The following is a 115,343-nucleotide window of genomic DNA, read 5'->3' on the forward strand; positions in this document are numbered from 1 at the left end:
AGCATAAACTGCCGAGTCATATTCTCTCCTTTTTATCGGTAGCCAAACCAACCCTTCATGACTTCAGCGACCGCTGAAAGAAAAGCGAGTTACGGCATCGCCAGTTGTTTCCGTAAAAGACAAACCAGAGGTTTTGCATAAAGCACTCGCATAGGTTACGAATGCCACTACGAGTGCTTATTTGTATAAGTACTTTCTTGGTTGAGGCTTAACTCATCTCTATAAACGGCGTAAACCCCACATTAAATACAAACCGCCAATGAGAGACGCCATAAGTCCTGTTGGTATTTCTTGCGGGTAAAGGACCTGTCGTCCCAACCAATCAGCCAACAACATCACCCCTGCCCCCAGTATCGCGGCGCATAACATGTGTTGTGACGCTTTGTTAAAACCAAATAAGCGAGCTAAATGCGGAGCCAACAACCCAACAAAGCTAATCGGGCCAACAACCAATGTCGCACTGACCGTGAGACAAGCAACTAAAAGAAGCAGTATTGCGCGTGAACGATCAACTCGAATTCCAAGTGCTTTAGAGGAAGCGGCACCGACAGGAAGAATATCTAGCCATCTTACGCAGAGAAAACTCAACCCTATAAAGACAAGCGCAGATAAAGACAATGGGAGTAACGTTTCAACCGAGACATAGTAGGTAGACCCAGACAACCAAGCCAATGCTTGATAACTTCTTGGGTCACCAGTGGCTAGAATAAAGCTCTGTATTGCATTCATCAGTGCGGTTATCGCAATACCAGTCAACAAAATACGCTCCGGCTGAAAGCCTGACTTACGGTTTAGCAGCACAATGACTAATACCGTCGCTAATGCGCCTACGAGCCCGCCTAGAGAAAGAGTGAAAATTGACGAACCAAACCCAGTAAACATCGCGATGATCAATCCCATCGCTGTCCCTGAACTGATACCGATCACTTCAGGACTTGCCATTGGGTTTCCACTTAGGCGTTGAATCATGGTTCCAGCAATCGCTAACATTGCCCCCGCAATTGCTGCTGCAAATAATCTAGGTGCGCGCCATTCCAAAAAAATCCAATTTTGGCTAGCAAATAAGTTTGTCCACCCTTCATTTTGCACAGCAACCGTGGCAAAAAGAACAACAGAAATTAACGTGCCGATCAACGCCAATGAGATCGCTTTAGGGTTTAGCTTGTAAACATGTTGACGGTGTCGAGTTAACACTGTTTGAGTATGGCCCTGCGTCTTTTGTGATAAACGAGGTAACAGCCATAACAGTAACGGAGCGCCCAATGCAGCCGTTGCTGCTCCCGTTGGTATAAAACTCGCCATTAGCCCTGGCAGTTGCTGAATAACCAAATCGGTTAAAGTCAATAACATGGCACCAATAAGCATTGATACCCAAAGCTTATGCTGGACTTTATTGATACCTATCAATCGAGTAATTGCTGGCGCCGCTAACCCGATGAAACCGATGATTCCTACGGCAGAAACCACCCAAGAAGTGATTAACACCGCAAGCCCAAGACAGACAAAACGCAACTTAGCTAGCGAGACACCTAAACTCTTGGCACCTTGCTCGGAGAGTTCCAACAGACTTAACGGCTTTGCAATCACAAATGCAACGACCGTAGCAAGTGCGATTCGAGGGGCAAGATACGAGAAATCTCCCCATCCACTCTGAACAAGCGAACCGGCTCCCCATATCATTAACCCATTCAGCTTTTCGGTATTCATCATCAGAATAACCGTACTTAATGATGCAAAGTACAGGTTTATCACTAACCCAGAAACGACGACAACCGTTGGAGATAACGCTCGTCGCCATGACAACAGCATCACCAACCCCATCGATATCACACCGCCGATGAGAGCAACCAAATTAGGCGCGATATCCAACATCCAAGGTGCGAATAGCGTAGCTAACATCAAAGCAAAACTTGAACCGCTCGCCACACCAAGTGTCGTGGGTGAAGCGAGAGGGTTACGCAGCACTTGCTGCATCAATACCCCAGCAACCGCTAATCCAGCACCAGATATAATCGTGGTGAAGACTCGAGGCCACCAGCTAAAGTGAAGTAAAACAGAATCGATAGATTGAAAGTTAGGCTCCCATAAACTGATTAGAGCCAACGAAAATGAGCTTACTTGGTACAATTGGAAAGCACCAATAGAAAAGGTAAATGCCGAAAGTAACACCACAAAGCTTAAAGGCATCGTTTTCATTGTGTTAACTCCTCGACCTTACTCGCCGTAACTAACTCTGCGAAACGGAGGGCTGAAGGCATAGAACCAAAACTCCAAACGGGCGCGACTTGCATGACCTTTTCACCAGATTGTTGAACAACATATTGCCAAAATGGGTCTTGAGAGAGCTGCTCCGCTCCACCATAAGGTAATGGCTCTACGATAACGATTTGAGCTTTTATGCCAGCTAACTTGTCGATGCCAACTAGGCTGAAGCCCCAGCTATTCGTCTTTTCATTCCATGCATTACTCAGCCCAATCTTTTCGATAGCCTGGGAGTAAAGACTATTTTGACCAAAAACACGTACGTGCTTTGTATCCATAAACTGAATCATTAGAAGTGGCGGCTGGCCTTTATTTATACGCTGTTTTAATAAAGACAAACGTTTTTCATATTGTTGGATAAGCGCCTCTGCTTCCGCCTCTCTTCCCAGCTCTTCACCAAACCTCCGAGTGAAACTGGTAAGTACCGACCAATCCGTAATCCCGCTTTCATATAAGTCAATGGTGGTAACCGGGGCGATATCAACTAAGCGATGCTTCATTGAGGAGAAGTACGGGGCAATAAAAATACGATCAGGTCTGAGCTCGTAAATGCGCTCTATATTGGGTTGAGTCCTTAACCCTACATCCTTTGTTTGAGGCGGTAACGGTGGTGACTTTACCCAAGCATCGTAATCTTGCCCTTGAGCAACGCCTACAGGTACGACCCCTAAAGCCAACATCGTTTCAGTTTGTGTCCAATCAACCGACATCACCCGAGGTGATGCGTCAGCTAGTGCTTGAAAAGAACTGACCAAAAGCGCACTAAGTGAGAGAGCGAAAGAGAAATGTTTAAGTCGAGTGTTTGTACTGCTCATTATTCCAACCTTTAGCTTGGCATCGCCACCGGATAACCCGCAGGGTGGTCAGAGATCATCATCTCTATCCCATATATGTCCCTCAGCTTAGGTTCAGTAAACACCTGTTCAACATTGCCTTGTGCAATCAAATCACCTTGATGTAATGCAACGATGTAGTCGCAAAATCGTGCAGCCAAGTTGATGTCGTGCAATACGATAATAACGCCCAAACCCAGTTCTTGACTGAGTTTAGAGATAAGCTTCAACATATCTACTTGATGGCTGATATCTAGCGCAGACAAAGGCTCATCAAGAAGCAAATACTCGGTTTTTTGGGCTAACAGCATAGCTAGCCACACACGTTGACGCTCTCCTCCAGATAACGTGTCCACTAAGCGATCTGCGTATTTTAGTGTGCCTGTCATCGCCATTGCTTCTTCAACAATGTCGTGATCTTTCTGACTCAAACGTCCAAGTAAACCATGCCATGGATAACGACCAAAACCGACTAAATCTCGACCTAAAATACTGTCGGTCACTGGAAGATGCTGAGGCAAGTAGGCAATGTGTTGGGCGAACTTTTTCGCTGAGAGATCGTTAATGCTCGTGCCATGCAAAACCACATCCCCTGCAGTATATGGCTGTTGCTGTGCCAGCAACTTTAACAATGTGGATTTTCCTGAGCCATTATGCCCAACAAGAGCGTATGTTTTTCCGGGTTCAAATGTCACATCAAACGCTTTAAGCAATGACTTGCCTTCAATCTCAAACTGGAGTGCTTTAGCTTCCAACATCCCTACTTCACCTAATAGCCATTTACGAATAACAGTTATTCAAAGCTCTCATTCGTTGATCACGTTTGCCGTTCTTATTCAACAGAACGATTAATAAGGGAGGTTTTATATAACAACAAAGATACAAATGCAAACCGTTGTCATTATCATTACATCAACAAAATCATTGAGAGAATTGCTAAGTGTTAGTGATGATTTGCTCGGCTGAACTTCATTAGTAAATTATCGGCAGGTCAACGAGAGCAGCGGTCTCACACTGCTCTCGAATAAATTTGAACGAATACTGCAGCGTATGAAGAAATGAAAAATGCCGCAGTGAATACATTAATGACGAGCGTCAGCGCCAAACTCTACTTCTTTATAGATATCGGCCAGCGACTTTTTACCTTGTTTGTCTTTGGCTGAACGCTTTTTCTTAGTTTGATAATGGTATTCTTGCTCCTGAAGTGCTTGTTCGTGCTCTTTTGCTGACTCAACAAACTCAGGATTTGCAAGTGCTTGTTGGCGTAAGCGGTTTACTCTTTCAAGGGTTTCCCACAACATACTTCACCTCCAAACTTATTACTGTATATAAAAACAGTATTGTTTAAATATTCCTCCTCGTCAACATTTCAACTCCTTTACTGATCTTCACATCAGCCCCAAGCCTGTATAGTGCTCGGGATATTTGTGGATGATTTGCTTTATATAACCTTGATGCTCTCGCAGAGCATTAACACATTCTCGAGATAACCATCCCTGATATACCCATTTTTCAAGCTCTAACAATGCGTATGGGATGGACCACGCTTGTCTATACGGATGGTGCGTTGTCATAAAATCAAAGGCATTCGCGACAGCCGTAATTTGCGCGGCGATTGGTATATCGTCACTGGTTAAACCATACGGATAACCAGTACCATTTAAGTTTTCGTACTGATAAGTAACCATCTGCAAAAACAAAGTCATACTCGGGTGAACCGGATTTCCGATACGGGCAACTATGTCATCCGCTGAATCGATACAACGCTCAATATGTTGAATCAATATCGCCTCTTGTTCTTGAGAGTAATTTGTTCGGCGGCTAGCAATTTCAACTGGCAGCTGACTATCACCGAGCGCATGGAACTGAGCAAAAATACCAATATCTTCGACCATTTCGTCATTCAGGTGATAACGATCCGCTAACTGCGTTGCGATGATTTGACTGTAGTACTTCATGCGTTTGGTATGCGCGTAATACTCAGGTGAATAGCCTGGCATCATACATTGCATTCGGTTCGCTAGCGTTTCTATCGCATTGACTACTTGAGTTTCTGATTCAACCGCAAATCGAATCATTTCGAAATAAGGTTTAAGACCATTCAGCGCTTCTAAACTAAACGCATCACGTTGAGTGGAGTTCAAAAATACAAAACCAGTAAAAGCTTTATTGTCATAACAAGGAATAGCAGCCGACGACTGATATCCGTGTTTGAGTAAAATTTGAACCCGAGGACAGTGATTAATATCATGAAGGTCTTCGACGATACGAGGAACCGCGTTTTTAGAGGCAATATTGAGGTGGTGGAGTTTACGGAATGCTGATTCGTGATGGGCTAAACACCAAGTGTCAAACTCACTTTCTGCAAATGATTTGAGCACATCTTGGTCTGGGTGATATTTTGCAAATGACACCCTATCAATACATGGCAAGTGCGCCTGCATCCTGCCTTTTAGCGTTTGCAGTTGCTCGTTAAGCAGTTTTGCAAACGGGTAAAAACTCCGGTGCGCCATGCTTCACCTCCACACCAAAGCAGAGAAACAAGAAAAGCTCATTGTGTTGCAAATTCAATGGTATTTTGAGCGGTTTTCTCCACTTAAATTATCGATATACCACAACTTAAGTGTACGAAATAAAAGCACATTTCTACCAATTTTTTCACCGGATATCTTACGGTAATTTGATCCAGATTAAAAAAGCCAACGAGCGAAACTCGTTGGCCTAACAATACTGATTGATTACGATGGATTCAGTAACTAGAAGTTGTTCAAAGAACGTTCTAAACAACTAGCCTAGAGCAGGAAGCACACCCAGCGTAATTAACACCTGAGCGAATACGATGCCAGTGCCAGCGATGCCCGTTATCACTAACGCACCTTGACCACCTGCGACGCGGTACTCCCCAGTAAAATCATCCGATTTACGAACCTTGATCACCATAACCAAAGGCAAAAAGATGGCTAAAATCGCTAAGGCAATCGCTGCATAGCCCAAAGCCATAATAAAGCCTTGAGGATAGAAAAGTGCGAAGCCTAGCGGTGGAGTAAACGTCACTAGTGCCGCAATCAAACGATTAGGCTTATCGTTACTTCCTTTGATGGTATCACCCAAAAATTCGAATAGACCCAAACTCACGCCAAGGAACGATGTCAACAATGCCAAGTCAGCAAACACACCAACAATGCTACCCAAATTTGATTGGTGTACTGTCTGAGATAGTTGACTAATCAGTGCGCTCAACCCTCCGTTCTCAACAAGCGTACTTTGGCTAACCACACCCAACGTCACGATTTGCCAAAAGATATAAATAACGAGTGGAATCGTCGAACCAATAATAACGGCTTTGCGTAAAGAAGAAGTGTCACCGTCTAAGTAATTCACAATTGCAGGTATACTTCCGTGGAAACCAAACGAAGTAAAGATCACCGGAATCGCCGCTACAACAAGGCCTTGTTCGATTGGCATACTTAACAAGTAAGATTCCGTAACGTTTGGAGCAAGAAAAGAAAGCACCGCAACCATCGCAATAAGCTTCATCGCGAACAGAACTCGGTTTACTTTATCGACCGTACCGGTACCCACTGTCACAACTAAAGTCACAATCAAGGTAAAGATTATCGTTGATGTAGGCCCTGAAATATCGAGGTCAAACCATTGTGCAAGGCGGTCTCCGAACTGAGCACCACCGCCAGCGATATACGCTGCACACAACGAGTAGAAAAGGAACAACATCGCAAAACTTGCCACCCACTTGCCTTTTTGACCTAGGATCTGTTTCGCCAAAGTATGAAGTGTAGCACTACTCTCCGCATGTTGATGAAGCTCAAGCATAAGCAAGGCAGTGAAAGCCATCAGAGCCCATAAGCCTAGCATGATGATAATAGAAGTTGAAAAACCAATGCCGGCAGAGGCAAGTGGAAGCGCTAGCATACCAGCGCCTATTGTAGTGCCCGCAATAATTAGCGTACTACCGAATACTTTAGAACGACTCATTGTATATTAATCTTTACACTTTATCAGAAATTATCAGTATTAGATCGGGCAACGGCGGACCGAAACCAACACCATATTTGTATTGCCGTCGATATTGTAGGATCTTTAGCAGAAGATCAAGCAAAGTGTAAGGATAAAAAACCACACATGTAAACTATAATTTACACCTCGCTGATATTTAACAATAACTGTGTGCATTCTTCCCTGTTCATGAACTTGGGAACAGGGTAATTCCAGTGCGCCTCTTTCAGAATTAAATCAACAAGCGCATCAGCCTCTTCACGTTGAATGAGCGCACTGGTTTGCTCAATATCAATAGTTGAAAACAAGGACTCCAGATTCGCCAAAAAATGCTGAGCACTTGCGTTACCTAACTGCCCCTCGGCCGTCAACTCATCGAGCTTTCTTAGTTGAGGCTCAATCTCTGATAATGAAAAGCGCAGCACAGGCAACAAGGCTAATCCGTTTGCCATACCATGAGGTATTCCATATCTCGCACCGAATGTGTGAGCAAAGGCATGAACATAACCCAAACTCGCTTTGGTAAATGCTAAACCCGCGTAATAGGATGCCATAGCCATTTTATGCCGAGCTTCGACATCATCCCCTTGCATCACAGCCCTAGGAAGATATTTAAAAATGAGTTTAATAGCGGCAACCGAATAAGCCATCGTTTCTTGAGTAGCGTTTTTCGATACATAGGCCTCAATAGCGTGGGTTAATGCATCAACGCCAGTATCAGCCGTGATCTTAGGAGGTAAACCAATCATTAAATTCGCATCTACAGCTGCCATTAGTGGCACCAACTTTGGATCCATTAAAGGGGTTTTAATGTGTGAGGAGGGATCTGACACGACCGCAGCGATAGTAACTTCACTTCCGGTTCCAGCCGTTGTTGGAATAGCAAAAAGCGGCGCTGGCATTCGCCATACCTTCAATAGTCCAGCTAATTTTTTTATTGGCCGTTTATTGGTAACTTTCGCAGCGATGACTTTTGCACAATCCATTGCAGAGCCGCCACCCAAAGCTAATATGCCCTCACAATGAAAACGATGATAAGCCTCTAGACCGCTCTCAACCTGATCATAGGTAGGATCGGGCTTAACTTGCGAGAATACATCTAACTGTAAATCGAGTTGTGCTGCTGCCTCAAGCACCTTATCTACAATACCGACTTGGACTAACCCTTCGTCGGTAACTAACAAGACGCGTTTAAATCCCAGCTCGGTCATCGATTCTAATAGCTCATTCATCGAACCAGGGCCGGAAAACAAGGTTGGTCTCGGCATAGGAAGGATAAGGGCTGCTATTTTTAACCCTGCGGTGTAACTCCGATATAAACGATGCTTCAACATACGAAATCCTTTTCATTTAGAGCTATCATTCTAGCTACTTTTACTACCTATGCTTACTTTGCAATCACACATTTTCAATAAACTTATCTCACTAAAAGGGCTAGCATCGCTGGGAAACCGTACCATTTTATTATCTTTCCTCAACGACATGAGCTACAGAGAAAATGTTTTCAACGACGCTCTATTGTCATGTAGTTAACAAGCTGCTTTCCCTATTACTCTGTTAGTTACAGAGCAAGCCTCGAAGAAGTCCTCTTATTTTTTGCCTTCAAAAGCAACAATATGAATTCTGTTAATCACACATCAATACCGTGTGTCTCTGGTTAAGCCCGAACACGATTTACAAAAATAAAAATAAGAATGCGTTACATCATGATTTATTGTCGTTTTCAAATAAGTCAACAAGAGCAACAATAATCTTTCAAAACTTATACTTAGTTCAAATATCTGACTCTTAACCATGAGCTTCAGGTGATATTATTATGCAACTAGGATTATTATCCCGCCCATAATCAAAACTATGTCTAAACGCCCACCTTTTTGGGGTCTATTCGCTGTCGTACCCAATTTTTCCTATCACCTTCTGATTTGGGTTTAGCGTGGGCTAATTAGCAATGTCGGTATAAACCATGAATCATTCTTGCCATTCCCATACGGACATGGGCTTTGAAGTCGATCTGAAACAAGCACTTATCTGGGTTGCTCGAGCACTCGACTATGTCGGTGTTGATGATACGCACCATAGCCATCGTGTCGCTTACATCGCTTACCAATGTGCTCGGGTCATGAACTGGGAACCAGAAAAAGCGGAGTTTTGCTACTTCGCAGGGATGATCCACGATTGTGGGGTCTCCGAAACACAAGAACATAAAATGTTACTTGAGGAGTTGGTGCCACAAGATGTAAAAACACATTGCTTAAGAGGATACCGAAGCCTCAAGCAGTGTCGTTTGTTACGTCAGTTTGCTACACCTGTTCTTTACCACCATACACATTGGAGTGAACTAAAATATCTTGATTTACCGCCTTTTGAAAAAGAGGTCGCTGCCCTACTCTATTTAGCCGATCGTCTCGATTTTATGCGTTCCAAATACGTCATGAACTGCCACTGTGACATTGTCACACTTCATGAAGAACTAATTGCAGAATGCATCATGGCAAACGCTGGAACTTTGTTTAATCCAGACATGGCTAAGGCAATGGTTAAGCTCGTTATGACCGACGCATTTTGGTTCGCGATGGAGTCTGAAAATATAGAAACCATCGGATTAAACTTTAAAAGCATTGATTGGCTTCAAAAACAGCTCACCATCCAAGATATGAATAGTTTGGGAATGTTTATCGCTCGAATTGTTGACGCAAAAAGCCCATTTACTTATCAACATTCGCAAAAAGTGGCGGAGTTATCTCGGTATCTAGCCATCAAGCTTGGGTTCTGTGAGCACGACCAAGAGATGTTATTTATTGCTGGGTTGGTGCATGATATCGGAAAGTTAAAAACACCAGATGAGATTCTTCATAAAGAAGGCTCTCTTAATAAACAAGAGTATACGCGTATTAAACGCCATACAATTGATACTCAGCTCGCATTACACAAAGTGTTTCCCAACGCTAAAATAGCGGAGTGGGCCTCTAATCATCACGAGCGTTTGGACGGTTCTGGCTATCCTTATCATAAAACAGGAGACGAACTCGATGTACCTTCGCGTATTGTCGCGGTTGCCGATGTTTTTCAAGCTCTGTCTCAGGACCGTCCCTACCGAGGACGAATGGCGCAAGCACAAATCGCCGCGATTATGGGCGAGCAAGTCGCTAAACAAGAACTTTGTTCTGACGTCTATGCAGTGCTAGAGCGAAACATGACCGAGTGTTACGAGCTATCAACTAATGTTTAATCGACAAAGGGCGTATCTACGCCCTTTGCTGATTTTGTGCAGGTTGCAAACCAATCATTTTGCAATATCAAGTACATTGTCTCGCACACCATTGATTCTGAACCAACCTGCAATACTGAAACGCTCAGCATTGGTCGGTAAAACCTCATGCGGGAATTGCTCAGATAAGAATAAAAGTAAGCGTCCCGATTGAGGAGGGATGGTTGCTATCTTATTATCATTTAGATCTTAAACCACCAATTCACCTGCATCCTTTTCCGTCCAAGATTCGTTCATGTAAAAAACGGTTGTCAATCGACGGTTTTCATTGCCCTTAAAACAATCTAGATGCTTTTGGTAGAAATCCCCTTCCTCGTACTTGGCAAAGTGAGCTTCATACTCAAAAAGCCCCAGAAACAAGTGACGGTTCACTTCTTGGCGTATTTCTTCCATCTTATCTAAGTAAGAAGTAACCGCGTGCCCCATATTGGGCGATAACCATTGAATTTTGTCACTTCGAATTGACTCAATACGAGTCACATCGTCATTACGACCAATACGCGCTTTTTTCCAGTTACTTGGAATGCAGTCTCGTAATTGAGCCACTTCTTGTTCAGAAAGAAAATCATCCCAGATGTAGTAGCCATGGGTTGCTAACGCATCGATCATTTTATCCATTATTGTCGTTCACTCATATTAGTTGGGCGGTCTATATAAAAAATCTTCAACCTCACAACAAATGCGATTTTTTGTCGAAACGACAACAAAATAAAAAGAGAGCAAAAATAGGTGATGACGAATATAAAAATGCCGCTCATATGAGCGGCAATATCTTTTATTATTGACGAGCTTCTAATCTCGTTGGATGAACTCGCAACGGACTAAGACGTTTAATAGTCGGGCGTTGTTTGTTTTTTAACTGGATATGACAAAGTTCCAGAATTAAGCCGAATGCCATCGCAAAGTACACATAACCTTTGTTGATATGAATTTCGAAGCCTTCTGCCATCAATAAACCACCTAACAAAACGAGGAATAACAAAGCAAGTGTCTTAAAACCAGGGTAACACGACACCAGGTTATTTATTTTTTCGGCTGTCATGACCATCACGATAGCTGACGAAACAATCGCTGCGACCATAAGTGGGACATCACTTGTCAAACCAACGGCGGTTATCACCGAGTCCATCGAGAATACAGCATCCACGGCAACAATCTGCAACAGAACTACCGCTAAACCAGTACGGGCGTGAGTTGAGTGAGCAGACTCGTTGTGATTTAACCAACTCCACAACTCTTTCAGGCTTTTAGCCAAGAGGAATGCACCACCCGCAATCATGATGATGTCTCTTCCGGTAAACGATTGTTTCGCCAAAGAAAATAGTGGTTGAGTCAGTTGCATGATCCAAGAGATTGAAAACACTAAACCAATACGAGCAATAACAGCAAGACCAATACCAAGGTTTCTTGCCAGCTTACGTTGGTGCAGCGGCAGTCTTTCACATAAGACAGAGATAAAAACGACGTTATCAACGCCTAAGACAACTTCAAGCGCAAACAAAGTGGCGAAAATAGCCCAAGCTTCTGGTTGCATAAAAAGTTCTAGCATGAGCATGTCTCCAATAATAAGAAGACATATGGTGAAGGGTTTTGTCGACTAAAGGGGTCGTCCATTAATTATTTATACCTTTGTTACTGAGGGATCATGAGTAAATCACCAAACAATCAACAAAACAATATCTATTTTAATTAACAAGGAACAAGTTTAATTCGTGTACAAATCAATCAACTCCTCCAAATTGATTAAAATTACATAGAAGCTTTAGAATTGAATAAATGAAAGCATTAAAGTCCAACAAAACTAAGATAAATTTCTAGACTTATAAGCACCATCAACCCTTATGCAACCCATTAAATGCATTGAGCTCAAAGAGAAACAGGCGTGTTTCCGAGATAAACAATAGTAAAAATTTGTTTCATGCTGATATACTGCCAAAAATCATAAGAAACCATGCTATTTATGGACTACATTGCTCTTTCGCGTATAAGCCTTAAACATCTAACTGTTTTACATATGTTGTTAACCACTCACAGCGTCACACTTGCGGCAGAACGCTTGTGTGTAACACCATCGAGCGTCAGTAAAACGCTCGGACAGTTGCGCGAAACGCTAAAGGATGACCTTTTTTACCGTGATGGCACTCGCTTAGTGCCGACAGCATTTGCGCTGCATATAGGCCCATCAATCCATGGCATACTCTCCAGTATGAATGGATTATTACATCAAGGCTCTTTCAATCCGGCTTACTATCAAGGTAGTTTTTCATTAGCAATGCGTGAAAGTTCATTTGAGCTCTTTGCGCCAGTTCTACAGCACTTGTCCCAACAACTGAGCAACCACGCGCACTTGAATGTCCATGCGAAAGAGGAAATGAGCTTCGATGCATTAGCAAGAGGTCAAGTGGATTTTTTGTTGCTTCCTCACGATCTCAGCCAACCACCCACACAAAATAAAGACTTGGTCTGGAAAACCATTTTGAAAGACGAAATGGTTTGCTTAATGAGAGCATCGAACCCACTCGCTGAGCAACCCTTATCTGTTGAAAGTTACCTTTGTGCAAGACACATCGGTATTCATGATAAAGATCTGTCACAACCTTATTTTGAGCAAAATCTCACCCAAAGGCATTCAAAGCGAAACTTGGCCATGCGTGTAGCCGACTTTGGTTCAGCTGCGGTGATGTGTCAGCACTCGGATTACTTGTTCACATGCTCCAAGCTTTGGGCAAGAGCGGCAATGCAAGCAAAAGGTTTGGTTGAACAAGCTCTTCCATTCGATTACGGACAGGTAGCCTACAGCCTCGTTTGGAACAAAGCGAGCTTAAACGATCCCGCTTTAAAATGGTTGCAGCAACAATTACTCGACGCCTGCGCCATGTTAGATGCCTGTGATGCGTAAGCATAGATAAACAACGGTACTACGTGAGTACTGTCGGCACTGTGATAGGGTTACTCACGTAGCATCGAAGCTCTGATTTTAAGCGTTCGATATCATGATGAGAGCACATATCCCAAGTTAACGCCTCCCCCACTACTCCGTGATGCTGAAAGGCATTTAAACGTATAATCACCGATTCAGGAAGAGTACTCAAGTAACGTCCAATTGCTACGATTTCTATATCTAAATCACTTTTTTGGGGAATATGCAGTAAGCGGACCTCGTACAATTTTTCGTGCTCAACAAGGTACTGAAGGGTTTTAAATACACGATGATTATCACGCCCAGTTAGCCACTGATGCGTCTCCGTCTGCCACGCTTTCAAATCGATCATTGCGCCATCCAGAAAAGGTAGAATACGCTGCCAACCAGCAACCGCTAAAGAACCGTTACTGTCGATGAAACAAGAGAGGTGCCGTAATTCAGGATCTTGTTTTATCCCTTTAAACAGCTCAATAATGAAAGGAAGTTGTAAGGTAGATTCCCCACCGGATACAGTAACACCACTGATGAAAAAGCGATGTTTGCGTATCAAATCGAGCATTGTTACTACAGAGTAGTCAGTAATTTTTGGATTAGATTGGTTCTGACATATCTCTATACAATGATCGCAGTGGGTGCACTCCTCTTTAAGCCAAACAACGTTGTTGTTTTCGTCGAACTTCAATGCGCCTGCTGAACATTCACTCACACACTCACCACAATGATTACAATGGTTTATCGTGTGAGGATTGTGGCAGTTCAAACACTGATAGTTACAACCCTGTAGAAAGATGACTAGACGATTTCCTGGCCCATCAACACAAGAGAAAGGAAGGATACGAGTGACTTTTGCCAAAAGGCTTCCACTTCGTCTAGACATCTTGTTCTTTCCTAAACCGAACTTATGCCTGCGTGTAAGTCGGTGTTACTTCATGACTCACCACACGTGGCGAGCGTTCTAAAATTTTGGTATTTTTTGCTGCTTCTACACCTAGAAACGTCGTGTTGGTTCTCGAACCTTCTTTATCATATTTCGCGACGTCTGAAAGTTTGATCATGTAGCCTGTCACGCGAATTAAGTCATTTGAAGTGACATTCGCGGTAAACTCACGATAACCAGCATTTAGTGCCCCTTTACATAAATTGAACATCGCTTCTGGGTTAGATTTCACCGTTTCATCAATCGTCAAAATATCGCTGATACCCGCACGATAATACTGATGATGCTTCGCCGTTGCTTGTACATAAGTGACAGGGTCTGGCTCTGCACCATAAGGCAGACGTACACCTGGCGTAACATCATGATCTAAGCTAATGCCGCCTTGTGCATGTAAGAGCGCTTTGCCATCTAAACCATATTTCACCGGGGTTGAGTCCACCAGTTTAGCCAGTGTTGCTGAAACATCATGAGCAAAAGTATTTGCTCGATCATTTTTTCCGTATCGCCCTATTTGCCCTTCTTTTTCAAATAGAAGGATTACCGCTTCGGCCATGCCGTAAACGCCATACATTGGCGCGAAATAGGACTCTTTTATCAACCCTTCTTGCGTCAAAAAGCCTTGAAAGAAGTTCGATTTTTCATGCAAGTGCGTACTTCTTGCGTTTATGAGCTCGACCATTAATCGATGGTAAGAAGGCAACGCACTGTTTAAGAAGTCGTTACAGTCTGATGCTCGTTTTGCAACTTCTTTTAAATTCATTCGCACCAATGTGTTCGAGCCACCTGCTAATGGAAGCGAGTTGTAGCAACTTACAATACCAAAGCGTGAGCCGTTGTAGGCTTTCGCGTGCATTGGGTAATTGGCAATATGCGGTTTACTGCATTCACAAATGTTCTGTGTCGCTTGACGAAGTAAATCATCAGGTGTAACTGTCTCGTCGTACATAAAGGTGAGATTCGGTGCGATCTGCTTGAGCTCCGCATCTACTTTTAAAACAGTGCGACAAATAATGTTGTCTGTCGGTCCGACATTCACATGCATAAACGCATCTGGCAATGTGCGATCCAGCATGATCCAAAAATGTTTTAACTTTTTGTAAATCTGGCTCTCTGTTAGGTCGCCTATGTAAGGCAACAAGACATCATCTAACTGGCCTAAGTAAACCGGAATGTTCGTTACCGAAGGAACATGATGGTAAATGATGGTCAGCATGTTCAACGCATCATCGAAATCATCAGCCGGAGACAACTCTAAATAGTCTGAGCCTTGCGATAGAAATTTAGCGTAATCAGGCAACACATAGCGAGGTTTAAACGGTGCATGACCTTCAAACATATCGCAGATGATGCCTTCATCCATTGCTTGTCTCAGTGATGGAGATACGGTCATGTAAGGAATGCACGCTTCCGCCTCTAAAGCTAAAAAACTCGACTTCTGTTTTGGAGAAAGACGGACGTCGGTCGCGATATCTAGAAAACGTTGTTGTAGTTTAGAAAGGCTTGTCATCTAAGATATTCCTACAAAGTAACCACAAGCCCACAAGACAAAATACGAGCTCTACCCCTAAAGAGTAACGTGATTTTACTCCTGCTTGGCTGTTGCCACTAATGAAAATAAACAAAACGTCTATTTCCATTCTGGAAATAAGACAAAGCTAAATTAGCGCATTCCAACTTACTATATGGGAAAACCTAACTGCGTACCGAAGTCTGTCTTATTTATCGGTTTGCCGTCGACAACATCACGCCTGCACCAATAAATACTCCCCCAGTCAAACGATTAAACAACTTCGCCCTTCCAGCGACAAACAACCAATCGGAGGCTTTTACCCCTAACAATGCATAAAATGTTAGCCAGCTAAGCTCAAAAACCACAAATGTAGACGCGAAAATCGCGTATTGAGACAGTAGCGGTGCGGAAGGTTCTATGAATTGAGGAAACAAAGCGGTGAAAAAGACTATCGCTTTGGGATTACTAGCGCCAACAATGAAACCACTAGTGAACGCGCTAAACGCTGTCGCGGAACTTTGAGTCGTTGCCGTTTTATTAAAATCTGTCTGAGATGAGCGCAACGCTTGAATACCTAACCAGATTAAATAAGCGGCGCCACACCATTTGATAATATTAAAAACTAACTCAGATGAAGCAATGACAACTCCCAGCCCGGTAAATGAGAGCGTAAGGATGATCGTAATCGCAGACAAACTGCCAAGTGCAGTCATGAAAGCAATACGAAACCCACTACTCACTCCTTTACTTAAACACAACAGTGAGCTTGGTCCTGGTGAAGCTGTGAGCACGAGAATAGCAAGAGTGTAAAAAATCCATGTATCTATTTGCATTGGCATCCCTTCCAGCAAAATGAGGTTTATAGCCCATTGTGTATAGAACTATTTTATCGCCCGGTTTCTATCCATGAAGCCGAGGTCTTAATAACCATCTTGCATCTAAACAACTTAGAAAAAATTAATAGATAGTTATGCAAATAAAATACGATCTACATGCAAGGATGTAAAGCCTGTTGTATAAGCTTATCTATTTCTCTTAATCATAAAAAGGCTTAGGATCGATCTCTAACGATGAAGGTGCTATCGCTCTTTCAATTTTGTACGCACTCGTTTTTAAATCCACCATCGTGACATCAATGTATCGTTTATAATTGCGGGAGTAGAAACATTTCACTTCTGGCTTTAATGCTTGAGATTCATTTGAAGACCAAACAATACCAACACGCCCATCGTTCAACTCGACAATAGAGCCTACGGGGTACATCCCAATGCAATTAATGAATTTGTAAACTAAGTCGGCGTCTAAATGAAATGGCGTTAGACTCAACAAGATTTTAAACGCTTCGGCAGAACTCATGCCTTTTTTGTAACAACGATCAGCCGTTAGCGCATCGTAGATATCTACAATACAGCTCATACGGCCGTGAATTGGAATCTCCTCCCCCTTCAAGCCTCTAGGATAACCATTGCCATCTAACTTCTCGTGGTGCATCAAACAAACATCACGGCTTACGTCACTAAGTCCTTTTACGTGAAGGATAATCTCACCTGCGAACACTTGATGTAGCTTCATATGTTCAAATTCTTCAGGCGTTAGCTTCGCTGGCTTGTGCAAGATCTTATCATCGACTTTAATTTTACCTACATCATGAATAATGCCACCTACAGCAAGCTGTTTTAGCGTTGGCTTATCCAAGCCCAAGTACTTACCGAATGACACTAAAAGACAAGCGACATTGACGGAGTGTTCCAATAAGTAAGAGTCTTTTTTTCGGAGTGCAGAGACACACTGCAACGCATCTGAGTCAATCAAAACACTTTCAATGACATCGTCAGCCCAAGCTTCTACTTCATCAACTTCAATGATTTTTCCTTCAAAAGTTTGATTCAATAGTTTCTGCGCCAAATCTTTTGCTTCGGCGATCAGCTTTTTGGCTCGCTTGTGTTGGATGTCTCTCGAACGATAAGTTCGTTGACCCCTCTTAAAATCTGAGTGTTTCTGCTCTCTCGTCTCTTTAGTGGCATCAGTTGATTCATCTACAGGCTTGAAGACACACTGCTGCGAAGATAATGTTTGATCTACCCAAACATACTTTACGCCACTTGTAGCAAGCTTCTTAATGCCTTCAGGGCTAGATATCCGCCCTGCATTGGCTAAATTGACGCGCTTGTTGTGCTCTATCGCGGTAACAAACATACCAACGCCGATATCAGCGAGCGCAATTTTGATTGAATTTTTCGGATCGTACTGCATATAAAGAAGGCTTACTCGATATTAACGTCCGCATTATAAGAGATTTGATTACTTGGCGTGATAATAAATTTGAATTGATTATAATTAATGAGCATCCTGTCAATTAATAATCGGTCGCGCTCATTAAGTCCTTTTTGTTATTATGGTTTTATCCAAGATAACATATATACAAATGACGTTAGAAAACAGCACATTGATACCGACACAACTGAAAATAACTTTAGGATAATTATTCATAAATATTTATAGATTGCGGACGGCATCAATAACTGTATTTTATAAATGATTTTTACTGTTGACTATTTTTTATAAATGTCGATGATTAGCCGCCTAATCTTAGTATGTTATTAACCTAGTAGCGCATAAAATGATAGCCAAACAATTTGAACTGACACTTTTGTGATTGTAATGTACGCCAGCAGATCCACTCTATGTTATCAACCCCAACACTCATCTCTGATGCTAAAAGGCTCGAGGAGGAAATATCTTGACCACCATATTTGACCAACAAGTCTCAGATAGTGACCGAGAGTTCCTAAAAATCGTCGAAGAACGATTCATTCATATCTTCGATGTATTTAACGAAGGCCTCTTTTACATGGATGAGTTTGGCACCATGGTATTTTATAACAAGGGCTTTTATGAGCAGCTTGGTATCAACGCTGGTCGAATCAGCTTAGAGCAATGGTTAGACCTTGTTCACCCTCTCGATCGAGAAAGACTCTCCACTCGGGTCGATGCTCACATCATTACCAACAACACGAGGGTCACAACGACCTACCGCGTGCGTAAACCCAATGGACAGTACGTCTGGATTGAAGGCGTAGCCATGACCAAAGAAACAGAACATGGTCATTATATGGTTGGTAGCCACCGTGATATTTCTGAACGCAAGCTGATGGAAAGCTACATTCATCAAGTCGCATTTCATGACAATGCGTCAGGTATGGCTAATCGCGCCCATCTCTTGCTGGATATTGAAGATAGTGTGCGAGCCACCGATTCTTGTGCATCTATCTGTTACATTCAGATAGAAGAGATTAAATCTTACTTAAATCAATATGGCAGCGAGTTGGTCGATGGGTTAGTGGAAAAATTGCTACAAACTCTCAGTCACCTACCTTCTCCAAATAGTTCTGTATATCGCGTACATGATGATGACTTTGCGATTTTGATTCACGATGAATGCTCGGTAGAAACGCTGCAAAGTTATGCCGAAAGTTTAAAGGAAACCTACCACGAGGCAGTGATTGAAGAGGGCCAATACTTAGGAAGTAACATTAGTATTGGTTTGTATCCTTGCATAGATCCAAGTCACTCAGCAGAGGAAATATTACGTAAAGCAGCACGAACTTGTCAGTACGCAAGCGAGCAGAATAAAGACCGTGTTGCGGTTTACAGTGAGAAAACTCAGCATGCCGTAGACCGTTATTTCTTTATTGAACAAGGTCTAAAAAGTGCACTAGAAAAACAGACATTAAGCGTTAAGTTTCAGCCAATTATTGACGCCAAAAGCTCAAAAGTGGTGAGCTTCGAATCTCTGGTTCGCTGGCGTAGCAAAGAGTTTGGCGAAATTTATCCAGACGAATTCATCCCCGTCGCAGAGAACAAAGGTTTGATTGTCGAACTCGGATATCAAGTCTTTGCCAAAGCGTGTGAATTTATCAAAAACTACCGTGAGCGTTACCAAAACCAAGTTCGTGTCAACGTGAATGTTTCTGTACTTCAGTTAATGAATAGTGAATTCCCTGCGCGAATTAAAGCCATGGCGGATGAGGTTGGTGTCGATCCTGAGTCTATTGTGTTGGAACTAACAGAAACGTTTATTTTGGATAATAATCAGACAGCCATTGCCCCTCTGAATACCCTCAGGGAACTAGGATTTGCACTCTCTCTGGATGACTTTGGATCGGGTTACAGTTCATTAAATAGCTTCTTCGACCTCCCGATGACACAAATCAAAATAGATAGGTCGATGGCGTGGAAAACACTAACCAACCGCTCTTCACAAGAATATCTGAAGTTTCTTATCACTATGTGCCAGGAAAATAGTATTGAAGTAGTGATTGAGGGAATTGAAGACGCCAAAATGTGTGAATTTTTTACCGAAATGGGCGTCGATTATCTGCAAGGTTATTGGTTCTCTAAGCCACTGTCTGTTGCCAGTGCAAGCCGCTATTCGTTGAGTTAAGCATACTAGAGCAATATTCCGCACGGCCACGTTAAACATGCTGAACTATTCACTATAGATTTCAGACACTAACTGGCCGTGACGAAAACAAAGCTTAATGCCCCCTAATTAACGTAGGCGTTCAAACACCACACTCTGATCTAAATGTTCGTGATACTGAGTGTAATCTAAGCCCACATCAAAGATATATTGGGTCACCAGGTTTCTAACGCACTCTATTAATTGGCTTGCTTGCCATGGTTTTTCAAAGTAGCGGTCAATGCCTGCGGAGTTGATCGCATTAATCGTATCGGTGTGCGTCGCTTGCCCGGTAAGAAGCACTTTCCTCGTAAAGCCAAAACGACCGTCTTTTGATACATCGGTCAGCAGTTCTACTCCCGTTTTACCTGGCATCACATGATCGGAAATAATCAATGCGATCATCTCGCCTTCTGCATCAAATTCATCCATCAGTTCTAGAGCCTCACCTGCTGATTCGCAGTCTTCGACATTCAACCATTGATTTAACGGCTCTAAATCTTGTAGAACCGCGCTTAGTACCTCTCGTTGGTCATCAACGCAAATTACATTAAGCTTCTCCATGTTCACCCTCTACTGGTAACTTGATTCTAAAAATCGTTTTTTCACTGTCGCTCTTTACCACAATAGAGCCGTTATATCCGGCGATAATGCGCTTCACAATCGACAGACCTAACCCTAAACCAAACGACAATCCCCCCTTTTTAGTGGTGAAGTTTGGCCGGAAAATTTTTCTACGTGTCGCTTCATCAATTTCTGGTCCGTTGTTAGCAATCGTGACCAAAATTTTACCCTTACTCTCCCGAGTATGTATTTCGATACCGGGTTTCTCCGTTTCACCAAGTGCATCGCACGCATTCTTTAAGATATTTACCCAAACTTGGACGAGTTCGGTTTGAGAACCAATAAAAGCAGGTAAATCCGCAGGGCTAAAACGAACACTCACTCGTCTTAAGTCACTTTGCAATAGAGCCAAGGCGCGATTGATTGAATCATTGATGTTAATCGCTTCATCCAAGTCGATATCCGTGCGCCCCAATTGTTTTACGGATCGCACAATGCCAACGGTATGTTTAGAAGCGATGCGTAAGTCATGGAGATCTCGCCCCATTTGCCAGAAACGTATCGCTTCTTCTGGTCTTTTTAGCCAATGTTCTGAAAGGAAGTTATTTGGAACGGCACGTGCAAGATCACGAGCAACCTCCTTGGTTAAACCGTAGTATTTTTCGAAGTGACGCCCCCGCTTTCTCGCTTCGCTAGAAGAGACTTTCTGCCCTTGCATTAAACCAAAATCAAAAAATTGACTCGCTTCCGGATGAACTTCTTCAAGCAGTTCCATGATAACTGTCTCTAGCCGTTCTGATTTACTGCTTACAACGCCTATCGCATTGTTCAACTCATGAGCAATACCCGCTGCAAGCTGCCCCAACGTTGTCATTTGCTCTGCGGTATGAAGCTTTTGTAGCGCTTTTTCTTTAGCTAATGCCTCTTGCATTGCACGCCGTTGACGACGAGATAATTCGTTAACCATCACAGGCATAAATTGTGTCGTCAATGGTCCGTATGTCGCTTCTTCCACGGCAGGCGTATCACGCTGTATCCAAGCCAATTCAACATCGGTTTGAGCAATCACTGTCGAAGAGGCAGTCCACGTACCAGAAAAGAAACTATGTACGCCAATAAACGCACCTTGAGACGCAGAAAATACCTGAATCGGTTTCTTGTCATCTTCCGCGTAATAGCCCGCCAGTTCTCCCGACAGCACATAGTACAAGCGATCATTGTAGCCAGCTTGCTCAATAAGCACCGACCCGGATAAAACCGTTAATCGGCGTTCAAGGTGATTAAAGTAGCGTTGTACTAACGCGTCTAACTTCGTTTCGTACATGGGTTATCCAATATGCCCAACAGTATGTAAAATCCACACCATCACAAAGCTGAGTAATACGCCAATCACGCCTAGCACGGCACCGATACGAGCCATTTGGCCGCTCTCGACATGCCCTGTTGCATGAGCTAACGCGTTTGGTGGCGTACTGATTGGTAACGACATACCGAGTGAAGCAGCAAATGTCACGACTAAGATCAGAGTAACTTCACCGCCGAGAGGCGTTAACGAAGCCATAGAGGTACCTAACGCAGCCATAATCGGCATCAGCAAGTTTGCGGTGGCAGTATGCGACATAAAGTTTGCCATTAACAAGCACAAGAAAGCCGCACCAAACAAGACAACATATGGCGAGAACTGATCAAACGGAATGCTGTGTACCACCAGCTTCGCAAGCCCGGTTTTATCTAGAGCAAGGCCCAGAGCAATACCGCCTGACACCAACCAAAGCACATCCCAAGAGATTTTCTTCAAGTCTTCTTTGTTGATGATGCCCGTCAATGAGAACACTGCCACCGGAATCAATGCTACTGTGTAAGAATTCATTCCATGTGCAGAACCCATCAACCAAAGAATAATCGTGCCGGCAAAGGTGACGTAAACCATTATTGCTTTGGGTGTTTTCAAAAACTTGCTTTTAATGTTCAGATCGATGGTGGTTTGTTCGGCTTTATACAAAAAGCCAATCAGAAACCAGGCTAACGCCATCATCACAATAACGAATGGCACACCAAATACCATCCATTCACCAAACGTAATTAAGTTGTCACCAACCAAATATTTTAGGGCGATGGCATTCGGTGGCGTGCCGATTGGAGTACCAATGCCACCAATGTTGGCTGCAACAGGAATACACAAGGCGAATGCAATTCGACCTGGGTCTTTAGGCCCGAAAACCGCTATCACAGGGGTTAAAATGGACAACATCATCGCTGTTGTTGCGGTGTTTGACATAAACATAGAAAAAACAGCGGTGATCAGCATCAACCCCAGCATAACGAACTTTGGTTTTTGTCCAAATGGTTTGAGTAACACTCGGGCTAAGTTGACATCTAACCTGTACTTTGTCGCCGCCATAGCCAAAAAGAAACCGCCGAGGAAGAGCATGATAATCGGACTAGCGAAGGTCGCCATTATCTCGTTGTATTGTAATAGCTCACCAAAATGTGGCTGCCCTTCTTGCAAACGAAAGAGCACAATACCTTTATTTGATACAAGCAATAGCTCTAGGACAATGATCACAACCGAAGTGGCGTAGATTGGAATTGGCTCGAATACCCAGCAAAGTGCGGCAAGCAAGAAGATTGCAATCACTCTTTGCTGGACGATAGTAATGCCATCAAATGGGAACGCAGAGAGAGGCATCAACCAAACAAGCAATGGTATCAATGTTGGAACAACGTATTTGAGATAAGGGCGCATAGTACTACTTCTCTTCCTGAGATGGTTAGCCAGACACATTTGGCGTTTGGAACGCTATTACCCGCCGCAAAACCAAAACTTTCAGACTGTTTTTAAGCCTTCAGAGACGAAATGCGGTAATGGTGTTCCAGAGAAGATTATGTACACTGTTTTCAAACAAAACGTTGGTGCGAGATCAATGAACTCGTTTTCACATTGGAAAACATTTTATATCTGTGTTCAAGCTCACTAAATGCTCACTATTTAAGTTAAATATACTTTTCCATCATAAAGTTAGTTAAGGTTTCTCCCCTAACCTCAACACGTTGTCGAGACTTAACTGTGAAACCCATTTTCTCGTAAAAAGGTCGGGCGGTAATACTCACTTCAGAATACAGTCGTTTTATCCCCTGTACTTTCGCCTGTGAAAAAAGAAAAGACATCAAATCACGACCAACACCTTGTCCTTGGTATTCATGATGGCAAAAGAAATGATCAATCAAGCCGTCACCTTGCAAATCACAATAGCCAACGACCTGCCCTTCTATCTCCGCGACGTATGGTTGAATATCGTCCATTTTTCGTTGCCACACATCGAGGTCAAAATCTGATGGTGCCCAAGCGGAAACTTGTGATTCCGTATAATCGCGACGATTAATGATTCGCACAGTATGGTAAAAGAGTGCCCACAGTGTTGGGGCATCCTCGGTGCGATAACAGCGTATTGAGAGCATCAATTTCCTCATTCCTATTCAATAAATACTAAGCATTAACGCAAAGTGATACTAGTGAACTCATCATTTTCAATGCCAATCACTAAAGGCTTCCCAATCTGATCACTGTTCATCAATACGGTAGTATTCAGCTCACGGCTTGATCTGCGTATATTGCTTTTTCTTATGATATGAATATTCACAATATAATCGGAATACTCCTTTGTGATTCCGCCGGAAAATTCTACGTGCTCACTTTCATTGTCTCGGACAACATGAAATTTTCGATTGGCTTGAATATCAGTACTGATGGAGGAATCACCATAGTTCAGCACAACGGACGTTGGTTCGCTATCTTGATTGGCAAAACAGCCAAATGCGAACATGCTTAATGCGAGTATACTTTTTGATTTAAACATTAATTATTCTATTTCTAGTTATTTTTCTGCTATTTGCATGACCAAACAGCACTTGTTCTGTGAGCGCCTATTGTGCCATAGCTGAACGCTGACTCTAAACGCGCAAAAAGATGAGCGATGAAAATTCCGCCCAAAACAAGCAAATGTGAGACAATGTGAGGGTCCCAAACTCACTCAATCAGTCAAAATCCACTGTAAACCTCTGTTTTTTAATGCTTTTAATTCATGTGGTCGTGTAAGGAATACATACAACCTCTTACTTTTTCATACGCAACTAGACGAATCGTTCGAGAAATACGGCATCGTCTATGCCACATGTTACAAATCGGCTTACCTTATTATTACGTATGAACTGGAATTATGGCACTAACTTCCCTCTCTCTTTTAATAAGGAGAGGATTTCAACAATCAGGCTTGCCACGTTTTTATAGCTAAAATCAGTAGAGCGTTACCAACATCGGTTGGTCTAGGAGCAATAAATGAAAGACCTTCTCAACTTTACTCACCTTGTAAAAATTGGGTTCATGTCAATCGCGGTTATGCTGGGTGGATGCACTCAAGGAGATTGGCGTACTGCTAGCAGAGAACCTGCGGGTATCGCACCCGACCCTTCTAATGTTAAGCATGCTGTGATTGAGTTTTACGCCGCAGATGCGTTTGGTTGGCGAGGCTGGTTTGCTGTTCATACATGGTTTGCAATAAAGCCTGAAAATGCGAACGAATATACAGTGTATGAAGTAGTCGGCTGGAGAGTGAATCGCGGACAACCCGCTCTATATCAGTACCAAACTGGGACGCCAGATCGATATTGGTATGGTGCAAAACCAGAAAAGATCCTCTCCATACAAGGTGAAAAGGCCCGCCAGCTTATCCCTAAAATACAAAGTGTTATTAACCAATACCCTTGGGCTGAAGAATATACGCTGTTTCCAGGGCCAAATAGCAATACATTTCCGGCTTGGGTGGGTAAACAAATTCCAGAGTTAGAGCTAAACTTGCCGTTTCGCGCAATTGGTAGCGGTTACGCCAGCGATTAACAGCAAAGGTTAGTCACTGGCTCGTTTTATGTTCAGCATAAAGCGCAATATCTATTGTGCGTCGTCACCCAACTCCGTTCTATTTCTTCCATTATGTTTCGCTTTATACAGTGCATTATCGGCGTCTTTCATTACCGCTTCAATTGGTGTGTCATTGCCTTTCCAGTGAGAAACGCCCAACGAAACCGTGACCTTACCAACCACCTGAAAGTCATGTTGTTCCACGTTGTGTCTAATACGCTCTGCAACATCCATAGCGTGGTTTACGTCTGTTTTTTCCAAAAACATCATAAACTCTTCACCGCCAGAACGACACAGGTGATCATTAGAGCGAGCTTGGTCTTTCATTAACTGCGCAAACTCTCTAAGTAAGTTGTCACCCACGTCATGGCCATAGTTATCGTTTACGCTCTTAAAGTGGTCAATATCTAGCGCCAAAACAGAGAACGCGGTATTTTCCTGCTTAAACAAACCAAGAACTTTATCTAATCCACGTCGATTCAATAATCCAGTCATCGAATCTGTTAATGTATCCAGTTGCAGCTTATCAATGGTTTTTGACACGATACCAAATGCTTTAAGAAAACTAAGCTTCAAATGTGAGACCTCAAAATACCAAGACTTAACCAGTTTGAGGTCATCGATAGATGATGAATGTTCTTCGACACCTCGCACAGCACCAGCTAACTGCCAAAGTGGTCTAGAAATAAGAAGGGACAAGAACCAAATTAGTAACAAAGTTAATAAACCAATTGGAATCGACTTAAGGAAAACATTCCACATCTGTTCATCTAGCACAGATAACGTCATCGATTTCGGGCGCTGAGCAACAATTCCCCATCCTGATGACTTTACTGGTGCATAACCAGCAAGCATTTCGACGCCGCGAGAGTTAACAATTTCTTTGTTACCGCTCTGCCCCATCGTCACCGCTTTGATTGCCTCATTATCGTCGATTACTTCACCAACTCTCGACTGATCTGGGTGATAAATCAGAGTGTTACTCTCATCGACAACGTAAAGGAAAGAACCATCTTTGTATGCGTGCTGGCTGAGTAACTCTGCAAGAATATTTTCTTTTTCTAGATAAATAGTGCCGCCGATATAACCTAAATATTCATTAGATTGAGAAAATATAGGGTATGAGATGGTTAACAAGTAATTTCCAGCTGGCGATATAAATGGTTCAGTAACAACCGGTGCTTGAGCGTTTAAAGACTGGCGTTTTCTTTCACCCACTAACCTTACACCTTTCACCTGAAGTGTTTCAGGGGATACAGAAATAATAACCCCTTTTGCATTAACGACAACCACAGAGTTAAATGATTTGGTTTGCGTTCTTAATCTCTCAGCCTCTTTATCAAGAAGCTGAGCGTCATGCATCTTGTCTTTTAGCACGTTCGCACTGTATTTTAGCTGCGACATTGAGCTTTCTATGAAAGAGTCTGTCATTTCAGACATTTTTTGGGCGTAAACACGGTTTGATTCTAACGTGTTATTGATGATGAGATCCCTTTGAACACGATAAATCGAGTAGAATGCGTTGATCAAAGTGACAAGCACACTGAACACACATAGGGTGACAATAAGATTTCTAAGATTGAGTTTTTCTTTTCTTCTAAAAGACATTGCCAATGGCCAACTTTGAAGGCTTTCTATATAAATGAGCGTATAGGTTATATGAAATTGATTTGATTTTCAGGTAGTAAGTTGGGATCAATGTTAATATTTGCTCACATTAAAGAACACTTTATGAGCTAAAAAGAGAATTCAGTAGCACGATAAAGAACCGTGCTACTTTCATATTTGGCGTTTAAGAGGGTTTTGTCTCTGTCATCGTTTTTAATATATCCACAACTAGCTGATGATCATCTAACTGCGGTAAACCCGATACCGTCACAACCCCAACCAAACCAGACCCAGAAAGCCGAATTGGGAACGCGCCACCATGAGCACAGTACTCACGAGCATCGAGATGAGGCTGATTTTCGAAATCACGTTGCTTTTGCTTGTTGTACAGAGAAAGATAATAAGAGCTGTGGCCATACCTTAATACTGAGTTTCGCTTCCTACGGACCCAATCTACATGATCAGCACAGGTTCCTGCCATCGCGTATTGAAATAGCGTTTGTCCAAAGCCGTAAACCTCAATAGCAACAGCCGCGCCGCGAGCTTCAGCCTCTTCTTTTAGAGCAAGGCCGATAGACCACGCAATATGGTGATTAAATTCCGCCAACTGAAGTTCATGCTCTTGCTGGGCCACGAGTTCAAGCGTCAAACTCATGGTTTCACCTGAATCGTTTTACCCGTTTTACTGCTTTCCAATGCCATCTCAATCAGAGCGATATTCTGTACTGCTTGAGCGGCAGGAACCGGGTTATCAGTGCCCAAACGAATGGCGTCTGCCACACCAACAAAGTAAGCTTGGTACGCGCCTCTCTCCGTTTTGATAGTTTGCGCACCGTCTTCGTCGTAACGGACGCCGTATAACGCCTCATCTTCTTCCGACCAAGCATCGTTTTCCGGCAAACGGCCTTCTTTTAAGTAGCCCTCTTGAGGATCTAATCCAAACTTTTCATATTTAGCTTCCGTGCCCAATACTTTGTAGCGGAGATTCGGCTCTGGGCTATACAAGTTTGAATGCAAGTGCACAATATGCTCAGGGTAATAAAGTATCAAGTTGTAATAATCAATCGTTGTCGCACCCGGGCGCATCATTCGACATTGTGCGTCTATCGCATCTGGCAAGCCAAACAACACCAATGCTTGATCGAGAAGATGAGGAGCAAGGTCGAATAGAATACCACCACCATCTTGAGCTAGCTCTCGCCAGCGTTGACGAACTTCAGGGCGGTAACGGTCAAAGTGTGACTCGAATAGCTTTATATCACCTAACTTACCTTGTTCGATAAGAGATTTAACCGTGAGAAAATCTCCATCCCAACGTCTATTGTGAAAAACGCTCAGCACCAGACCTTTCTCTTCCGCCAAGGCGATAAGTTCATTACCGTCTTCTATACGAGTAACAAACGGTTTCTCGACGATGACGTGTTTCCCATTGTTCAACGCACGCTTTGCAAGTTCGTAATGTACGTCATTTGGCGCAGTAATGATTACGAGCTCTACATCACTATCATCGAGTAGAGTATTCGCATCAGAAAACCACTTAGCATCTGGCCAATCATTTTGAACCGCCTCCTGTTGACGCGAGCTTATCGCGCTCAGCGTTAAATTTGGTAGCGCTTTAATGAAGGGTAAATGAAACGTTTTTGCTGAATATCCGTAACCAATCACAGCGGTTTTTACGGGATCGTAAGCCATTCTAAGATTCCTTATTTCGGTGACACAACAATACATTCAATATCATTGTGATCGAGGAGTTGTTGAAAATCTGATTGAGGGGGATGATCGGTAATAATGATGTCGATCTTTGACAAATCACATACGTGGTGGAAATTGTCGCTACCAATTTTTCGGGATTCACAAACGACGATGACCTGCTGAGCTTGAGCAATCATCGCTTGTTTCAATGTTGCTTCTAACAAACTATTTGTTGTCAGCCCTCGGGATGACAATGCACACACGCCAATGAACGCTTTGTTCACGTGATAATGCTGCATTTGCTGCTCTGCTTGCGCCCCTAAAACTGCTCTGGCATAAGGGTCAAAGTGTCCGCCTAAGAAATGAACGTCCATTGTGTCGTTTGTCTCAGCAGCGGTCAGCACATCAATGCTGTTAGTGACAACGTTGAGCTTGTTTTCTCCACAACGCGCTTTTCCTGCATAGAGTGGGAGCAGAGACAAAATGGTGCTGGTATCAATAACAAGATGGTCGCGCTCATCCAACAACGCTGCGGCAGCTTGAGCTAGTCGATGTTTAACGTCACTCACGGGTCGACTCGCGTATGCCTCGGTATGGGAAGAGATCGGCGCAAGCATGACACCACCTCGTATTCTTTGTAACCCAGGTTGCTGACTCAACTTAACTAAGTCTCGGCGAGCTGAATCTCGCGAGATACCAAAGTACTCACAAACTTCAGACAACGTTACTTTGTTTTGCTGCTCCAGCTTCGCTCTGAGTGCTACGAGTCTTTCTTCTTGTGTCATAACTTAAATTCACTTAAGTGGTTTTAAGCAAACTTGCCACAATAATAGAAAAATTACCAACAAAACCACTTACAACCAACTCAATTGACCAAAGGTTAACCAAAGATAAATGAGCAGCAAGGCAAAACTTCCTAGGACGGTACGTTCACTCAAGCCCACATAGTTAGGCGTATGAAGTTTATTTATACCCATTTAAAACAACTGGCTCATCTAGCCCTAACTGCACTCTATTTCTTTTAATAAGCGCTTTTGGTAGTGGAATAAACCCAGCATTTCGTACCTGTTGTGTATTGTGGTCGGTTGTAAGGAGTTCAAATAGCTTTGATTTTTTGATCTTCTGATTAGTGTCGAATTGTTTATTTATATAAACGTAATAGACCACGGAAAATGGATAGCGAAGAGAATAGATGCAATCTGTGCTCAAAGAGCATGAGTCATCATTATGATGAACAGAGAGAGCCTTGTAGCTCGACCACTGTTCTGAGTATTTAAAATCGGAGTATCGCATATAAGCTTTGGCTGACAAGTCGTCGCTTAAAGCCCGTTTCAATCGGTCTTCATCAAGCATTTGAATCGATGATTGACAACCATTAGAGCTCACATCTGGGTTACTTAAACGCATCTCCCCGAAAGCATACGTATTTGCATCACAGCGTTTCAATTCACTAACGGAAAAACTATCTACCGTACTCTTTTGACTATTGATTACGACAATAGCGTTTGCCATTAAAAACAAACGTGTAGGCCTGTGGCCTCTTTCTCGTTGAAATCGGGAGATGTTTTCATCTGACCATTTCTTAAATGTGATCGCAATAGAGGTTCCGTCATTTAGCATGTCGTTAAAACCACCAGACTGAGATGCAAGCGCTACATTTACATTTGGCTCATCTATCAATGTTTCTATCGTTTCTAGTATCTCTGGCTCGACAAAAATCGATGTTCGAGCCTCAGAGTCAGAAAATGCCAGCGGTGAAATCAAACATGAAGTTAGAGCAAGGAAAGGCAAGACTTTAATTTTCATAATTCAGCTCCAACTTCGAATTAGGTGTCAACTCGCTGTCCGAACTAAATATAGTCCACGCTTGTTCAGTACTTTCAGCTTTCGTGTTTACAACAGCAATTGTGCGCCTTTCCCGTTTTTTTAGTTGTACCGTCAATGCCGTATTCTGATAAAACTCTTGCTCTTCAATTCGATTATCTTGAATGCCGTTTCTCACTAGCAATTCTCGTATAGCTGCCGTCCTTTTCTTTGCCAACGCTTTGTTGTATTCGAGTGACGCTTCAGGGCTTGTGTCTCCTATCAGTATGACTTGCGCATTTGGGTTACTCTGAAGCAGTGCTTTCAACTCGCTTAGCGGCATATCATGAGATGGCGTTACCTGATGCTCATCCATCGCAAAGAAAAAGCTGATCAGGTGCGTCTGCGAGTCGTTGACCCAATTCGCACAGCCTTCACTGTCAACAACGACACCTTTTGGCGTATCTGCGCAGTTATCTCGTTGGTTTATCACGCCATCACTATCATTGTCTTTAAGGTCGTTGTACTGGTAAGTGGTCAACGTCGTATTCGGTGATTCAGCACAGCCTGCTAACATAAAAACTAGAAGACTCGTCACTGCGAATTTATCCATTATTGTTCTCCTTCCAGTTCTCTGGATACTCAACTCGCAACGCATAAGTCAGAATCCCCATCGAGTTGAATAAACGGTAAGTGGCAACCAAATGATCGTACTTTGTTCGGGTATAGTTCCGTCTCGCAACAAACGTTTCAACTTTGGCATCTAATACATCTAACAAACTGCGTCGCCCTACATTGAACTGCTGGATGTACCCTAATTCAGTTACTTTCGCCGCATCAACGTTGACTTTTAAAAACTCCATTTGCTGTTGAAGCAATGTATGTGCGTCCCATGCCAGCCTTACACCTTCATTCGCATCTAGTTCTGCATTTGCTCGAATAGCCCTCGCCTCCTCTACTCTCCAGGCGGATGACTCCACTCGGGAGTCTGTAGAAAAGCCGTTAAAAAGATCGTAGTTGACCGTCAGCATAACCTTTGCATCTTCGTTAATGCCTTCAATATTATCCACGTTGTCTGTTTTGTTGGCTGACAGCTCAAGCTTGAGCTCTGGGTAGTAATCCCCCTTTTCTCTTTTTACTTCATGTCGAGCCGCCTCTAAATCTTTCATCGCCGACTGTATGGATGGGTGCAACCTAACCGCTTGTTTAAGTGCTTCGTCAAGCTTATTCGGAAGCAATTCCTGCGGGTAAACAGGCTCAACTAAGTTTTGCGGCGCTCGACCAACTAAACGTACAAATCTTGTTCTAGCATCGGAAAGATTGTTTTGGGCGGCAATCAATGAGGACTGTGTTGTCGCGACACGCGAAGAAACCTGTGCTAAATCGGAGTTGCTGGTTAAACCTTTTTCTTTTTTATCTAGAATGAAACGGTAGATCTCTTGGTGTTCACTTAGGTTTCTTTCTGTCAGTTTCATCAACTCTCGGGCATGTAAAACGTCCACATACGCTCTGACAGTATCTAATGCGACATTTTCCGCAGATGCCAATAAGCCCAAGCGTTCAGCTTCAGCCTCGTAAGATAAGCGATCAACGTCAGCACTTGTTTTAAATCCATCAAATAACAGTTGGGAGATTCTTACGCCCATCTCCGTTCTTTCTAATGTTCTATCTTCACTGTCGATGTAGTTTCCGTTGTTATATCGAGTACCTTCGTACCCTGCTGCTGCATACAAATTAACCTGAGGAAGAAATGAACCATTTATGGCATTTCGGTCTCGTACCGTCGACTCATAGCGAGAATAGCGAGCAAGCAAACTTGGGGAGCTATCGAGAGATAACGTAACTGACTCTTCTAAAGTCAAAGCGTTTGGCGACGATGATACTGCAAACAAGACCAATAACGTTGATTTAAGCCGCATCTTATATCCTTATGTCTATCTTTCTCTGAGCGAATTCTCTTTCGCACGTAATATAGGTTTTAACCAATAATTCAGTACTGTTTTTTCTCCTGTAAGAATGTCTACCACAACCTGCATTCCCGGGATGATCGTAAACTTATCATCAACCTTGAAAGTAACGTTGGCACGGTAGTAGGCATTGCCCTCTTCATTTTGAAGTGCATCGGCGCTTACGTAGGTCACTTCTCCTTCTAGGCCTCCGTAAATGACAAAGTCATAGGCAGACAACTTTACCGTTGCCGGCAGGCCAGGCCTTATAAAGGCGATATTCTGAGGAGAAATTCTCGCTTCAACGATTAACGTGCTATTACGAGGGACTATTTCTAAAATAGGCTCACCCGGCTTAACCACACCTCCGATGGTTCTGACAAAAACATCTTTGATGGTTCCATCGACCGGAGAAAGTAACTGCGTTCGATTCAACTGATCCGCAATCGCCTGACGACTTTCATTGAGCTGCGCTAGTTGCGTCACAACTTCATTGAGCTGCCCTTGTGCCTCTGCCCTAAAAGCAAGCGCAGTACCACGATAATCTGCGATGGATTCAGAATACACAGCCCTTTGCTTTTGGGCAGCAGCTTGTGAACTCGCGATGTCTCCTTTGAGCTTTATAACGTCTCTATTCAGTTTTAATAATTCCACTTCAGCCACCGCGCCACTAGAAACCACCTCTCTCAACATATCTCGCTCTTTCGAGACAATAACCAGACTGCTTTTTAGTGTTTGAATGGTATTCAAGGTATCTAGATAAGCTTGCGATTGTTGCTCAATTCGCAATTTAGCCTCCTCCAGCTCAGACCAGTTGGCTCAACCGCTCAAGATAGTTTGCTTTGGCATTCAGATAGGCAGAGTGGCCGGTCATCGAAATATCAAATGGCTGAGGCTCGATACTCACTTGTTGTTTCCAATCCAGTTGGAGGCTATTCACTTTTACCGTTTCTAATTCAATTTGAAGCCTCTGCTTTCTGGCGAGCAAAGATTCAACTTGTTCAGAGGTCTCCGAATAGGTCGACTTAAACCTTGTATCATCCAGAATGGCGATGGTTTGCCCCTTAGTGACGCTTTCACCAGGCATGACAAGTAACTCCTTTAGAATGCCTCCCTCTAAGCTCTGAATCGTCTGAACAGACAAAGTAGGAACAACTTTTCCTTCGCCGACAACCACTTCGTCTAACCTCGCCCACGAGGCCCAAATAATCACACTCAGCACTAACGCGGCAGACAACCAAATCAACGTTCTCGAACGGTTTGCTAAATGAGCATTACTCCAACGAACTGTGCTCATCATTGACCTCCTTCGCGTACAATTGATACTGCGCGTACTCTGTTCGTCTTCGCGTTAGACTGTTGTTTAGCAAAAATTTCTTGGGGCGCTCCTTCCCTCAAAATTGTGCCTTTATCAAGCACAACAATTCGATCACAAAGCGATAATAAGGAATGTTTATGAGAGCTAATAATCATCGTCGTTGAGTGCGGCAACGATTTGAGAGCATTAAACAATGCATTCTCAGCAGGCTGGTCTAAGGAACTGGTTGGCTCGTCTAAAATTAATGCTGCTGGGTTTCGATAAAAAGCTCTTGAAATCGCTACAGCTTGCCTTTGCCCCCCCGACAAATAACGCCCTCCTTCTCCGACTTGCGTTTCTAGACCATGAGGAAGGCGACTCATGTACTGGTTCAAACCCGATAATTCTATCGCACGGCGTAAACGTTCTTGATCAATAACATGATGTCCTAATACTATGTTTTCCATAATGCTGCCGTATATAAGATGCGAATCTTGGCCAACCCAACCCGTTTTCTCTCTTATCAATTCGGCGGGCCAAAGCTGACTGTCAATGTCATCAAAATAAACGCTACCCTGTAAGGCACTGAGTTGATTGGTAATAATAGAAAGGAGTGTAGACTTTCCTGCTCCTGCACTCCCAATAACGCCAACGCGTTCGCCTTGCTTGATAGTAAGATTAATATCTCTCAAACATGGCATATCAACATCTGGGTATTGGAAGCTCACGTTTTCTAAACGTATATTCCCTGTAAATTCGGCAGACGTAATGACCTGACTGCGTTGCGCCTCCTGAGGTAAAGACATGATAGAATTTAAGCCTTCAACCGCTGTTTTTGTCTGTTGATAGCGAAGTAACAGCATAGCTAACTGGTTAATCGCCCCTGCAGCACGACCGCTAAGCATGACAATAGCAATGAGCCCCCCCATGCTTAGCAATCCCTCAGAAATTCTGTACACGCCTGTTACAAGTAACATTACGGTAATTATCTGCTGGCTAGATTGAATGGAGTAAGCAACGATATTCGAATAGTTTCGCGATTGATTTTGCCAATCAGAAAGCATTGATACCGTTTGCTCCCAACGCTTTTGTGCTTCTCCCGTAGCGTTATTTTGCTTAATCTCTTTTAAAGAGGACAATGAATCAAACAAGTGAGCTTGTCGCTTCATGGATAGTGCAGCACTTTCCGTATGTGATTGTTCTATTTTTGCTTTTACCGCAAAGCCAAGGATCAGCAGGATAAACATGACGGCAATAGGTATGAACATCATTGCCCCACCTAGCCAACCTATTAAGACTAAAAATAATAACGTAAATGGGAGATCAACTAAGGTCACAAGAGATGCTGAAGTAAAAAAATCGCGAACACTATCAAAATCTTGTAGTTGTCGAGCGAATGCACCGACTGATGCAGGACGGTGTTCAAGTTTCATCCCCATAACTTTAGAAAAAAGTATCGAAGAAAGCTTGTTATCGATGTACTTACCCGCGGTATCAGTGACAACTCCCCTTGCTTTACGCAATAGCCAATCAAAAATAATGATGACGGAGACACCAGCGACCAAAACCCATAATGTACTGAAAGCTTGATTAGGCACTACACGATCGTAAACGTTCATAGTGAAAAGCGGAATAACTAGCGCTAGCGTATTGATAAGGAAAGAGGCAATCAAAAGATCTCGATACCACGGAGACATTTCTTTCATTACGGCGAAAAGCCAATGTTCATTATAATCCGCTTGAATAGAACTTATCCGTTTGTCCAGCTCTGGACGCATAGAAACTTGCCATGCTTGAGGCTGGAATTGATTATGCAGTTCCTCACTCGTGACGTATTGCGTTTCACCTTGATCTTCACTAAATAACGTGACTTGATAATCGCTGTTATGTCGCTCAGATATAATAGCGGGTTGTAACGTCTTCCTATTGATTACCACCAATGGAAAGCTCAACATTGCGGTGGATTTTAAATCGATTAATGTGAGTTCAAGATCGGCTCGCTCAGCGGCTCTGATGAATAAGTCACTATCCAATCTACCCTCAACAAGAGGTAATCCAGAAAGCACCTTTTTTGTATGGTGTCTAACCTCAAAATAACGCATCAACCAAGTTAACGATTGCCCCCAAGGATCGTTAGTCAGCTCACTTGATGAGGATGAGTGATGCTTCATGACATACCACCTACTAGCAAGTTGTTGTCATCAATCATCTTCTGTAAGACATTTTCTTCGGCTACGCCAGTCGAGTCACCTTTGTAAAGCTGATCGAGAGTGACGCCCTGCATAAGAATCTGTTGTTTTGTCCCCGTCTCTTCTGGTTTTATGTGAAGCGTTACGCCATCATCATTCTCTGTTAAATCGAGCTTATTATCGACTTCTGTTATCGAGGTAGCGGTGATTATCGAGGCGATGTCAATTGTGTCATTATCATCACCAATAACGGATATTTGGAAATCGTTGATCACATCGTACGAGGGCTTTAACTCGTTACCGAGCCCTGAACTGTAAAACTGGAATACATCGCTGCCACTTCCTCCAATAAGCAAATCATTAGCATCTGTCGCAAGTAATGTTTGGCCCCCTTCTTCCACTAAGGTAACGTTGACTGTCTGAGCAGCACCTTCTGCGACTGTAGCACCCAGTGTTGCAATCGGTTTTATCGACAACGTAAAATCACTTGCACCGCTAAACCCGCCAACGATGGAAAGATCAGCGACATCCTCTTGATCAACAGCATAAATGCCGTTCAATCTTTCACCATGACTCAACTCTAGATCTGTTGGTAATCCGCGAATCTCCACACTTCCAAACTCTTCGGGTGCAGGATTGACTAAATTCATGCTCAACCCCAAAGGAATACTCCCAGACGCTTCAGACACAATAGACTGATAATCGGCCGTTAGTGTTGGCTCATCAGCTTCAGGGGTAACAACAATGGTTAGATCGGTAGTTCGCACATCTCCAAAATCGGTTTCGAGTGTCTCTGACACTATCGCTTGATCAAACGTTCTAACATTGAGAGCAACATCCATCGTTCCAAATGCATCCTTCGGAATGAACTCCAAACCTGACACTTCATTTGCTCGCACTAATACCGTCGCCACGGCATTGCCCGCGTCATCGAAGGTAAAGGATGAGAATTGAGTTCCAATACGAATCCTACCTAAGCCTTCCAATGCAGAGGGTTCAGAGCTTGCTTTGATCAACATCGACACTTCTATATATTCGTTGCTATTTGTTTCAAAACCGCTCGCTAAAAAGTCAATCGAAATGGAACCACCTTCATCTCCAGTGAACGTGTTAGAGGTTGTATTCAACGATACATCGTCGCCAATCGGTTTTACGCCGACGTTGAACTGAGAAGTGGTATAGTTATAGTCGTTTGATCCAGACTCTTGGGTAATAGCTTGCAGTGTTAGTGAAATATCCCCACTAAAATCTAGTGGCGGTAGAAAGTAAACCTTATCAAGTTGCGCTTGAGTTAGCTGCCACTCCTTGCTCTCACCATCCGTTGAACCGTTATCAGGGAGTAATTCGAACGTCCCATTATTGTCCCAAACCAAGACGGCTCCGTCTGGCACTCCTGTCATGACCAAAGACATCGACTCAGAACCATCTTGATCGATTAATGATGCAGATAAGTTTCCTAAATAAATATAATTATCTTCATTACCAACTACGTCTTCTGTTTCCAGAACCGCTTTATCAACCACTGGGGCAATGGTAACGGTAACTTCTGTTGATTTAGTTTGAGTATCTTCCGCACTGTCAGTACTTAAACAACTTCCCGTGACTTCATCAGTAATGTTTGCGTCAACGGAAATAACAAGCTCTCCACTGTAGTTTTCAGGTGGGATTAACTGAATTTCGTTTAGACGCGTAACATCTGTCACTACCCATGTTCCATCACCGTTGTCAATGAGTAGGCTCGGGTCCACGGCAGTAAACCGCGCATTCTCGTCAGACACCGATAAAGAAACCCAATTGACACTTTCAAGACCAGTCGCTGCGTCACCTTCTCCAGTAATGGACTGCATTGGCCCTTCACTATCGCCCAATACAAGAGCAAGATTCAGGTTGGTTATAGTATCTTCTTGAACCGTAACTTGGCTTGGTGCTATCGCGATATCATCGACAGCAGGAGAGATTTGTACCGTAATGGTCTGAGAGGTTGTTTTCGACTCACCATCGCATGGGGCCGTTTCTGTCACTTCTAAATTGAAAGTAATGCAACCAGCAAAGTCCTCATCCACGCCAGTAAGCGTCAAGGAAGACAATCCAGCGCTAGAAATTGAATAACCCAACAGATTGCCCGCATTATCATAAGCAGGTATCACCCCTTCGCCAGTAAGCTCGACTCCTTCAGGTAAAGAATCTGCGGCGACAAAGAAGGAAACTAAGTTATCATCACTACTCGCCACATCAGGGTTTAAAAACGCCCCAATTGAGACATCTTCACCTTCTTTACCTACAATATCCCCACTTTGAACGCTTCCTGGTTCACCAGGATCAGCACACTGGTCTCCATCTCCTTCATGGCCAGTAATTTGAATTTGGAACTGACCTGTGATGTATTGAGCATCCGTTCCATCTCGAACATACGCTAACACATTCACATCAAGTATCTCTGTGTTAGATGGGCTATAAATCGATGCGCTAGCAAGCAAATCTTGAGCGGTTTCCAACACGCTATCACTTGTGATTCCTTCCATTGGAATCAGCCAGTTCCCATCGGCATCTTGAGAAGCACCATTCGGATGAGTAACAATGAGGTCTTGACCCTGCGGTATCTGTAAAACGATGTAATCGAGATACTCTGAACCATCAATATCCGCTTCTGTAAATGTAATGCCTCCACTCACGTCGACAGCAGACCCATCCGTACTTGTGAATACTTCAGTCGCGCCTTCTAAACGTGTTTTGTCAATATCTTCATTACCAATATCCACTTTGCCAGAAACCACGACGCTCAAAGAACCATTGATTGCCTTTACATCAGTCTCCATCGTCGGAGACGTGTCTGTCACTTCGTACTGAACTTCCAGGCTAAATGTCCCACTTAGGTCTTCATTAGCTTTTACAGTGATTCGTCCACTGTTTAACAACTCAGATAATGTTGCCGAGCTACCATCAAGTAGTTCATTGAGTTCTAACGGTAAGTTACTTTCCTCTACTGCATTACCATCAAAGTAAAGCGTTAAGCCATCTGGAATGGATACAATGGTGTATCCTGTCAAGGACTCACTAGAATCTATATCTTGATTAACGACAGGCTCAAGATTTAGTGTGATGAAATTGTCCTCAATACCATTGCTTTGTAATTCTTGACCGTCAGTTTGATCAACAATAGGTGAGATTTCCATTTCCACTTTAAGAGGGGTTTCAGCAGAATCACCATCCGGCTCTGTTGAAACGACGATAACATCCATGCTCAGTGTTCCACTAAAATCTTGCTCTGTTTTGAGGTAAGTGTTTTCAAGAACAGCGTTTGAGACCTGATAAACTGGCCCCGTTATTGGGTCCACGTAAGCAACTGGAAGAACAATAGGGTCACCATTTACATCTGTCAGTTGTGTTCCCAAAGGGATGTTCTGAAGCAAGATATTAATTTCTTCTGATAGATCGTCGTCTGATGTCTGGATGATAAAATCCAGTTGTATCAGGTTATCTTCGTCTAACGTAGAGAGATTACTAATTACTTTAGTCGCTTGATCATATTGCCAATTCCCCTGTCCACCATCTAGGACAATTGGTTCATCGACCACGCCTTTTAGCTTAATGTCAATGGTTGCAGATTGGCTCTCGGCGGTTTCATTAAGAGGTGCTAAGCCATCAATAGTCGACTCTGTTGAAATGGCGGTTACTTGAAGGGATAGAGATTCAGTAAATGAGCTGATATCCGATTTTGGTTGAAGTAACGCCTCCGAATTGGCTAGAGCATTGGAGGTCACTAGGTAGGTATTAATACCGATAAGCGTAATCCCAGCTCCGACAGGCAATGTCCAACCATCTTGAACTTCTATGCGATAAGACAGAGACTCCGAGCTATCTGTGTCAGTGAGCCGCCCTAAGATGTACTCTTTTAAGTCAATCGCTTGGTCTTCAAGCCCCTGAATGTTTTTAACGGTCAGCGTAGGCACATCGGCATCTGGAGATATATCGATAACAACTTGCTCAGTAATCTCCGCTGTTTTATCTTGCTCATCGGCAAACACACTACCCGACTCAGTCGTTACTGCCGTTACATCAAAAGTAAATCTTCCGGCTAAGTTTTCGTTAGATGTGATTTCAATTTGATCTAACTCGGATTGGCTATACGCTTTCCCTTCCTCAATAGCACTTCCGTTAAGTGTTAATATAAGTCCATCTGGAATATTCGAAATTTGGTAGTGGAGCGTTTCAGAACCGTCTTGGTCAAACTTTTCAGCGACAATATTGAGTGAAAGTGATTCAGCGGAATCTTCAACACTTTGATAAGAAAAGTCCGAATCATTAGACCACTCTGGCAAATCTGCAACCGGTAAAACGTTAACATTTAACGTATTATTGCCTTGTAATACAAAACCATCCGGTTCGACATCAGATACGATTAATGCAGACACTGCTAACGAAACTTTGATAGTGTTGCCCGACAGGTTTAGTGCTGGTTGATAAGTGAGATCACCATTTGGAACAGTGAATATACCCACCCCCATTAGCTCTGTACCAGAAAGACTAATAAATCCGTCATTATCATCATCTTCAAGGCGCGCTCCGTCTAAAAACAGAGCCCCTCCTTGTAGAGATTCAACAGAGATCCTTATCGCTTCAACACGCTCATTATTCTCCGTATCCCCAGGAGAAACTCTAATCGGTAACGCGACTGGCGTAGGGTCTCCACTGTTATTCGCGCCATTATCTTCTAACGTATCTACATTAACGGTTCGAATAAAGCCCCTGGCATCATCAAGAATTAATTGAGCTTCACTGCTTGCTTGGTCACCGTCTGCATCCGTCACAGTTATCGTTAGATCATCAAGCAAACCACCTACAGGCGTATTAACAATAAGCTCGGTAGTTAGCGTAAATGTCCCATCTTGAGCAATAGTCAGCGTTCCATATTTTAAGTTACCATCACTACTATTGATTAAATCGATGGTCCAAGCATCATTGCTAAATACCGAACTCGCCGTATCGTATGTTTCACCTGCATAGGTCAAACTTGAAATCAACGTGCCATCTGAACTGATTAAGTCGGCATTATTGCTAAACCAGTTTCCCGAAAACTCATCCCCCTCGGTAAGTTCAATTTCTATTGGTGAGCTTGTGTCTTCAGGGATATCATCCACTACACTAACGGTATATGTCTCAGCTTCAGACTGGTCGCCATCCTTATCAACGGCATAAATTGAAAAACTGAGTTCTAATGTGTTCTCGTCCGCTGGAACACCGTCAGGTTCATCGTGTTCAAGTGCACGGTATAGATCAAACTCGACAGTCCCATCGGTATTAAATCTAATTCTAAAGACGTCTTGCTCGCTTTCATCTCTTGCATATAACCAACCATTCGAGTCCGGTGAATCAAGCGAAACCAAGCTACCACTACTTGTTTTATAGCCGAGCGCATTGAACATATCGATATTCACGCTCACACTGGCGATAGAGTCTGAACCTTGTAATAGCGTAATGGATGGTGACGAGCCCTCGATGCCAGAATCAAGCGAATCATCATTCAACCCGCTTTCATTGACTGTGATTCCCTCTGTAATTACTAGTTCCGGAAACAAGCCATCATAGACCAGTATGTTGGACTCCGTAGAGATCTCGCTTCCATCAGAATCTCTCGCCACGATGGGCATAGAGATCGACAATTGCGTCCCATCACCTAAAACATGGTCAAGCGAGTGATAAAGCTCTACAGTTATATTAACGGTAGACGTATCATTTGATGGCAAAGAGAAGTCACTAGGTAACGTGACCCTAAATACAACGTCTCCAGTGTCTGAAATTGCGTCAAAGCTTCCATCATTGTTATCGTACCAAGTGACAGCCTCTCCGTTATAAGTAACAGCATCACCAAGTGTAGTTTTGACAGTATCTCCATCATTTATGTCAACACCCAGATACACAATCGGATCGAATGATGACGTAACTATCACATCCGTATTCGCTATGGCTGAAACCCCATCAGGAGCAATGTTTGTATCGACAGGTGTTTCGGTTAACTCGACATTGCCACTATTGATTAGCGCTTGTCCATTGTCGTTATCTATAACATTAATGTCTAAAACGACCGACGTGTTATCTTGGTCTGAGTCGATTGCAGTAACAACGAGAGGTACGTTTGGATCAGTATTTTCTTGTTGGTCGAGAGCCTGAAAAAGCTCAAAGGAGTAGGTAATGTCGCTATTTGCATCAATAGGTAATGAAGCATTAAGGGTAGCTTGAAAGATGGGAATCTGAGTTTGCCCATCTTCGTCAAGAATATAACCATCAAGTGTTTTGCCATCCGCAGAGACTTGATAAAGCACAACTTGTTCACCACTCGTCAACAAGGGTTGTTCAGAGACGATGAACGACAAAGATTCGAGGTAATCACTGCCAACCTCAACTTGAAAATTCCCTGAGCTCAACACACTTCCATTTGCGAGATCAGATTCTTTTACTTCTACCCCATTCAAATTATTTAAAGTTGGGTCTGCGCCATCCTTTAGAACATAGTCAATTTCATTCTCTACAAGCGGTGTGGCATCTAAATCTACGCCACCAATGGTCAACGGGAAAGTGACCGTATCACTGCTATTGAATTGATCGATAGGGTGCTCAAGAGTAAGTGAAATTGAAGCTAATACATCGTTACCCGACTCAACGCCACTCAATGTTAACGTAAATACAGTGACACCATTCGCAAATGCTGTAATTTGCTTTCCACTGGAACTTAACGTGTAGCTAAGCTCATTATCAGAGACTGAGCTTGTAAGCCCTAATGCTTCTAACTTAGTAATAGATGACCCACCGAAATACAAACTACTCGGATCCGGATTGTCAGATCCCGCGACAATATTGACAGTTCCTTCAAAGTTCAATATCGGGCCATCCAAAGGGACTTCTGTTACGTCTATAGTCGCATTGCCTACGTAACCTGCTTGTCCATCAGTAATGTCAATGGTCGCGTTAGCCAAGCCATAGTCTTGGGAGTCATCTGCAGCTAAATAGCTGAAAGAAACACTTTGCTCGACCGAATGATCTAGGTTTCGACCTGCATCAAACTGCCAAGAGCCATCAGAAAATACGGTTAATTCGCCTTTTTCTAAACTAAAACTTACGGATCCCCCCTCTAGAATTGACTTCTGCTCCCCGCCAGCCTCTACAAATTTCACATAAAGTGTTCCATCAAGATCAATATCATTTTCAAGTAGATTGCCCGTAATTGTTTGATCTTCTAAGACTGAGTATGTGTCATCTCTAATCACCGGATCAGAGTCATAAATAGTAATCGTTAACGGTGCCACAACCGTCTCTTGTGTACCATCAGCATCACTTTGAGTGCTTTCAACCAATACGTTAGTCACCAGCTCATCTTGACCTACACCATGATCAATCGCTTCATAAAAAGTAATTTGAACCGTACCATCATCATTGACTTCTGCTGAGAAAACTAATCGGTCGTCAGTCGATGTTCCTTGTAAGCTCAACCCATCTTCTGCAACAACAACGTTAATAGATTGACCGACCGATGTAAGCGCACTCAAACTTGGTTGCTCTGCATGCAGTGCTGGCACACCATTTTCTATGTTGATGGCTGCCGAGCTGCTTTGCTCACCAAAAAATCCAACGATGTTTTCAGAAAATACCGTTGAACCGGGTAGCACTATTGTCGGCATGGTATCGACCGCATGGTTGCCGGCGGCATCCAACACTTCAGCTTCAATGGTCCACGTGCTGTTTAGATTGAGAGTGTTTACGTCAATTCCGGTTACTGTCCACGAACCTGATGCATCAACAAGGCCAGTAAAATTCAGCGTGCTGTCTCCGTCACTTACCCGAATCGTCACTGCCAGACCTTGCTCTACACCACTGGTTGTCCCTCTCATTTCCGTGACTATACCCTCACGGAAATCATCAATGGCAAGGCCACCGCTAATATAAAAATCCGTATCGATATCAATGGTGGGAGCAGTGGCATCTATGGTCGTAGCCTCATCCATTGCTTTCGCTTGGTTGCCCGCTACATCATTCACGGAGGCAGATACGGTTAACGCCCCATCGGCTAACGTGGATAAGTTCGCCCCTTCGACTTGCCACATACCATCAACGACAACGGCATTGAACGAGAGCATCACCCCCAAGCTGTCTTGAACCGTGACAGAAACCGTCTGACCATTTTCAACATCACTGACTTGCCCTGACAAAGTGACAGATTGGCGCTCTTCAATGTTTAAATAGCCGTCTCCGCCATCGTCAACGTCCACCGTCACACTTGCAAGCGTATCTTTGATGATGGTGTTTTCACTGGTTGCAGGGTTGCCCGCTATATCTATACTCTCAGCAACAACTGTCAGCGTACCTTCAGACAACCCAGAAAGGTCAACGTCGTCCAGAGACCAACTTCCACCAGTCACCACCGTTTCTAAGTTTATGACCGCTCCTAACGAGTCGGTTACAGTAACTTGGATACGCTGGCCATCTTCAATGTTTTCAATCGTCCCTTCGAGGCGAGTAGTCGCGATTTCGTACTGATTTAAATACTCATCCCCTCCACCATCAAAATTGACGTTCACCGTTGCAAGCGTATCTTTAATGGTCGTATCGACGGCGTTCAGGTTATTGCCATAAATGTCAGAAACCACAGAAGTCACCGTAAGCGGCCCTTCAGCAAGAGAAGACAGATCAACGCCTGATAGGGTATACGCCTCATTCTCTACGGTCGTTGTAACAGTAATGGAATTATTGAGGCTGTCGGTAATGGTGATAGTAACAAGCCACTCATCGCTTATCTTGAGTGCGTCACCTTGAATCGTGACACTAGGAACTTCAAACTGGTTTTCGTATCCATCGCCGCCATCAAGAATATCCACCGTTAAAGAGGCATCATCGTTCAAACCTTCAATTGCCTCTAAGGTAATATCCAATGTTACGGAGGTGGTGTCACCGTCTGAATCTGTTGCATTAACTAACAATGGTATATCCAGGATTTGATCTTTTGACAGATCGAAAGATCGATATAATTCAAAGGAATACTCTATTTCACTACTCGACTCTAAAGGTAATGTGGATAATAGTTTCGATTGAAAAATATTTACTTCCACCCCACCTTCTAAGATATAGCCAGTAATTGTCGTACCGTCATCAGACAGACGGTAAAGCAACTCACTTTCACTACTCACTAATGTGGGCTGGTTTAATTCGCTAAATCGAAGAGAGTCAACATAATCACTCCCGATATCGAGTTGAAGGCTCCCAGTCTTAAAGATTGCCCCACTTTCTAGATTAATCTCCTCGATTGCAACAACAGTCAAGTTGCTCAACGTAGGATCAACACCATCTTTCAACACGAAATCAATTTCATTCTCTACAAGCGGTGTGGAGTCTAGATCTGTCCCTCCAATGGTCAGCGGGAAAGTGACCGTATCACTACTATTGAATTGGTCGATAGGATGATCAAGAGTAAGCGAGATTGAAGCTAGTACATCGTTACCCGACTCAATGCCACTCAATGTTAACGTAAATACAGTCACACCATTGGCAAATGCTGTGATTTGCTTTCCACTGGAACTTAACGTGTAGCTAAGCTCATTATCAGAGACTGAGCTTGTAAGCCCTAATGCCTCTAACTTAGTAATGGATGCCCCACCAAAATACAAACTAGTCGGATCAGGGTTATCAGAGCCAGCAATCACATTAACACTGCCTTCGGTGGTTAATAATGCCTCTCCCAGAGGTACTTCTGCTGTGTTTATAGTAGCGCTGCCTACATAACCCGCTTGGCCATCTATAATGTCGATAGTTGCGGTTGCTACACCGTAATCTTTTGAATCATCGGCTGCGAGATAATCAAAAACGAGACTTTGCTCAACCGTGTGATCTAAGTTGCGACTGGCATTCAACTGCCAAGAGCCATCTGAAAATACGGTTAATTCACCCTTCTCTAGACTAAAACTTACTGAGCCACCATCAGGGACAGACTGGATCTCTCCTCCGGCTCTGACATATCGAATGTACAAGTCACCATCAATATCAATGTCATTCTCCAGTACATTGCCAGAAATGACTTGGCCTTCGGTTACACTATATGACTCATTTGCGATCACTGGATCGGCATCAAGGATGGCGATTTCTAGGGGGGCCACAACCGTTTCTTGTGTACCATCAGCATCACTTTGAGTGCTTTCAACCAATACGTTAGTCACCAGCTCATCTTGACCTACACCATGATCAATCGCTTCATAAAAAGTAATTTGAACCGTACCATCATCATTGACTTCTGCTGAGAAAACTAATCGGTCGTCAGTCGATGTTCCTTGTAAGCTCAACCCATCTTCTGCAACAACAACGTTAATAGATTGACCGACCGATGTAAGCGCACTCAAACTTGGTTGCTCTGCATGCAGTGCTGGCACACCATTTTCTATGTTGATGGCTGCCGAGCTGCTTTGCTCACCAAAAAATCCAACGATGTTTTCAGAAAATACCGTTGAACCGGGTAGCACTATTGTCGGCATGGTATCGACCGCATGGTTGCCGGCGGCATCCAACACTTCAGCTTCAATGGTCCACGTGCTGTTTAGATTGAGAGTGTTTACGTCAATTCCGGTTACTGTCCACGAACCTGATGCATCAACAAGGCCAGTAAAATTCAGCGTGCTGTCTCCGTCACTTACCCGAATCGTCACTGCCAGACCTTGCTCTACACCACTGGTTGTCCCTCTCATTTCCGTGACTATACCCTCACGGAAATCATCAATGGCAAGGCCACCGCTAATATAAAAATCCGTATCGATATCAATGGTGGGAGCAGTGGCATCTATGGTCGTAGCCTCATCCATTGCTTTCGCTTGGTTGCCCGCTACATCATTCACGGAGGCAGATACGGTTAACGCCCCATCGGCTAACGTGGATAAGTTCGCCCCTTCGACTTGCCACATACCATCAACGACAACGGCATTGAACGAGAGCATCACCCCCAAGCTGTCTTGAACCGTGACAGAAACCGTCTGACCATTTTCAACATCACTGACTTGCCCTGACAAAGTGACAGATTGGCGCTCTTCAATGTTTAAATAGCCGTCTCCGCCATCGTCAACGTCCACCGTCACACTTGCAAGCGTATCTTTGATGATGGTGTTTTCACTGGTTGCAGGGTTGCCCGCTATATCTATACTCTCAGCAACAACTGTCAGCGTACCTTCAGACAACCCAGAAAGGTCAACGTCGTCCAGAGACCAACTTCCACCAGTCACCACCGTTTCTAAGTTTATGACCGCTCCTAACGAGTCGGTTACAGTAACTTGGATACGCTGGCCATCTTCAATGTTTTCAATCGTCCCTTCGAGGCGAGTAGTCGCGATTTCGTACTGATTTAAATACTCATCCCCTCCACCATCAAAATTGACGTTCACCGTTGCAAGCGTATCTTTAATGGTCGTATCGACGGCGTTCAGGTTATTGCCATAAATGTCAGAAACCACAGAAGTCACCGTAAGCGGCCCTTCAGCAAGAGAAGACAGATCAACGCCTGATAGGGTATACGCCTCATTCTCTACGGTCGTTGTAACAGTAATGGAATTATTGAGGCTGTCGGTAATGGTGATAGTAACAAGCCACTCATCGCTTATCTTGAGTGCGTCACCTTGAATCGTGACACTAGGAACTTCAAACTGGTTTTCGTATCCATCGCCGCCATCAAGAATATCCACCGTTAATATAGCATCGGGATTCAACCGCTCAGGAGCCTGAGTCTCAGAAGTTGGGTTCTCTCTTTCTTGCACTGCTGGCCTAGTAACATAGCCATTAGAAACGAGTTGCTCAGGTAAAACAGCGCGAATATAGGCAACAAAACTTAACCCACCAGAAGACTCACTAAAATCTCGAACGCTCTGATTAAAAGTGGATTCAATACCGTTTTGAGATGCAATTAAAAGATCATTCGAACTCGATTCATCCTCACTTGTTGTATCTTCATTAAATGCAATATCGAGAATGTCAGTATTAAGAACAACCACCTCTACTTCTGGAACTAATTGTTCGTTGGGCAACATTTGGATCCAAGAACCGTCACTTAAAACCGCCCAAAGAACATTACCGATTTGAATGTAGAGTATTGGCTGCATAATTCGCCCCATATGAAACAACGAACTTTAAGTATGGTCGACGAATATGACTGTTCAAATGAAACTAGAAAAAACATGGCCCTAAATGGCTCTAATGAGATATTGAACCAAAAACATACCTCATGTATGCGAGAAAGAGCCATTGGGGTAAACTACTTCTGGCGTAATCCATCCACTGGAAATTGATTGAAATTCCCCTTGCTACAATCGGGCTCATATCCAAATGGAGCAGGGAAAGGAATCGTATCGCAGCTTGTTGAAACGGAAGATTCAAACTTTACTCTCTTTCCTATCATGATAGGAAATAACCATGTGGCATTATTTCTTAAATCAAACTCCTCTTTAGGGTCATCAATCAAATTGTATATTTCAGGGATCTGTAATGGGCGCCCTTTCTCCGGCATGATATCTTGATCAATAAAGTGCATCTTGTAATTTTCCCACTTATAAGCGTAGGTTTCAGATCCATTGTTAACGATGAAACCATCTCGATTAGACTTTTCACTATCTCCCTTTAAAAAGGCCCACTGATCAATACTATCTATTGTTCTATCGCTTGGTAATTTGTATCCACCGACATGAGAAAGTGAGGCAAATAGATCCACAACATGGATAATTTCATCACTCACTCTGCCCGGTTTGATGTGGTTAGGCCAAGAGGCAATAAATGGTGTTCGGAGAGAGCCTTCAAGAGCCGTAAAGTACGCACCACGCCATGGTCCGCTAGAGCCTTGGTATGGCATATGCCACTCTGGACCGTTGTCAGAAAACCAAATCACTAGTGTATTGTCTTTAATTCCTGCTTTTTCTATTGCACCAATAACTTGCCCAGCTCGAAAATCTATCTCAGCTAACACATCTGAGTAATTTCCTTTGCCTGTTTTACCAATAAAATCAGGATGAGGTAGCGTCGGTAAATGTGGTTGAGTAAAAGTAATTACAGAGAAAAATGGCTTATTCTCTTTCACATTTCGATTTATAAAATCTGTGGCATGTTCAACTAGCTCACTGTCAATCGTTCTACGTGAGTCCAAATTATATTCTTTGACCCCTTTAGGATCCTGCCCTGCTCTAGCTGAAAGGATTTGAGGTTTAGGTAATATAGCTTTATAACCGGGTTGAGAGCTATATTCTGACTCATCCGTCGTATTTGCAATGCCATACCATTCATCAAAGCCTTGATCCGTTGGAAAGCGCCCTTTTTGGTCTCCCAAATGCCATTTCCCGTAAAGGCTCGTGTTATATCCTTGTTCCTTAAACTTCTCTGCAATGGTTATCTCCCAGTTCACCATACCGTAAGGCACTCCCCAAACAACCTTATCTGTCCCAGATCTAAGCGCTCGCCTCCCCGTCATGAATGAGGAGCGAGTTGGCGTGCATTGCGGTTCCACATTAAAATTAGTAAGGCGTACACCTTCTCTAGCAAGTTGATCTAAGTTTTTAGTTTCAACACCTCTGGTACTCCCATAGGAACTTAGTTCCCCCCACCCAAGGTTATCAACCAACATTACCACGACATTTGGTGTCTCTTCCGCAACCACTTCTAACGGGATACATAGAAACAGGATAGTTGCTAGTTTATTTTTCATAGTGTCGCCTTTCATTGAAATTCAATCCTGTAAGTGCGTCTTATCACACTTAAAACACACTAAAGTCTAGTCCATGTTAGTTAACATTTTTGAAAAACAGGGATTACTTGGAAGCAACAAAAAACCTCTACTATATTCAACTGACTACATTGTCTCATTTGGTGTCATCTCACTCGACTTCGCCATGATGAACACAATTAGTAACGTTATATAACGATAATGGATTCATTTATCGCGGAGGATTTTCATGCGAAACTCGATTAAAAAGGTAATGGCATTGGTCGGTACATTAGCTGCGTCCACAGCCTTTGCTGCCGATAAGCCCAACATCCTTGTGTTCTGGGGTGACGATGTAGGTGTATACAACATTAGTGCATATCACAATGGTATGATGGGAGGGAAGACTCCTAACATTGATAAAATCGCCAATGAAGGTGCCATTTTCACAGACGCTTACGCACAACAGAGTTGTACTGCCGGACGAGCCTCATTTATTCTGGGTCAACATCCGTTTCGTACCGGTCTATTGACTATTGGTATGCCCGGCGCAAAAGAGGGTATTCAATCGAAAGATCCTACTATCGCAGAGTTACTTAAAAATCACGGCTATGTGTCTGGTCAGTTTGGTAAAAACCACCTTGGTGATCAAGATGAGCACCTACCAACTAACCATGGGTTTGATGAGTTCTTTGGTAACCTATACCATTTAAACGCGGAAGAAGAGCCTGAGTCTGAGTTTTATCCAAAAGATCCAGAGTTTCGTAAAAAATTCGGACCTCGAGGCGTGTTGAAGGCGACTGCGGATGGCAAAATCGAGGACACAGGTCCCCTTACTCGTAAGCGTATGGAAAACGTAGACCGAGAGTTCATGGATGCTAGCTTGGCCTTTATGGAAAAAGCAGTAAAAGAAGACAAACCATTCTTTATTTGGCATAACTCAACCCGTATGCACGTCTGGACACATTTGAGTGAAGAATATCAAGGGAAGTCAGGTTACGGCTTATACGCCGATGGCATGATGGACCTAGATGATCAAGTAGGTGTCATGCTTGATAAACTTGAAGAGCTAGGCGTAGCAGATAACACCATTGTTGTTTTTAGTACTGATAATGGCGCTGAGAAATTTACCTGGCCAGATGGTGGTACTACACCGTTCAAGGGCGAAAAAGGTACGACTTGGGAAGGCGGATTCCGCGTTCCGATGATGGTACGCTGGCCTGGAAACATTAAACCAGGAACGGTTATCAACGATATCTTTTCACAAGAAGACTGGATGCCAACTCTACTCGCAGCTGTGGGCGAACCTGATGTGAAAGAAAAACTATTGAAGGGTCATAAAGCAGCGGGCAAAACCTTTAAAGCACATTTAGATGGCTACAACCAACTTGATCTGCTGACTGGTAAAGCTGATGAAGGCGCACGCAAAGAAATCTTTTACTTCGATGCTGGTGGTAATTTAAACGCCGTTCGTTATAAAGACTGGAAGATCCACTTCAGTATTATGGAGGGTGCCATTAATGAGGCATACCGCAAAACACCTAGTTGGCCTTTGATTGTAAACCTTCGTATGGATCCATTTGAGGTCGGTCCAGATGCAGCACTTTACGTCAGACATTTTTACGCTGATCAAATGTGGATGTTCGTTCCTGCTCAAGCTATCGTGCGTAAGTTCCTAGAGACATTTAAGGAGTTCCCTGCAACGAAAGGTAGCTCGTTAAGTATTGAAAAAGTGGTAGAAACAATGACACAGCAACCTAGAAACTAGACCCTAGGTATCGAAGCTATTGTGGAATTAACTAAGGCCTCAATTGTGAGGCCTTTTATTTCGTTGCAATTGTTTGGTTGCAGCAAGTTATGGTCAAACAAAGATTATCATTTAGTGCTCTCTTTAAACACTTGATTCCAATCTTGTTTCATATCGACAAATAGCCAACCTTGCTCTTCACCTACTTTAAACGATTTATCTAACTTACCAACATGCGAATCTTTATCATACGCCCATTCACGCTTGTCATCCGTGTGATGGATAATCGCAGAAAATCTTGGACCTGAACCTGCTTTCGTCCACTCTAACATCTGTAAATCACCATCAGAATTACCAAACGCCATTACCGGACGTTTGCCAATGAAGTTTTGAATCGTCACAGGCTTTACTGCTTTGTCATTGACAAAGTCTATTTCCGGCATGCGTTGGATGGTAGGTTTTCCATCAACACTTTGATATTCCGCCTTTAACGTCGTTCCCACGATGTTTTGCGTTGGAATGCCGTATACTTCCGGCGCCCAAACGCGCATAAATTCAATTCCGCCTCCAGAAACGATGTAGGTCTGATAGTCGTTCGCTCTTAAATAGTCGAGCAGTTCGAGCATAGGTTGATAGACCATTTCAGTGTATGGTCTACCCGTTGTTGGATGGACAGCCGTTTTCAACCATTCCTTAACTTCTTGATGAAACTGTTCAGTAGACATTCCAGAATGGGTTGCCATAACAAGCTTCATTACACCTTCGAGTCCTTGTTTACCAATCCCCTCCATGTCACCTTTTAATGCGGAAGCAAAGGGTTCGGTTGTCTTCCAATCAGGATGCTCAGAGGCCATTTCTTTTACTCTATCGATCGCAAAAAACAACTGTAGATAAACAGGCTTTTCTGCCCAAAGTGTTCCATCATTATCAAACGTCGCGATTCGTTGGCTTTCAGGAACATAGGAATCCGAACCTTGGGTCGTTGTTTTCGTAACAAACGCCACAATAGCTTGCTTAGCGTCAGTGTTGTTCCATGACGGAAGTGGATCTTGCATATCAGCAGCAACAGCGTAACTAGACAGAGCAAAACCTGTTGCTAAGACAATCGCCTTTAACTTTATAGCCATCTTAATTCCTTATATTGAGGTGCTAGGTGCGAATCCAATCAAAAGTATAGTTCAATTGAAACAGGCGCATATTGAACTGAAATATGCAACGGCTACCAAAAAGTGACAATGTCACCAATCTAGTCCACTATTTTATTAAAATAGAAACATGGAATTTAACGATTAGAGTTTAAATTCATTGGCTTCAACTGATGTAGGGGCACTTTTACGTCCCTTTTTCTGATTGAGCTCTTCAATAACATAGTCGGGAGCGACCTTCGTTAGCTCTGTTAAACAGTCATCCGTTTTAGGGTTGCCGTATCTAACATAGATGTCACACACGGCATACAATTGTTCTGGAGCACCGGATATCAAATACGCTTGCTCAAAAGCGTTGACAGACTTCTTCAAGTCTAACTCTTCTTGCAGAACACCATTTAAGTACCAAAAGTAACTGTTCGTCTTTGCCATCGTCGCAGCTTTGTCTATTTCAAACGCCGCTTCTTTCTTTTTGTCTAATCTAACCAAAGCGAGAGATTTAGAATAATGCAGCGAGGCATCTTCTGAATTTAGCTTGATACCCTCGTCAAGCACGTTGATAGCTTTTTGGTCTAGCTGTTGCGCTCGGAAGTTGTCTGCGTAGCTTAACCAAACTTGAGGGTTGTTTGGCTCAAGCTTAGTTAACTCTGGGTATATCAGCGCCGCTTTATCCCAATCACGATGCCAACGGTAAACGTCTGCAAGTAATAACTTGGAAACATTATCGTTCTTACTGGACAAGTGTGCTGTCAGCTCTGAAACAGGCCCTTCAAGTGACTGCTGTTGCTCTGAACTCAAATTGGCGTAATCTCGAACGAGGTTAATCGCTGCTGTAATTCGCACCATGGCGGCGTCATCACTCAATAATGGTGAAATCAAACGCCAACGGTGCTCAATCATATATGGCTGTGCTCCCACAATCGCAGCTTCGCGAATACCTGCATCTTCATCCTGCAACCCACGCGCAACTGCAACCAATGCATTTTGGCTTGGATAGTTGGCTAACTCACGTAAAGCATCAATACGTTTTTCTGAAGACAACTTTTTATTTTGCGAATCATAAGACAGCTTTTCGACTCGTTGCGCCGGTGTCATTTTCGCTTCTTGTGGAGTGACAACCGTTGTCGGCGATACTTGATCTGGGTCTAGCAATGTTGTTTCTTGTGCCACTGCTGCTTGACTCGCAGCAATGCCGATCGAGATCACGAGTAATGATTTAGAGAGCAGCTTAATTTTTTGCATTCAATAACCTATATTCTTTCATTTCCGGGCCTGTAGCAGGCGTAGTGACTATCTTAAAACTTCGTTTCAAACACAGTCTGTGTTTGAGTAGCTTGCTGGCGTAGAATCTGTTCACTGTATTTACCGTGAACAACTGGGTTACCTGTCGCTCGTAAGATGTACGCCATCGACTGATCAACATGGGTAAAAAACTTCTTCCAACCCGCGCAGAGATAATTAAGACCAGGCTCACCTTGCCTAGTACGGATAAAACGGTTTTTGGGACATTCTCCAAAACATGCAAATTGATAATCACATTGAAGGCACTGTTGGGGCAGCGTACGACTTTTAGCAAACCCAAATTTCTGCTGCTCAGAGCTATAAGCGAGCGTATCGAGCTTTTCGTGATGAATGTTTCCAACCTTATATTCTGGGTACACGTAATGATCACACGCAAACACATCACCATTAGGCTCCATTGCTAAGCCCTTCCCGCAGATTTCACCTAACGTACACAGTGGGTTTTTTCTGCCCATCCAGGTTTCGATACTGGCTTCAAAGTACTGCACAAACACGTTGCCGATATCGTGTAAAACCCATTCATTGAAAATCGCGATCAGAAAATTTCCCCATGCTTCATCCGCAACGCAAAAAGGCTCAACAACGGCATCTTTATGACCTGGGATCAACCGTTTATCTCCTTGCTTTAGTTGCTCGTTTGGCTCCCAAGTTTGAGGGGCGGTTGTTCTGAATGTTTTCTGCTCAACTATTGGAATAAACTGCATTTGAGGGGAGCGTACTTCATCTCGCAAGAATCGGTACACTTCAAGTGGGTTACGGCTGGTCAAGTTGTTAACACAAGTGAGCGTAGCAAACTTTACTTCGTGCTTATGTAATAGTTCAACCGCATTCATGACTTGCCGGAATGTGCCTCTACCAGCTCGGTTTGTTCGATAAGCGTTATGCATCATTTCTGGACCATCAATGCTTAAACCGACGAGAAAGTTTTTCGCCTTTAAAAACTCACACCATTCATCGTTAAGCAGTGTGCCATTAGTCTGGAGATCATTGGAGATCGTAATGCCATCGGGACGGTATTTATTCTGTAGCTCAACAATTGTCTTGAAATAATCCAAACCTAGCATTGTCGGCTCACCACCCTGCCAAGAGAAAATAATTTCAGGTGTATTTTGTCCCGCTATATATTGACGGATATAGGTCTCTAGCGTTTCCTCATCCATGACTGGTGAGCAGCCTGGCTTGTACTCAAGTAAATCTTGTTTGCTTAGGTAATAACAATAGGTGCAATCGATATTGCACACTGCACCGATAGGTTTCGCCATGACATGTAATCGCTTGGATGCTTTTCCATTGAACTGCGGACCTTGAGTTATGTGCATTCATCACCTTCTTAGTTGCTAGCCTGTGCCCAACGGCGTTAAGACTAATCATTAAGTTAATCGCCTAGTGTGATGATAATGTTCAATTATTCGTGGCGCTTGTTATAGTGTGTATAACTGTTTTTCATAGACTTGCCTGATAAAATTCTTTGATCATAAATGTTGATGGAGCTCCCCTATGAAGCATTCCAAAAGTAATACTCTTTACCTTGGTGCCGCTATTTCGATTTCGCTAATTATGACTGGATGTGCAACAACACAACCTAGCCCTCTTGCTCAAAAAATCGATCAAGATATGGTTCTTATTGAAGGTGGACAATTTATGATGGGCTCGGATAATCCATCAGCAAATAAATCCGAGCACCCGGCTCGCACCGTTCGCGTGGATGATTTCTATTTGGCAAAATTTGAGGTAACCCAAGAGTTATTCGAATCGGTTACAGGCTCTTCTCTGAGTTATTTTAGAAACCCAAATACGCCCGTGAATAACATTAGCTGGCAACAAGCCAATTATTTTATAAAGAAATTGAATGAAAAAACGGGAGAGCACTATCGTTTACCCACCGAAGCAGAATGGGAGTTTGCAGCGAAAGGGGGGAATCTAAGTCAAGGATTCACTTACGCGGGGTCTGATGATATTAACGACGTTGCCTGGTATGCCAGTAACTCAAACAATAAGGCACACAAGGTAGGTCAGAAAAAACCGAATGAGCTTGGCTTATACGATATGACGGGTAATGTTGGTGAGTTTGTTATTGATGCGTTTGATGAAGGCTATTACAAATCAGCACCAAGTGATAATCCGGTAAACGCAAAAGATGAAAAAGAAAGCCTTGCACACAAGTCTGTACGAGGTGGTAGCTTTGCCTATAATGCTGACGAATCCGAAAACTATCGTCGCGATTTTGCTAGCCAGTCAGTCATCATGTCCGACATGGGGCTGAGATTAGCGAAAGACGCTGATTAAACTAAGCAAGAAAAAAGTGGAGCGATAAAAGCTCCACTTTTGGTAATTAGCTCCTATTGACCCCGACAATAGAGGCTTTAAGCTGATCAATAGCTTGTTTAGGTGCATATTGACTAAGCTCTTGTATGCACCTATCGAAAGCAAAAGCGACAGCACCTTTTTTATGATTTCTCGCTAGAACCTCGCATTGAGCATACAAGTGCTGTGGATTGCCACCGACTTCAAATGCTGTTTGCAACGCTTTACTGGCTTCTAGAACATCGCTTTTTTCTAGAGCTAGACCGTACACGTACCAATAATGAGCATTAGTTTCACCAATTTCTGCGGCGCGTCTAAGTAGCTTTTTCGCATCATCAGCTTTGCCTTGACGCAACAAAGAAAGACCTGCGCTGTATGGTAACGTGCTGGATTTAGGTTGAGCTTTCATCCCTTGTTGTAGCACCGTGAGCGCAGCTTCTTCTTTACCTAGGTGACGATACAAATCTGCTAGGTTAACGTAGCTATTTTCGAAATAGGGTTCGATGCTGATCGCTTGTTTATACAGCTCGGCCGCTTTGTCGATTTCACCTAAGCTGCGGTACACATTCGCCAAATTGGTTCTTCCGAAACCACGATCGGCATTAAACTCTTGAATTTCCATGTACTCTTCTAAGGGCAATTTAATGATATCTTTTTGTAAAGGGGTCATTTGTTCGTAGTTCGCTACCAGCACCGAGGCAGCTTCCGCTCTCACTGAAAGCACCGGGTCACCAAGCAATGGCTCTAGAATCCGCCACCGATCATGAAATTCATAACCAGACGAGCCTGAAATTGCCCCTAATCGAACCATTTCATTCTCATTCTTAACGGCCCTAGCCAAAGATACTGTTGTATTTTGGTCAGTGTTGCCCCCCATTCTCTCCAGGGCTGAGGCGCGAATAATGTCTTTTAAAGACGAATCCTGAGCAGAGTATGCCAACGCATTTGCTGCTTCTTGATGACCAATTGAATCCGCATAAAATGCGACAGCAAAATGTTGTTGATTACGATACTTCGAATTCGGGTACCATTCTGCTATCTGTTCATCGGCCCATTGATTGCTTTTATCTTCATGGCATGACATGCAAACATTGGGCGTTCCAATGTGTTTGCTCAAATCCGGTCGTGGAATATGCCAACTGTGGTCTCTACGAGGATCGACTTGCATGTAAGTCGTTTCTGGCATGTGACAAGCCGTACATTGCGATGCTTCAGATCCAGCCTTATGAAAGGTATGCTTTTCAGGTGTATATTCCGATGCAATATGGCATTGCGAACATACTGCCTCTTCTGGGATCGTTAACTCTGCCGTGTGTGGATCATGGCAATTAGTGCACGTGACCCCCTTCTCCGCCATTTCAGATTGAAGAAACGAACCATAAACATAATCTTCGTCGTAAATCTGTCCATCATGATAGTAGAGTTCAGGTGTTATAAGACTTAAGCGATATTTATCAAAAAAAGAACCTTTAACATGATCACCTGTTTCATTTAACTGGGTTCGGCGACTATGGCATTGAGCGCATGTTTGCACTTGATTGGTTGCTTCAATTGATTTCGGCTGTAACGTACTATGGCCTTCCTCAAACACCCAATCCGACACTGCTTTAGACAAATTTCGATCAAAGCCATAATGGCTGTCATGCTCAAAAGAAGTGCCAGCATTTTTGTATTTCTTGGCCAGTTCTATGTGCTGACTAGCGGGACCATGGCATGCTTCGCATCCCACATTAATCTCTGACCATGAGCTGTTGTAAGTGTTTTTGTCAGCGTCGTAATTCTTCTTTAGGTTCGTTGAATGGCAATCAGCACACATGAAGTTCCAATTTTGCCCGGTATTGGTCCAATAGAATTCATCCGTTGTTGTCGTTTCTGGATAAAGATGAAACCAACGCTGTCCCCCTTCAACTTTAGCTCTTGTGTCCCAAGCAAAAGGAATAAGCTGCACGCGGCCATCTTCAAACTCGACCATGTACTGCTGTAGTGGCTCCCAGCCAAATGTATAGCTGATCTTATAGTCATGCCATTGCCCGTCAGAGCCTTGAATGTTGACCCAATATTCGCCGCCTTTTTTAAAAAACCGATTAGGCATTCCTTTGTGCGTTACAACATGGTTATCAAAATCACCACGTACAGAGGTTGTACTTGCATGCTTCATGGCCATATCGTGATGTGACCCCTTCCAAGCCTCCACCTCGTTTTGGTGGCACTCTGCACAAGCTTGTGTGCCAGCATATTCTGGATTTAAGCCTGAAGGAATATTTGGTTTCTCTGTGAATAACTCTTGAGAAAAAGCCATAAAACTGACAACAACGTTGACCAGCAATAAAATGCGAAACCGGCCTGCCCACTGACTCATAGATATCCTTATATTTATAATGTACAACCTAAATCAATATAGACACTAAATCACTGGTTATACAAATAATTACAAGCAATACATAACGACTTTAGTATTGCTTTAGGACCGTAAAACAAGCGAGCATCCTATTGTTTTTCATTTCCATCCCCTCTTCTACTACGCAATAAAAATAAGGCTCTTCAGTGATCTAAATCTACTTTACGAATCTCTACAAACTAACAGGACAATCCTATTTCTTCTTAATTAACAAATAGTTACCACCCAACAATAACTTATGGTTATATCGAGTATAAGAGGATTTTTCTATATACATCATTAACTTATGCAGCAACTAAGCATAAGGCTCACTTGTGCTTATCTTTACTCTCAACAATCTGGAGTTTTTATGGCAAATCAATTGAGCAAAATCGCTGTAGGCGCAGGACTGTTAGCGGCGTCCAGTGCTGCTATGGCAGCCGACAAACCGAATATTCTGGCAATTTTTGGTGACGATATCGGCTACTGGAATATCAGCGCATACAACCAAGGTATGATGAGTTACAAAACGCCAAACATCGACCGTATCGCGAATGAAGGTGCGTTGTTCACAGATCACTACGGACAACAGTCTTGTACTGCTGGTCGCGCGGCCTTTATTACGGGTGAAGAGCCATTTCGTACGGGTTTGTTAACAATTGGTATGCCAGGCTCTGACCACGGCATACCTGATTGGGCGCCAACCATTGCAGATCTGTTAAAAGAACAAGGTTACATGACGGGTCAATTTGGTAAAAACCACTTAGGTGACCAAGATAAGCACTTACCGACAAAACACGGCTTTGACGAATTCTTCGGTAACTTATATCACCTAAACGCAGAAGAAGAGCCTGAAACTTATTACTACCCTAAAGACCCAGAGTTTCGTAAAAACTATGGCCCTCGTGGTGTCATTAAGTCTTATGCCGACGGTAAGATTGAAGACACTGGCCCGATGACACGAAAACGTATGGAGCACGCAGATGAAGAGTTCCTAGAGAGCTCTTTGGCATTTATGGAAAAAGCAGTTAAGGCGGATAAACCCTTCTTTATTTGGCATAACGCCACTCGTATGCACGTTTGGACTCGCTTGCAGGAAAAATACCAAGGTAAATCAGGTGTAAGCATTTATGCCGATGGTATGCTGGAACACGATGATCATGTAGGTGTTTTACTCGACAAGCTGGATGAGCTAGGTGTTGCAGACAACACTATCGTTATCTACTCAACGGACAACGGCGCAGAAACCATGACTTGGCCAGATGGTGGCGCAACACCATTCCATGGTGAAAAAGGTACAACTTGGGAAGGCGGTATGCGTGTTCCTCAACTGGTTCGTTGGCCAGGCGTCATTAAGCCAGGAACCAAGATCAATGAAATGATGGCACACCAAGACTGGTTGCCTACATTATTGGCAGCTGCTGGCGTACCTGATGTAAAAGAAAAACTGGCAGAAGGCTACAAAGCAAATGGCAAAGAATGGCGTGTGCATTTAGATGGTTACAACTTCATGCCATACTTTGAAGGTAAGGAAGAAAAAGGCCCTCGTGAGTCGCTGCTTTACTTTACGTCTAATGGTGAATTAAACGCTGTCCGCTGGAATGACTGGAAACTTCACTTTGCAACGCTTGAAGGGAACCTAAGTAACGCAGTTCGTTTTGCTCCGAACTGGCCTAAAATCATCCACCTACGCGCTGACCCATTCGAAAAAGGCCCAAGCGAATCACAAATGTACTTGCGTTGGATGGCTGACAACATGTGGCTATTTGTACCTGTACAAGACGTTGTGGGAGAGTTCTTTAAAACACTTCCAGAATACCCAATGCAACGTGGCACAGCGATGAACCCTGCTTCACTAAACTACGACTCTCTAAAAATGCAAGAGAAGCTGCAACAACTAGACAAAGTTGAACAAGAAATCAGCAAGTTTAAGTAAACTAAGTTAACGTTAGTTAATCAGTAACATAAGCCAGCAGACCATTCTGCTGGCTTATGTGTATCGCCACATAGGAACTTACTTAAATCGCCTGTTTAGCCTATACAAAGTGGGCATTGTGAGTACAAACTGAAAAACAAAAAAAGGAGAGCTAACCTGCTCTCCTTTGTATTTTAACCGTGGATAAACTAAGCCACATTAACCGATTTAGCTAAACTGCTACTTTGGAAAAACTCATCATGCAATGCGCAAATCGCGTGCTGGTATTCCTTATCACCGACAACAAATTGAACATTTACATTTCTCAATGATGAGTGCAGTGCAACTGGCGTAACGCCATTATTCATCAATGCAAGCACACCTTTCGCCAACGTCTTATTGGTATCAATTTGAGAACCGATGGCTGAGATAAGCGCGACCATACGGCCTTTAATCGAGGCATTCGGATAACGTTTCTCTGCTTTGTACAATACTTTGTTTAAGCTATCAGTACTGCCACCTAGATAGTAAGTAATAGAGTTCGCGTTCATCTCTTTACCAACCAAACTTACACGAGCATCGGAGATGATTTCCATCAATTCGTAACTAACGTTATCGGCTTTTCCTACCATTGCTTGGTCAAACAAATGCAGTGCAAATACTTTTTCTTTACCTGCGATGATCTCGACTTTGTCTTCTTCCGGACGATAGCTTGAAGAGATCAAAGTACCTTCGTGTTCAGGTTCGAATGTATTTTTAATCTGTAGCTCAATACCACTTTCACGCAAACCCGCAGCGGCATTTGGGTGAATCGCTTCCATGCCAAGGTTGGCAAGTTGGTCTGCTACGTCATAGTTTGTACTACCAATTGGTAATACTTTTTCAGGGCCAACAACGCGTGGGTCCGCTGAGCTCAAGTGGTACTCTTTGTGAATTACTGCTAAATCCGCTTTTGTTATTGCTGCAATTCGGCTAAATGTCATCTCACTATAACCTCGGTCATAAGTGTGCATTAGGCCCTCTTTACAGTAAGCATAACCTGTCACGATTGGCAGTTCTTTTGATACATCGATATCAGCAAACGCGTCACTGATCGACTCATCAAGGCTTCTTGGCGCTTGATTATCCCAACCAGACAGGTCAACGAACTTAGCGTTAATACCCATATTTTTTAGTTTTAGTGCTGTGTTGTAAGCACTATGTGCCTCACCGATAGACGAGAGAAACTCTCGAATTTGAGGCAAGTACTGGCGCAACGAAAATTGACCGTACTGACAGGTTTCTAAAATATTCGCGATACAGTTTTTCGCTTCAGCAATACGGGAGCGAATGAATTTATCCGCACGGATACGATTCATTGGGTCCGCAAAAATATTTTCATTGGTCAGCAACATACGGCTTTCAACGTACGCTAACGCTTCTTCCCATTTGTCGTCGCGTTTCGCGATAAGCTGATAAACGCCTGGTTTACTGGTTTTTTTACACTCGAGCAGCGCATCGGTCATACCACCGTATGCAGATACGACAAAAATACGATTGTATGGTGTTTTGGGACGAAGAATAATATTGTCGAGAACAGCATCAAATGCTGTCATTGATGTACCGCCGATTTTTTCTACGGTAAATGTCATGATAAGCCTTTTTTGATTGGTAACTTTAAAAAGAAAAAAGAAGAGATAGTAAAGTGTGGGGTGGCAAAGCACCCCACCATCATCTTTTAGTCAACGAGAGGATAAACACCGTTTTCATCGTGCACTTCAGCGCCAGTAATCGGTGGGTTAAACACGCACGCCATTACCATTTCTTTATTCTTATAAGCTCTCAAGTAGTGCTCATCGTGTTTATCAAGGATGTATAATGTACCTGGTTTGATTGGGTACGTTTCTCCACCTACAACTTCAATCTCACCTTCACCACTCATACAAAACACCGATTCAAGGTGGTTTTGATAGTGAATATGAGTTTCTGTATCTTCATAAATCGTTGTGATGTGGAAAGAGAAACCCATGTTGTCGTCTTTCAACAACATGCGGACACTTTCCCAGTTATCTGAAACAACACGTCGTTCGCTGTTGCGGCATTCATCTAGAGTTCTGACGATCATAATTAAAATCCTTATTAAGATGCTTGTTTGAAATGTTTCGCAGCGATAGTCTCTACTGCATTTTCAAAGATGCTTAGTCCTTGATCTAGCTCTGATTCGCTGATGGTTAGTGGACAGAAGAACTTCACAACTTCATCGTCTGGACCCGCTGTCTCTATCACCATTCCATTCTCGAAACAGTTTTTCGCAATTTCAGATGCCATGTCACCATTGATACATTCAATACCAACCATCATGCCGCGGCCTTTTTTCTGCACAAACATTTGTGGAAAGCGACGAACACAACGGTCAATAACTGCACTCACCTTGTCTGAACACTGCTTGATGTGTGTTTCAAAATCATCGTTTGCCCAGTAAATTTCTAGTGCTTTTGCAGCAGTAATAAAGGCGTGATTATTGCCACGGAACGTACCGTTATGCTCGCCTGGCTTCCACTGGTCAAGCTCAGGCTTAAGTAATACGACAGCCATCGGCAAACCGTAACCACCGATCGACTTCGATAGCGTCACGATATCCGGTTGGATACCAGACGGCTCGAAACTAAAGAAAGTACCGGTACGTCCACAACCTGCTTGAATGTCATCGACAATCACAAGAATGTCATTGGCTTTACAGATTTTGCTCAAACGTTGTAACCACTCGTTTGAAGCAGCATTTAAACCACCTTCACCCTGCACAGTTTCAAGAAGTACAGCAGCTGGTTTATCCATACCTGCAGAGTTATCATTTAGCATGGTTTCGAACAGCGCGAGACCATCTACGCCAGCGTAACCTTCAAATGGAATACGAGTGACGTTACTAAGGCTAGAGCCGTTACCTTGTCTGTGGTGCTGGTTACCCGTTGCAGCCAGTGCGCCAGCAGTACAACCATGGAAACCGTTAGTAAACGCAACGACGCTGTCGCGGCCTTTTACTTTTTTAGCCAGCTTCAATGCCGCCTCAACAGCGTTAGTACCTGTTGGGCCCGTAAACTGAACCTTGTAATCCAAGTTTCTTGGTTTAAGGATGTAAGTATCCAACGCTTCCAGAAACGATGCTTTCGCTTCTGAGTGCATATCCAAACCGTGAGTAATACCGTCCATTTCAATGTACTCAAGCAACGCTTGTTTTAGTACTGGATTGTTATGGCCGTAATTTAGAGATCCCGCTCCAGCAAGGAAGTCTAAGTATCGTTCACCTTGTTCTGTTTCTAGCCAGCAGCCTTTCGCTTTACGAAAAACGACCGGGAAATTGTTTGAATATGAGCGTACGTTGGATTCCTGCTTTTTGAAAATATCCATGATGAGACCGTTTTTAATTCCTATTGTTTGAGGATTATTTGAGAGGAATGCGATACAAATATTCTGTATCGTGTTTGCCTTTAAAGTGGGCTTCTTCATCCAAAAATGTGCTTACTTGGCCAGAATTGCCGTTCATCGCATCTAACTTTTTGAACAGTGCCCAAGAGGCTTTATTATCTTCCGTGATGGTAGTTTCTACCGATTTAACACCGCCTAATTCCTCTCGGGTGAGAAGTTCTTTCAACATGCGGAATGCTAAACCATGACCTCTAAAGCGAGGTGAGACTGCAACTTGCCAGACAAATAAAACGTCTTGCTCGTCTGGTTTCTGATAACCGGAAATGAAACCTGCGATTTCGCCTTTTTGCTCAACCAAAATACTGGTTTTGCTGAAATGCGTAGACTGTAGGAAATTGCAATAAGATGAGTTCATGTCCAATGGAGGACAGTCTGCAATCAAGCTGTAAATGTCGTCACCATCAGAGATTTTAGGCTCACGAAAAATCCATTTTTTACTTGAGTCTTCTCCAATCTCTGGATAAAGGACCCAAGGTGCTGATGTGATCATGTGAAAATACATATCCTTTGAGGTCTAATTAAATTTCCTTTTTATTATGGCCATCCCTCGCGACTAAAAATCAAATAATCCGCCTTTTTATCGGTATTTTTGTGATACAGATCACAAAAATAAACCTATTAACCAAAAATTAAAATAGTTCGAGGTCTAATTTATTAAATAGTCACCTAAATGCACAGTACAAAAAACAACCAGAATAAGACCATTTTCCATGCTGTTCATTTCTCAGAGAAAAATAGAAATCCAAAAAAAAGCGGCATGCTTTCGCATACCGCTTTTATCAATAATTTAACTGCTGATACTAGTTATTTTGATTTCTTAGAAACCGCCTTTGGACGAGGTTCATCCATCAAACCTTTTATCAAAGATACCGTTGCAACAAGCAAAACAATAGTAAATGGTAAACCAGTCGTCACCGCCATTGCTTGAGCAGCAGCTAGACCACCACCCAACATCAATGCAATCGCAACCAGACCTTCAAACGTACACCAGAACACGCGTTGTGGCGTTGGTGCATCGACCTTACCGCCCGCAGCAATAGTATCAATAACCAGTGATCCTGAGTCAGAAGAGGTAATGAAGAACACCACGACTAAGATAATGCCGACAAAAGATGTTATCTCAGCCAATGGCATAACATCTAACATGGCAAAAAGTTTTAAAGGCAGTTCTGCGTTAAACACCGCCTCGTAGCCATCATTAACGTATTGGCTAATTGCGTTACCGCCAAAAGCCGTCATCCATAACACACAAACTGAAGATGGGATAAGAATAACGCAAATAATAAACTCACGAACTGAACGACCGCGAGACACACGTGCGATGAACATACCCACAAATGGTGACCAAGAAATCCACCACGCCCAGTAAAACGCCGTCCAGCCTTGAGAGTAATTCACATCCTCTCGTCCAAATGGCATAGATAAGGCAGGGATATTAGCCACATAGGAAACGATGTTCTCGAAGAAACCAGTTAAAATCGCAATCGTCGGGCCAACAACAATAACAAATAGCAATAGCAGTGCTGCAAGACCCATATTGATTTCAGATAAGATTTTCACGCCCTTATCGAGTCCAGCCACAACAGAGATTAAAGCGAGCGCAGTAATACCAATAATCAATATAACCTGCGTCGTATTGGTCATTGGGACATCAAACAGGAAGTTCAAACCCGTTGCGGCTTGAGATGCACCGTAGCCTAGCGATGTTGCTAAACCAAAAACCGTCGCTACCACTGCAAGAATATCGATAATATGACCAGTCCAACCCCATACACGCTCACCAAACAAAGGGTAAAAAATTGAGCGCATGGTGAGTGGCAAACCTTTGTTAAATGAAAAGATAGCCAGCCCAAGAGCCAAGAGCGCGTATATTGACCACGGATGAAGTGCCCAGTGGTAAATCGTCGCAGCCATCCCTAATGCCGAAGCTGCAGTTGCATCGCCCTCTGCACCACCTAGCGGTGCCCAGTCAGTACGTACACCATTCTCAACGCTCACGCCACCAATCGCAGAACTAAAATGGGACATCGGTTCTGATACACCGAAGAACACGAGACCAATGCCCATACCTGCAGCAAATAGCATTGCCAACCATCCGGCATAGGAGTAATCCGGTGTTGCTTCAGTACCACCGATTCGCACACGGCCCAATGGTGTGAAGATCAATCCGACACAGACAATGACAAAAATATTACCTGAAGCGAGAAAAAACCAGTCTAAATTGTGTAACAAACCCGCTCGTAGGTCTGCAAAAAACGGCTCTACCTGTTCTCGGAATAATAGTGTTATCACAACAAACATGACGATTGCTAAGCCAGAAATTGCAAAAACACGGTTGTGAATATCAAGGCCAAATGGGCCTACCTTTAGCGCAACGTTATCCTGACCAATTTGATAGTCAGTATCTATTGCGTTTACTTTTCCATCGGGGCGTTGAATGCCACCGTTATTATCGGTGCTCACGGATAATCTCCTTAAAAATACGTGACCAAGTTTAAATTACTTTCGTCGGAGTTCGAGTAATGAAACGTCTTCATCACTACCAAGCACATGTTCATAAAACATTGTTCTTATAAGCGGTTACTCAATCCGCCATCATAATCTTAAAGCCCCCTATCTCTCATTGCATTTTATTGTTTTCACCATAAATAACGCCTATTGCCAAACCGAAGATATTGGCATGTTTCGATTAAAGTGATACTGCAGTTGTGCTTGAAACAGCTCCGCAGTTGCTAACGCATCCGTCAGGGCATGGTGAGGTTGATAAGCAGGGAGGCCATATCTTTCACGAGCGTGCCCTAATCGTACAGAACCGGGTTTCTTGCCTTTCAACTTATTGATAAAACCTCTGCATTCACGGCGTTGTATCGCATACTCAATATCTAACGTATCAACAACAGGAAACTGTATCCCCTCTCCTATGCTATTTAGCAAGGCGTTATTAAAGAACTGCCTTTCAATGTTCTTGTAGTGAACAAGTACCACTTTGCCTGACAACGCATCCAATATTTCACCCAAGATCTGAGACAGCTGCGGCGCGTTTTTAACCTCAGAGTCAGTGATACCGTGAATAATGACAGACTCGTGGTTTAACTCTCTGTTTGGGTTAACGACCCAATGAGCAGAGCCATTACATTGAACACGATCAATAGTAAACGGGACAAGTCCGATCGTGAGAATGACATCCTCTTCCGAGTTCAATCCTGTTGTCTCAAAGTCTACCGAGACAAATGGCACTTGTTCAATTGGTGTTTCCCCATTAACCATCGGTGTCGAATAATAGCGTTTGAGCCTCTCGTCTTTCGCTTCTTTAGCGAGTTGCTTGAACAACATTGACCACTCTGGCGTCTGGGATGTATCCAACAACGGATGTTCTTTTTCTGCCTTTTTTGAGAACCACATCATTTGCTACTTCTCTGGTATCGAAACTTAATGAAGTTCTGTGCGTTACATAGAATTTGAAATGCTGCTTTTAAGTTTCGACGTTCAAATTCAGACATGTTCTCCGGCTCAATATTGTTGTCTGGCTCTTCTCCATTTTCTATATCAAGGGCTTGGTGACGAATTCGAACCATGTAGATTAGCTCCATCGCATCCCTTAAATCCAAACCTCGACCTTTCGGTAAAATGCCAGCATCATTAATGTCATCTAAACGGTCGAAAGAGTTTTGCGATCGCGAACCGATTGCCAGAGAATGCACCCGTATTAAATCGGCCAACGGAGCCGTCCCCCTTCGCTTCAAGTTAATCGAGTTGCGATGACGACCATCTTTCTCCATCACAAAGTCTTTGAAAAAGCCCAGTGGAGGCGTCCTACGTATTGCGTTATACGCCATACAAGCAAGAAAGCGGTTATTTCTTTTCGCTCGTCTCACAATAAAGCTGCTTAATTGCTCCGCCCACTTCACTCGCCCATGCACACCGAGGAGATCAAAAAAGATATTACTATTTAACAATCTCTCAGGGGTTGGATTGTCTATCCAGTTTCCAAAGCATTCTTCCCATTCTGCACGAGTTTTTCGCCATTCTGGGTTGGTAGCCATAATGTCTCCAGTACAATAAGCATAGCCGCATGCCGCTAAACCATCACAAACAAATTTAGCAAACTTTTCAAAGTACTCTCCGTGAATCTCAACGTCATAACTGTTATCGAGAATAAGCGCGTTATCTTGATCCGTTACAATTAGCTGCTCATCCCTCGCCATTGAACCCATTGCGACTAAACAATAAGGAATGGGCGCTGGGCCGAACTCTTGCTCAGCTAATTCAGCGAGGCGTTGTTTGAAACTACTGCCTATAACCGACATGGCTCGACCAATCATGTGCGCGTTGGCATCTTCATTGACCATTCTTACGAAACAGTCTTTTACTTGTTCAGAAACCTGCTTGAGATCCTCGACACTGGTTTGCTGAAAAATAGAGCTCACTAGCAATAGGCTGTTCTGAGATTCGTAACGAACGATGTCCGTCATGCCAATAATTCCTATCGGCTTTTTATCTTTTAAAATTGGTAAATGATGCACGTTGTAACGCAACATGGTTAACATGGCCTCAAACACATAGGCGTTATAATCCAATGAAACCACGTCATAACTCATGACCTCACTCACTGGAATATTGGTATCAATACCCTGAGCTAGTACGCGAATGCAAAGATCGCGATCAGTCAATATTCCAAGCAGCTGTTCGTCATCTTCTTCTGTGAGCTCCTCTGTCGGGCGAATAATGAGCAGAGAGGTGACATTTTCCTCTGCCATTAGTATCGCAGCTTCCTGAATTGAAGCCGTTGCCTCCAGGGTTACTGGATCTCTTGCTAAGATTTTACGTGCCTTAGCGGTGGTAAAGTCATTGCTTTCGGAGCGGCTAGATATTGCGCTTCGCAAACGCGCGCTATCTTCCAGTTCCATGTAGTCCGCAAAGTTTTCAAACTCATCACAAAGTTCATTGAAGATGTTTTCCGGAATACAGTAAACGAGAGTGTCTTCTATCGCTTTGGCTGGCATCCGTACGCGGTTGTTCATCAACAACCCCATCTGACCAAACAGTCCACCAGCATCAATCCTGTTGTAAAGTTCACCTTTACGCCGATAAATCTCTACCGCCCCACTTCTCACCATATACAAGTCGCGGATCGTATCTCCGAAGTTAAGGATTTTTGTTCCTTGCCGAAAGTATGCAACCTCGGCATTGAGAGCAATTTTTCTAAGCTGCTCTTCAGGTAGGTCATCAAAAGGTGGGTACTGGCTAATGAAATTGAGCACTTCTAACTGTTCGGCTTCCATTTTTTATTCCATACGTTGCCTAAACTACAGCGATAAATATCACCCTGAGTGAAATCAAGCAATAAATAAATCTAAGGATAACAGTACCTAACCGATTTCACAGGACCAAGTCTTAATCAAAAATTAGAGCTCTAACCTTTTTATATGTAGAGTTCTAAGCTATCACAGCTTATATCTATGCAAGCGAGTTGAGTTGAAATGTACAAAAAAATTCAAAATAAATTCAACCCTACGTCAGGGCAACGTTATGGCGGATAAAAACACATCACAAGCAATTGTTTTAAATATAAAAAACAAGAATTGAACATACCTTGCTCAACGAACTCTCTATGCACGGCAGAACTAGTTAACCAACCCCCTTTCGTTGAAAGTTGAACTAAAATTAATTAGAGTACAAATCGTTAAACAGTTATAAACACACGAAAAAGGACAGATAACATGGATCCCATACTGGAAGTTAAGGGACTGTATAAAGTGTTTGGAGAAGACCCAGAGAGAGCCTTCTCGCTTATCGACAAAGGCGTCGATAAAGACGGTATTTTTGAACAGACAGGTTTAACAGTCGGCGTAAACGATGTATCTCTCACCATAAATGAAGGGGAAATTTTCGTAATCATGGGCCTTTCTGGCTCCGGGAAATCCACCCTTGTTCGACTTCTTAACCGGCTCATTGAGCCGACTAAAGGTAGTGTTTATCTCAAAGGAAGAGATATCGCCCACATCTCCGAAAATGAACTTCGAGAAGTTCGTCGTAACAATATCTCAATGGTGTTTCAAAGTTTCGCACTCATGCCACACATGACGGTGATTGAAAATGCCGCCTTTGGTTTAGAACTTGCCGGCATCGACGTTAATGAGCGTCAGAAAAGTGCCCTTTCCGCCTTAGAAAGAGTGGGTTTAGACCCTTATGCAGAATCTTTCCCTGACGAATTATCCGGTGGTATGAAACAGCGCGTTGGTTTAGCGAGAGCGTTAGCTTGTGATCCAGACATCCTATTAATGGACGAGGCGTTTTCCGCTTTAGACCCATTGATCCGTTCTGAGATGCAAGATGAGCTTATTCGTCTACAGAACGATGACAAACGCACAATTGTCTTCATTTCTCATGATTTGGATGAAGCAATGCGCATTGGCGACCGTATCGCCATCATGCAAAACGGTGAGGTTGTTCAGGTTGGTACACCTGATGAAATATTACACAGTCCAGCAAATGATTATGTCGAAGCCTTTTTCCGCGGCGTAAACATCGCAAGTGTCTTGACAGCAAAAGATATCGCGCGCAAGAAGCCAGCGGCTGTTTTTAAGAAATCGGAAAATGACGGTCCAGGCTCTGCGATGCAGATTCTGATGGATCACGACCGTGATTACGGTATTGTCGTCGATAAATCTAGCCGATATTCCGGCATCGTATCTCTTGATTCACTACGTTTGGCTCATAAAGAAAACCGTTCGTTAGCCAGTGCTCAATTACCGGATGAAGTTACTCTTCAGCCTGATCAGTCAATTAATGACATTTTGGGTCTGGTTGCTGGTGTTCCTTATGCCGTGCCTGTCGTAGATGAGCAAGGAACTTACTTTGGTGTCGTGACTAAATCACGTCTTCTACAAACACTAGATAAGGATTAACACGATGTCTTCAGAGCAAACTAACAATGATCCCTGGTCAAATACTGCTCCTGCGCAAGATGATCCTTGGTCGCAAGGTACAGAGGCCGCGCCAAGTAATGATTGGCTCAACTCAGAAACTGTAGAGCAAGCACCATTCGATATTATGAACCCATTCCAAGATGCGGTTTTACCCCTCGATAGCTGGGTAGAGTCCGGTTTGAACTGGCTGGTGGAACATGGTCGACCTGTTTTCCAAGCAATACGAGTTCCAATCGACTTTATTCTAACGTCGTTTGAAACTGCTTTGGTGTCTACACCTGCGCCTATAATGGTACTCATTTTATTTTTGCTAGCGTGGCAGTTTTCCAATGTAAAACTTGGTTTTTCTACTCTTGTATCCCTTGTTTTCATCGGCCTAATTGGTGCGTGGTCACAAGCGATGACAACGCTAGCACTGGTGTTAACCGCCGTTTTCTTCTGTTTGCTTATAGGGCTACCAATGGGGATATGGTTGGCAAGGAGCCAAACCGCTGCCAAATTTGTTAGGCCAATATTAGATGCAATGCAAACGACTCCCGCGTTCGTTTACCTTGTGCCAATTGTTATGTTGTTTGGTATTGGTAACGTTCCTGGCGTAGTAGTAACGATCATTTTCGCCCTGCCTCCCGTTGTGCGCCTGACTATTTTGGGTATTCAGCAAGTACCTGAAGAGCTTATCGAAGCTGGCCACTCTTTCGGGGCAAACAAAAAACAGATGCTTTATCGCATCCAGTTACCGTTGGCGTTACCAACCATCATGGCAGGTGTAAACCAAACCTTAATGCTGTCACTTTCTATGGTAGTGATTGCTTCAATGATTGCTGTTGGCGGCTTAGGCCAAATGGTACTTCGTGGTATTGGCCGACTTGATATGGGTCTTGCTGCCGTTGGTGGCTTAGGCATCGTTATTCTTGCGATTTTGTTAGACCGTATCACCCAGGTGTTAGGGGTTAATGCGGGCAACACTAAACTTCGCTGGTATCACACAGGTCCTGTTTCATACCTATTAAAACTGAAAACAAAGACGAACCAAGACGATCTAAAACTTAGGAGAAACATCAATGAATAATTCATGGAAGAAAGCGCTCTCTGTTGGAGCTCTAAGTACTATCGCATTTTCAACTTATGGTGTGGCAAGTGAACTACCGGGTGAAGGTGTCACTGTTCAGCCTGTTCAATCAACCGTTGCAGAAGAAACATTTCAAACGTTGATCGTAAACCGCGCACTTGAAGAGCTTGGTTACGATGTTAAACCGACCAAAGAAGTGGACTACAACGTAGGCTACACCTCTATTGCTAAAGGTGATGCTACTTTCTTAGCGGTTGGTTGGTTCCCTCTTCACGCCGATAAGTACACGATGTCTGGCGGTGATGATAAGTTCTTCCGTAAAGGCCAATACGTAAGTGGTGCTGCGCAAGGTTATTTGATCGATAAGAAAACCGCGGAAAAATATAACATCACGAACATTGGTCAGTTAAAAGATCCAAAATTGGCGAAGCTATTCGATGCAAACGGCGATGGCAAAGCGGACTTAACTGGCTGCAACCCAGGTTGGGGTTGTGAAATGGTTGTTGAACATCAGTTGGATGCTTTCAAACTTCGTGACACAGTAACACACAACCAAGGTAACTACGCGGCGATTATCGCTGATACAATCTCACGTTACAAAAAAGGCGATCCGATTCTTTACTACACTTGGACACCGTACTGGGTAAGTGGCGTTTTAGTTCCAGGGAAAGATGTTGTGTGGTTAGAAGTGCCATTCTCTTCACTTCCTGGTGAGCGTAAGGACATTGATACGACACTAGAGAACGGTAAGAACTACGGCTTCGAGATGAACTCTATGCGCATCGTTGCTAATAAAGAGTTTACAGAAAACAACCCTGCTGCTGCAAAGCTGTTTGAAATCATCAAACTAAATATCAATGATGTTAGTGCTCAGAATATGATGATGAGCCAAGGTAAGAACAGCTCAGCGGACATCGAGTCTCATGTAAATGGCTGGATCAAAGCGAACCAGAAAAAGTTCGACGCATGGGTCGAAGAAGCGAAGAAAGCCGCAATGTAATCATGCCTTTATCAACCTCTAGAGCCAGTTGGTGTTATCAACTGGCTCTTTTTTTTTACACAAACGCCCCTCCCCCTTACATAGACATACCAACACTTACACTACTCGACCATAAACCCACATTATAATTCACGTTTATTTCACGCTTGCTTTGCTAAAAACAACACAACATAACAATTAAACTATTCGAATAAATATGAAAAACTTATCAAAGAGCTCTGTGTGGGGGCCTTTGCAGCCAATTGCTGCCTTTTCTTTGTTTTCGCTTCTATTTCTGTCTATCTCAAGAGTTTTGCTAGCCTTTTGGAAGATTGACCGTATTGACTCTCTAAACGACTTAATTTACATCCTAGGTCAAGGTTTGCGCGTAGATATTGCAACGCTTTGCTGGTTATTTATTCTTCCAGCACTGGTTTCAACCTTCATGCCATTAACCGGTAAGATGGGAGAGTGTTGGAAGCGAATATTACGCATATGGATGGTTTTAGGGCTTTGGGTGCTTGTATACATGGAGCTAGCAACAGCGCCATTCATTCAGGAATACGACCTACGTCCAAACCGCCTGTTTGTGGAATATTTAATCTACCCAAAAGAAGTCTTGAGTATGCTCTGGATTGGCTACAAATTAGAACTGTTTATTGGTGCGTTAGGTACAGTTTTAACCATCACTTTAGGTTGGAAGTGGAGTAAGAAACTGACCGATAAGGCGCAGCAGGTCAACTGGAAATGGCGACCACTATTGGCACTTTTCGTTGTTCTTTTTGGGGTTGCAGGTGCTCGCTCATCTTTAGGGCACCGCCCGCTAAATCCTGCTATGGTCGCCTTTTCTAACGATCCACTGCTTAACGACTTAGCACTGAACTCATCTTACTCATTGTTGTTTGCGGTTAATAGCATGAAGTCAGAAAAGAGTGCGGAGCAGTTCTACGGAAAAATGGACACTCAAAAGATGTTGGAATTAGTTCGCACTTCATCAACAAAATCCGACTTCAACCCTTCATTACTCCCAACCATGAACAGTAACCCCGCGACTTACCAAGGTAAACATAAAAACTTAGTGATTTTGCTACAAGAAAGCTTAGGCGCCCAATTTGTCGGTGCTTTGGGTGGTTTGCCTCTAACACCAAACCTTGATGAACTCATGAAGGAAGGTTGGCAGTTCACACAAATGTACGCCACTGGTACTCGTTCTGTTCGTGGAATTGAAGCTGTAACCACGGGCTTTCCTCCATCTCCGTCTCGCGCGGTAGTGAAGCTGAGTAAAAGCCAAACGGGTTTCTTTACCATCGCGGACTTACTGAAAGCTCAAGGCTATCACACGCAATTTATTTACGGCGGTGAAGCCAACTTTGACAACATGAAAACTTTCTTCTTTGGTAACGGTTTTGATCAAATAGTAGAAGAAGACGATTATAACAACCCAAGCTTTGTTGGCTCTTGGGGTGTTAGTGATGAAGATCTATATAACAAAGCAAACGAAGAGTTTGAACGCCTTTCAAAAAGCGACAAACCTTTTTTTAGCTTAGTTTTTACGTCAAGTAATCATAGCCCTTATGAGTATCCAAAAGGCAAAATTGAGCCATACGATTCAGAACATATGACGCGTAACAACGCCGTAAAATATTCCGATTACGCTTTGGGCACTTTCTTTGAAAAGGCGAAAAAGTCATCTTATTGGGATGATACCATTTTCATTGTAATTGCAGATCATGATGCACGTGTTTCTGGCGCTAACCTTGTTCCGGTTAAGCACTTTCACATTCCAGCATTGATCCTTGGTAAAGGCATTCAACCACGTAAAGATGACCGCATAGCAAACAACATCGACATGCCGCCTACACTGTTATCTCTAATTGGGGTAGATGCTAAAACACCGATGATTGGTCGTGATTTAACGAAGCCACTAGCTCGCGAAGATGAGCGCGCAATGATGCAATACGACAAAAACTTTGGTTATTTAACGCGCGACAATCTCGTTGTGCTTTCACCTGGTGAAAAGGTATCGACCCTGGCGTACGACTTTAACGGCCAAACCATGGAGCCGCTAGAGGTGGACGAGTCTATTGTCGAGCGTGCAAAAGCAAACGCATTATTTGCATCTAAAGCTTATCAAAACAACTGGTATTCTTCCAAACACACTCATTAATACCAATGATTCCGCTGATAAAAAGGAGCTAAACGGCTCCTTTTTCTTATTCTTTCACTTACCTTCGAGAATGTGCTACTGACAACTCCTGTCGTTCCTTTCCGTTAGATTGCCCCTACTATTTCTAATTGATTAAGGAACAAACCATGCTGACTATCAATTCATTCGTTCTCTACGTTGAGGACATCCACATAAGCCAAGTTTTTTATTCGAAACTGTTCGAACGCAAAGTCACGCAGTTGTCTCCAACCTTCGCCGCTATTCCACTGACCGAAGGCTTAACGTTGACACTCAAGCAAAGAGATAATCTTTCACCCTACAGCGGCATTCGAGGTGGTGGTACCGAGTTGTCTTTATCAGTGCCCAATAGTCATATGCTAGAGCGCATTTACAAGCGCTGGAAAGACCTAGGTGTTGAGTTTGTTCAACCACCAGCGACATCAGTGTATGGGTTAAATTTTATGGCTATCGATCCAGATAAGCATCGCATTCGTGTTTTCATAAATGAATAAAAATGCGTTAAAAATGCTTTTTACCCATTCCCAATGTGACTTCAATAAATTAGACTCAAGGAAACATCAAAAGCGGCGTAGTAATAAGAAGGAATGCCCATGAGCTCAAGTATGATCCTTAGCGAATCCCTAATCGAGAGCGGAAGAGATATCCCCCTCAAAGAACTGCTTTATGCAAAGCGCGTGCTGGATAACTACATGGCAGTAGCCAAAGAAAGTAGCCCGCTTGAGCTATTAACTGAGATGAAATCGGCAGCAAAGCAAGTAGAATACTTTACAACGACGAGTAACCCGTGTGAGGCTCGTAATGTCATCAGTCAGATGATTGATAAAATCGACACCGCGGAATCTTTTGCTTCGTTCAAAGCATTAGCAGGTAAGCCATCTCAAGCACTCAATGAACTAATTGAAGATCGAGCTCAGCTGATTAAACACGAACGAGAACTCCTGCTCGCCTCAGGCTATGACGCCTCACGAATCTAATATACGCGATAGGCTAAAAGTCATAGCTAACAACGAAAAAGGAGCTCTTAAAGAGCTCCTTTTGCTTTTCAAAAATCGGATACAAAAGACTTAAAGGCCGATATCTTCCGTTATTGCTTTGATTTGTTTGAGGTCCATTTTATAGACTTCAATCATTTGATCGACCTGACTTAGTCGTGAATTAGCTTCATCATGTTTATCACACGCGTCCGACTTCACGTCCCAAGATTTGCCTTCTAAAAATACGTCACACTCTTTCTTGAGTTTCTCAATCTTAGGTAATAATTTTGACCGTTCTTTCTCGAGAGACTCTAATTCTTGCGAAATTTTTAGCTCTTTCTGGAATACTTCGCGGGACCGCTCAAACATAGTCGCTTGCATATCCGCTTGACGACTCAACTTCTCATTTTCTGACTTCGTCGTGTTGATCTTATCTGCCTGCTGCTTCAATTGAGACTCTAGTGACAAGTTGACCTTCTCGACCTCAGTCAATTGCTTTTGCAACTTCTTAAGTGCTTTCTGATGAGCTTCATCTTTCGCGGCGAGTAACTCACTAACTTGGTTTTGTATTTCTTGGTCGAGCGCCTCTTCCCGCACTTTTACTTGAGATGCCAACTGGGTTCTATCTTGCGTTAGTGCTTGATACTTTTCTTCTAATACGTGGTAAGTCGATTCCCACTTGTTCGCAGTGACAACCGATCCAACAAGGCCACCAAATGCCAAGCCTAACACCGCAGCGATTGCGATATAGATATGCGTACGTTTGTCACGCTCTTCAATGACAACTACGTCGTCTTGCTCTTCCATTTTGTTCTGAGAACTCACCGTATACTACTCCAAGGACTCTTTTACTTTGCTAGCGGATCAATTCCGCAAACATAATTGATGCTGTATAAATCAGAAATGCGCCAATTAATGTTATAACGGTCGCTTTTTGGACTTTTTCATTGGTTCGATAACGAAACAGCACAAATGCTACTGCAATCAACACCGCAATGGCTAATAATCTGGTCATACCGCCTCCTTGTCCACTCATGAAAAACTGCCTAGGTCCGTAGACTGTTTCACAAAGATTCATTGTAACCCATTTATACGTACCATAAGGTCAACTTAGCGTAGATTTTAAAATAAGTGCTCCGATTTTAATCAATTTTGTGTTCTTAATTGAATAACTTATGTCGTAACGATCGAAACACATTTATCGTTCTGAAGTGTTTTTGGGTTCCATTCCCTAACCCAATAAATTTTATTTATGCCGTGACTCGCACAAAAAGATTGGCAAACATACCTTCATGAAAATAGATGAGGTTATTTCATTGAAAATAAATTGACATAGGGTGTTGAAATGGACCAAAAACATGATAGAGTTCACACGTTAATGATGACCAGCATCATTAACTAACCTTTACTCATTTAATTGAGTAATTGTTCCGATGAAGACTGCAGGAGAGTGGTTATTAATCAAATTTTAACATTTGATTAGCATAACTCGCCGAAGAATTAACTATTTCAGGTGCTACCTAGGTAGCGGAGACTGTAGTTGGAGGAACCTCTGGAGAGAACCGTTAAATCGGTCGCCGAAGGAGCAAGTCTTGCACTCACGCAAGGTGAAACTCTCAGGCAAAAGGACAGAGGAGTGGAAAGTTACAACCTAACTATTTTGGCTTGGCCTTCCCGCCTACAACCAATAGCTTAGTTCTTTTAGAGATCGTTGATCTCGTCCTTTCCCTCTTCTCCTTATTAGTTGTTTTATTAAGGGGAAATCATGAACAACCTACAATCTTTACTACAAACCATCGATAATTTTGTCTGGGGTCCACCGCTGCTTATTTTGCTAGTAGGTACAGGTGTTTACTTCACTTTTAGCCTTGGCTTGATCCAGTTTAAACACCTCCCAACAGCGCTAGCGATGGTATTCAGTAAAGATAAGTCATCTAATACTCAAGGTGACGTTTCTAGCTTTGCAGCTCTTTGTACTGCGCTCTCAGCAACAATTGGTACTGGTAACATTGTTGGTGTTGCCACAGCAATCAAACTCGGTGGACCAGGCGCTCTATTCTGGATGTGGCTCGCTGCCCTTTTCGGAATGGCGACTAAATACGCCGAATGTTTGTTGGCGGTTAAGTACCGAAGAGTCGATGATAAAGGCCAAATGATTGGTGGCCCAATGTATTACTTGCAATACGGTGTTGGCTCAAAAGCTCTCGCGATCATGTTTGCAGTGTTTGCTTTGGGTGTTGCTTGTTTTGGTATCGGTACGTTTCCACAAGTAAACGCGATTCTGGATGCAAGTGAGATATCTCTTGGTGTTAACCGTGAGCTATCTGCCTTTGTACTAACTCTTTTGGTTGCTTTCGTAACTTTGGGTGGCATCAAATCCATTGCTAACGTTGCAGGAAAAGTGGTTCCTACCATGGCTGTATTTTATGTGTTGGCGTGTTTAAGCGTGATCATCATGAATGCAGACCAATTGTTCAATGCCGTTGAATTAGTGCTGGTTTCAGCCTTTACATCAACAGCAGCGACTGGTGGTTTTTTAGGTGCAAGCATCATGCTGGCAATCCAATCAGGTATCGCTCGCGGTGTGTTCTCAAATGAATCAGGTTTGGGTAGCGCGCCTATGGCAGCAGCAGCAGCGAAGACAGACTCTTGTGTTAAACAAGGCCTAATTTCAATGACGGGTACCTTTTTCGATACCATCATTATTTGTACCATGACAGGCCTTGCTTTAATCCTGACCGGTGCATGGCAAAGTGACCTAGCAGGCGCCGCGATGACGACTCATGCTTTTGCGGTGGGTTTAAATGCAGATACATTTGGCCCTATGCTCGTCTCAATCGGTTTGATGTTCTTCGCTTTTACCACCATTCTTGGTTGGAACTACTACGGTGAGCGTTGCGTTGTGTTCCTGTTCGGAACTAAAGCTGTGCTTCCATACAAACTGATTTTCGTTGGCTTGGTGGCATCTGGTGCATTCCTTCACCTCGATATGATTTGGCTACTGGCTGATATCGTAAACGGTCTGATGGCAATTCCTAACCTGATTGGTTTGATCGCACTGCGTCACGTCGTACTGGCAGAAACCAAACTGTTCTTTAGCTCAACATCGCAATCAGGTGAAGTTGAAGCAGTGAAAGCTTAGTGAAACGACAGCTGTTCGGTCACAAACTACCAGTAACGGAGAGCAAAGCACATTAGAAATGGTAAAAACATAAAGCCCGCTATTATTTAGCGGGCTTTATTTATCTTCGGTTAAATGGTTAATCTCTCAACCATTGATGCTCAACGTTTTCTCCACGTTCTTCAAAAAACTTCGCATTTTTTTGCTTGAATTGATCCGCTTTCAACTCTGATAGCGGCCAGTCTAAAAATGCTTCTGTTACAAACGAGTCGCCGACACCAACCTCAATCGATTCCAGATGTTTCCCGATGTAGCGATAAAAGTAGCCTTGCCCAAACGCATCGCACACCATAGGTACATGCCTGACACGTTGATGATTGACAGAGACCGAAGCCCAAGTCGTCGTTTTAGGTTCACAGGTTTGCTCTTTTACAACGTCGACCTCAAATTTATTGTCCATAGTTGTCGAAACAAAAACGACAATAGCGTCATGCAAATACACACGCCTGAGCAATAACTGTTTAGTGTCTTGAGTTCGCGTTTGTTGTATTCCATTAGCAAAAGGCTCGAAGTAGCCCCAGTGCCAAGACCAGATCATGCCGCGTTGCGCAAACTGTACTTGTGGCCACGTATGCCAAGCAACAGCGGCACCTATCCCCACAATAAATACAGCGAGTAGTATCAACAATCGATAAATATTACGCATTAAACGGGTTTTTCAATTAATAACTTCACACCAAGTGCGACTAATACTGCGCCCGTCGCGCCTTCCATCCACTTCATAAAGCTTGCATTCTTTAGTAGATTTTTAGCCGAGTTAAGCGCGCCAGCTAAACCACACTGCCAAACCATCGCAATAGCAAAGTGTACAGATGCCATCATCATTGATTGAAGCAAGGGTGAACCTTCTGGATTCACAAACTGTGGCAAGAAAGCCAAATAGAAGACCGCCGTTTTCGGGTTCAAGACGTTAGAAAGAAAGCCCTCTCTAAAAGAGCGCTTACCATTAAACACTTCGTGAATCTGCTCGGTCACGGTCAATCCATCTTTCGACGACATTAGCGCTTTTAAACTGCTCAAACCAAGCCAGATAAGATAAGCTGCGCCAATCATTTTTACGATTTGGAACAACTCTGCTGATTGCGCAAGAATCGCCGAGATACCAACCGCAGAAAAAAAAGCATGTACGAATAAACCAAAGCAAATCCCTAGACTGGTTGTACATCCATCTTTTAGGCCCGAGCGGCTAGTGTTACGGATAACAAGTGCAGTATCTAAACCTGGCGTTAACGTTAAAATCGTAATGGCAATAATAAATGCCTCGAAATTCAAAATATCCATATTATCGTGATAATTAATTGTTAATCCTTCATCAATACCGCCAATCCACAAGATTCGCAAGCTTCTTTTTTAAGAGAGCTATACAACTGGGTGAGTTTATGGACAATGGGTTGGAGTTAATTGTTAATTATTAGTAAATTAACGCAGGTTGCTTAGTGCAACACCATATGAAGGACCCGTTATCGGGTGTTTAGGGAAAGAACAAAAGAATAAGAGTAGTCACATGAACGCATTTACAAAACTCGTTGAACATTCCAAAAAAGTGGCAAATTTTGAGCATCTATCAGCCATCATAGATTGGGATCAAGCGGCGGTCATGCCACCTGGTGGCGCTGAAGCACGCTCGAATGCCACGGCAGAGCTCGATGTACATATCCATTCTTTAATGACTCAACCGCACTTGGGAGAGCTTTTCGCTCAGGCAGAAGAAGAGACGCTGTCTACAAAAGAAAAATCTATCCTAAGAGAAATGAAGCGTGGGTGGCAGCAAGCTAACTTACTACCAGAATCATTAGTTCAAGCTCAATCTCTTGCTGGCTCCAAATGTGAACATGCATGGCGTACGCAACGTGGAGAAAATGACTGGGCTGGTTTTGAAAAGAACTGGGCTGAAGTCGTAAAGCTATCGCAGGAAGAAGCGCAAATTAGAGCCGAAGCAAATGGCACGACTCCTTATGATGCCATGCTCGATGTTTATGAACCTGGCACAACGTCTGCGTCGTTAGACATTCTTTTTGCTGACGTGAAAACCTGGCTTCCTACTTTGATCGATGAAGCGCTTGAAAAACAACAATCAGACAACATCTTATTGCCAACTGCACACTACCCTGCGGAAAAGCAAAAAGCGCTCGGTTTGGAAGTCATGAAGCTACTTCAATTCGATTTTGAACACGGTCGACTTGATGAGAGTACCCACCCATTTTGTGGCGGTGTACCGACAGATGTGCGTATTACGACACGTTATAATGAAAACGAGTTTGTCCAATCATTGATGGGGATTGTCCACGAAACTGGCCATGCTCGATACGAGCAAGGGCTACCAAAAGATTTATCAGGAACACCCGCGGGAGAAGCTCGCTCTATGGGTATTCATGAATCACAATCACTCTTCTTTGAAATGCAAATAGGACGAAGCAGCGCGTTTATCGATCACCTCGCTCGACTGGCTTCTAACCATTTTTCTGGTAGTGAATTCGAAAAAGACAATTTAGCCAAAATTTACACTCGCGTAGAAAAAGGCTTTATTCGCGTAGATGCTGACGAACTAACATATCCTGCTCACGTTATCCTTCGATATGAAATTGAGCGAGATCTCATGAACGGCGTCATCAAACATACAGATGTACCAGAACTCTGGAACGAAAAGATGAAAGCGTACTTGGGGCTATCAACCGAAGGAAACTTCAAAAATGGCTGTATGCAAGATATCCATTGGACAGAGCGCAAATGTACAGTGCATAACTACAAAAATGGGTGCTTACAAGACATTCACTGGACTCAAGGTGCATTTGGATACTTCCCGAGTTATACACTAGGCGCAATGTACGCAGCTCAGTTTATGGCTTCGATGAAGAAGACAGTTGATGTGGACGGAGCTATAAGTTCTGGCAATCTATCTCCGATTTTCAACTGGTTATCGACCAACATTTGGAGTAAAGGCAGCTTACTGACCACTGACGACCTAGTTAAACAAGCTACTGGTGAGACATTGAATGCCAGCTACTTCAAAGAGCACTTACGAAGTCGTTATCTTTAATTCATATCAATATAAAAGGCTCACTAACTAGAGTTAGTGAGCCCGTTTAGGCTATTAGGCCTGATTAGTCGGTTTTTTTGTTAAGAAACGTCATGTATAAACTTTTAAGCTGTTTCCTATCAAGACTACTATCTTCTAATACTGTATTGACAATATGTTTAGCTTCTTTAAGTGCCAGTAAGCAATCTTTATTGCCAAATGAACGTTTCTTAGCTTCAAGCAAAATCTTTCTGATGTGCTCAGTATTCCATTCCCCAGTAATTTCCAAAATCATTCGCGCATCATAGCCAGTGTTCCTAAAAGTCGTTACGATTTTGCCTCCATACTTAACGTCACACCAACTCATCAAACCTGCGGCAATATGAAGTACTTCAGTTTTCGCTATAGTTGATTCCGTCGTAAGCGATTCACTAGCATAAACTCCCTGAGTGAAAAATACGCAAAAAACCAAAATTAGCTTTACTATTTGTCTCATAATTATACTAACCATCTGATATTAAGTTTATTATAGATAACAAAGTATCCCAATTCATCATGATACTCTAACCATAAATATCTTCAAAACGGGAGATATTTAAATGAAACCAACACCAACTACTCTGACATTCAACGAATACCTAGCAGAATCGAGAACACTTGACGCAGCTCGTAAATGGTTGAGAAAGTACACAGCTAAAACAGGCAAGGTACTCAATAAAAGGCTGAAACTACTACTTGAACGCGTTTTATCAAGCTTGTTTGAGTCAAGTGAAGCAACTAAGTTAAGTCGCCAAATCAACGCTTACACTACAACTCTTGTTTCTTCATTTGAAGAACTGCAACAACTCGCGAAAGAAGTCGTTAACGACACCAACGACCAAGCCAATCAATCTAAGCAGCTTAAAACCCTTGCGATACAAACAAGACAAATGACCAGCCAGTGTTTAACGACTCTAGAAGACTACCGACGTTCAAGCACTAAAGGCGGTAGACTTGCTCGTGGTAGCAAAATCGATGAAAAGCTATACGCCGAAGCTATTCGTAAACTTGAAGCAATAGAAAAGCTCTGTGACCAGACATCAAAAGCAGCGGCATTTCTGGCAATAGACAACGTAGAAGCCGCTAGTAAACAACTACAAGCTGTCATCAACGCCAAACTTTAATCCCTCTAGCCCTCGCATCACGTTGAGGGTTTTTTTTGTGTTCAATAACCTGCTCAAAAACTCCTTATAAATACTTGCATATGAGAAATGCATCTTCTCATGCACCGAATGATTCCAATTCCTGCTAGTCAGCCGCGCTAGTGGTGCACAAAGCGGCTATTCTAAAATTACAACATAGAGGCAATAACATGAAAAATGCAGGCGGCAGACCAGAACGGTTTGATGAGATAGCCAGTGCCGAACTGGCAATATTGTCTTGTCTAGGTATCAAATCGATTAGCTCTCTAGCTCGTGAGAATGAATGCTCACGCAACACAGTAATCAAGTACGTTAATCGTTATTCAGAAAGACTAGAGGTACTTGGGTATGCAGATTAACTTGAACCACGTTCAACGTGACACTTCAAACCGCTGGCTGTTGAGTGCCGTTCTTGATGCCATTCAATATCAATCACCAGAATCATTTCAAGCTTCTTGTCGTGTCGCTGGTGGACTTGATCAATGGCTAAACGAGAAAGAGCTAGAAACACTCTTATCTGCTCGTGAAAACGAGTTAAAGCAAATACAACAACAAGCCGAGTATGAACAAATCAAAAAGACTAGAGAAGAATCTAGAGTTCTATATGCCTACGACAAGTACAACGATTCAACCAAGTGGGTTGTGGGTAGAACGACATTAGACCGTGAACAAATGACTTTTACTAACACTCAGTTTAAAGATTGGGTTCAACGTCAACTGGAGCGTAAAGACATTACAGTGTCACAACGAGAAGATCTGCTAGCCGCTAATTTCTGGCTAGCGAAGGCAAAGACAATAATCATTAAAAACGGGATTTAAAATATGTACTTCCAAGAATTAAAAAAAGCAGCTTCAGCTTTGGACAGTGGCTTTCTTTACAGCGTCGTTAGTCGATTAGCGACACTTGAACAACAATCACCAAACGCTGTTAAAACTTATCAATCAGAATTTGAAAACACGTTGAAAGACAAATCAATTGAATATCTTGTAACAGTTGAGCCACGACTAGGTAGCAAGAAATCGATGGAAGACTTAGCCGATGATATTAAGTACTTGCTTCATGGCAAGCACCTCGACCAGTTCATGCGCGAGTGTCAGCACTACTCTAGCATGTCTAAACCAGTAGCTAAAACAGATAGCCACGCTTTCCGAGACTGGCTTCGAATCAATAGAAAATAATTAAAGGATATTGAACATGCGACTAACTAAAGAACAAAAACGAATCGCTGAACTTGAAGCCGCTTTGTACTCTGCCGAGTTAAAATTGGAACGCTTAGAAGAAGCTGAAGAACTAAAGATTACTAAATCAAGCATTACAGTTAAACCAGTCGAATTAACGAGTTTTAAACAACATAGCCGCGCTATTGATGATGAAATCCTAGCTTCTCAGTATCTCAGCACAGGTCAAACTGATGCACTAGCCGAACTGCGTTGGATGGTGATTCATTGTCGTACACCTCAGCAAGTTATTGACTATGAAAAACAGTTAATGAGAACAAAAGCCTCAACTTGTTCCGCTAGTTTAATAGGTCAATTAGCTCGTGACGTTTCGATTAAATCAGCACTCGGTTCAGCCATTACAAAACAACTAGCTGTATTCAATGCTCTATTCGAATTAGACCGAATTCAGTCTTCAGATGAAATGGATATTTCAGACTTCTTACAAGACTCAGAACGTAAAGATGCCTCTTCAATTTTGGCGACATCAACAGCGAATTTAAGTGACCTAATAGAACTACGTAAAGCGCGTGTGAATGGTTCTTTTGAACAGATTTCCAATGTGTTAGATAAGATTTTGAGTGAGGATTAAAGTGAATAATAAAGAAAGACTAGAACTGGAACGCTACGATATCAAAGTAGATATTCGTCGACATAGCATTATGGCTGATATTCTGTTGGAACTGGACGACAACTCTGTGTTGAAGTCAGCCGCAACTAGACGAAAGAAGAAAGTTATTGAATTAGAGAAAGAACTGAAAGCTATTGAAATGGCTTTAGAGTTGTTGAATTAAGCGAGCAAATGCTCGCTTTTTAGGTCTTCTTACTGGTACTTGAGTCTTACTCTCGCTCTATACGTTCCCATTGGTGTTGGTAGAAACCTGCTTCATCACGGCAATCTTCACATTGAACGCCCTCTATCCCATCTTCACTCAACTCAATAGCTTGTGCTAAATCTTCGCTAGGAATAAGTTTATCGCAACCATTATGATGACCACCTGGATCTGTGACACCGGTGCAGTTCATTTCGATGAACGGTTCTAATACTTGTTTCTGTGCGTCTGACAGGCTATCAAAACCGTTGTCAATAGCTCGTTGAGCAATCCCACCGACCATTTGAGCTTGATTATCAAATGCACCATGTTCTTGTAATGTACGCAATAATGCTTCCATTTCTAACCTCACTTAGATTATTGTTATCAAGGGTTGGATATGCACATTATCACATGGGTTAACTTTGTTCTATCATAAAAACTCGATGAATCAGGACTGTTCTTAGCCACTCTTTACAGTACGGTATTACCAAGTTGATACCTCAAATAAATTGGGCGAAGCTGCACTTTTTGGGGTCTACCACCTGATAATGACCGTTACACGCTCTGGTGTTGACGAAACGCTGAAACTAAACCCTTCCTTGATGAAATACGACCGTAGCCAATCAACTAGCCGATATCTAGCGTTTACGATGTGGTCAAGCGTCAACACTGTAACAGTCTCGCCTTGCTCGGCTTTCTTTCGGACTTCAGCAATAGCGAAGTCTACGACACGCTGACGCGCTTCTGTTACGTCGGTCTTGAAACGTATGGCTGGTTCATATGTCGCGGCTCTGATTGATTCAAGAAGCATGTCTACCACCCCTGAATTCTTTTCTAAACTCACTAGGCGTTGCATCTGCAAGTTCCAGTAGCTCTTCTTGGCTCCATTCTTCAATAGCCGTTAAGAGTCGGTCAAAGTACTGACAATCGTTATCAGTTAAACCATTCCTTCTCTTTTGATCGGTTTCGTGGATTTGTTCCCAGATACGTTCAACAAAATAAGAACGGTCGAATTGTTGACTAGAAAAGTGTTCTTCTGGATTGATGTTTTGACTTGATAATAAGCTTGGACAAAGCATTTTGATTCACCTCTTTTTCGTTTGTTGTATTTATCTATCCATAAAATTCAAACCAAAAAAAGCAGCCTTACGGCTGCTCAACAAAACGAGAGGTTTTACGATTGAAGTGAATTAACAAATTCAATCGTATTTATACAAGCAGTCTGGTAGACAGCTTAAAAACATCTAAAAGGTTTACAATCAAGAATTCTGAAAACATTCAACTGTATTTATAAAAGGCAAATGTATGTCAAAAGCATTTTAACGTCTAGATTCGACTCTAAGCGAATTTAAAGACTCATTTAAAAAGTATACTACTAGAGAGTCAAAACCGTCTTAGAATCGCATTGAAGGGCTCTAGCTTACGCTATACAAGTCAAAGACATTGTGAGCGAAGCGAACGTGCCGAAGGCACCAATTAAAGACTTGAAAGAACCAAATTGGAAGAACCGGAAAAATTCCGCATCATCTTAGTAGTTTTAGTAGTTTTAGTAGTTTTAGTGAAGTTAGAGATATTAGTAATATTAGAAAACAAGCCAGTTCTAGTTGAAAACCACTAGCTCACGCTATACAAGTCAAATACCGTATAGATTCGACTCTAAGCGAATTTAAAGACTCATTTAACAAAGTGCACTACTAGCCAGTTGAAACCATCTTAGAATCGCGTTGAAGAGCATCTAGCTTGCGCTATACAAGTCAAAGATAACTAACAAGCAATCAAAAGCTAAACTGTCCGGTAGCACGCAGTGCTATCGAAAGACGGTGACTGCGTAGCAGTCTCTTAGTCTACCAATAGAGACTATTCAAAGAACCACAAGTACCATCTACTTGTAATAAGCGAAGCGATAACAAGGTGAGCCGAAGGCGAACGGGCGAAGCCCCAATTGAAGACCTATTGAAGCCGCGTTCCAAGAACGACCAATTAGACGCTTCGCGTCGGTCGCTTCGCTCCCAGTTCTATTCTTGTTGTTCTCCCTTGGACTCTCGTTCTCTTTCTCGTTACTCGTATTAGTGTTCCTCTTAAATCCAATCTCATAACCTATTGTTTTTACTAGGCTAGTCTTTTTAATATGTACGCAAAAGTGTACTTGATATGTACTTCTAAACGTACGCAACACTTAACTAAAATGTACGCGAAAGTGTACGTGAGATTGAGTCAAAGTGTACGTTGAAACGTACGCGAAATTGCGCACTACTCCACTGTGTCACCTGCCCGTTCGAAAGTAATTTCAACTTTTTTCACTCAAACCATCAATCCTCGATCTGACTTGTTATAAATAGAAGTGTAGAAACAAGAAAAGAGAGAATGATGAGAATGATGAGAATGATGAGAATCAAAAAACCACGTAGAACCCCAGAACAGAAGCGATTAATTTACGACTTGTACTTGAACAGCGAACTGACCATCGATGAGATAAGCAAGCAATACAGAATATCAACTTCAACTATCTACAAAATCGTTAGAGAAATCGAAAATGAGAGCTAAGGCATATTTGAAAGTCAGTGTTCCTATCGCTATAGCTGAAGCACTGCAAGAACTACCTGAATACAACAAGATATCTATTACGCAAATTATTTTCGACCTAACCCAAAGTAAACTAAAGAACAACTCCAATGAGAGTAATGAGGTATCACATGAATCAACCATTAACTAAAAAAGCAACGCTATTCACCAATAACAATTTAATTCAAGTTCGATTGCAAGAACAAACTGGTCAACGCTCATATAAAGAATTAGTCAAACGTGTGACTTTGAAGAAAACCGATAAGTTAAATGTACGTACATTGATTGAATACGACCGCAAAGATAAGCAGCTTGATTCAAAACATGACCAACTGTCAAAGAAGATTTCTCGTAAACTACACAGCACTGCCGAGTTGTATACGGCTGTTACTGGCAATTACTTTATAGCTCTTGATGCAAGTACCGCTCAAGTACTATTTGCAGACATCAACAGTCATGAAATTGCAATCGCTTGTGTTAAACATGTAGATAGTAATGATCTCGGTGAAGTCCATAACGGTGAAGCAAAAATCGTGCACGGAAAACTAAAAGAGACTACAACTCTTTTAATCAATGACGAAGTCAGCTTCGGCGCAATTATACAAAATGCTTGTGATACATTTAACCGTTCAAAAGACGAAATACTATCGATTATTAAAAGTAACATCGAGGAAAAGCAAGTGCATGAGGCTAAACCAAAACGAATCCCTGTTGAGGCTAATCTTACTTTGAACTGGCAAGTAGAAGAAATCGAATTAGTTATTGAAGAGGATGAGATTGAAGCTTTATTTGAACAAGACAACGACGAAGTAGACCTAGACAAAACAACCAATAACTTGATCAGTTCATTAGCGATTAACTACAACCGTGACTTGCTAAAGGCGATTAAGCCGTTAGTTGAACCAGAGCATGTCGAATACCTTGAAGACATAGTTAAGCTACTTGATAAAGGCATGAGACTGCTGCCAGATAGGTTCACGATTGAGAAGATCACTCAGTTCTATCCCTTGATGTTCTGCAACGCAAATTTCCGACAAACTGAAAAACTTATCGCCGAAGAAGAGTGCCGGTTAGCTAGTGCTGCCCTAGCCTATAAAAACTGGTCTGAAGAAGAAGCACAATTTGAATTGCTTGAAGTGTAAACTAAACTGTGACGGCTATATGCAAAAGATAACCCATCTCACATTCGAAGTATATTGATGCTAATTATCCAGATTTTCACTTGACTGAGGCTTACAAACGAGAAAGATTAAAGTTAAATCATAATAGACTGCAATTTAACATGAATATCTGTACTCGTTATCAATGTGATACTTGCGACACCTTAATCGACTGCCGTATTGGAATGTCTAACCGCCAAGTCCAACCATTTCAGTTCGCATGTCCTGAGTGTAATGAACAAATCACTTTTACCTTAGGTCTTGATGATCTTGAAGGTGCTACCGAAATCAAAGAGTTTGAAGGTCTATTTTCAGGTGAGAACCCTTTTATAGACCTACACTTAGACTTTCCAGTATCATTCGGCAACTATGAGCAAGGGAACACCGCGTTTATGCGTGTTATCCATTCAATCGGACAAGATTCTTATCGCCATTTGTTTACTCGTTTAGATTTGCTCAATAGATTGAGTGGTCATCACCGAAACTTGCGTAGACTAATATCTCAATACAAACGTGGCGACATAAAGGCATTTGAGAAAGTAGTTAAAAGCCTTGCTGATTTAGAGTTTGTAAAGCTCAAGTCTCACAAACAAGAAGACGTTATTGCAGCTCTGTATTCTGCTACGTCGATTATGTCTTCTCCTCTTACAGTGCATGAACACAATACTGAACTAAGTAAGGGAATGCCGAAATTGCTTTTTACATTGTACTCTGAACACAATGACAACTTAAACGCCTTCTTCGATAGTATACTCAAAACAGGATTTCTAAAGACTGTTCATCATGACTGTATAAGCCTATACCCTAAGTTAATTAAGTTAGAATTACCTCTTCGCCCAGCTTTGTATTACGACTACTCTGAAGAAGATCTTGGTGACGTTCCGGCTAGAGTATCAACAGAAAGCTTCGATACTTGTAACAATACATATAAAGACCTCGCCGAAGTATACTCACGACAACTAGTTTTAGTCGCAGGGTTAAACAATTTGATACATCGAGGTGACTTCAATTTATTTTCAGACGAAATTCGAATAAGTAAGAAAAATAATAAAGTGATAAAAGAGTTCTCTTCTTTAGCCGAATATGCCAATGTTGACTTAGGCAGGAAACTCGCAGCTATAGATAACTCTTTCTTTAATTTTGATGAAGATGCAATAGATACGCGCTTAAGAAACGGCATAGCGCATTACAAGTACGAGTACGATGAAGCGAATCAAATCATCACTTACAGCTCGGCTAAAGAAGGTCTGACTAGAGATAAAACCATTGAAATGAGTTTTATGCTCTTCTTGAGAAAAATGCTTCTTCTATTTCGTGAAGTTCATAGCCTGAACCATGTCATCAAAGCACTTCTCTATCATTGTGTTTTGGTTTTAAAGAAAGAAGTTTAAATCAGGGTCACAACGATGAAATAAATAAAGCCCCTTGATGGGGCTTAGATTTACCATTTAACGTCTGAACCACTGTTTATTGGTTTACGTGCTGATCGGAGGTCTTGACGAACTTCACCTATATCCATTTCACTAACTTCTTTTAACTCTTGTTCAGACAGACCTGTATTGCAATACACTATACTTTTCTCATACGCTTGGTGATAAGACTCTACAGCGAGAGTCGCGTCATCAAAATATGAGTACCATTGAACGTAATTCTCTAGTACGTCATCAGCATGACACTGACCATATGAATAAACTCCAGCATCATAGTCAAGACCAACTTCATCTGAGTTTCTTTTGAAACTCTCGAAATCGTCTTTTTTAATGCTCGTTTTCAGTCTATTCACATGTCGCTTCTTCAGTTTATTTAAGTTACGAACCAATAGCCTAAGGAGTATATCTTCATTAAGATAACACCCATTTCAAGCGATACTTTTTATTGATCCTCTTATCTTATCAAGATTAACTCCATTGCGATTTACAGGTAAAGCATCATCTGGTCGTTCACCTTCATTTGACTTCGTCCAATATTTCATTTCACCGTTTATGTTCTTTTCATATTTGATCGTGTAGTTATTGATCGTTCCATCTTCAATAAGTTCTTTCCAAGGAGACTTAGCTAATGCTCTTGGTGAAGTTGAACCAGTAATGTGTTCTACACCACGGCTATCTTTGTAATAGAAGTGAGGTGGTTGTTTCTTTTTCTTTTTTTCCTCTACTGGTGTTTCTTTATTTGTATCACGCCATGACACATTCAAACCGATCTTCTTTGCCAAATCGAAGTCATTAATTGTTGGTTGTAGCTTTCTATACTGTGATACCTTTTCTTTAATATCAGATAAAACTTGATCCCTTTCAACTTCTCGACGTCGCTCCAACTCTTTAGTCAACGCGTCTATATTTTTAATAAGCTCTTCAGTAGAAATCTCGTTGGCATCAACGTCAGTTCGCAAGCCTAAACCGTCTTTTGGATTATACATAACACCCTCATCAATCCAGTTTTCCAGATGTTCCAATACACCTATCTTAATAGATATATTAATCTACATAATATAGAAGACTTTGGCGACACATAGCTTCACACTTTGAACTATCCACATACCTTAATTTTCCATTCAAACTAGTTAGTAACTGAAACCTTTGTTCTCTGCACCGTTGACACGCCGACACCTAGCTGCTGAGCTGTTTTGCGAATCGATAGACCACTTTCAAGACAATCTAATATCGCTTGCTTATCTACTGTGGCAGTGCGACCTTTGTACTTCCCTGCTGCTTTCGCTTTAGCAATGCCCTCTGCCTGACGTTCAAGAAGCATTTGACGCTCAAACTGATACACCGAACCTAGTAAGTTCAACAACAGCTCATTCATTGGGTTACTCTTGTCAGCACTGAACAGCATATTCTCTTTAATAAACTGAACCGCTACTGACTTGTTGTTAAAGAACTCGATCAGACCTAATAGGTCTTTCATGTCACGTGCAAGACGTGAGATGTCATGAACCACAACCGTGTCACCTTCACGTACGTACTCTTTCAATCTCTGTAGCTCTACTCTATCAGTTGTTGATCCGCTACATTTATCAGTAAACACTTTATCCAGTTCAACACCATCGAGCTGGCGAACTGTGTTCTGCTGCACAGTCGATACCCTAATATAGCCAACTTTACTCATAATACACTCACTGTATTCATTTAACTCTAGATATGGATACTATAGGATGTATTCAAGGCACAATTCAACCCTATTGAACACAATTAACGTATTCAATCGAATGTGTTCTTAGACAGTAGTCAAATGAATACAAAAAGCCCTCCGTATTTCTACGAGGGCTAGTGATTCAATCAGCAAGTAGTTTTTCAAGTGACTCTATTCGTTCACCGTTGTGCTTAGTCGTGGATTTTATGGAATCAATATCACCCAAAATGATATCCGTTCTTTCAAGCATTACGTCTTGCTGTGCTGACAAGGTATATAACGTTGAGTTCAACTGAGCGTAGTTATTTGAAAATGAGATGTTTGAAATTGCTAATGGCATGATAATAACCAACAACCCAGCTAGTAATCTATTCATTTCCACCACCCAGTTGTTCAAGTAGTTCTCTACGTTTCCGTTCTCGCTCAGATTGCTGAAGTAACGCTTCTTCTTGAGACACCAAACGACTTTGCTCGTGTTGCTTCATCTTTTCTCGAATGGCGTTGATTCGTTTATCTGCTTCTTCTTGGTACTCTTGGTCTTTAAGCTGGTCGCGGCGATACTCATCTAAAGAACCTACCATTCTCAGCAAATCAAGAGAATTGCCCGTCCACCCCTGTTCATCTTCTTCTTTGCTGCTATTAGTCCGAACTAAATTTAAGAAACTCATAACGCCTCCAAATCAGCTTCAAGTGAAGCAAGAAGAGCTTCTTTTTCCGACCGCGACAAGTCATTGATGATTGATAATTCCAACTTGGACGCACGGTTAGTAACCCGTTTTATTTCAGCTTCACAGATCGCCGTGATTGCTCTTTCAGCTAGTACTACACCAAACGCACCAGACAACACCATTTTAAGAATTTGACTTGTGTCGATGTCACCAGCACCAGTCAATGGCATTGACATATCTTTTAACTTCTTCTCTCTATTTTCGATGTCTCGCAATTCTGCTTTGCGTTCTAGCTTTTGTAGTTCAGCGGCTTTCTTTCGCCTTGCAGCGCCACTACGTCGCCCTGCTTCTTTAGCTTTCTCGTTATCAGTGAAATGAAGATTTTCTTTTTTCATACTTGTTCAACCTGTTCATTAATACAGATATATTTATTCAACAGATTGAAACCAATAAAAAACCGCCCATTGAAGGCGGTTCTTGATGATTTAAAGTAATTTTTAGGTCAATACATGGTTAATTCATCAAAACGAATCTTGTTTATTACTTGTTCATCTTTACAGAACAACAACTCTCATCATTACTCATGCATCTATTCCAATAGTGGTTTTAGTCGTCTATTAACTGCCATGCCATTATCAACAAACTGTACTGCTCCATTCTTACTGACTTTGAATTCAAACTGCTCATCAGTGACAAATGTAATCGAAACAACTGGTTCAGATTTTAAATCATGACCCCGTAACTTAACCACAATGCTCTTACAGATGCTGTTGATTAGCGTTCTACATTTCAATCTAGCTTCTTTATCATTAGTTCGTGCTTTATCAGCCAATTCCACCAGCTTATTAACCCACTTCTGAACATCACTTTGATTAACATCTGGCTTCTGTGAGTCGCGTTCTTTAATCAGCTTTTGTTTTTCCAATTTGAGTCTATCGTGAGCATCTTTGAACAAATCCCAAGGAGCACCTGCTGTAACCTGTTCAACAATATGTTTAACTTTGTTGTCTACTTCGTCTATTAAAGCAGAGTAGTTAACATTGTTAACTGTAGGCACTAAAGACTGAGGTTCAACACCAATACATGCTGCAAACAATACCGCACTTTCTATTGGCTCTAAGAACACAGATGAACAACAAGAGCTTGTTTCTTTATGAGTTAAACAATGTAGTCGTGTAACTGTTTTACTGTACTCACCAGACCGCTTATATTGCTTTTGTGTTTGAGCACCTAACCCACCTCCGCAATAGCCACAAGTTGTAAACCCTTTGCCATGACCAGTAATCAAGTGAACAGCTTCACCTCGACCATGCATTGTTTTACTTCGCTTTGATCTATGCTGTTGTAACGCTAACCACTTGGATTTTGAAATCAACGCTGGGTAGAAGTCTTCAAGATCGTAGTCAACACCTTGAACGTTGATTCGCTTCATTCCATATAAAGCATGAGACTTAACGATGTTTGCAACTGTAGTCTGTCCCCAAGCACTACGTTTACCTGATAGAGTTGGTATGCTTTCTTCTGTCAGTTGTCTGGCTATCTTTAGAGAACCTATCCCTTGATTGTACAGACTCAATATTCGACGAATAACTTCTACACGTTCATTAAAAGAGTACGTATCATCGGCTTTGTTGAAATTAAGCCAACTAGGGTCAGCACCTAGTCGTCGAATTTTTCCATTCGATTGATACTGGTTCAAAGCACTCTTTAAGAAAGCATTTGAACGACGTTGTTTAGTTTCAGACTCTTCATTCGCTCGAATCATCACAACGAGTGACATGATTAACTTGAATGGGTTTTGTTGAATCTCTTCCCGAGAATAAACTTGATTGTCTGCGGCAGTTACGACCGTTATACCAGACAGAATCAAGTCACTTAATGCCGATTGAGCTATTAATGGGTCTTCACGGCTCAAACGGTCTAACGATTCAACTACCAGCACTGAACCAGATTGAACCTTGCCTGCTGTTACCGCCGCCAAGAACTGACCAAATGCTCCCTTTGTCTTATGAACGCCATGAAACGCACTAAGCCCCTTGTCCATCATGGTTAAGCTCTTATCTAGCTCTAAGCCATGCTCTAGGGCGTATTGCTCAGCGAAATGTGACTGGCGTTCGATTGATGTGCCTTTAGCTTGTTCAGGGCGGCTAAAACGCATATAACTGTATACTTTTCTCATTGTTACACCATACTACAAAATGTAAGTTATCACTATACATTGGACGGACGGAAGTTTTGGCTATTTCCCGTCCTACACGCTCGGTGCGATGTACGCTGCACAATTTATGGCAGCAATGAAACAAACCGTCGATGTAGATGCGGTTATTCGTTCTGGCGACTTAGCTCCGATATTCAATTGGCTCTCGGAAAACATCTGGAGTAAAGGTAGCTTATTCACCACTGATGAGTTGGTAAAACAAGCCACGGGTGAAACACTGAATGCTAAACACTTTCAAGCTCACCTAAAAGATCGCTACTTATAAAGCGAAAAGAATAGAAAGTAAAAGCCCAAGGTTCGTATGTTCCTTGGGCTTTTTGTAGGCTCTCTATGTGTTATGCCAAGCTAGGGATGAGCCTAGGCTTGTACAAACAGTCCTCACCCTCTGGTCTAGTTTTAAACCGACGATGAAGCCACATATACTGGCTCGGACTTGCCATGATTGATGTTTCAACTATTTGATTCACGAATGCGGCGGCGCGTTGATGATCCTCTTTCGGGAAACCTTCGACGGGCGCACTAATGGTTAGGGTATAGTGTCCGTCTTTTCCTCTTACCATCGTAAAAGGCACAATGGCGCAATCTGTAGAATCAACCAACAAACTTGTACCTGTCGTAGTACAAGCATTTTTAACGGCAAATAACGGTGCAAATGTCGAGCGTCGGTTACCATAATCGTGGTCCGGTGCATACCAAACCCGCTCACCCGCTTTAAGTGCTTCAAGCATGGCTTTGACGTTTTTACGATCAATCAGTGTACGATTAGAGCGAGAGCGTCCCTTATACTGAAAATAATCAAAGCACGGATTATTGTTTGGGCGATAAACACCGGTTCCAGACTTTTTAATGCCAAAAGCTCGAGCACCTAACTCTAGATTCATTGAGTGTACGGCCAACATTAATGCACCTTTGCCTGACTTCTCTAAAGCCTCTAGATGCTCCATGCCTTTTATCGTGACGTGTTTGTTTACCCGTTTATCTGACCAAAACCATGCCATTGCGGTCTCAAAAAGTGCGATGCCAGTATTGTCGATGTTGTCTTTTAGAATTGCTTCGCGTTGGCATTTTTCCATATGAGGGAAGCAAAGCTCAAGATTGCGTCTGATCGTAACTTGACGTTTTCTCATGAATCGCATAGCTAAACGACCAATGTTGCGTCCCAAAGCTAGTTGAACTTTAAAAGGAAGGAGGCTAAGTAAGTACATCACGCTAATGATAATTAACGTTCCCCAGTAACGAGGCAAAAGAAATTCGGCCTTGAATGCAGGCTTTTTGTATTTGTTCATGTAAGTATTGTCAGATGTGCCCATCTATAAGTGATAAAAACAATGATAATGGACTGCACTTTTATCATTGATAACGCTAATAACATAAATTAAAGCGCGCGGATTCTATGGTTCTTCGACACACTACACAATAAGAACTTTGCAGAAATATGTAGGGAATGAAAAAGCAGTAAAGATGAGTCGCCACGTTAACATCTATCGGAGTGATTTATCTACTGCCCTTTCCTAAAGTTTGAAGAAACATAACTTTGTATTTTCAATGCGCTAAATAATGTCTATTTTTCAATCACATAATGCGACCGTTATGAATACAACAATAAGACGTCATATCAATACTCGCCATTAGCGATTGAATTTGCACTAAAAAGCCGCAGCAATTTCTCGCTGCGGCTTCTTATTCACTTAACAAGTAGAGTGGCGTTATTCGTGCCCTACTGTTTTGGATAATAAATTTACGATCAACACACCAGCGATGATAAACCCAACACCAACTAGGGCTGGTAAGTCTAGACGCTGTCCGTAAACAAAGTAACCAACCGTCGCAACCAAAACGATCCCAGCACCACTCCATATGGCATAAACAACCCCAACAGGCATTGTTTGCACTGTGACGGAAAGCAAGAAGAAAGCGATGCCGTAACCAATCAAAACGACTGTGCTCGGCATTACTTTCGTAAATTGCTCTGTTTTGGGAATATAAGAAGTGGCAATCACTTCACATACAATCGCTATCGACAGCGCCAACATTGGTGGCATAGAGACAAGCATTTTGAACATAAGGCATTAACGCTCAACAGAAATGTAACCGACAACATGTCCGGATAATTAGGCCGCGCATTATACCCAACTCATCTCACGATGGAATACCACTAACGATGTTTACACACCATCACTTTCGCTTACTTTTTGATGACCAGGTGAAAGGCTGACGTTTTGGTGCTGACGAGAAATTTCAAAGTAGATATGCATATCAATCGGCTCAGGTGTATTGAGTAGCATCTTACCTACTTCACGTTGGAAATGACCATAATTACCTAGCTCATCCGTTAGTTCTAGGAGCTCGTAAGAGGCTTCATCGGCAAACATTCCATACGCATACTGATAATGACTGATATCCTTGCTCTTATCATAACCCAGCTTTTGAAGAGCTTGATCAATCTCTTCCGGCGTATAAATGTCTTTATCACCAAACGAATGCAGTAGCACGCAAGGAACTTCTTGAGCGATGCCCTGAATCTTTGTCTTTCTCTTGAAAATACCGAACATAATGTCCTCCACTGACGATGTTTCCAAATATGCACATTAATGCAAAATGGTGAGCTGATTGTTTTTAGTATGGCTCATTAATTTGAGACTTCCTTACTACGAAGTCACCTTCACATATTAACGTGATCGCATAATTACCAGCAAATAGTACACACTGCGTTTCAAACCTATCTCATCAGAAACTCTGCTTTAGTCACAATTGTGTGACAACCCCGAGTACGGTTTACCATAATGTAAAGAGTAGATTGAAAAGTCGGATTTCGTATCGACATCTAAACTTAATTAAGTTAGCTTTAGAAGTATAGACGTCTAGATTGACTATACTTAGGGAGAGAAAGTCGTGCCAATTAGAATTCCAGATCAATTACCAGCTACCGATGTATTAAGGACAGAAAACATCTTCGTGATGAGTGAAACGCGTGCAGCGAGTCAGGAAATACGTCCTTTAAGAGTGCTGATCCTTAATCTGATGCCAAAAAAAATAGAGACTGAAACTCAGTTTCTGCGTCTACTCTCAAACAGCCCACTACAGGTTAACGTCGAATTACTGCGCATTGATAACCGCCCGAGTAAAAATACGCCAACTGAACATTTAGACACGTTTTATCGCCAATTTGAAATGGTGCGAGATAAAAACTTCGATGGCATGATCATTACTGGGGCTCCATTAGGTTTGGTGCAATTTGAAGATGTCATTTATTGGGATCATCTCAAAACCATCATGGAGTGGGCAAAAGATCATGTGACATCCACTCTTTATGTTTGCTGGGCTGCGCAAGCAGGGTTAAAGCTACTCTACGATCTACCTAAAAAAACGCGTAAAGAAAAACTTTCAGGCGTGTATCATCATCAAATCCATCATCAGTTTCACCCTATCTTACGCGGATTTGATGACACGTTTTTGGCTCCTCACTCGCGTTACGCAGATTTTTCGCCTCACTTTCTAGAAGAGCATACTGACTTAGACATTTTAGCGACATCGGATGTCGCAGGTGTGTACTTGGCCACCACAAAAGACAAACGCAATGTCTTTGTCACAGGACACCCTGAGTATGATTCTCACACCTTACATAATGAATATATCCGAGATTTAAGCGAAGGTATGGAGCCCGCTATTCCTGTCAACTATTACCCAAACAACAACCCAGATAACCCACCAATTGCAAGCTGGAGAAGCCATGGACACCTCCTCTTTTTAAACTGGCTGAACTACTGTGTTTATCAGCAAACACCGTACGATCTCGATCACTTCAGTGAAGATGCTTTCACTAAAGACGATTAGCTTCAAAATAAGCAAACAAAGCACTCATCATTACCGAAATGTAATATGTGAACCAAGCCGCCATATGGCGGCTTTTTCATAACAGTTTGCAAACCTGATCGCATAGTGTTTTTTCCTCAATAGGTTTTTGCTAAGTAATTCATATCATGCAGAAAGATTCAGGGATGTAGGGATAAAGAATGAAAACAGCAAAGCTCGGTGCACTAATATTATTGTCTCAGTTTGCACTCGTGGGTTGCGTGACGGTGAAAGAAGATGGAAGCCCTGTCGTTAAAGCCGATCCTGTGGCAATGGCAGAATCACGTATCGCACTTGGCTTAGGTTATTTAGACGGCGGTAACATGATTCGCGCGCATGATAACTTACAACAAGCCTTAAACCACGCACCTCAATACTATCGCGCGCAATTATCTATGGCTCACTACTACGAAACGGTTGGTGAAGATATTAAAGCCGAACAGATGTATAAACGCTCTCTACGCCAACACACTAAAAACGGAAATGTGCTCAATAACTACGGTACTTTTCTTTGCAAGCGAGGTGACTTCGAAAAAGCCGATCAGATGTTTAATCGAGCCATTGAGCAGCCTTATTACTACCTTATTCCAGCAAGCTATGAGAATGCAGCTTTTTGTGCGCTAAAATCACAAGATAAAGACAAAGCGAGATACTACTTTACTAGAGCTATCGATCATGACCCTCATAGACCAAAATCGATTTTGCAACTCGCTAAAATAGAAATTGATAGCGGTGATTATACTGAAGCTAGAATTCGATTAATGAGATTCAATCAAATGTATGGCGTGAAGAAGCCCTCTTTGCAACTCATGATTCAACTTGAACGTGCAGCAGGCAATGAAGCTCTCGAGAAAAAGTATCAAAAACAATTGGAAAAATTTTCTTAGTACAAAATAGCGATACATAAGGCGCATTAGCTCACAGCCAATACAGCGCTTGACCAAGAATCCAGTGAATTCAGACTCACGGTGATACATTCATCCTGTACATAAACGTCAAATTCGGTACTATTTGAACGGAATAAGTGACCAAGTCACATTATAAAAAGTGCGCACACAACGAAATTTGTACATCATACTGTTTTTAAGATTGATTTCGGCACATTGATAAATACTAAATATTACTGACATGCACCAGAAGGAAGTTGAAGCCGGATGAAACCTGCCTGCACTCTGTTATTACTCACTTTGCTGAGTTCACCTTTTGTTGTCAGTGCACAAGAAAATATTGAGAAAACATTCACATTTGGCATTGTGTCCAATAAAGCCCAAAGCAAAATCAAAAAAGCGACGCCCCTTACTCAGTATGTAACTGAAAATATGACTGAATATGGTTACGCAAAAGGGGTGGTAAAGGTATTTAAAAATTATCGTCAGCTCGCGGTTGCGCTTGAAAATGGCACCGTTCAAATTGCAACGGCGACCCCCTTTAATGCGATGACCTTAGAAAAGGAGTCTAATAGCCAAGTTCTTGCTATACGATGGAAAAAAGGCCTGCAAAAATATCATACGGTGTTCTTTACTAATAAAGAGAGTGGCATTGAGTCACTTTCTGACCTGCGCGGAAAAACGCTTGTTTTCGAAAAGCGCACGTCTACCAGCAGCTATTACCTACCTGCGATTACATTGCTGAATCACGGAGAAAAACTGCAATACCTTCCCTCTCCTGATGACAAACCGGCCAAAGACAGTATTGGTTATTTATTCCTTGATGAGCAACTCGCTCAGTCAAATGAAATCAACCTATCTGTATGGGTATATAAACAGAGAGTTGCAGCAGGAGCATTCAGTAACTTCAACTGGAACAATCCCAAAGATTTGCCAGAAAACATGAAAGACAAACTAGCGATTTTTTCTCGTTCTGTTGAAATACCCAGGGATTTAATTCTCGCTTCTCCAAGCATGAGCCTAGAGCAACAGCGTAAAATCACGTCCATACTGCTTGATATGGATACAACTCACGAAGGCTCTCTCGCACTTAAAAAGTTTCAGAACACCAAAAAATTCAGCGCGCTTACTCCAGAAATGCGAGCCTCCTTAAGTACAGTGCGCAAGTCAGTTCACTTATTACCGAAGGTGGATTGATGTTTCAAAAGCTCTCACTCGAAACCAAATACATTTGCTCGACAATGTTCGTTGTCTTGTTTGTTGTGGTGATAAATCTTGCGTTATACATGCACGGTTACGATGCGTATTCAAATAGCTTAACTCAACAAATCACGAACAACTCTCAAGAAAAAACAGAATCTTACGTTAAGCAAAAAGGGTTGGTTTATGCAGAGCTATTATCAAAACAGCTTTTTGATCCACTCTATACAGACAATATCAGTCAAGCGTATGAGCAAATTAAGGCAACATTGAGCCAGCCAGATGTCTCGAAAATACATGTTGTTGACAATGAAGGGCTAATCTTTCACGACGGCACTACTCAGCTAAGGATGTTTGCCCAACCTCATTACCGCTCTCCTTTTATTTTGAAAGCAATAGAAGAATCTAGAACTCTCGTTTCCTTTTCCAAGCATCAGTTGGAGATCGCAGCGCCGATTCAGCAATCAAACATTACTCTTGGGGCGGTGTATCTTGAGCTTAACTTGATACACCTACTGGAAGAGAAAGAACAGAACATTGAACAAGTCCAAGCGATTACCTCAAACGATAAACAGAAGATGTTTAACTTGCTGCTAACGATCAGTGGGATATCCGTTCTATTCGGTAGCATCATCGCTTATGCTTTGGGGCGGTCGTTAACTAAGCCACTCAAGCAACTAAAAGATCAATTTTCAGAGTCAAATACCCAAGCGCTGCCAGTCACCGACATACAAAGCAAAGATGAAGTGGGAGAACTTATTTCAGCGTACAACAAAATGTCAAACAAAGTGAACCGATACACCAGCCGAGTTGAGTTCATGGCATACCACGATATTCTGACTTCCCTGCCAAACCGAGAAAAGTTACTCATTGATATTCAAACGCAAATAACTGACCACAAATCCCCCTCACTCGCGGTTGTGTTTATTGACTTGGATGACTTTAAGCACATTAACGATAACTATGGACATAACATTGGGGATAAATTGCTAGGCCATCTTGCCTCAGAGCTTCAAGGCCGTTTGCCGAGTTATTTTAAGCCGCTTTACCGCCTTTCTACCATCGTAAGTCGAGTAGGTGCGGATGAATTTGTACTGGCCTTTCCGTGCTCGGACAATCATGAAGCTAGAGAAAAAGCGAACGATATTCATCGCCAACTACTCTCTCCCTTTAGTTTGGAAGAGAACGATATTCAAATTACGGCAAGCCTCGGAATTGCCGTGTATCCAGAATTTGGTTCAAACGCTGAGTCTCTTTTACAGCTTTCCTCTCTTGCGGCGCAGGAATCTAAAAGACGCGGTAAAGACATTATGACGATATACGATTCCACGTTTGATGAAACGATTAAACAACGTTTATACATAGAACGAGAACTGCGTCGTTCAGTACGTGACTTGTCTCAATTCGAGCTGTGGTATCAACCACAATTTGATCTAAAAACCTATCGCCTAATTGGGGTCGAAGCATTGGTTAGGTGGAATCATCCCGAGAAAGGTTATATCAGTCCAGAATCGTTTATCCCGATCGCAGAACAAAGTGATTTAATATTGGAGCTTGGAGAACATATCATTGAGACGGCAGTTGCTCAGCGGGCAATGTGGGCAGAACATTTCGGTACTGATTTTCACATCGCACTAAACTTGTCCCCAAGACAAATCTATCGCCAAGATTTAAGTCAATTATTTTCTAAGTATTTACGACGACATGATGTCGCCCCTCAAACCATTCATGTTGAAGTGACAGAGTCACTTTTTATTGATGATACAGAGAAAGCTCAATATGTGCTTAAAAAACTACAAAGTATCGGAGTGGAAGTTTGGCTAGATGACTTTGGTACGGGGTATTCAGCCCTTGCCTACCTACAACATATGGCTTTTGACGGGCTCAAGATTGATCGTTCATTTATCGCTCAAATCCGAAAAAGCGATCAAGACGATTCATTAGTTCGCGCGATTGTATCCATGGCTCACAACCTAAGAATGAAAGTAGTAGCCGAAGGCGTAGAAACTCAAACTCAACTCACACGAATGGAGTCTCTCCACTGTGACATCGTACAAGGTTTTTTCTTAGGTAGACCTGTACCTGCCGAGGAATTGATTGCATTTGAATACCAACGAGGGAGTGGCGCTCAAAACGTCAATCACTTTGCTTAGAACGCCGTTTTGTTAACTATTGCCGCTTAGCGCGTTAGTACTCGTAATGCAATATCGGTCACACTTCCCCCACCTCATTAATATGAATTTTCTCTTAAAATCTAACATCTGAGATAAATAAACTACACTTTTCATATCAACTTCTTGGATATGGAAATGCGCGTGGTAGGAACCTTTCCTTGGAACAACCTGTCGGTAAAACAAAAGCTATTTGGGTTGGTTTTGCTGCCAATTTTATTGTTGCTTGTCCTCGCGGGTAAACATGTACAAAGCCTTTCTATCCAGGCTCAGGAACTACAAAAAGCACAGTTATTCTCTGTCTACATAGACCGCGTATCTTCGCTTTATCACCTACCGAATAACCCTGATGTAATAGATAAGCAACTAAAAACTCAGCAGATATCTCAATTGTTACGCGACACCGCTGCACCAGTATTCGGTGAAAACGCTGAGATACTAAACCAGTTGACAAGCTTTGAGGAAGCAACCCTCTCGATGCTCTCTTCGCAAAATCAAGAAGAAAAGTTAGATGCGGCAGAGTGGCGCGCTGATACGTTCAAAGAAATCCTCATGAGCTTAGACAAAGTCTATTTTAGAAATGTGAGTTATGAAACAAACACTCACCTTTCTTCTTTGATGCAACTTGAATGGTTGATGTTTTGGTCCACTGAAGAGCATAGATTAAGCGAATATTTGATTCGATCTTCAGAGGAAAATAACGAGTACGACCTCACAACACAGGCTTCTATCCAATCTTTAATCCAGAACCAACAACTATTTCTAGAGCGTTTTGTGACGCTAAATGCCAATCAACAACAAGTAGATCTGCTCATTGAGACGTTTACGGGTGAAGTCTTTATCAAAAGCCAAGAGTTTCGTGCTTATTTATTGCAACCAGCTCAACTCAAATCATTAACCCCGGATGAGATTGATGCGGGGTTATCTGCACTCAACAAACGCTTATCGTTATTACAAAGTGTTGACGACAAAATGGAACAACAGCTGAGTGATGATATATCAAAGACAATCAACACGACGACACAGCACCGCTTTACCTTTATCGCAATGATGAGCCTTTTAACGCTGTTGGTCGTAAGTTTAACGCTAAGATTGGTGCGAAAAGTTACTGGAAACTTGAATCTAGTCCTCAAATTTCTCAGTAACGAAAGCAATGAACAAAGTAACACTGAAAATTCACCTCTTGCTCAACTAATAAAGGGTAAAGACGAGCTGAGTAAGTTTGCTCGAGAGGTAAAAAAGCTTAGTGATGAGCGGATGTTGTCCAGACTAAAGCTCACACAAGCTAAAGAAGATGCAGAACAAGCAAAAGATGATGCAATTAAGGCGAGTAAAGCCAAAAGTAGCTTTTTGGCCAACATGTCCCACGAGATCCGCACGCCGCTAAATGGCGTTATTGGTATCTCTGAAGTCTTATCCGATACTTCCCTGACTGCCACACAACGCGATTACGTCGACACGATTGAAACCTCCTCCCAACTGCTTTTGAGTTTAATTAATGACGTTCTAGACTTCTCAAAAATTGAATCTGGGATGTTGCTCATTAGCCCACATTCAACTTGTGTTCGAGAGTCTATCTATGACATTGCTTCTATCATTTCACCGAAAGCAAAGGAAAAAGGCATCGATGTGCAAGTCAACATTAGCCGTAACACGCCTTACCACGTAATGTTGGATGACCATCGTATACGCCAAGTTGTCATGAACTTCATGTCTAACGCGGTAAAATTTACCGAACAAGGCAGTGTTGAGCTATCGGTCATCACCCGCGAAATAAAAAATGGTGAAGCGGTCATCGAGTTTTCCGTTAAAGATTCTGGGATTGGTATTGATGCCCAGCAGCAAAAGAAAATATTTGCTCCATTTGCCCAAGAGGATAACTCTACTACCCGACAATTTGGGGGAACTGGACTTGGGCTTGCCATTAGCACGCAATTAGTTGAGCTAATGGGTGGAGAAATTCAACTTGAATCCGAGAAAGGTAAAGGCAGTCGCTTCTTCTTTGAACTAACTGCTCCTGTTGTGACGCAAGAGTTTAACGCTTATCACGCTCTGAATCACAACGATATATGGATTGTATGCAGCAGTACTCAACTAGAACAAAAACTGCGTAACGAGTTAAGTTTTTTCAACATCAATATAACGCAGTCAGTAGATACCTTAAGTGCGTTGCCAACGTGGATTGATAACGAGCGCGTTATCGTTATTCATGTAGAAGCATCACCAAATGCAGCGGCGATGCATATCGATGAGATAGAAAGCCTTTGTAAACGAAACATTCGTGTCTGCCTTATCAAGCACCTTCATAGCCCACAATTCGACTTTAGAAACAGTATCAGCGCCTTGGTCACTCAGCCACTACTAGGGCAGCGCTTAATTAAAGCACTTGAAAGTTGTGCGGCAAATTTCTCGCACGCACAACAAGAGAGCACTTCAGCGCAACATGTTAAATCTCTGCCGAAAATTTTGGTCGTTGATGACAATACGGTCAATCAAAAAATCGCGGGGCTACACGTCACAAAAGCTGGCTTCGACTTTGATGTCGCTGTAAACGGACAAGAAGCGGTTGAGAAATTTCAACAGAATCAATACAGCCTAATTTTAATGGACTGCATGATGCCCGTAATGGATGGATTTGAAGCCACCCAAATAATTCGTCAAATAGAAGTAAAAGAAAAACGCGCTTTCAGAATTCCGATTATTGCTCTAACGGCAAGTGTGGTCGATGACGATATACAAAAATGCTTTGACGTTGGAATGGATGACTATGTGCCCAAACCGTTTAAAGCAGGGTTGCTTAAAGAGAAGTTAGATAAGGCAATTGGGTTACGTGTTTCCAACACGACGCCTGCTGAACCACACCAAGAGAACACCACCCCCGATAAAACTCATGAACTACCTGCAAGTTCTGAGCAACCAGAAGCAACGGTAACGCCTATTCGCTCCGAACGTATCTTGCTTGTCGAAGACAATAGAGTGAACCAGAAAGTGGCTTCTCTATTGCTATCTAAAGCAGGCTATCAATTCGAAGTCGCTGAAAACGGACAAATTGCAGTCGAGATGTTCCAAAAAGATGGAAAGTTTGATGTTATTTTGATGGATTGCATGATGCCCATAATGGATGGGTTTGAAGCTTCTAGGCAAATTAGAGCTTATGAAGCGAGTAAAGGATTAGCTAAGACGCCCATTATCGCATTAACAGCAAGCGTCGTAGATGATGACATTCAACGCTGCTTTGATTCAGGAATGGATGCCTACGTACCAAAGCCTGTGCGCAAAGAAAAACTGTTGTATCAAATTGAACAAGCAATGTAGGTGGATTCTATGAGTAGAAATCATTCTCGCGTTGCTTTTCCTTTGCGTTACATAAAACGCTATCTGTTTATTCTGATTGTCCTTCTTTCATTAAATTGCCAAGCTCTCGCTGCAGAGAGCTACGCCGTTTTCTCATTTAATGACGAATTCTCTCCGCTCACTGTCAATAAAGCGCGAAAGTTGTACAGAGGGAAGACGCAACTTTTACAAGGCCAGCGAATTGAACTCTCTGACTGGCCTGCGACATCAACAGAAAGAGCTGAGTTCTATCGTTATCTTCTCAACAAAAATTTAGCGCAAATGAACGCGCATTGGGCAAGCTTGTCTTTTTCAGGTAAAGCTAGACCGCCAAAAGTGATTGCACGCTCCAGCATTGATGACCTCATAGCATGGATGCAAGAGAAGCCGAATAGAATTGGTTATGCCCCAACATCGAGCGTCCCTAGTAATGCTCATGTTTTATGTGTGGTTAGCTCGGAGAATTGATATGAAAAAATATTTAACCATGTTATCGCTGAGTATCGCGACCTTTCCGAGCTCAGCCACGATTGAACTAACAGAACAACTTTCTTTAAGTGGTTTTGGCTCTACTTCGTGGGCAAAATCCGATAACCCAACTACGTTACTAGTTAACCGCTTTATTGGCGATGAATCTTGTTTCGATTGCGATACCACTTTCGGCATGCAGCTCGATTATTTTCACAAGGCATTTCGGGCATCCGCACAAGTCGTAAAGCGCCCGCAAGACCATTGGAGCTCGCCTCAGCTCGAGTGGGCGTATTTGGCTTATACCTATCAAAACATAGAAATACGAGGAGGACGCTTAAGACTGCCACTGTTTTTGATGTCTGAGTACAACTATGTCGGCCACGCTTTTACCCAAGCCCGCCCACCGAATGAGGTATATGACAGCATTCTAGGTATCACGGCTTATAACGGCCTATCTGCACGCTGGATTCATGACCTCAATGAGCAAGTCGTACTTACCGCCATGCCGTTTGTCGGGTTTAAAGACAATAGTGACGTAACCATCAATGAACGTACTGAATTGGAAATTGAGTCAAACAACACTGCAGGGATGAACTTAACGCTAAGCGGAGAGAGTTATCGTTGGAATTTTTCCTACCTCCACGGCGATTATGATCAAACAACGACGCTCTCTAACATTGAGCAGTCCACTCCCGGTGGCGGAACCACAATCATTGACCGTCTAGTTGAAACAGAAAAAAACAACACGATCGATCTGTTCTCTCTAGGGTTAAGATACGAGCTCGATAACATTGTGATTATGGCAGAAGGACAGACCAGCAATCTTTCCTCATCTTGGTACGCGACAACAAGTTATAATGTAAACAAGCTGACTCCTTATATTGTTTACGGTCAGCAGTTTAATAGTCGGGATAAAAAAAGTGGAGACAGTTTCTTACTCGGGTTGAGATATGACCTAGATTACAACGTTTCCCTGAATGCAGAATGGCAAAGGTTCAACGCCTACAATAATAGCTCTGGCGCGTTTTCATCAGCCCCAAAGGATGACAGTGCGAGCCTTTATACGCTAATGCTCAACTTCGTTTTTTAATGTTTCTTACAGTACCAATTTCCACAACACTGGGGGCTGTTGTATTAAGAAGGCTTTTTGCAACACGTAACTAAACGCTAAACGACTGGAAGGGATAGAATCGATCAGATAGGTAAGTGGCAATCCAAACAGAGACAAAGGTTACTCTATTTCGGTTTGTTTTGATTGCCTTTTAACCGCTTTTCTTTGCGTCGCAGTGCCCGGAAAAACTTTGACTCTTCGTGGTACCAACCAAGGACACTAATTGGGAAGCCCACGAGCATCATAATAAAAACATCCGCAGGGAGTTGTTCCCAAATGTCGCTTAAAGAATGCAGCTCTCCAAAAATGAACAAACCGATGACTTTACCAAGCAGTAATGCACAACAAATCATAAAGAAGGACTTTAATATATAGTGCCATTTGCCTTTTTTACGCTCTTCTCTCCAATAGGCATATTTATATTGTCGGTCGTACATTCATCCCCCTAAAGTAAACTTGCCGTAAGTTTAAGTATCTCGATAGCGTAAAGTGCGTTGGCACCTCTTTAATCATAGTGCGTATCTAAAGTGAATGCTTGTCGTGGCAATAAGAAGGTGAGGTATTCTGTAGTAAGAGCTACATAATCTCTGAACGTTATATGTCTTGTGTAATTCGGATGATGCGTGATTTTGCTTATCGCTAGTGTTTTCTGAACACCCAAATCGGGCCGATGAGTAGAAACTGTAAATCCTCAAAAAACGACGGTTTTTTACCTTCAATCTTGTGACCGATAAATTGCAATATCCACAATACACCAAACAAGAGCATAGAAATATGCAGAACGGGCAACATCAATACCTCTAGAGACCAAATAAGGCCAATGCACGCTAATGTGTAGCCGATCATCATCATGAATACGCTCAGAGACAAACGAAAATAGAAAACCCAAGTGGGGATCACCGCTACCCAAACCCAATTAAGTTCGAAGCCTAATAATGAAATCTGGGGAATCGACCAAATAAGTCCAACCACAGAAAGGTAAATACCTGGAACTGCGATTGTGTGAATCTTTTGGTTGATAGGGTTTTGGTGACTCTCCCCGTATTCTTTTAGCCATTCAGATAATGCTCGCATATCATTCCCCTTTTCCACCTTCTTATTCTTATATAGCCCGAGGATGAAAAAGGTGCGAATTTTTCCGTAAAGGCTACGAGCAACGAGCGACAAAACAACAGAGGCCAGTGCGTTGCCGATTACTCACCAAGCAACGCTCGTTGTGCTTTCGGCAGCTTGGCAACGACAAGAGCATAAGAGCGTTCACACAAGTCTTGAATCAACCCATCCTCGACATCACCGTTAAAATAAACCGTTATCCAATGACGCTTATTTAAGTGATAACCCGGGATAATATCCGTAAACTGCGACGTTAAGACTTCTCCATCTTCTGGTTTTACTTTTACGCTGACATACTCCCGACCGTTTCTCTCTGCAATGATGGCAAACATCTTGCCTTTGATTTTGTATACAAGCGCTTCAGGCCCAAATGGGAAATCGCTTTCTGCACACATGAAGGTACTTAAGTATTGTTCTAGTTCTTTGCTTTTCATATCCCCTGCCTCCTTCTGCGTTCTCATTCAAATTGTGGCAATAGCAATTTTAACGCCTGGTTAACCTGCTCTTTTTCATTGCCTTCTAAACCATGCAATAACGATTGCTGAACGTCTACATGCTCCAAAATTAGCTTGTCAATTAAGGTTAAGCCTTGCCCTGTTAGTTCAACGGTGACGCTACGTCGGTCTTCTTTACTATGGGTTCTGGTGATAAACCCTTTCTTCTCTAGTTTATCTAAGCGATTAGTCATCGCACCCGAAGTGAGCATCATCGACTCTATTAACGCTGAGGGAGTAAGACAATATGGTGAACCAGCTCGACGCAGTGTCGCTAACACATCAAATTCACCCATTTTCAGATCGTACTTCTTATGTAGCTCGGCGACCCTAGATTCCATGTGTTTTGCAATTCGCATTAGTCGACCCATTATTGCCATCGGTTCAGTGTCGAGGTCTGGCTTCTCCCTAGCCCACTGCTCTACCACTCTATCAATTGCATCCATTATTTCTCTCCAAACATCATATATTTTTTATTTTAACATAAAGATACTTTACAAAAAGCCACCTTACCGATATCGTTACATTTAATTATCTCTACATAAAGATATTTAACATGAACATTTTACTTGCGATGATTCCTGCCTTTTTTTGGGGGACGACTTACGCTGTTACTCAGTTTACTCTACCGGATTGGCCTCCCGTTTTACTTGGCGCTCTAAGGGCACTGCCTGCGGGTCTTTTGTTGCTGGCAATAAAGCCGTCGTTTCCGAAAAGAAGTGAGTGGAAGGTGCTGCTTGTTTTAGGAACCATCAACATCGCTTGCTTCTTTGGTCTCATTTTTGTCATGGCGTTGACGCTTCCTTCTGCCATCTCTGGTGTTGGTATGGTTTCGGTCCCCGTTTTTGCGATGCTGTTTGGTTGGGCGGTCTACAAACGCCAGCCTAGTGGCATCCAAGCTATAAGCGGCGCAACTTTGATTGCTTTAGCTTGGTTCTTATTTGATCCTAGCTCTATTTCTCTCGACCCCGTGGGATTACTTGCGATGATCTCCGCCATTATGTGCATCGTGATAGGAAGTAGCGTAACAAAGTCACTAGGTACAAAAATGCACTGGTGGACAGTGTTAACATGGCAGCTCATTTTGGGTGGCGTGATTATGTCTATCGCAACAAGTGTGCTGGCGATAAACAATCCAGAGCCATATGTTACTGTCGTTCAGGACGTATCCATGACGAATATTCTAGGGTTACTTTGGGTAATTATTCTGAACACCGCATTAGGGTATGGCATGTATGTATGGTTATTACAGCGGATGTCGGTCGTAGATTTTACCTTTGGTGGTATTGCAAACCCAGTCGCAGGCATTGTTTCGGGCCTACTGCTATTGGGGGAAACGTTCACTCCTCTGCAATACAGCTTAATGCTAGGAATGATCGTAATGTCATTACTACCTCAGCTCATTACGTCAATCAAAACGAAAAGAGCCGCGCTAACCTAGGAAACTGGCACCTTTAAAGCGGGATGTTATGACGTTATGGCTGTTAAGCGCTTGCAAGGTTAGTCAGGGGCTCTGGTTTAGCGTAAACATAACCTTGAATAAGGTAAATCGCATGCTGAGCCAGATATTCGACTTGAGCCTGGCTCTCTACACCTTCTGCAATCATCTCACATTCCGCTTTGTTCGCTGCAGACACAATTGAGTCCAGCACTTTCAACTTTTGATCGTCAGATCCTATTGGATCAATGAACATCTTATCCACTTTTACACACCGGATGCCCAAATCTTGTAGGTAAGAAAAGCCACCATATCCGGTACCAAAATCGTCAATTTTGAACTTGTAGCCTTTATTCGTTAAATACAAAATCTCTTTTTTCGCGGCCTCAGTGTCTTTTACTGGTATTCTCTCGGTCAACTCAAAATGAATTCTATTCGAGATTGGCCAATTTAACTCCGACAGCAACTTCGTTAATACGCCTGACTCTAAATGGGAGGAAACAATATTGATGCTGACCCACGTATGCTCGGGCAAGTCACTTAAGTCTTGTATGATTTTACGAATGAGCTGATTGGTCATCGGGATAATCAGGCCACTTTCTTCTGCAGCACCAATAAACATATTTGGTGGCACCATTCCATCACGTCGCGACCATCGAATCAGAGCTTCATATCCTACTGTCTTACCATCGCGACTATCGACAATCGCCTGGTAGTAAGGAATAAATTCTGTATTACTAATCCCATTTTCAATTAGACCTGTAATGGATTTTCTCAAGCTTTTACCAGATATGTATGCAAAGGCAGTCACAAGACCAGCAAGCACACTTACAAGACCGCCCCACAAAAGTACTCTTTCCTGAGCATAATGTTTAAGTTTTTCACCGCTGTATATCTTTATGAGCATGTTGGCTTGAGAATCTCCTGAAAAGAAAAACTCTTTTGACAGTGCGTTTTCTTCTCCTGCAATATTCGCTTTGCCACGGCTTATCGTTAAATCACCAAATATTGGTTCATCATACTTAAACTCTACAAATAGGCAGTCTTTGCAAGGCGTTTTTATTACCTCGTTAACCCAACTGTTATCAAGTACCCAGAAGACTTCAACGTGTTCATTATCATAAATGACCATCCACTCTATTTGGTCATTCTGTTGCGGCAAAATAAGTGATGCGAAAAAGTTTTCATCCATCTGAAATCGTTCACTACTAGATGGGCGAGACACTTCACTACCAACCGTGGAACACGTTTTTCCGCCTTCTGTGGTCATCGCAATAAAACGAATGTAACGGTTATAAAAACGTGGGTCGCGTAAAGTTCTTACATCACTATCACTACAAGTAAAATCTAACTGAGCAATCTGCTTCACTATTGCTCCGTCCAAATAGGCAGACCTTTGATTTAAATAATCTACGTAAGCATCTATTTTCGACGCTTTTACCGAGTTGACGTAAAAGTTGGTTATCGAATGAAAGGCCACTACAAATATGGCGATGGGAACTAAGCCGAGTAAAATGGCATACCTTGTATTCTTTGTTATCAAAGTTCGTCCTGCTAATCTGTCAAGCAACCTAAGTGGGATATGAATACTATCTCATTTTTATAGTCCAAAAAGTGAGGAATGACGCTCAATAAAATTATAGACTCAAGTGGCTTTCAGATGTCGGGATTTAGAATGTGAGCACCAAACCACATTCGAGGAGAACAAAGTAGCGACTAAGTGGAAAGTAAGAACGAGCCCAATTGTTAAGTCATCCGTAATAAAAGTGACGACTTGGAGCTTGAGCAATACTTTTTAGATAGGCAGCAGATACGCTAAAAAACAAAAAGGAAACGATTGATACCAACCGCTTCCTTGATTTGTTATTGCTATTTAAAAGCGCGTGAATTACGCCACTTCAAGAATCACTTTTTCCAACTTATCTAAACCTTCACTAAGCACTTCAGGCTCAATGGTTAGCGGCGGCAACAAGCGAATCACGTTCGCTTTTACCCCACAAGAAAGCAAAATCAGACCATTTTCTTGCGCTTTAGAAATCACCGCTTTGGTCATCTCTTGTAGCGGCTCACCCGTTTCAGGATCAGTAAATTCAATCGCCATCATCGCACCTGTAGTACGGATTTCACCGATAGCAGGCACTGACTGTTGCAGTTTTGTCATACGAGCATTGACCACTTCACCGATACCCATTGCTTTAGCACACAAGTCTTCTTCTTCGATAATTTTCAGTACTTCAAGACCAGCAACACAGCCAAGTGGCGAGCCCGCATAAGTGCCACCTAAACCACCAGGTAGTGCAGAATCCATCACATCCGCTTTCCCAACTACCGCTGAGATTGGGAAACCACCAGCAATGCCTTTCGCCATTGTCATTAGGTCAGGTTCAATGCCTAGGTATTCTGTTGCAAACATTTTACCGGTACGAGCAAAACCCGTTTGGATTTCATCGGCAATCAGCATAATACCGTGCTTATCACACAGCTGACGCAAGCCTTGTGCAAACGCTTCAGGTGCTTTGTAGAAGCCGCCCTCGCCTTGTACTGGCTCGAAGATGATCGCCGCAACGCGTGAAGGTTCAATATCGCACGCAAATAGGTCGTCGATCGCTTGTAAGCTTTGCTCAATGCTGATGCCGTGGAACGCATTTGGGTACGGCGCGTGGTAGATTTCATTCGGGAAAGGACCAAAACCTGCTTTGTACGGCGCTACTTTACCGGTTAACCCCATCGTCATATTTGTGCGACCGTGAAAGCCGCCTTTGAACGCTATCACGCCGCTACGACCAGTATGAGCGCGCGCTACTTTCACTGCGTTTTCGACCGCCTCGGCGCCAGTGGTTAGAAAGATCGCTTTCTTCTTAGTCTCACCCGGTGCAAGTTCTGTCAGCTTTTCAGCCAGCTCTACGAATGACGCGTATGGCGTAACCATCGCACACGTGTGTGAGAAATTGTCCAGCTGAGCTTTTACCGCTTCGCTAATGCGCTTGTGAGAATGCCCGGTGTTAGTTACCGCGATGCCCGCTGCAAAGTCGATGTATTTATTGCCTTCAATATCCCATACGTAAGCGTTTTCTGCTTTCTCGACGTAAAGTGGGTACAGTGCGCCCATACCTTGAGCGATAACTTGGCTTCTTCTTTCGTGTAGTTGTTGGTTTGTCATTGTTTTGTCCTTAATTAGTTGCCGCCAAAGCAGAGATATTTCACGTCCATGTATTCATCGATACCTTGTTTTGCACCTTCACGTCCGATACCGGACTGCTTAACACCACCGAAAGGAGCCACTTCAGTAGAGATCATACCTTCGTTAATGCCGACCATGCCGTATTCGAGCGCTTCTGCGATTTTCCAAACACGGTGAATGTTTTGGCTGTAGAAGTACGACGCGAGACCGTAGATGGTGTCGTTCGCCATTTCGACTAGCTGTTCGTCGCTGTCAAAACGAATCACTGGCGCGACAGGGCCAAAGATTTCCTCGGAAACAATCTTCATGTCGTGAGTAACGTCTTTGAGAACCACTGGCTGCATAAATAGACCATCGAGCTTTTTAAGCTCTGAAACCGGCTTCGCGCCTTGCTCGATAGCACCATCAATAAGCGTCTGAATGCCTTGCTTCGCTGACTCGCTGATCACTGGACCAATGTTGACCCCCTCTTCCAATCCGTTACCAACTTTGAGCTGCTGAACCGCAGCGTCAAACTTAGCAACGAATTCGTCATACACTTTGCTGTGTACATAGAAACGGTTCGCACAAACACACGTTTGACCTGCGTTACGGAATTTCGACGCCATCGCGCCTGCCACAG

96 protein-coding genes, 3 pseudogenes and 1 riboswitch (2 of these 100 cut by a window edge) are annotated in these 115,343 nt (G+C 42.7%); of the genes and pseudogenes, 33 read left to right on the top strand and 66 right to left on the bottom strand.

The features are described from left to right. The 8 genes from R8N49_RS06070 to R8N49_RS06105 all read right to left on the bottom strand — a co-directional run. A protein-coding gene (locus tag R8N49_RS06070; RefSeq protein WP_213986339.1) for a TonB-dependent siderophore receptor crosses the window boundary here: on the bottom strand, positions 1 to 20 show its start. 2,203 nt of this gene lie to the left of the window's left edge; only the first 20 of its 2,223 coding nucleotides appear in the window; its start codon is at positions 18 to 20; the stop codon falls past the left edge of the window. Positions 21 to 219: 199 nt separating this feature from the next. Further along, positions 220 to 2,196: a Fe(3+)-hydroxamate ABC transporter permease FhuB gene (gene fhuB / locus R8N49_RS06075; RefSeq protein ID WP_064353888.1), complete on the bottom strand. Its 1,977-nt coding sequence runs from the start codon at positions 2,194 to 2,196 to the stop codon at positions 220 to 222. After that, the gene (locus R8N49_RS06080; protein ID WP_005377718.1) at positions 2,193 to 3,077 is read right to left on the bottom strand and encodes an iron-siderophore ABC transporter substrate-binding protein; all 885 of its coding nucleotides are present in this window, start codon (positions 3,075 to 3,077) and stop codon (positions 2,193 to 2,195) included. Before R8N49_RS06080 ends, fhuB begins: the two co-directional genes overlap by 4 nt. Positions 3,078 to 3,088: 11 nt before the next feature. Beyond that, a complete protein-coding gene (locus R8N49_RS06085; protein ID WP_064353887.1) occupies positions 3,089 to 3,853 on the bottom strand; it encodes an ABC transporter ATP-binding protein in 765 nt (254 codons plus the stop codon). Positions 3,854 to 4,177: 324 nt separating this feature from the next. Next, positions 4,178 to 4,396, bottom strand: a complete 219-nt coding sequence (locus tag R8N49_RS06090) for a hypothetical protein (RefSeq protein WP_005377723.1) — start codon at positions 4,394 to 4,396, stop codon at positions 4,178 to 4,180. 87 nt (positions 4,397 to 4,483) lie between these two features. Beyond that, positions 4,484 to 5,608: an HD-GYP domain-containing protein gene (locus R8N49_RS06095; protein WP_132936641.1), complete on the bottom strand. Its 1,125-nt coding sequence runs from the start codon at positions 5,606 to 5,608 to the stop codon at positions 4,484 to 4,486. Positions 5,609 to 5,882: 274 nt separating this feature from the next. Continuing rightward, entirely contained in the window at positions 5,883 to 7,088 is a 1,206-nt protein-coding gene (locus tag R8N49_RS06100; protein ID WP_318189879.1) for an aromatic amino acid transport family protein, read from the bottom strand. Positions 7,089 to 7,249: 161 nt separating this feature from the next. After that, positions 7,250 to 8,443, bottom strand: a complete 1,194-nt coding sequence (locus tag R8N49_RS06105) for an iron-containing alcohol dehydrogenase (protein ID WP_132936640.1) — start codon at positions 8,441 to 8,443, stop codon at positions 7,250 to 7,252. Positions 8,444 to 9,072: 629 nt separating this feature from the next. On the opposite strand from R8N49_RS06105, the gene R8N49_RS06110 reads away from it, so the two are divergent. Further along, the gene (locus R8N49_RS06110) at positions 9,073 to 10,338 is read left to right on the top strand and encodes an HD domain-containing phosphohydrolase (protein WP_025766702.1); all 1,266 of its coding nucleotides are present in this window, start codon (positions 9,073 to 9,075) and stop codon (positions 10,336 to 10,338) included. A gap of 54 nt (positions 10,339 to 10,392) precedes the next feature. On the opposite strand, the pseudogene R8N49_RS06115 reads toward R8N49_RS06110, so the two are convergent. Both R8N49_RS06115 and R8N49_RS06120 read right to left on the bottom strand, forming a co-directional pair. Continuing rightward, a pseudogene (locus R8N49_RS06115) lies at positions 10,393 to 10,995 on the bottom strand (2OG-Fe(II) oxygenase). Positions 10,996 to 11,155: 160 nt separating this feature from the next. Continuing rightward, entirely contained in the window at positions 11,156 to 11,926 is a 771-nt protein-coding gene (locus R8N49_RS06120) for a TerC family protein (RefSeq protein ID WP_042522881.1), read from the bottom strand. A gap of 411 nt (positions 11,927 to 12,337) precedes the next feature. Between R8N49_RS06120 and R8N49_RS06125 the strand changes: the two genes are divergently transcribed. Then, a complete protein-coding gene (locus R8N49_RS06125) occupies positions 12,338 to 13,276 on the top strand; it encodes a LysR family transcriptional regulator (RefSeq protein ID WP_005377737.1) in 939 nt (312 codons plus the stop codon). A 19-nt stretch (positions 13,277 to 13,295) separates the two neighbouring features. Here the strand turns inward: R8N49_RS06125 and R8N49_RS06130 are convergent, their stop codons facing one another. The 4 genes from R8N49_RS06130 to R8N49_RS06145 form a co-directional block, all read right to left on the bottom strand. Continuing rightward, on the bottom strand, positions 13,296 to 14,177 hold the full coding sequence (locus R8N49_RS06130; RefSeq protein ID WP_031778972.1) for a YjjW family glycine radical enzyme activase: 882 nt from the start codon (positions 14,175 to 14,177) through the stop codon (positions 13,296 to 13,298). Between the two features lie 22 nt (positions 14,178 to 14,199). Continuing rightward, positions 14,200 to 15,744: a YjjI family glycine radical enzyme gene (locus R8N49_RS06135; RefSeq protein WP_258489216.1), complete on the bottom strand. Its 1,545-nt coding sequence runs from the start codon at positions 15,742 to 15,744 to the stop codon at positions 14,200 to 14,202. 212 nt (positions 15,745 to 15,956) lie between these two features. Continuing rightward, on the bottom strand, positions 15,957 to 16,580 hold the full coding sequence (locus R8N49_RS06140; protein WP_025766704.1) for a LysE family translocator: 624 nt from the start codon (positions 16,578 to 16,580) through the stop codon (positions 15,957 to 15,959). A gap of 202 nt (positions 16,581 to 16,782) precedes the next feature. Further along, entirely contained in the window at positions 16,783 to 18,000 is a 1,218-nt protein-coding gene (locus R8N49_RS06145; RefSeq protein ID WP_258489214.1) for an HD-GYP domain-containing protein, read from the bottom strand. Between the two features lie 487 nt (positions 18,001 to 18,487). Here R8N49_RS06145 and R8N49_RS06150 point away from each other — a divergent pair, with 487 nt between their 5' ends. Then, positions 18,488 to 20,191: a putative bifunctional diguanylate cyclase/phosphodiesterase gene (locus R8N49_RS06150; protein ID WP_005389107.1), complete on the top strand. Its 1,704-nt coding sequence runs from the start codon at positions 18,488 to 18,490 to the stop codon at positions 20,189 to 20,191. Positions 20,192 to 20,299: 108 nt separating this feature from the next. On the opposite strand, the gene R8N49_RS06155 is transcribed toward R8N49_RS06150, so the two are convergent. The 5 genes from R8N49_RS06155 to R8N49_RS06175 all read right to left on the bottom strand — a co-directional run bounded on the left by R8N49_RS06155 (position 20,300) and on the right by R8N49_RS06175 (position 24,630). Continuing rightward, positions 20,300 to 20,773, bottom strand: a complete 474-nt coding sequence (locus R8N49_RS06155; RefSeq protein WP_005377744.1) for a response regulator — start codon at positions 20,771 to 20,773, stop codon at positions 20,300 to 20,302. After that, the gene (locus R8N49_RS06160; protein WP_005389108.1) at positions 20,760 to 22,097 is read right to left on the bottom strand and encodes an ATP-binding protein; all 1,338 of its coding nucleotides are present in this window, start codon (positions 22,095 to 22,097) and stop codon (positions 20,760 to 20,762) included. Before R8N49_RS06160 ends, R8N49_RS06155 begins: the two co-directional genes overlap by 14 nt. A 3-nt stretch (positions 22,098 to 22,100) precedes the next feature. Continuing rightward, positions 22,101 to 23,519 carry an SLC13 family permease gene (locus tag R8N49_RS06165; protein ID WP_017634015.1) on the bottom strand — a complete coding sequence of 473 codons (1,419 nt, stop codon included), beginning with the start codon at positions 23,517 to 23,519 and terminating at the stop codon, positions 22,101 to 22,103. Between the two features lie 248 nt (positions 23,520 to 23,767). After that, positions 23,768 to 24,232 carry a GNAT family N-acetyltransferase gene (locus R8N49_RS06170; protein WP_017820619.1) on the bottom strand — a complete coding sequence of 155 codons (465 nt, stop codon included), beginning with the start codon at positions 24,230 to 24,232 and terminating at the stop codon, positions 23,768 to 23,770. 35 nt (positions 24,233 to 24,267) lie between these two features. Then, a complete protein-coding gene (locus R8N49_RS06175) occupies positions 24,268 to 24,630 on the bottom strand; it encodes a hypothetical protein (protein WP_017634013.1) in 363 nt (120 codons plus the stop codon). A gap of 479 nt (positions 24,631 to 25,109) precedes the next feature. On the opposite strand from R8N49_RS06175, the gene R8N49_RS06180 reads away from it, so the two are divergent. Continuing rightward, on the top strand, positions 25,110 to 25,667 hold the full coding sequence (locus R8N49_RS06180; protein ID WP_054574115.1) for a DUF3750 domain-containing protein: 558 nt from the start codon (positions 25,110 to 25,112) through the stop codon (positions 25,665 to 25,667). Between the two features lie 51 nt (positions 25,668 to 25,718). Here R8N49_RS06180 and R8N49_RS06185 read toward each other — a convergent pair whose 3' ends face one another. From R8N49_RS06185 to R8N49_RS06235, 11 genes and pseudogenes are all read right to left on the bottom strand, one after another. Continuing rightward, positions 25,719 to 27,296, bottom strand: coding sequence for a sensor domain-containing diguanylate cyclase (locus R8N49_RS06185; RefSeq protein ID WP_005389121.1), 1,578 nt, complete (start codon positions 27,294 to 27,296; stop codon positions 25,719 to 25,721). A gap of 184 nt (positions 27,297 to 27,480) precedes the next feature. Next, complete coding sequence (locus R8N49_RS06190; RefSeq protein ID WP_238970318.1) at positions 27,481 to 27,951, bottom strand: heme-degrading domain-containing protein; 471 nt, start codon at positions 27,949 to 27,951, stop codon at positions 27,481 to 27,483. Further along, a complete protein-coding gene (locus tag R8N49_RS06195) occupies positions 27,948 to 28,988 on the bottom strand; it encodes an oxidoreductase (RefSeq protein WP_213907236.1) in 1,041 nt (346 codons plus the stop codon). Before R8N49_RS06195 ends, R8N49_RS06190 begins: the two co-directional genes overlap by 4 nt. Positions 28,989 to 28,999: 11 nt before the next feature. Further along, the gene (locus R8N49_RS06200) at positions 29,000 to 29,773 is read right to left on the bottom strand and encodes a DeoR/GlpR family DNA-binding transcription regulator (RefSeq protein ID WP_226083633.1); all 774 of its coding nucleotides are present in this window, start codon (positions 29,771 to 29,773) and stop codon (positions 29,000 to 29,002) included. Between the two features lie 178 nt (positions 29,774 to 29,951). Then, positions 29,952 to 30,794, bottom strand: coding sequence for a phosphate ABC transporter substrate-binding protein (locus R8N49_RS06205; RefSeq protein WP_258489211.1), 843 nt, complete (start codon positions 30,792 to 30,794; stop codon positions 29,952 to 29,954). Continuing rightward, complete coding sequence (locus R8N49_RS06210) at positions 30,784 to 31,404, bottom strand: OmpA family protein (RefSeq protein ID WP_053303115.1); 621 nt, start codon at positions 31,402 to 31,404, stop codon at positions 30,784 to 30,786. Before R8N49_RS06210 ends, R8N49_RS06205 begins: the two co-directional genes overlap by 11 nt. Continuing rightward, positions 31,397 to 32,710, bottom strand: a complete 1,314-nt coding sequence (locus tag R8N49_RS06215; RefSeq protein ID WP_318189880.1) for a TolC family outer membrane protein — start codon at positions 32,708 to 32,710, stop codon at positions 31,397 to 31,399. Before R8N49_RS06215 ends, R8N49_RS06210 begins: the two co-directional genes overlap by 8 nt. A 15-nt stretch (positions 32,711 to 32,725) precedes the next feature. Then, positions 32,726 to 34,037, bottom strand: a pseudogene (locus tag R8N49_RS06220) (HlyD family type I secretion periplasmic adaptor subunit). Continuing rightward, positions 34,034 to 36,205 (bottom strand): type I secretion system permease/ATPase, encoded by a 2,172-nt coding sequence (locus tag R8N49_RS06225; protein WP_258489207.1) that lies wholly within the window; start codon positions 36,203 to 36,205, stop codon positions 34,034 to 34,036. The pseudogene R8N49_RS06220 and the gene R8N49_RS06225 overlap by 4 nt, the downstream one beginning before the upstream one ends. After that, the gene (locus tag R8N49_RS06230; RefSeq protein ID WP_318189881.1) at positions 36,202 to 48,342 is read right to left on the bottom strand and encodes an Ig-like domain-containing protein; all 12,141 of its coding nucleotides are present in this window, start codon (positions 48,340 to 48,342) and stop codon (positions 36,202 to 36,204) included. The genes R8N49_RS06225 and R8N49_RS06230 overlap by 4 nt, the downstream gene beginning before the upstream one ends. Before the next feature lie 152 nt (positions 48,343 to 48,494). Next, entirely contained in the window at positions 48,495 to 49,931 is a 1,437-nt protein-coding gene (locus R8N49_RS06235) for an arylsulfatase (protein ID WP_225478180.1), read from the bottom strand. Between the two features lie 247 nt (positions 49,932 to 50,178). Here R8N49_RS06235 and R8N49_RS06240 point away from each other — a divergent pair, with 247 nt between their 5' ends. Continuing rightward, on the top strand, positions 50,179 to 51,696 hold the full coding sequence (locus tag R8N49_RS06240; RefSeq protein WP_005377761.1) for an arylsulfatase: 1,518 nt from the start codon (positions 50,179 to 50,181) through the stop codon (positions 51,694 to 51,696). Positions 51,697 to 51,803: 107 nt separating this feature from the next. Here R8N49_RS06240 and R8N49_RS06245 read toward each other — a convergent pair whose 3' ends face one another. The 3 genes from R8N49_RS06245 to R8N49_RS06255 form a co-directional block, all read right to left on the bottom strand. Further along, a complete protein-coding gene (locus R8N49_RS06245; RefSeq protein ID WP_054579698.1) occupies positions 51,804 to 52,802 on the bottom strand; it encodes an HAD family hydrolase in 999 nt (332 codons plus the stop codon). A 162-nt stretch (positions 52,803 to 52,964) separates the two neighbouring features. Then, the gene (locus R8N49_RS06250) at positions 52,965 to 54,062 is read right to left on the bottom strand and encodes a hypothetical protein (protein ID WP_186584297.1); all 1,098 of its coding nucleotides are present in this window, start codon (positions 54,060 to 54,062) and stop codon (positions 52,965 to 52,967) included. A gap of 53 nt (positions 54,063 to 54,115) precedes the next feature. Continuing rightward, positions 54,116 to 55,441, bottom strand: a complete 1,326-nt coding sequence (locus R8N49_RS06255) for an anaerobic sulfatase maturase (protein ID WP_186584298.1) — start codon at positions 55,439 to 55,441, stop codon at positions 54,116 to 54,118. A gap of 238 nt (positions 55,442 to 55,679) precedes the next feature. On the opposite strand from R8N49_RS06255, the gene R8N49_RS06260 reads away from it, so the two are divergent. Further along, complete coding sequence (locus tag R8N49_RS06260; RefSeq protein WP_372009301.1) at positions 55,680 to 56,408, top strand: formylglycine-generating enzyme family protein; 729 nt, start codon at positions 55,680 to 55,682, stop codon at positions 56,406 to 56,408. Between the two features lie 46 nt (positions 56,409 to 56,454). On the opposite strand, the gene R8N49_RS06265 is transcribed toward R8N49_RS06260, so the two are convergent. Continuing rightward, positions 56,455 to 58,785 carry a tetratricopeptide repeat protein gene (locus R8N49_RS06265; RefSeq protein ID WP_258490066.1) on the bottom strand — a complete coding sequence of 777 codons (2,331 nt, stop codon included), beginning with the start codon at positions 58,783 to 58,785 and terminating at the stop codon, positions 56,455 to 56,457. A 388-nt stretch (positions 58,786 to 59,173) separates the two neighbouring features. Between R8N49_RS06265 and R8N49_RS06270 the strand changes: the two genes are divergently transcribed. After that, entirely contained in the window at positions 59,174 to 60,739 is a 1,566-nt protein-coding gene (locus tag R8N49_RS06270) for an arylsulfatase (protein WP_005377767.1), read from the top strand. A gap of 188 nt (positions 60,740 to 60,927) precedes the next feature. On the opposite strand, the gene R8N49_RS06275 is transcribed toward R8N49_RS06270, so the two are convergent. The 7 genes from R8N49_RS06275 to R8N49_RS06305 all read right to left on the bottom strand — a co-directional run bounded on the left by R8N49_RS06275 (position 60,928) and on the right by R8N49_RS06305 (position 69,462). Beyond that, complete coding sequence (locus R8N49_RS06275) at positions 60,928 to 62,349, bottom strand: aspartate kinase (RefSeq protein WP_005377768.1); 1,422 nt, start codon at positions 62,347 to 62,349, stop codon at positions 60,928 to 60,930. 86 nt (positions 62,350 to 62,435) lie between these two features. Beyond that, complete coding sequence (locus R8N49_RS06280; protein ID WP_005377769.1) at positions 62,436 to 62,822, bottom strand: ectoine synthase; 387 nt, start codon at positions 62,820 to 62,822, stop codon at positions 62,436 to 62,438. A gap of 14 nt (positions 62,823 to 62,836) precedes the next feature. Continuing rightward, on the bottom strand, positions 62,837 to 64,102 hold the full coding sequence (gene ectB, locus R8N49_RS06285; protein WP_017820939.1) for a diaminobutyrate--2-oxoglutarate transaminase: 1,266 nt from the start codon (positions 64,100 to 64,102) through the stop codon (positions 62,837 to 62,839). Between the two features lie 34 nt (positions 64,103 to 64,136). Further along, entirely contained in the window at positions 64,137 to 64,670 is a 534-nt protein-coding gene (ectA, locus tag R8N49_RS06290) for a diaminobutyrate acetyltransferase (protein WP_005393379.1), read from the bottom strand. Positions 64,671 to 64,984: 314 nt separating this feature from the next. Beyond that, a complete protein-coding gene (locus R8N49_RS06295; RefSeq protein WP_005377772.1) occupies positions 64,985 to 66,643 on the bottom strand; it encodes a BCCT family transporter in 1,659 nt (552 codons plus the stop codon). A gap of 192 nt (positions 66,644 to 66,835) precedes the next feature. Continuing rightward, positions 66,836 to 67,585, bottom strand: a complete 750-nt coding sequence (locus R8N49_RS06300) for a 3'-5' exonuclease (RefSeq protein ID WP_025766719.1) — start codon at positions 67,583 to 67,585, stop codon at positions 66,836 to 66,838. Beyond that, entirely contained in the window at positions 67,582 to 69,462 is a 1,881-nt protein-coding gene (locus tag R8N49_RS06305; protein ID WP_318189882.1) for a DUF294 nucleotidyltransferase-like domain-containing protein, read from the bottom strand. Before R8N49_RS06305 ends, R8N49_RS06300 begins: the two co-directional genes overlap by 4 nt. A gap of 438 nt (positions 69,463 to 69,900) precedes the next feature. Here R8N49_RS06305 and proV point away from each other — a divergent pair, with 438 nt between their 5' ends. From proV to R8N49_RS06335, 6 genes are all read left to right on the top strand, one after another. Then, a complete protein-coding gene (gene proV / locus R8N49_RS06310) occupies positions 69,901 to 71,088 on the top strand; it encodes a glycine betaine/L-proline ABC transporter ATP-binding protein ProV (protein WP_017633996.1) in 1,188 nt (395 codons plus the stop codon). A gap of 4 nt (positions 71,089 to 71,092) precedes the next feature. Further along, entirely contained in the window at positions 71,093 to 72,178 is a 1,086-nt protein-coding gene (gene proW / locus R8N49_RS06315; RefSeq protein WP_005377778.1) for a glycine betaine/L-proline ABC transporter permease ProW, read from the top strand. Continuing rightward, positions 72,171 to 73,178 (top strand): glycine betaine/L-proline ABC transporter substrate-binding protein ProX, encoded by a 1,008-nt coding sequence (gene proX, locus R8N49_RS06320; protein WP_005385703.1) that lies wholly within the window; start codon positions 72,171 to 72,173, stop codon positions 73,176 to 73,178. The genes proW and proX overlap by 8 nt, the downstream gene beginning before the upstream one ends. Before the next feature lie 196 nt (positions 73,179 to 73,374). Continuing rightward, entirely contained in the window at positions 73,375 to 75,324 is a 1,950-nt protein-coding gene (locus tag R8N49_RS06325) for an LTA synthase family protein (protein WP_186584302.1), read from the top strand. A gap of 146 nt (positions 75,325 to 75,470) precedes the next feature. Further along, a complete protein-coding gene (locus tag R8N49_RS06330; protein ID WP_005377781.1) occupies positions 75,471 to 75,836 on the top strand; it encodes a VOC family protein in 366 nt (121 codons plus the stop codon). 99 nt (positions 75,837 to 75,935) lie between these two features. Beyond that, positions 75,936 to 76,319: a hypothetical protein gene (locus R8N49_RS06335; protein ID WP_005377782.1), complete on the top strand. Its 384-nt coding sequence runs from the start codon at positions 75,936 to 75,938 to the stop codon at positions 76,317 to 76,319. Between the two features lie 90 nt (positions 76,320 to 76,409). Here R8N49_RS06335 and R8N49_RS06340 read toward each other — a convergent pair whose 3' ends face one another. Together R8N49_RS06340 and R8N49_RS06345 are read right to left on the bottom strand one after the other, a co-directional pair. Next, positions 76,410 to 77,144 carry a chromosome partitioning protein ParA gene (locus R8N49_RS06340; RefSeq protein WP_054865581.1) on the bottom strand — a complete coding sequence of 245 codons (735 nt, stop codon included), beginning with the start codon at positions 77,142 to 77,144 and terminating at the stop codon, positions 76,410 to 76,412. Positions 77,145 to 77,175: 31 nt separating this feature from the next. Next, positions 77,176 to 77,334 carry a hypothetical protein gene (locus R8N49_RS06345; RefSeq protein ID WP_005377784.1) on the bottom strand — a complete coding sequence of 53 codons (159 nt, stop codon included), beginning with the start codon at positions 77,332 to 77,334 and terminating at the stop codon, positions 77,176 to 77,178. 527 nt (positions 77,335 to 77,861) lie between these two features. Then, positions 77,862 to 77,961: riboswitch (glycine riboswitch) on the top strand. 123 nt (positions 77,962 to 78,084) lie between these two features. Here R8N49_RS06345 and R8N49_RS06350 point away from each other — a divergent pair. After that, positions 78,085 to 79,461 carry an alanine/glycine:cation symporter family protein gene (locus R8N49_RS06350; protein WP_005377785.1) on the top strand — a complete coding sequence of 459 codons (1,377 nt, stop codon included), beginning with the start codon at positions 78,085 to 78,087 and terminating at the stop codon, positions 79,459 to 79,461. 118 nt (positions 79,462 to 79,579) lie between these two features. Here the strand turns inward: R8N49_RS06350 and R8N49_RS06355 are convergent, their stop codons facing one another. Both R8N49_RS06355 and R8N49_RS06360 read right to left on the bottom strand, forming a co-directional pair. Further along, on the bottom strand, positions 79,580 to 80,146 hold the full coding sequence (locus tag R8N49_RS06355) for a hypothetical protein (RefSeq protein WP_005385713.1): 567 nt from the start codon (positions 80,144 to 80,146) through the stop codon (positions 79,580 to 79,582). Beyond that, positions 80,146 to 80,781: a LysE family translocator gene (locus R8N49_RS06360; RefSeq protein ID WP_017820932.1), complete on the bottom strand. Its 636-nt coding sequence runs from the start codon at positions 80,779 to 80,781 to the stop codon at positions 80,146 to 80,148. Before R8N49_RS06360 ends, R8N49_RS06355 begins: the two co-directional genes overlap by 1 nt. Positions 80,782 to 81,004: 223 nt before the next feature. On the opposite strand from R8N49_RS06360, the gene R8N49_RS06365 reads away from it, so the two are divergent. After that, a complete protein-coding gene (locus R8N49_RS06365) occupies positions 81,005 to 82,537 on the top strand; it encodes a carboxypeptidase M32 (protein WP_318189883.1) in 1,533 nt (510 codons plus the stop codon). A 64-nt stretch (positions 82,538 to 82,601) separates the two neighbouring features. On the opposite strand, the gene R8N49_RS06370 is transcribed toward R8N49_RS06365, so the two are convergent. Beyond that, positions 82,602 to 83,012 carry a hypothetical protein gene (locus tag R8N49_RS06370; protein ID WP_318189884.1) on the bottom strand — a complete coding sequence of 137 codons (411 nt, stop codon included), beginning with the start codon at positions 83,010 to 83,012 and terminating at the stop codon, positions 82,602 to 82,604. Between the two features lie 103 nt (positions 83,013 to 83,115). Between R8N49_RS06370 and R8N49_RS06375 the strand changes: the two genes are divergently transcribed. From R8N49_RS06375 to R8N49_RS06400, 6 genes are all read left to right on the top strand, one after another. Then, complete coding sequence (locus R8N49_RS06375; RefSeq protein WP_318189885.1) at positions 83,116 to 83,679, top strand: hypothetical protein; 564 nt, start codon at positions 83,116 to 83,118, stop codon at positions 83,677 to 83,679. Positions 83,680 to 83,867: 188 nt separating this feature from the next. Next, positions 83,868 to 84,056 carry a hypothetical protein gene (locus R8N49_RS06380; RefSeq protein ID WP_158156293.1) on the top strand — a complete coding sequence of 63 codons (189 nt, stop codon included), beginning with the start codon at positions 83,868 to 83,870 and terminating at the stop codon, positions 84,054 to 84,056. Beyond that, positions 84,046 to 84,516, top strand: coding sequence for a hypothetical protein (locus R8N49_RS06385; RefSeq protein WP_318189886.1), 471 nt, complete (start codon positions 84,046 to 84,048; stop codon positions 84,514 to 84,516). The genes R8N49_RS06380 and R8N49_RS06385 overlap by 11 nt, the downstream gene beginning before the upstream one ends. A gap of 3 nt (positions 84,517 to 84,519) precedes the next feature. Then, a complete protein-coding gene (locus tag R8N49_RS06390; RefSeq protein ID WP_318189887.1) occupies positions 84,520 to 84,876 on the top strand; it encodes a hypothetical protein in 357 nt (118 codons plus the stop codon). A 16-nt stretch (positions 84,877 to 84,892) separates the two neighbouring features. Next, positions 84,893 to 85,507, top strand: a complete 615-nt coding sequence (locus tag R8N49_RS06395) for a hypothetical protein (protein ID WP_158156287.1) — start codon at positions 84,893 to 84,895, stop codon at positions 85,505 to 85,507. 1 nt (position 85,508) lies between these two features. After that, positions 85,509 to 85,709: a hypothetical protein gene (locus R8N49_RS06400; RefSeq protein ID WP_158156285.1), complete on the top strand. Its 201-nt coding sequence runs from the start codon at positions 85,509 to 85,511 to the stop codon at positions 85,707 to 85,709. A gap of 46 nt (positions 85,710 to 85,755) precedes the next feature. On the opposite strand, the gene R8N49_RS06405 is transcribed toward R8N49_RS06400, so the two are convergent. The 3 genes from R8N49_RS06405 to R8N49_RS06415 form a co-directional block, all read right to left on the bottom strand. Beyond that, positions 85,756 to 86,088 carry a hypothetical protein gene (locus R8N49_RS06405; RefSeq protein WP_158156283.1) on the bottom strand — a complete coding sequence of 111 codons (333 nt, stop codon included), beginning with the start codon at positions 86,086 to 86,088 and terminating at the stop codon, positions 85,756 to 85,758. Positions 86,089 to 86,265: 177 nt separating this feature from the next. Continuing rightward, positions 86,266 to 86,541, bottom strand: coding sequence for a hypothetical protein (locus R8N49_RS06410; protein ID WP_318189888.1), 276 nt, complete (start codon positions 86,539 to 86,541; stop codon positions 86,266 to 86,268). Then, positions 86,531 to 86,809, bottom strand: coding sequence for a hypothetical protein (locus R8N49_RS06415; RefSeq protein WP_318189889.1), 279 nt, complete (start codon positions 86,807 to 86,809; stop codon positions 86,531 to 86,533). Before R8N49_RS06415 ends, R8N49_RS06410 begins: the two co-directional genes overlap by 11 nt. Positions 86,810 to 88,263: 1,454 nt before the next feature. On the opposite strand from R8N49_RS06415, the gene R8N49_RS06420 reads away from it, so the two are divergent. The 3 genes from R8N49_RS06420 to R8N49_RS06430 all read left to right on the top strand — a co-directional run bounded on the left by R8N49_RS06420 (position 88,264) and on the right by R8N49_RS06430 (position 90,843). Then, positions 88,264 to 88,443, top strand: coding sequence for a hypothetical protein (locus R8N49_RS06420; RefSeq protein ID WP_318189890.1), 180 nt, complete (start codon positions 88,264 to 88,266; stop codon positions 88,441 to 88,443). Then, positions 88,424 to 89,434, top strand: a complete 1,011-nt coding sequence (locus R8N49_RS06425; RefSeq protein WP_318189891.1) for a hypothetical protein — start codon at positions 88,424 to 88,426, stop codon at positions 89,432 to 89,434. Before R8N49_RS06420 ends, R8N49_RS06425 begins: the two co-directional genes overlap by 20 nt. 203 nt (positions 89,435 to 89,637) lie before the next feature. Then, positions 89,638 to 90,843 carry a hypothetical protein gene (locus R8N49_RS06430; RefSeq protein WP_318189892.1) on the top strand — a complete coding sequence of 402 codons (1,206 nt, stop codon included), beginning with the start codon at positions 89,638 to 89,640 and terminating at the stop codon, positions 90,841 to 90,843. A gap of 50 nt (positions 90,844 to 90,893) precedes the next feature. On the opposite strand, the gene R8N49_RS06435 is transcribed toward R8N49_RS06430, so the two are convergent. The 7 genes from R8N49_RS06435 to R8N49_RS06465 all read right to left on the bottom strand — a co-directional run bounded on the left by R8N49_RS06435 (position 90,894) and on the right by R8N49_RS06465 (position 95,431). After that, on the bottom strand, positions 90,894 to 91,235 hold the full coding sequence (locus R8N49_RS06435; protein ID WP_318189893.1) for a hypothetical protein: 342 nt from the start codon (positions 91,233 to 91,235) through the stop codon (positions 90,894 to 90,896). A gap of 75 nt (positions 91,236 to 91,310) precedes the next feature. Continuing rightward, positions 91,311 to 91,904, bottom strand: coding sequence for a hypothetical protein (locus R8N49_RS06440; protein WP_318189894.1), 594 nt, complete (start codon positions 91,902 to 91,904; stop codon positions 91,311 to 91,313). Between the two features lie 104 nt (positions 91,905 to 92,008). Further along, the gene (locus R8N49_RS06445; protein WP_318189895.1) at positions 92,009 to 92,560 is read right to left on the bottom strand and encodes a recombinase family protein; all 552 of its coding nucleotides are present in this window, start codon (positions 92,558 to 92,560) and stop codon (positions 92,009 to 92,011) included. 166 nt (positions 92,561 to 92,726) lie between these two features. Further along, positions 92,727 to 92,960: a hypothetical protein gene (locus R8N49_RS06450; RefSeq protein ID WP_158156273.1), complete on the bottom strand. Its 234-nt coding sequence runs from the start codon at positions 92,958 to 92,960 to the stop codon at positions 92,727 to 92,729. After that, positions 92,953 to 93,252 carry a hypothetical protein gene (locus R8N49_RS06455; RefSeq protein WP_318189896.1) on the bottom strand — a complete coding sequence of 100 codons (300 nt, stop codon included), beginning with the start codon at positions 93,250 to 93,252 and terminating at the stop codon, positions 92,953 to 92,955. The genes R8N49_RS06450 and R8N49_RS06455 overlap by 8 nt, the downstream gene beginning before the upstream one ends. After that, on the bottom strand, positions 93,249 to 93,647 hold the full coding sequence (locus R8N49_RS06460; RefSeq protein ID WP_086046709.1) for a hypothetical protein: 399 nt from the start codon (positions 93,645 to 93,647) through the stop codon (positions 93,249 to 93,251). The genes R8N49_RS06455 and R8N49_RS06460 overlap by 4 nt, the downstream gene beginning before the upstream one ends. A 194-nt stretch (positions 93,648 to 93,841) precedes the next feature. Continuing rightward, positions 93,842 to 95,431 carry a recombinase family protein gene (locus R8N49_RS06465; protein ID WP_318189897.1) on the bottom strand — a complete coding sequence of 530 codons (1,590 nt, stop codon included), beginning with the start codon at positions 95,429 to 95,431 and terminating at the stop codon, positions 93,842 to 93,844. A 34-nt stretch (positions 95,432 to 95,465) separates the two neighbouring features. Between R8N49_RS06465 and R8N49_RS06470 the strand changes: the two are divergent. Further along, positions 95,466 to 95,735, top strand: a pseudogene (locus R8N49_RS06470) (carboxypeptidase M32); the annotation flags it as partial. Between the two features lie 70 nt (positions 95,736 to 95,805). Here R8N49_RS06470 and R8N49_RS06475 read toward each other — a convergent pair. The 3 genes from R8N49_RS06475 to R8N49_RS06485 all read right to left on the bottom strand — a co-directional run bounded on the left by R8N49_RS06475 (position 95,806) and on the right by R8N49_RS06485 (position 98,022). After that, entirely contained in the window at positions 95,806 to 96,756 is a 951-nt protein-coding gene (locus R8N49_RS06475) for an LpxL/LpxP family Kdo(2)-lipid IV(A) lauroyl/palmitoleoyl acyltransferase (RefSeq protein WP_042522548.1), read from the bottom strand. A 420-nt stretch (positions 96,757 to 97,176) separates the two neighbouring features. Beyond that, positions 97,177 to 97,512, bottom strand: a complete 336-nt coding sequence (locus tag R8N49_RS06480) for a DMT family transporter (RefSeq protein WP_175413481.1) — start codon at positions 97,510 to 97,512, stop codon at positions 97,177 to 97,179. Between the two features lie 123 nt (positions 97,513 to 97,635). Further along, entirely contained in the window at positions 97,636 to 98,022 is a 387-nt protein-coding gene (locus R8N49_RS06485) for a hypothetical protein (RefSeq protein WP_053303128.1), read from the bottom strand. A gap of 340 nt (positions 98,023 to 98,362) precedes the next feature. Here R8N49_RS06485 and metA point away from each other — a divergent pair, with 340 nt between their 5' ends. From metA to R8N49_RS06520, 7 genes are all read left to right on the top strand, one after another. Beyond that, positions 98,363 to 99,304: a homoserine O-acetyltransferase MetA gene (gene metA, locus R8N49_RS06490; protein ID WP_005377792.1), complete on the top strand. Its 942-nt coding sequence runs from the start codon at positions 98,363 to 98,365 to the stop codon at positions 99,302 to 99,304. A 179-nt stretch (positions 99,305 to 99,483) separates the two neighbouring features. Beyond that, positions 99,484 to 100,209, top strand: coding sequence for a type IV pilus biogenesis/stability protein PilW (pilW, locus tag R8N49_RS06495; RefSeq protein ID WP_017820928.1), 726 nt, complete (start codon positions 99,484 to 99,486; stop codon positions 100,207 to 100,209). 267 nt (positions 100,210 to 100,476) lie between these two features. Beyond that, a complete protein-coding gene (locus tag R8N49_RS06500) occupies positions 100,477 to 101,406 on the top strand; it encodes a phosphate/phosphite/phosphonate ABC transporter substrate-binding protein (RefSeq protein WP_186584303.1) in 930 nt (309 codons plus the stop codon). Further along, positions 101,406 to 103,562: a GGDEF domain-containing phosphodiesterase gene (locus R8N49_RS06505; protein ID WP_186584304.1), complete on the top strand. Its 2,157-nt coding sequence runs from the start codon at positions 101,406 to 101,408 to the stop codon at positions 103,560 to 103,562. The genes R8N49_RS06500 and R8N49_RS06505 overlap by 1 nt, the downstream gene beginning before the upstream one ends. Positions 103,563 to 103,718: 156 nt before the next feature. Continuing rightward, positions 103,719 to 106,895 carry a response regulator gene (locus tag R8N49_RS06510; protein WP_318189899.1) on the top strand — a complete coding sequence of 1,059 codons (3,177 nt, stop codon included), beginning with the start codon at positions 103,719 to 103,721 and terminating at the stop codon, positions 106,893 to 106,895. 9 nt (positions 106,896 to 106,904) lie between these two features. Next, positions 106,905 to 107,381, top strand: coding sequence for a hypothetical protein (locus R8N49_RS06515; RefSeq protein ID WP_025766726.1), 477 nt, complete (start codon positions 106,905 to 106,907; stop codon positions 107,379 to 107,381). A gap of 1 nt (position 107,382) precedes the next feature. After that, a complete protein-coding gene (locus R8N49_RS06520) occupies positions 107,383 to 108,474 on the top strand; it encodes a hypothetical protein (protein WP_025766727.1) in 1,092 nt (363 codons plus the stop codon). A gap of 146 nt (positions 108,475 to 108,620) precedes the next feature. Here the strand turns inward: R8N49_RS06520 and R8N49_RS06525 are convergent, their stop codons facing one another. The 4 genes from R8N49_RS06525 to R8N49_RS06540 all read right to left on the bottom strand — a co-directional run bounded on the left by R8N49_RS06525 (position 108,621) and on the right by R8N49_RS06540 (position 110,548). Further along, positions 108,621 to 108,932, bottom strand: coding sequence for a hypothetical protein (locus tag R8N49_RS06525; RefSeq protein ID WP_005377799.1), 312 nt, complete (start codon positions 108,930 to 108,932; stop codon positions 108,621 to 108,623). 202 nt (positions 108,933 to 109,134) lie between these two features. Then, complete coding sequence (locus tag R8N49_RS06530) at positions 109,135 to 109,569, bottom strand: DUF962 domain-containing protein (protein ID WP_005377800.1); 435 nt, start codon at positions 109,567 to 109,569, stop codon at positions 109,135 to 109,137. A 119-nt stretch (positions 109,570 to 109,688) separates the two neighbouring features. Further along, positions 109,689 to 110,042, bottom strand: a complete 354-nt coding sequence (locus tag R8N49_RS06535; protein WP_017633985.1) for an MmcQ/YjbR family DNA-binding protein — start codon at positions 110,040 to 110,042, stop codon at positions 109,689 to 109,691. A 23-nt stretch (positions 110,043 to 110,065) separates the two neighbouring features. Continuing rightward, on the bottom strand, positions 110,066 to 110,548 hold the full coding sequence (locus tag R8N49_RS06540) for a MarR family winged helix-turn-helix transcriptional regulator (protein WP_005377802.1): 483 nt from the start codon (positions 110,546 to 110,548) through the stop codon (positions 110,066 to 110,068). Positions 110,549 to 110,658: 110 nt separating this feature from the next. Between R8N49_RS06540 and R8N49_RS06545 the strand changes: the two genes are divergently transcribed. Further along, positions 110,659 to 111,543 (top strand): DMT family transporter, encoded by an 885-nt coding sequence (locus tag R8N49_RS06545; protein ID WP_025766728.1) that lies wholly within the window; start codon positions 110,659 to 110,661, stop codon positions 111,541 to 111,543. A 43-nt stretch (positions 111,544 to 111,586) separates the two neighbouring features. Here the strand turns inward: R8N49_RS06545 and R8N49_RS06550 are convergent, their stop codons facing one another. The 3 genes from R8N49_RS06550 to R8N49_RS06560 form a co-directional block, all read right to left on the bottom strand. Continuing rightward, a complete protein-coding gene (locus R8N49_RS06550; protein WP_080276911.1) occupies positions 111,587 to 112,909 on the bottom strand; it encodes an EAL domain-containing protein in 1,323 nt (440 codons plus the stop codon). A 519-nt stretch (positions 112,910 to 113,428) separates the two neighbouring features. Continuing rightward, the gene (gene gabT, locus R8N49_RS06555) at positions 113,429 to 114,700 is read right to left on the bottom strand and encodes a 4-aminobutyrate--2-oxoglutarate transaminase (RefSeq protein WP_025766730.1); all 1,272 of its coding nucleotides are present in this window, start codon (positions 114,698 to 114,700) and stop codon (positions 113,429 to 113,431) included. Between the two features lie 14 nt (positions 114,701 to 114,714). Beyond that, positions 114,715 to 115,343, bottom strand: partial view of an NAD-dependent succinate-semialdehyde dehydrogenase gene (locus tag R8N49_RS06560; protein WP_258489148.1) — the 3' portion only. Its footprint extends 799 nt past the window's final position; 629 of the gene's 1,428 nt are visible here — the last part of the coding sequence; its start codon lies beyond the right edge, outside the window; its stop codon occupies positions 114,715 to 114,717.

The sequence above is a fragment of the Vibrio sp. 1978 genome, from assembly GCF_033344345.1.

Bases quoted from the DNA above. Each gene is read 5' to 3' on its own strand.
- fhuB (WP_064353888.1), bottom strand. From the start codon at position 2,196: ATGAAAACGATGCCTTTAAGCTTTGTGGTGTTACTTTCGGCATTTACC.
- R8N49_RS06080 (WP_005377718.1), bottom strand. From the start codon at position 3,077: ATGAGCAGTACAAACACTCGACTTAAACATTTCTCTTTCGCTCTCTCA.
- R8N49_RS06085 (WP_064353887.1), bottom strand. From the start codon at position 3,853: ATGTTGGAAGCTAAAGCACTCCAGTTTGAGATTGAAGGCAAGTCATTG.
- R8N49_RS06090 (WP_005377723.1), bottom strand. From the start codon at position 4,396: ATGTTGTGGGAAACCCTTGAAAGAGTAAACCGCTTACGCCAACAAGCA.
- R8N49_RS06095 (WP_132936641.1), bottom strand. From the start codon at position 5,608: ATGGCGCACCGGAGTTTTTACCCGTTTGCAAAACTGCTTAACGAGCAA.
- R8N49_RS06100 (WP_318189879.1), bottom strand. From the start codon at position 7,088: ATGAGTCGTTCTAAAGTATTCGGTAGTACGCTAATTATTGCGGGCACT.
- R8N49_RS06105 (WP_132936640.1), bottom strand. From the start codon at position 8,443: ATGTTGAAGCATCGTTTATATCGGAGTTACACCGCAGGGTTAAAAATA.
- R8N49_RS06110 (WP_025766702.1), top strand. From the start codon at position 9,073: ATGAATCATTCTTGCCATTCCCATACGGACATGGGCTTTGAAGTCGAT.
- R8N49_RS06120 (WP_042522881.1), bottom strand. From the start codon at position 11,926: ATGCTAGAACTTTTTATGCAACCAGAAGCTTGGGCTATTTTCGCCACT.
- R8N49_RS06125 (WP_005377737.1), top strand. From the start codon at position 12,338: ATGGACTACATTGCTCTTTCGCGTATAAGCCTTAAACATCTAACTGTT.
- R8N49_RS06130 (WP_031778972.1), bottom strand. From the start codon at position 14,177: ATGTCTAGACGAAGTGGAAGCCTTTTGGCAAAAGTCACTCGTATCCTT.
- R8N49_RS06135 (WP_258489216.1), bottom strand. From the start codon at position 15,744: ATGACAAGCCTTTCTAAACTACAACAACGTTTTCTAGATATCGCGACC.
- R8N49_RS06140 (WP_025766704.1), bottom strand. From the start codon at position 16,580: ATGCAAATAGATACATGGATTTTTTACACTCTTGCTATTCTCGTGCTC.
- R8N49_RS06145 (WP_258489214.1), bottom strand. From the start codon at position 18,000: ATGCAGTACGATCCGAAAAATTCAATCAAAATTGCGCTCGCTGATATC.
- R8N49_RS06155 (WP_005377744.1), bottom strand. From the start codon at position 20,773: ATGGAGAAGCTTAATGTAATTTGCGTTGATGACCAACGAGAGGTACTA.
- R8N49_RS06160 (WP_005389108.1), bottom strand. From the start codon at position 22,097: ATGTACGAAACGAAGTTAGACGCGTTAGTACAACGCTACTTTAATCAC.
- R8N49_RS06165 (WP_017634015.1), bottom strand. From the start codon at position 23,519: ATGCGCCCTTATCTCAAATACGTTGTTCCAACATTGATACCATTGCTT.
- R8N49_RS06170 (WP_017820619.1), bottom strand. From the start codon at position 24,232: ATGCTCTCAATACGCTGTTATCGCACCGAGGATGCCCCAACACTGTGG.
- R8N49_RS06175 (WP_017634013.1), bottom strand. From the start codon at position 24,630: ATGTTTAAATCAAAAAGTATACTCGCATTAAGCATGTTCGCATTTGGC.
- R8N49_RS06180 (WP_054574115.1), top strand. From the start codon at position 25,110: ATGAAAGACCTTCTCAACTTTACTCACCTTGTAAAAATTGGGTTCATG.
- R8N49_RS06185 (WP_005389121.1), bottom strand. From the start codon at position 27,296: ATGTCTTTTAGAAGAAAAGAAAAACTCAATCTTAGAAATCTTATTGTC.
- R8N49_RS06190 (WP_238970318.1), bottom strand. From the start codon at position 27,951: ATGAGTTTGACGCTTGAACTCGTGGCCCAGCAAGAGCATGAACTTCAG.
- R8N49_RS06195 (WP_213907236.1), bottom strand. From the start codon at position 28,988: ATGGCTTACGATCCCGTAAAAACCGCTGTGATTGGTTACGGATATTCA.
- R8N49_RS06200 (WP_226083633.1), bottom strand. From the start codon at position 29,773: ATGACACAAGAAGAAAGACTCGTAGCACTCAGAGCGAAGCTGGAGCAG.
- R8N49_RS06205 (WP_258489211.1), bottom strand. From the start codon at position 30,794: ATGAAAATTAAAGTCTTGCCTTTCCTTGCTCTAACTTCATGTTTGATT.
- R8N49_RS06210 (WP_053303115.1), bottom strand. From the start codon at position 31,404: ATGGATAAATTCGCAGTGACGAGTCTTCTAGTTTTTATGTTAGCAGGC.
- R8N49_RS06215 (WP_318189880.1), bottom strand. From the start codon at position 32,710: ATGCGGCTTAAATCAACGTTATTGGTCTTGTTTGCAGTATCATCGTCG.
- R8N49_RS06225 (WP_258489207.1), bottom strand. From the start codon at position 36,205: ATGAAGCATCACTCATCCTCATCAAGTGAGCTGACTAACGATCCTTGG.
- R8N49_RS06230 (WP_318189881.1), bottom strand. From the start codon at position 48,342: ATGCAGCCAATACTCTACATTCAAATCGGTAATGTTCTTTGGGCGGTT.
- R8N49_RS06235 (WP_225478180.1), bottom strand. From the start codon at position 49,931: ATGAAAAATAAACTAGCAACTATCCTGTTTCTATGTATCCCGTTAGAA.
- R8N49_RS06240 (WP_005377761.1), top strand. From the start codon at position 50,179: ATGCGAAACTCGATTAAAAAGGTAATGGCATTGGTCGGTACATTAGCT.
- R8N49_RS06245 (WP_054579698.1), bottom strand. From the start codon at position 52,802: ATGGCTATAAAGTTAAAGGCGATTGTCTTAGCAACAGGTTTTGCTCTG.
- R8N49_RS06250 (WP_186584297.1), bottom strand. From the start codon at position 54,062: ATGCAAAAAATTAAGCTGCTCTCTAAATCATTACTCGTGATCTCGATC.
- R8N49_RS06255 (WP_186584298.1), bottom strand. From the start codon at position 55,441: ATGCACATAACTCAAGGTCCGCAGTTCAATGGAAAAGCATCCAAGCGA.
- R8N49_RS06260 (WP_372009301.1), top strand. From the start codon at position 55,680: ATGACTGGATGTGCAACAACACAACCTAGCCCTCTTGCTCAAAAAATC.
- R8N49_RS06265 (WP_258490066.1), bottom strand. From the start codon at position 58,785: ATGAGTCAGTGGGCAGGCCGGTTTCGCATTTTATTGCTGGTCAACGTT.
- R8N49_RS06270 (WP_005377767.1), top strand. From the start codon at position 59,174: ATGGCAAATCAATTGAGCAAAATCGCTGTAGGCGCAGGACTGTTAGCG.
- R8N49_RS06275 (WP_005377768.1), bottom strand. From the start codon at position 62,349: ATGACATTTACCGTAGAAAAAATCGGCGGTACATCAATGACAGCATTT.
- R8N49_RS06280 (WP_005377769.1), bottom strand. From the start codon at position 62,822: ATGATCGTCAGAACTCTAGATGAATGCCGCAACAGCGAACGACGTGTT.
- ectB (WP_017820939.1), bottom strand. From the start codon at position 64,102: ATGGATATTTTCAAAAAGCAGGAATCCAACGTACGCTCATATTCAAAC.
- ectA (WP_005393379.1), bottom strand. From the start codon at position 64,670: ATGATCACATCAGCACCTTGGGTCCTTTATCCAGAGATTGGAGAAGAC.
- R8N49_RS06300 (WP_025766719.1), bottom strand. From the start codon at position 67,585: ATGATGTGGTTCTCAAAAAAGGCAGAAAAAGAACATCCGTTGTTGGAT.
- R8N49_RS06305 (WP_318189882.1), bottom strand. From the start codon at position 69,462: ATGGAAGCCGAACAGTTAGAAGTGCTCAATTTCATTAGCCAGTACCCA.
- proV (WP_017633996.1), top strand. From the start codon at position 69,901: ATGGATCCCATACTGGAAGTTAAGGGACTGTATAAAGTGTTTGGAGAA.
- proW (WP_005377778.1), top strand. From the start codon at position 71,093: ATGTCTTCAGAGCAAACTAACAATGATCCCTGGTCAAATACTGCTCCT.
- proX (WP_005385703.1), top strand. From the start codon at position 72,171: ATGAATAATTCATGGAAGAAAGCGCTCTCTGTTGGAGCTCTAAGTACT.
- R8N49_RS06325 (WP_186584302.1), top strand. From the start codon at position 73,375: ATGAAAAACTTATCAAAGAGCTCTGTGTGGGGGCCTTTGCAGCCAATT.
- R8N49_RS06330 (WP_005377781.1), top strand. From the start codon at position 75,471: ATGCTGACTATCAATTCATTCGTTCTCTACGTTGAGGACATCCACATA.
- R8N49_RS06335 (WP_005377782.1), top strand. From the start codon at position 75,936: ATGAGCTCAAGTATGATCCTTAGCGAATCCCTAATCGAGAGCGGAAGA.
- R8N49_RS06345 (WP_005377784.1), bottom strand. From the start codon at position 77,334: ATGACCAGATTATTAGCCATTGCGGTGTTGATTGCAGTAGCATTTGTG.
- R8N49_RS06350 (WP_005377785.1), top strand. From the start codon at position 78,085: ATGAACAACCTACAATCTTTACTACAAACCATCGATAATTTTGTCTGG.
- R8N49_RS06355 (WP_005385713.1), bottom strand. From the start codon at position 80,146: ATGCGTAATATTTATCGATTGTTGATACTACTCGCTGTATTTATTGTG.
- R8N49_RS06360 (WP_017820932.1), bottom strand. From the start codon at position 80,781: ATGGATATTTTGAATTTCGAGGCATTTATTATTGCCATTACGATTTTA.
- R8N49_RS06365 (WP_318189883.1), top strand. From the start codon at position 81,005: ATGAACGCATTTACAAAACTCGTTGAACATTCCAAAAAAGTGGCAAAT.
- R8N49_RS06370 (WP_318189884.1), bottom strand. From the start codon at position 83,012: ATGAGACAAATAGTAAAGCTAATTTTGGTTTTTTGCGTATTTTTCACT.
- R8N49_RS06375 (WP_318189885.1), top strand. From the start codon at position 83,116: ATGAAACCAACACCAACTACTCTGACATTCAACGAATACCTAGCAGAA.
- R8N49_RS06380 (WP_158156293.1), top strand. From the start codon at position 83,868: ATGAAAAATGCAGGCGGCAGACCAGAACGGTTTGATGAGATAGCCAGT.
- R8N49_RS06385 (WP_318189886.1), top strand. From the start codon at position 84,046: ATGCAGATTAACTTGAACCACGTTCAACGTGACACTTCAAACCGCTGG.
- R8N49_RS06390 (WP_318189887.1), top strand. From the start codon at position 84,520: ATGTACTTCCAAGAATTAAAAAAAGCAGCTTCAGCTTTGGACAGTGGC.
- R8N49_RS06395 (WP_158156287.1), top strand. From the start codon at position 84,893: ATGCGACTAACTAAAGAACAAAAACGAATCGCTGAACTTGAAGCCGCT.
- R8N49_RS06405 (WP_158156283.1), bottom strand. From the start codon at position 86,088: ATGGAAGCATTATTGCGTACATTACAAGAACATGGTGCATTTGATAAT.
- R8N49_RS06410 (WP_318189888.1), bottom strand. From the start codon at position 86,541: ATGCTTCTTGAATCAATCAGAGCCGCGACATATGAACCAGCCATACGT.
- R8N49_RS06415 (WP_318189889.1), bottom strand. From the start codon at position 86,809: ATGCTTTGTCCAAGCTTATTATCAAGTCAAAACATCAATCCAGAAGAA.
- R8N49_RS06420 (WP_318189890.1), top strand. From the start codon at position 88,264: ATGAGAGCTAAGGCATATTTGAAAGTCAGTGTTCCTATCGCTATAGCT.
- R8N49_RS06425 (WP_318189891.1), top strand. From the start codon at position 88,424: ATGAATCAACCATTAACTAAAAAAGCAACGCTATTCACCAATAACAAT.
- R8N49_RS06430 (WP_318189892.1), top strand. From the start codon at position 89,638: ATGTCTAACCGCCAAGTCCAACCATTTCAGTTCGCATGTCCTGAGTGT.
- R8N49_RS06445 (WP_318189895.1), bottom strand. From the start codon at position 92,560: ATGAGTAAAGTTGGCTATATTAGGGTATCGACTGTGCAGCAGAACACA.
- R8N49_RS06450 (WP_158156273.1), bottom strand. From the start codon at position 92,960: ATGAATAGATTACTAGCTGGGTTGTTGGTTATTATCATGCCATTAGCA.
- R8N49_RS06455 (WP_318189896.1), bottom strand. From the start codon at position 93,252: ATGAGTTTCTTAAATTTAGTTCGGACTAATAGCAGCAAAGAAGAAGAT.
- R8N49_RS06460 (WP_086046709.1), bottom strand. From the start codon at position 93,647: ATGAAAAAAGAAAATCTTCATTTCACTGATAACGAGAAAGCTAAAGAA.
- R8N49_RS06465 (WP_318189897.1), bottom strand. From the start codon at position 95,431: ATGAGAAAAGTATACAGTTATATGCGTTTTAGCCGCCCTGAACAAGCT.
- R8N49_RS06475 (WP_042522548.1), bottom strand. From the start codon at position 96,756: ATGAACAAATACAAAAAGCCTGCATTCAAGGCCGAATTTCTTTTGCCT.
- R8N49_RS06480 (WP_175413481.1), bottom strand. From the start codon at position 97,512: ATGCCACCAATGTTGGCGCTGTCGATAGCGATTGTATGTGAAGTGATT.
- R8N49_RS06485 (WP_053303128.1), bottom strand. From the start codon at position 98,022: ATGTTCGGTATTTTCAAGAGAAAGACAAAGATTCAGGGCATCGCTCAA.
- pilW (WP_017820928.1), top strand. From the start codon at position 99,484: ATGAAAACAGCAAAGCTCGGTGCACTAATATTATTGTCTCAGTTTGCA.
- R8N49_RS06500 (WP_186584303.1), top strand. From the start codon at position 100,477: ATGAAACCTGCCTGCACTCTGTTATTACTCACTTTGCTGAGTTCACCT.
- R8N49_RS06505 (WP_186584304.1), top strand. From the start codon at position 101,406: ATGTTTCAAAAGCTCTCACTCGAAACCAAATACATTTGCTCGACAATG.
- R8N49_RS06510 (WP_318189899.1), top strand. From the start codon at position 103,719: ATGCGCGTGGTAGGAACCTTTCCTTGGAACAACCTGTCGGTAAAACAA.
- R8N49_RS06515 (WP_025766726.1), top strand. From the start codon at position 106,905: ATGAGTAGAAATCATTCTCGCGTTGCTTTTCCTTTGCGTTACATAAAA.
- R8N49_RS06520 (WP_025766727.1), top strand. From the start codon at position 107,383: ATGAAAAAATATTTAACCATGTTATCGCTGAGTATCGCGACCTTTCCG.
- R8N49_RS06525 (WP_005377799.1), bottom strand. From the start codon at position 108,932: ATGTACGACCGACAATATAAATATGCCTATTGGAGAGAAGAGCGTAAA.
- R8N49_RS06530 (WP_005377800.1), bottom strand. From the start codon at position 109,569: ATGCGAGCATTATCTGAATGGCTAAAAGAATACGGGGAGAGTCACCAA.
- R8N49_RS06535 (WP_017633985.1), bottom strand. From the start codon at position 110,042: ATGAAAAGCAAAGAACTAGAACAATACTTAAGTACCTTCATGTGTGCA.
- R8N49_RS06540 (WP_005377802.1), bottom strand. From the start codon at position 110,548: ATGGATGCAATTGATAGAGTGGTAGAGCAGTGGGCTAGGGAGAAGCCA.
- R8N49_RS06545 (WP_025766728.1), top strand. From the start codon at position 110,659: ATGAACATTTTACTTGCGATGATTCCTGCCTTTTTTTGGGGGACGACT.
- gabT (WP_025766730.1), bottom strand. From the start codon at position 114,700: ATGACAAACCAACAACTACACGAAAGAAGAAGCCAAGTTATCGCTCAA.